The sequence below is a fragment of the Halorubrum sp. Eb13 genome (assembly GCF_002252895.1).
Classification (GTDB): domain Archaea; phylum Halobacteriota; class Halobacteria; order Halobacteriales; family Haloferacaceae; genus Halorubrum.
On the sequence record NZ_NHPE01000088.1, the window covers coordinates 1 to 91,127 of the forward strand.

The window sequence follows — 91,127 nt, forward strand, 5'->3', positions numbered from 1 at the left end:
CCCCCGGCCGCCGCCCCGCCGCCGTCCGCCTGCGACGAGAGGTCGCCCATCACGTCGATGAACTGGGTCTGGAGGATCGCCATCACGCCGAGCAGCGTGACGTACGTCATCACGATGATGGCCACCTGCATCCGGGTCCGGGAGATCCGTTCGCGCTCGATGTCGTCCTGGTTCTCCGAGGCCTGCGCCGCCGTCGTCAGCACGTCCGTGATCTGCGAGGAGGCCTCCTGCGCCTCCGAGATGAGCTTCACCGTCCGGGCGAGCCGCGGGACCGCGTACGTGTTGTTGAACTCGACCATGGCGTCCCGGAGGCTCATCCCGTAGTTCACCTTCGCGTGGATCACCTCGAACTCCTCGGCGAGCTGGCCGGTCGACGTCTCCGAGACCGTCTGGACCGACTCCAGCAGGGTCTGTCCGGTGTCGTTCGCCGACGAGAGCTTCCGGAGGCTCTCCGAGAGCTTCCCCGTGATCGCCCGCTTCGATCGCTGGCTCCACTCGTGGAACAATGCGAGCGGGCCCAGCACGAGGTACGCCGGGACGTAGATCCAGACGAACGCCGACCAGACCGGGCGGGCGACCCATCCGTCGAAGGTCGTCGGCGCGTTGCCCGTGAGCGCCGCGATGGCGACGATGGCGACCGCGGCCGGTACGGTCAGCGCCAGCGTGTACAGCGGGTTGTCGCGCAGGAAGAGGTGCGGCGCCGAGACGATCCGTTTCGTCTTGTACGTCCCCTCCCGGTCGCGGATCCGGTCGAAGACGCCGAATCGACCGACGAACCCTTCGATGAGTCCGAAGTGGAGCAGCCCTTCCTGGCTCGTCTGTCGGAGCCGCTCGCTGCCGCCGTCGGGGCGGAGGTAGCCGTCGCCGGGCTCGTCCTGCTTGACGGTCGAGACGAGCACGAGGAAGCCGATCCCGGTCAGCGGGATCAGGACGTACACCGTCGCGTACAGCAGTCGGTCGTCCGCCTCCCCCATCATCCCCATGATGACGAGGATGATGATCAGGAGGAGGGGGAATAAGGAGAGCGTCATGTACATCTCGCCGAACAGCTCCAGCGTCTCCAGGGTCATCTCGCGCTCCTGTTTCGACGTGCGGAGGTGTTTCTCCTTTTTGTCTTTCAGGAAGCTCTCCATGTCGCCGCCGGAGTTGACGATCGAGAGCATGTCGGCGAGGAACTGCGAGAGCTCGTCGGAGGGGGTCTCCATCGACTGCTGGCGGATCGCGTTCCGGTAGTCGGTGCCGAAGTACTCCGTCTCGTTGACGATGCTCTGGAACTCGCGGGAGACCTCGCCGTAGGTGTCCTCCGCCGTCGCCATCGCGCGCAGGATCTCGAGCTGATTGAGCCCGCCGACGGAGAGCGCGTACATGAACGAGACGGAGTCAGCGAGCAGGAGGTTGATCTCGCGCTTCCGCGACGACGCGCGCGAGTAGGGGACCGCGACGAGGGCGCCGAACCCGAGCGCGAAGCCGATCGACCCGAAGACGAGCCCGCTTATCAGCACCGCGGTCGGCACGACCAGCGACCGCAACAGCTCCTGGATCGCCGGCGTGGGCGCGGGCATCCCGAGCGAAAGCGTGTTCGGGTCGATCAGCCCGAGCGAGAACACGCCGTACCCGATCAGCGTGCCGAGCGCCCAGAGCAGCCCACCGGCGAGCAGCCCGGCGCCGAGCGCTCGGGAGACGTACATCTCGACCTGGTCCGGCATCCGCGCCTCCGCGAGCTTGCGCTCGACGTCGCCGACGAAGTCGCCGTCGGGGTCGAACAGCAGCTCGAAGACGGGGTAGAACAGCTCCGCGAGGACGTCGGCGTCGGCGGAGCCGTCGCCGACCCCCGCGTCGAGGCTCACGCGAGCCACCTCGTCGGGGTCACGGCGCTACCGCTCCTCCGGGGACTCGACCGTGCCGAACCCCCAGTCGTCGATGTCGTCAGCGCTCTCCCCGCCGTCGCTCTCCGCCTCCCCCGCCTCGCCGTCGCTCTCCGTCTCTTCCGATTCGCCGTCGCTCTCCGTCTCTCCAGATTCGCCGTCGCTCTCCGCCTCCCCCGCCTCGCCGTCGCTCTCCGCGTCGTCATCGGGCCCTGCCTCGCCGTCTTCCGCGGCCGGGTCCAACACGTCGATCCCCTCCTCGAACGGCTCGTCGAAGTCGATAGCGCCGCTTCCACCGCCCGAATCGGCGCCATTCGAGTCACGGACCCCGGTGCCCGACCCCGATCCATCCGCCGCCTCCGTCCCGTTCGCCGGTTCCTCCGACGACGGGGACCGATCGCTCGACTCGACGCCGGCACCGCCGTCGGCCGTCACCGCCTCCGGCGGCGTTCCGTCGATCGGTGCGCTCTCGGCTTCCGCGGCGATCTGGGGGAGTTCGGGGCCGCCCGCTTCCGGGTGGAGCGCCGCCGCCTCGCGGGCCGCCTCCGCGAGCGTCCCGTGGTCGTCGTCGGGCGTCGCCTCGACGTCGGCGGCGGGCGCGACGTCGAGCAGCGCGTCGGCGACGGAGTCGGGCATCCGTCCCCGGTACTCGGCGAACAGGTCCCCGGCGTCGGCGAGGATCCGCTCTACCTCCGCGCGGCCCGCCTCGTCCGGCTCGGGGCGGGGGATCATCTCCTCCTTGTCGCGGTCGACGTTGATGAGCACGGACTCCATCTCCCGGAGGTCCTCCAGCGAGCGCTCCAGCCCCTCGTTCGCCATCAGCGCGAGCACCGTCTCGGGGTCGTTGATGAACGCCTGGAACGTCGCCGCCACCTGCGCGTAGCTGTTGAGCCCGCGGTCGATGAGGTACGCTAACACGACCCGGCGTTTCCGGAGCTCCTCGTTCAGCGTCTCGCGGCTCCACCCGCGGTCGAACATGATGTCTTCGAGGGTGTTCGAGTCGCCCATCTGGAGGAACTCGTCCGTCTCCGCCTGCCACTGGAACACGTCCTGAACGTTGATCTCGTCGTTCTCGGCGTCGTAGTGGTTGATCTCGGTCAGCGACTTGTTTCGGCGCACCTTCTTTCCCTGCACCCGGGTCGACGTCTGAACGGAGACCAGGTCGAGGGCGGTGAACATCGTCTTCGAGACGTTGATCGGCTCCGTGGTGAACCGCTTGAGCACCTCGCCGACCGTGTCGGCGTGGAAGGTGGTGTACGTGGTGTGGCCGGTCGACATCACCTGGAAGGCGGTCCGGCCCTCCTCACCGCGGATCTCGCCCATCACGATGTAGTCGGGGCGCTGCCGGAGCGCGGCCTCCAGTAAGTCGAACTCGTCGATGTCGCCCTTGTCGTCGTCGGAGAAGGAGGGGCGGGTGACCGAGGCGATCCAGTTGCGCTGCGGCAGTTCGACCTCGCGGGTGTCCTCGATGGAGACGATCTTCGCGTTCGAGGGGATGAACAGCGAGACCGCGTTCAGGCTCGTCGTCTTCCCGGAGGCGGTGCCGCCCGCGAAGATCAGGCTCTTGTGGTTCTCGATCGAGAGCCAGAGGAACGCCATCTCGTCGAGCGAGAACGTCTTCCAGTTGATCAGGTCGATCGGGGTGAAGGGGACCTCGTTGAACTGTCGGATGGTGTAGTTGGTCCCGTGGTCCGACACCTCCCGGCCGAGCGTGAGCTGGGCGCGGGAGCCGTCGGGGAGGGTGGCGTCCACCTGCGGGCGCCGCTTCGAGATCCCCTTCCCGGAGCGCTGCGCGAGCTTCACGACGAAGTCGTCGAGCTCGTCGGTCTCGTGGTAGACGTTGGTGATGATCTGCTCGTAGTCGGAGTGGTAGACGAAGACGGGGGAGTTGTACCCGTCACAGGAGATGTCCTCCACGTTGATGTCGTACTTGATCGGGTCGATCCGCTCGTAGCCGATGAAGTCCCGCTTGAGGTAGTACAGCAGCTTCTCGACCTGGTGCTCCGACAGCGTCTCCGGGTCCTCGGCCAACACCGCGGGCTCGGGCCGGGCGAGGATCGTCGCCGGCGCCGACTCAGCCCCCGATTTCGTCGGGGGCACGTAGCCGAGCGACTCCGTGATCCGAGCGGCGATCCCTTCGGTGACGTCGAAGCCGAACCGGTCGACCACGTCGTCGACGAGGTCGTCGATCACCCCGCGGTCGCCGTCCTCGCGCTCGTAGAGGTCGTACCGGTCGAGCAGGGTGAGCGTCTCGTCGACGATAACGTCCTTCCGGAACGCCTCGTCCCCGCCCGCGATCGCCTCGTCGGCGTACTTGATCGAGGTGCGGAGCTTCCCCGTCAGGAACTCGACGAGGTCGGCCTCGATGTCGGTCCGGTACGGCTGGACCGCGTAGTACTTCACCTCGTTCTCCTTCGTCGAGCGGAACACGATGACGAACGCGTACGGCTTGTTCACCCAGTACCGCTCGATCTCTCGGAAGTGGACCTTCTTCGGCATCGGGACCGCCTTCTCGAGGTCGTACCGGTTCGCGAGGGTGGTGTCGCCGTCCGCCGTCGAGAAGAACTCGTCCTCGTCGACGTCGGGGTTCACGTTCACCGTGCGCTCGTCGACCAGGTCGGCGAGCTCGGCGGCGGCGCTCCCGCCCGCGCCGAGGAGCTCCTCCGTCCGGTCGGGGTCGAACCCGAGCGCTTCGGTCTTGTCCTCGTGGGTGAACGCCAGCGGCTCGTCGTCCTCGCCGGTCGGCGGGGTCCCGTCCTCGTCGAGGAAGAACTCGTCGCGGTAGTCGTCCCACGTGTAGTACCCCTTTAAGACCGGCACCGAGTAGAGGTCGTACCGCGCCGAGCACAGGTCCCAGAGGGCGTCGCCGACGGCGGCGGCCGCCCCTACCCGGTACCCGGTCTCGGACGGGTCGAAGCCGAGGAACTCGCCCGGGTCCACGCCGACGCGAGCCCACTCCTCAGCGGTCGGGACGCGCCGAGGGACCGATTCCACGTCGTTGCCCGCAGCGACCACGACCCCGGGAACGCCCGCGCCGTCGACCGCGATTCCGGGGCGTTCGTCCGGCTCGGTCGGCCCCTCTCGCTCGTCCGGTCCTTCCGATCCGTCCCCAGCGGCAGAGTCGGGTTCGGTCGGAACGACGGCCTCTTCGCCGTCGGTGTCGTCCTCCTCGCCGTCGCTGTCAGAATCATCCCCGCTGTCGGCATCGCCGTCGTCCCCGTCGCTGTCAGAATCATCCCCACTGTCGGCATCGCCGTCGTCCCCGTCGCTGTCGGCATCGCCGTCGCCGTCGGCTCCGTCGTCCCGCTCGCCGTCACCCTCTCTGTCGGCATCGGCGTCGTCTTCCTCGCCATCGCCCGCCTCGCCGTCTCCGTCGCCCCCCTCCGTCGTTCCGACCGACTCCGCTCTCGGGTCGAGAGGGTTCGCCGCGGTCGAGGTCCCGGCGGGGACGACGGCCGCGCCGCTGAGGACGACTCGGTCGGGGCCGATCACGAGGGCGCCCGCCTCGGGGGTTCCGTGTCCCGGGACGGCGGTGTCGCCGTCGGTCGTGTACGGCTCGTCGACGCCGGCGGCGCGGATGACTCGGTCGACGCCGTCCTCGAAGTGGGCGTCGACGGCGGTCGACGGGACGACCGGCCCCTCGCCGATGTCGGCGTACAGCTCGTCCGCGGCGTCGTCACGGCCGCGGTCGCGGAGAAACGAGCGCCACGAGTACCGTCCCACCGCGACCGGGGGATCGGACGCCGCGGAGTCCGCCGTCTCGTCGGGCGAGAGGGGCGAACGCTCGGCGTCCTCGGTTGCCATGCGTACGGGAACGCCGCAACCGTTGAAAAAGGTGTCTCGCAAAAACCCGCGACTGATAATCCCCGGAGGGGGTGACCGGAGCGGCGGACGAGCCGATCGACTGACGGCGATGGCGCGCGGCCGACCCTCTCTCCGACGGCGCCGCCGGTCACTTCCGACGGCGCGGGCTCGACCCGCGGCGGGAGCGACCCCTCAGGGCCAGAGCCCGCGCGCCTCGTGCGCCTCGGCGATCCGCGACAGGGCGACGATGTAGGCGGCGTCGCGCCACGTCACGTCCCGCGCTTCGAACTCCTCCCGGACGTCTCCCCAGGCGCCGAGCATCTCGGTCTCCAGTTCGTCGTTGACGCGGTCGAGCGACCACGCGCGGCGGTTGATGTCCTGAAGCCACTCGAAGTAGCTCACCGTCACCCCGCCGGCGTTGGCCAGAATGTCCGGGATCACCGGCACGTCGCGCTCGGCGAAGACCTCGCTCGCCGCGCTCGTCGTCGGACCATTGGCCCCCTCGATAACGATGTCCGCGGCGACGTCGTCGGCGTTGTCGGCCGTCAGCACGTTCCCGATCGCCGCCGGGATCACCACGTCGACGTCGAGCTCCAGCAGGGCGTCGTTCGTCACCGTCCCCGGCGCCTCGTGGGTCATCACCGCTTCCGGATCCTCGCGGTGGGAGGGGATCGCGCGCGTGTCGAGGCCGTCCGGGTCGTAGACGCCGCCGGTGACGTCGCTCACGGCGACGACGTTCGCCCCCCAGTCGTCGAGCAGCGTGGCGGCGTTCGCCCCGACGCTTCCGAACCCCTGCACCGCGACCGACGTCTCACCGATCGCCTTCCCGTAGTAATCGACGGCCTCGCGGGCGACGATAGCGACGCTCCGGCCCGGCGCCTCGTCGCGGCCCTCGCTCCCGCCGACGACGGGCGGCTTCCCCGTCACCACGCCGGGGATCGTTTCGCCCTCCTGCATGGAGTAGGCGTCCATCAGCCACGCCATCGTCTGCGGGTCCGTCCCCATGTCGGGCGCGGGGATGTCCGTCGTGGGACCGATGACGGCCCGGATCTCGTCCGTGAACCGGCGCGTCAGCCGTTCCGTCTCCTCGTCGGTCAGGTCCTTCGGATTCACCGCGATACCGCCTTTCGCACCGCCGAACGGGATGTCCATCACGGCGCACTTCCACGTCATCCACATGCCGAGGCCGACGCACTCCTCGCGCGTCACGTCGGGGTGATACCGGAGCCCGCCCTTATACGGGCCGCGGACGCTGTCGTGTTGCGCGCGATACCCGGTGTACACCGCCACGTCCCCGTCCTCGCGTTCGATCGGGACGGTGACCTCGTGGACCCGCTTAGGGTGTTTGAGCCGTTCGACCACGTTCGGATCGATATCCAGGTGATCGGCGGCGTGCTGAAGCTGTCGGCGCGCCGTCTCCAGCGCCGATTCCGGCTCGTTCGGTTCAGGGTCGTTCGGTTCCGATCGGGTCTCCGCTCGCGGCCCGTCGCCGGCCGTCGTCGATGTCGGACCCATCGTCACTCGAGCGGGGTGTGTCGGTTCCGTATCTCGCCCCCGCAGTCGGGACACTGACCGGGATTGTTCTCGGCGAGCACGACGTGTCCGCAGTCGAAACACTCGTAGGGCGATTCCTCGGCCGATTTCTGGTCGACGTCCCTCATTGGTGGTCGTGAGTTCCGGCGCGTCTGCGCGGGACTCTACAAGGGCATATTGGGGATATAAGGATATATTCAGTAGTTGCTCATCCAACCACGCCTCGAACGGAGTAGTTTATAATTAAACCTTATCGTGGCAGAGCAGGGGGCCGGGATCAGCGGTCGACGTGGCCGGCGGCCACCGGCGCGTGGTCGTCGATCAGCGCCGCGAACAGCTTCCGCTGGGCCGTTCGGATGTGCTGGTAGAACGCCTGCGGAGAGATGTCGAGCGAGTCCGCGACGACCTCGCCGGTCGCCTTCCGCGGCGACTCGAAGAACCCGCTGTAGTACGCGGTCTCTAAGACCTCGAGCTGTCTGTCGGTCAGCCTGTCGAGCACCGACGCGTAGAACCCGTGTTCGGACGCCTGTTCGCGCGACTGCTTCGACGAGAGGTCGACGTCGGCGAACCGGTCGCGGACGAGCCGCGTGACGTGTCTGTGTTCGCCCCCGCCGGGAACGTCGATGACCAACTCCGCCCCTTCGGCCGTCGCCGTCGCGCTCCGGAGGACGGCGCCGTGTTCCGCCAGATCCGCGGCGAGGAAGGGCTCGGCCAGTCGGAGTCGCACCACCCCTCCGGCGTCGCCGCCCCGGATCCGCCGAACGGCCTCGACGGCCACGAGCTCCTCGGTCGCGTCGACGACCGCGTCGAGCGGCGCGTCCTCGACGGTGAGGAACACGTCGTTGCCGCTCACGGTCTGTCGAACGCCGCCCTCGTAAGAGACCGTGCAGCCGGCGGTCTCGGCCAGTTGCGAGAGCACGAACGACGGGTCGCGGACCGCGTACTCGACGCGGGTCATCGAGGTCGTGAGCAGCGCGCGCTTGCGCTCGCCGGCGCTGATCGCGGCGGCGATCGTCTCTCCGAGCTCCGCGAGCACGGCCTGTACGGTCTCGTCGAACGCGTCCGGCGCCTCCGCGTACACGGTCAACACGCCGTACGAGAGGTCGTTGTACACCAGCGGGACGCTCAACACCGAGAGCAGATCGCGGGAGATCGCGTCCGAACGCCACGGCGCCGCGCGGATGTCGGCCGCGACGTTCGAGACGTGGGTCACCTCCCCGGTCGCCGCCGTCCGGCCCGCCGGTTCGACGCTCTCGGGAGCGACGGGGAACGTCCGCGCGTCGAGGTAGCCCCGATCGGTCCCCGCCCACGCCCGCGGCGTCACCGCGTCGCCGGCGTCGTCGCGGGCGCCGATCCACGCGAGCCGGAAGCGCCCGTCCGCGGTGAGCCGTTCGCAGACGGTGTGGTCGATCTCCTCGCGGGTCTCGGCCTGCACGATCCCGTGGTCGATCTCGCGGATCGTCTCGTTGATCCGGTCGAGCGCCGAGAGCCGGTCGTTTCGGCGCTGGAGCTCGCGGTCCTGCTCGCGGAGCTGGGACTCCCGGTCGACCCGGTCGAGCGCCGCCTCGGCGGTCGCCGCGAGGAGGTCGGCCAGCTCCCGCCTGACGTCGTCGAAGGCGCCGACGTCGGTCGAGCCGGCGACGAACACGCCGTGGTTCCCGAGGGGGATGTACGCCGCGCTCCGGAGGCCCGTGGCGCGGTCCGTGAGGCGGTCCGAGTCGTGCACGTCGTCGAAGAACAGCGCCTCGTTCTCGACGAAGCTGTGACTCGTGAGGTCGCGACCGTCCGCGTGCACGGCCGGCAGCGGGCCGTGGACGTTCCGCATCGCCTGCGAGCGGGCGGCTGGCCGGAGTCGGGTGTCGTCGGCGTCGAAGAGGTAGACGGCGCCGGCGTCGAGACCGAGCACGTCCGGGGTGTCGTCGACGAGGTGACGGGCGATCTCGCGGTGGGTCTCGGCGTAGAGGAAGTCCCGAGCGGTCTCTTGGAGGGTGGCGAGCGCCCGCTCGCGCTGCTTGCGCTTCGTGACGTCCCGGCAGCTGTACAGCAGCGTGCCGTCCTCGATTGACGCCTCGCGGACGTTCACCAACAGCGTGTGCTCGTGGCCGGCCTTGTCCGTGGCCGTGGTCTCGATGTTCTTCAGGACGCCCTCCTCGGCGAGCGCCTCTCGGTCGAAGAGGTCCTCCCCGAGCAGGTCCTCGATGGTTCCCAGCTCGCGGATCTCCTCGGCGGTGTACCCGAAGATGAAGTGAACGTTCGGGCAGACGTAGGTGTACTCCCCGTCCTCGTCGGTTATCAGGACGGTGTCGGTCATGTTGTTGAGCGTGACGCGGTGGAGCTTCTCCGACCGCCGGAGCTCCCGCTCGAGGGCGACCCGGTCGGTGATGTCCGCGCTGTCCACGACGATCGAAGAGAGGTCCCCGCGCTCGTCGGTGACCGGCCGGACGGAGAGCTCCAGCACCCGGTCGTCGGTCGCGTCCCGGACGACGACGGCGTGGGCGAACTCCCCGCCCCGCGCGGCGTCGACGAGCCGGCGGATGTCCTCGCGCGGACGGTCGCCCTCGGACCACCACGGGAGGGTCCAGAACGGGTCGCCGACGACGGCGTCGGCGTCGGCGTCGACCATATCCAGGGCGGCCTGGTTGACGCGCGTGAGCCGCCCGTCCGGGTCGAGCACCCACGTCGCCGACCTGGCGTCTCGGAAGGAGGCGTCGAACTGCCGCGCGCGCTCGCGTCGCGTCACCGACCGGCGGGCCTCCCGGACGGCCCGCTCCGTCCGCCGAATCGCGTCGTCGACCGCGTCCGGCAGCGGGTCGTCGATCGCGAGGTAGTCGGTCACGCCGGCGCCGATCGCCTCGCTGGCGATCGCCTCGCTCCCCGCGGTCGTTCCCAAGACGACCGGCAGCGAGGCCGTCCGGTCGCGTATCCGGCGAGCGAGTTCGACGCCCGTGGTCCCCGGGAGCTCGTAGTCGGTCACCACGCAGTCGACCGCCGACGCTCCGAGGGCGTCCAGCGCCGCCGCCGCCGTCGGGACGACCCGGACGCTCGCGTCGGACCGATCTCGGAGGGCGTCGACGTAGGCGTTCGACCACGCCGTCTCGCCGACCACGACGATATCGGCGGCGTCGAGAACGCCGCGGGATGTGGAACTCATGTGAAACGCGACGGCACCGGCCGCGTACCGGAACGCGACGCGGCGCGTCGATACCGCGGGCTACTCGTCGGACGAGCAAAATCCCTGTTGTTTACTATTCAACCCGGGGCGGTTCGTCGGCCGCCGCGCTCGGCCCGGACCCGGCCGCGGCCGAACGGAGAGCGGGCCTTTAGTTCGTCGGGGTCGAAGCGGACGGTGTGACACGCTCCGACGCCCCCGACGGGCTGCGGTCCCTCGGGCGGCTCCGACGGGCGCCCGTCCGGCGGCGCGTCCGCGAGGCGGTCGCCGAGGAGCTGCTCGGCACCCCCCGGAGCCTCGGCGTCGTGCTCGCGTTCGTCGCGTTCATGCTCGCGGTCGGCGCCGGCTACTACGCCCCGACGGCCGGCGACGTGCCGGTTCCGCTGTGGCCGCTGTACGCGGACTCGGCGGTCGCGGTCGCGCTCGGCGGGGCGGTCCTGCTGACGCTCGTGCCGACGGTGCTTTCCGGCGGGAGCGTGGCCGCCGACGCTCCCGCGTCGCGGCCGCTGGCGTACCTCCACACCCTCGCGTTCGTCTGGCTGGTCACGTTCGGCCTCTGGCCGCTGGTCTCGTTGAACCTCGCCTTCTCGCAGTACGTCGCGGCCCCCGACGCGTGGATCTACTACTGGGGCGTGCTCGGCACGCACCTCTGTTTCGTCGGGCTCGCGCTGCTGTTCCCGGCGTTCGGGCGGACGAGCCGCGGGGCGCTCGGACTCGCACTCGTGCTGGCCGTCGGGAACGTCGCGCTCGACTACGGGGTCGGCTACCACCCGCCCCTCCTGTACGAGCCCGGGCCGCTGCTGGCGGGCGCGACGCTCGCGATCGCCGTCTTCTCTGTGTGGCTCGCGTGGCGGTCGTTCCCGCGGCTGGACGAGACTGGGTAAGTGTCCCTCGTCGTCGGCTTTCGCGAATTCGCGGGGGGTCCGTCGATAACCGGTAGTGTCGAAGCGGTCGGTCTCCCCGGCCGATCCGGCGTCTGCGGGATACGACGCGAACGGTCTGCGCCGCAGACGGACACCGGCGGCTCAGCGACACCACCGCTCGACGCCTTGTATCACCACCAATAGGATTATTTCCAAACACTGTCAATCGAGACCGTCTTGCATACCAAGCTGACCGGAGGCGGTGACCTCGTCGGAGACTCGGCGTGGCGGGTCGTAACTATCGCGGCCGCGTGGTTGCTGCTCCTGTTCGTCGGTGCGTACCTGATCACCCCGGCCAGTATCCTCACGCTGATGATGACCGATCTCGACATCACCGAGACCACGGCCGCCGCACTCGTCTCGATGCCACAGGTGGCCGCGACGGTGATCGGTATTCCCGTTGGGATCTATCTCGATCGCGTCGAGACCCGTGCGGTTATCCCCGCGGCGGCGGCCGTCCTCCTCGTCGGCAGCGTCGGCGACTGGTTCGCCGCGAGCGAGGGGACCGTCTCGCTGCTGATCGCGTCGCGACTGTTCGCAGGCGTCGGAATGTTCGTTCTCTGGGTCGTCAGTATCAACGTCGGGTCGAGGACGTTCCCACCCGACAGGCGGGCGACGGCGACGTCGGTGATCATCTCGGGATATCCCGCCGGGTACGCGCTCGGACAACTCGGTGCGCCGCGCCTCGCCGAGGTCGTCGCTTGGCCGGGGGTGTTCCCCGTCTTCGGCGGCGCGGTCTTCGTGATGTCGCTCGCGCTCTCCGTCGCGGTCGGGCGGGTCGGCGGGTTCCGGGCGGCCACGGCTCCGGACCCGATAACGCTGATCGGCTTCAAGCGGGTGCTGAGAAACCGGAACGTGTGGATGATCGTCGCCGTCACGGGCCTCGGCTACTCGCTGTATATGGTGTTTAACTCGTGGATGCCGACGTACATCACCCGTCAGTTCGGCGTGTCGCTGGCGGAGAGCGGCGCGTTCGTCGCGCTGTTTCCCGCGGTCGGGATCCTCGCTCGGCCGACGGGCGGATGGCTGTCGGACACGGTGTTCGCCCGGCGACGGCGGCCCGTCTTCGCCGCCTCGTTCGTCGGCGCCACCGTGCTCTCGGTCCTCATGTACTACAGCACGACTATCGCGGTACTCGTCGCGACGCTCGTCCTCGCAGGGGTGTTCCTCCAACTGCAGATCGGGCTCATGTACCAGTCAATTCAGGAGTTCGTTGCCCCGAGCGCCGCCGGAACGGCCGTTTCGATCGCGAGCGTGGCCGGGTGGGCGGCGTCGTTCGTCGCGCCCGTCGTGGCCGGCAAACTGATCGCCACCGCGGGCACCGACGCCGTCCTGTTCGCGCTCGCGGTCGGCCTCGGCGTGACGGGAGCGCTCACCGTCTGGCGGATGGCCGAGTCCGGCACCGCCGCGACGCCGGTCTGATTACGTCCTTCGCGTTCGGCAGTCGATTTTGATCGGTTCCGAATCGGTCAGAACAGGGACCGCGAGATACGACGCGCGGAGACGAATCGTTCGATAGAATCCGCCTCCGCACCCGAAATCAGGGGGTTAACAAATGCGGACGATGCGTTTTGATCGGCAAAACGGCCCGATAATCGCCACATTGCGCCGGTGTAGGTGGAGCGGTATAGAGTGCTATCGAGTAGAATGTGGTGCGTTTCTCGTGGAGATCGAGGTCCGTCTTTCCGGCGTGCTTCGCCGCCACGTTGGCGGACGGGATCATGTGTACTCAGACACGGTCAAGCGAAGCGAAGGAACGGGCGCGACGGGATCCTCGCGAGCGAAACGAAGTGAGCGGGCGAGGGTCAGCCGTGCCCGTATCGGACGCAGTGAGATACGGGCACGGCGGGATTCGAACCCGCGATCGAGAGGTTAGGAACCTCTCGCCCTGTCCGCTAGGCCACGCGCCCAACGCGGCGGAGAAAACGTCGCAGCGGGGATCGGTCGGCGTCGCCGAGCAGGTCTACGCGCTCGTCTCTTTCTCGGTTTCGAGGTCCTCGAGGTCCTCGTCCTCGTCGACCGTCGAGTCCGCGCTAACGGTCGACTCCTCGTCGTCTCCCTGCATCTGTTTCAGTTCGTCCTCGACCTCCTCGCGTCCCTTCTTGAACTCGCCCATCGCTTGGCCGGTCGACCGAGCGAGCTTCGGAATCTTGTTCGCCCCGAACAGAAGGACCAGCACGAGCAGGATGATGAGGAGCTCCGGGCCCGCCGGGATGCCGCCGATCAGTGGAGTCGCAGTTACCATCTCTGTTCCGGAGTAACCCTCTTGCGATTATAGTCTTTTTGCCTCGGTGAGCCGACGGCGAGTCGTCGTTAGGCGGGCAACGCGCCGATAATCCCGCCTTCGCGGGAAGTCGGTCGACGAACGCCGAAACCGTGATACCCGCGCGGCGCGACCGGGAGGTATGACGACAGTCGGCGACGACGCCCCCGACTTCACCGCCCCGCTCGTTGACGGCGACATCGAATCGTTCCGGCTTGGCGACCGCCTCGGCGACGATCCCGTGGTGCTCGCCTTCTTCCCGGCCGCCTTCTCGAACACCTGCACCGACGAGATGGAAGCGCTCCGGGACGGCTTCGACCGCGACGACTGCACCCTGCTCGGCGTGAGCACCGACCTCCCGCACGCGCTCGCGGCCTATCGGACGCAGTACGACCTCCCGTTCGCGCTCGTGGGCGACCCCGACCACCGCGCGATCGAGGCGTACGACGTGGTCGAGTCGTTCGACCGCTACGGCGTCGACGCGGTCGCGCAGCGGGCCGTCTTCGTGATCGACGGCGACGGCGTCGTGACCTACCGCTGGCTCGCGGAGCACGCGGGACAGGAGCCGGACTACGACGCGCTCGACGAGGCGGTCGCCGAGGCGGCGTAGGTTACCTCAGACCGCGTCGCGGAGGTCCGCCAGCGCCTCCGGGTTCTCCATCGAGGAGAGGTCGCCGGGGTCCTCGTCGTTATAAACCGACTCGATCGCGCGCCGGATGATCTTCCCGGACTGCGTCTTCGGGAAGGCGTCGACGAAGAGCAGTTCGCGCGGCCGGAACGGTTTCCCGTGTTCCTCGCCGACCAGCTCGCGAAGCTCCTCGCGGAGCCCGTCGCCCGGTTCGACGTTGGGTTCGAGGACGACGTAGGCGACCACCGCGGTGCCGGTCGTATCGTCCGGGACGCCCACCGCGGCCGCTTGATTGACGGCGTCGTGGTCGATGAGCACGCCCTCAATCTCGGCCGGGCCGACCTTCCGCCCGGCGACGTTCAGGGCGTCGTCGGCGCGGCCGTGGAGGAACCAGAACCCGTCGTCGTCCTTCTGCGCGAAGTCGCCGTGGTCCCAGAGGTCGTCCCACGTCGACCAGTACTCGTTCAGGTAGCGCTCGTCGCCGGACCACAGCGACTTCGTCATCGACGGGCAGGAGTCGCGGGCGACGAGGTAGCCGCGCTCCCCCTCGTCCCGGACCGACTCGCCGGTCTCGTCGACGATGTCGATGTCCATCCCGAGCCCCGGTCCCCCGAGCGTGCAGGGCTTCAGCGGCTGGTTCGGCATCGGCATCAGGAAGCAGCCGCAGATCTCGGTGCCGCCGGAGATGTTGATTATCGGGCAGTCGCCGCCGCCGACCGCGTCGTAGAACCAGCGCCACGACTCCGGGTCCCACGGCTCGCCGGTGGAGCCTAAGATTCGGAGCGATGAGAGGTCGTGGCCCTCGACCCACTCGTCCCCGTGCTTGCGGAGCGCGCGGATCGCGGTCGGCGAGATGCCGAACTGCGTGATCGAGTGCCGGTCGATCAGCTCCCAGAAGCGGTCCGGCTCGGGATGGTCGGGCGCGCCCTCGTACATCACCACGGTCCCGCCGAACGCGTGGTTCCCGATCAGCGTCCACGGCCCCATCATCCAGCCGATGTCGGAGACCCAGAAGAACCGGTCCGCCGGCTTCTGGTCGAAGCCGAAGTGGATCTCCTTGGCGCACTGGGTGAGGACGCCCGCGTGGGTGTGAACGATCCCCTTCGGCTCGCCCGTCGTCCCCGAGGAGTACAGCAGCATGGACTCCTGGTCGCTCGGGAGCCGCTTCGTCTCGTAGTCGGTCGATCGCGACGCGACCGCCTCCCCCCAGGTGACGTCGCGGTCGGCGTCCCACGGGACCGGCTCGACGCCACCGCCGTCGCCCCCCGCCGACTCGGCCGCCGGCGTCGCGCCCAATCGGTCGTACACCACGGTGTGTTCGACGTGGCCCGCGTCCGCGATCGCCTCGTCGGCGGTCCCCTTCAGCCGGACCTCGCTCCCGCGGCGGTAGAAGCCGTCGCCGGTGAACAGGACCGACGGCTCCGCGTCGGCGATCCGGGTCGCCGTCGCCTCGGTCCCGAACCCGGAGAAGATCGGCACCGCGATCGCGCCGACTTTCAGGCAGCCGTAGAGGATCGAGACGACCTCGGGCACCATCGGCATGTACAGGGCCACGGTGTCCCCGGTCTCGACGCCGACCGACTCCAAGTAGTTGGCGACGCGGTCGGTCTGGCGGGCCAGCTCGTGGAAGGTGACCTCCCGGACGTCGCCGGGCTCGCCCTCCCAGATCAGCGCGACCCGGTTCCGGTTCGGCGAGTCGACCGCGGCGTGTCTGTCGACGACGTTGTGCGCGACGTTGATCTCGCCGCCGGGGTACCAGTCGGTGAACTGGGGGCCGTCGCTGTCGTCACCGGACTGCGTCCGGTTGCCCGCGGAGCTCCGCTCCGCGCTGCCACGAACCGCGTCGTACTCCGTGTAGAAGTCGATGTCGAGGTAGTCGACGACCTCGTCCCAGAACCAGTCGACGCCGGACGCCGGTTCGCCCGGGAGCTCCGAGGTGGTGCGTTCGATGAGCGCCTCGTAGTCGTCGATGTCGTACTCGCGCATGAACGCGGCGACGTTCGTCGACTCCGCGAACGCCTCGCTCGGCTCGTGCACGACCTCGTCTATCCCCTCGTACTCGTCCATCTCGTCCGGCCGTTTTCGCGGTAACGGTAAGTAATTTTCCTGAAATTCGCGCCACCGCGGTTCCACGCACTCGCCCGCGACCGCCGCCGTGGTCGCTGTCGCGGTCGTCGCCGCGAGGAGTTCGCGTCGGCGCATGAGAACGCGATCGGCGCCGCGAGAGTTGAACCCCGGACACGCGAGCGTCGGGAGGCCCTGCGGGCTCTGACAGAGGGAGAAGCGGTCGACCCCGGTCGACGCGGCCGGGAAGATCGGGGACCTACTCGGTCTCGACCGGGACGTCGGCGACGGGATCGGCCTCGTCCGCGGCGGCCTCCGCGTCGGCGTACACCGACTTGGGAACGATGTCTACGGAGGCGACCTCGTCGTCCGGGTCCAGGTTCATCACGATAACGCCCTTCGTGTTTCGGCTCACGGTGGATATCTCCTCGACGCGGGTCCGCATGATCTGGCCGTCGCCGCTCATCGCGACCAGGTGGTCGCCGTAGGTGACCGCCTCGATGGCGACGACCTCGCCGTTGCGGTCGCCGGTCTTGATGTCGATCAGCCCCTTCCCGTTGCGGGACTGGAGGCGGTACTCGTCGAGGTCGGAGCGCTTCCCGTAGCCGTTCTCCGTGACGGTGAGCACCCAGTTGTGGTACGCGTCGTCGATGGCGGCCACGCCGGCGACCGCGTCGCCCTCGCGGAGGTCGATCCCGATCACGCCGCGGGCGGTCCGGCCCATCGCCCGGGCCTCCGACTCGTCGAAGCGGATCGCCATCCCGTTCCGGCTCCCGATGACGATGTCCGTGTCGCCGTCGGTCACCTCGACGTCGACGAGCTCGTCGCCGTCCTCCAGCCGGATCGCGCGGATCCCCGTCGACCTGATGTTCCCGAACTCGTCGACGGCGGTCCGCTTGATGTACCCGTCGCGGGTGACCATCGTGAGGAACTCGTCGTCGTCGAGGTCGTCGGTGTTCACCACCGCCTCGATCTCCTCGCCGCCGTCGAGGTCGAGGAGGTTGACCGCGGACTTCCCCCGGGCGGTCCGGGACATCTCCGGGATTTCGTACGTCTTCAGCTCGTAGATCTGTCCGCGGTTGGTGAAGACGAGCAGGTAGTCGTGGGAGTTCGCGGCGAACACGGAGGAGACCCTGTCGCCCTCCTTCAGGCCGGTGCCGATGATCCCCTTACCCCCGCGGTTCTGCGCCCGGAAGGTGTCGAGCGACATGCGCTTGATGTAGTCGTCCTCGCTCATCACGACGACGCACTCCTCCTCCGGAATGAGGTCCTCGTGGGTGACGTCGCCGACGTCCTCGATGAAGCTCGTGCGGCGCTCGTCGCCGTACTCCGCCTTCATGTCGTTCAGCTCGTCGACGATCACGGCGTCGAGCTCGTCGGGGTCGGCGAGGATCGTCTCCAGCCGCTCGATGCGGGCGGTGACATCCTCGTACTCCGACTCGATCTCCTGCGTCTCCATCGAGGTGAGCGAGCCGAGCTGCATGCGGACGATGTGCGCCGCCTGGGCTTCGCTGAACTCGTACTCCGCCTCCAGCGCGGCCTTCGCGGCGTCGCGGTCGTCGGAGTTCTGGATCGTCTCGACCACGTCGTCGACCTGTTCGAGCGCCTTCAGTCGGCCTTCGAGGATGTGCGCGCGGTCCTCTCGCTCCGCGAGCTCGTGCTCTGAGCGGCGGCGCACCACCTCGCGGCGGTGCTCGACGTAGTGTTCGAGCGTCTCCTTCAGGTCCAGCACCTGCGGCGAGCCGTCGACCAGCGCGAGGTTGATGACGCCGAAGGTGCGTTCGAGGTGGCTCTCTAACAGCTGGTTCTTGACGACCTCCGCCATCGCGTCGCGCTTGAGCTCGACGACGATGCGCATCCCGTCGCGGTCGGACTCGTCGCGGAGGTCGCGGATCCCCTCGATCGCGCCCTCGTTGACGTCCTCGGCGATGCGCTCGACGAGCCGGGACTTGTTCTGCTGGAATGGGAGCTCCGAGATGACGATCCGGCCCTCCTCCTCCATGACCTCGAACTCGGCGCGGACGCGGACGCGACCGCGACCCGTCTTGTACGCCTTATGAACCGCGTTCCGCCCGACGATGTTCGCGCCGGTCGGGAAGTCCGGTCCCTTGACGTGTTCCATCAGGTCTTCGACGGCCGACTCCGGGTTCTCGATCAGTTCGACCGTCGCGTCGACGACCTCGCCGAGGTTGTGCGGCGGGATGTTCGTCGACATCCCCACCGCGATCCCCGAGGAGCCGTTGACGAGGAGGTGCGGCACCGCCGACGGCAGCACCTCCGGCTCTTCGAGCCGGTCGTCGTAGTTGGCGGTGAAGTCGACCGTGTCGCGCTCGATGTCGGCCAGCAGCTCCTCGGCGATGGGGGCCATCCGGGCCTCCGTGTACCGCATCGCCGCCGGCGGGTCGCCGTCGACGGAGCCGAAGTTCCCCTGCCCGTCGACGAGGGGGTACCGCATCGAGAAGTCCTGGGCCATCCGCGCGAGCGTGTCGTAGATGGCGCTGTCGCCGTGCGGGTGGTAGTCACCCATCGTCTCGCCGACGATGGAGGAGGACTTCCGGTGCGAGGAGTTGCTCGTGACGCCCGCCTCGTGCATCGCGAAGAGGATGCGCCGGTGGACGGGTTTGAGCCCGTCGCGGACGTCGGGGAGCGCGCGGCCGGCGATGACCGACATCGCGTAGTCGATGTACGACTGCTCCATCTCGTCCTCGATGCGGGCGTTCGTCACCTGTGCGGCGCGGACGTCGTCGGGGTTCGCGTCGGGTACGTCGGAGCTCATATGTCCACCCACTCGGCCTCTGTCGCGTGTTCCTTGATGAACTGCTTCCGCGGCTCGACCGCGTCGCCCATCAGCACGTTGAACATGCGGTCCGCCGCGGCCGCGTCGTCGATGTTGATCTGTTTGAGGATGCGATTTTCCGGGTCCATCGTCGTGTCCCACAGCTGGTCGGGGTTCATCTCGCCGAGGCCCTTGAACCGCTGGACCTGATCCGGGTCGCCGTCGCACTTCTCCTCGACGATCCGGTCGCGCTCCGCCTCCGTCATCGCGTCGTACGTCTCGCCGCGGTAGCGGACGCGGTAGAGGGGCGGCTGGGCGGCGTACACGTAGCCCGCCTCCAGCAGGGGCTTCATGTGGCGGTAGAGGAGCGTAAGGAGCAGGGTCCGGATGTGTGCGCCGTCGACGTCGGCGTCAGTCATCAGGATGATCTTGTTGTACCGCGCGTCCTCGATGTCGAACTCCTCGCCGATCCCCGCGCCGATCGCGGTGATCAGCGCGCGGATCTCGTCGTTCTCAAGGATGCGGTCGAGCCGGTGTTTCTCGACGTTGAGGATCTTCCCCTTGAGCGGGAGGATCGCCTGGTTCTCGCGGTTCCGGCCCTGCTTGGCCGACCCGCCCGCGGAGTCGCCCTCGACCACGAACAGCTCGGCCTCGGTGGGGTCGCGGGTCTGGCAGTCGGCGAGCTTCCCGGGCAGCGCGGTCGACTCCAGCGCCGACTTCCGGCGGGTGAGCTCCTCGGCCTTCTTCGCCGCCTTGCGCGCCCGCGCGGCCTCCGCGGCCTTGTGGACGACCTTCCGGGCGGTGTCGGGGTTCTCCTCGAAGAACGTGCCGAGCTTCTCGTGGGTCGCGGACTCGACGATGCCGCGGACCTCGCTGTTGCCGAGCTTCGTCTTCGTCTGCCCCTCGAACTGCGGGTCGGGGTGTTTCACGGAGATGACCGCGGTGAGCCCCTCGCGGACGTCCTCGCCCTTGAGGTTCGCGTCGAGGTCGTTGACGAGCCCGTGCTCGTTGGCGTAGTCGTTGACGGTCCGGGTGAGGGCCGTCTTGAACCCGGTGAGGTGGGTGCCCCCCTCGCGGGTGTTGATGTTGTTCGCGAACGCGTGGACGGAACCCTGCAGCTCCTCGGTCGCCTGCATCGCGACCTCGACGTGGATGTCCTGGTCCTCGTCCGCGAAGTAGATAACCTCGTCGTGGATCGGCGTCCGCGCCTCGTTGAGGTAGCCGACGAACTCGCGGATGCCGCCGTCGTAGAGGAACGTCTGCTCGTCGCCCGCGTCGGCGGCGTCGCCGTCCGCGTCGCGCTCGTCCGCGAGCGTGATGGCGACGCCGGAGTTGAGGAACGCCAGCTCGCGCAGGCGGCTGGCGAGCGTCGAGAACTCGAAGTCGCCCGTCTCGAAGATGTCGCCGTCGGGCCAGAAGCGGATGTACGTCCCCGTGTCCTCGCCCTCGTCCATGTCGCGGACGCGCTCGAACGCGCCCTCGACGGGCTCGCCGCGGGCGAACTCGTGGCGGTAGACGCCGCCGTCGCGTTTTACCTCGACTTCCAGCCGCTCCGAGAGGGCGTTGACGACGCTGACGCCGACCCCGTGGAGGCCGCCGGAGACCTGGTAGGACTTGGAGTCGAACTTCCCGCCGGCGTGGAGGACGGTCATGATCACTTCGAGCGCCGGCCGGTCGTACTTCTCGTGGGTGTCGACGGGGATGCCCCGCCCGTCGTCGCTGACGCTGACGGAGCCGTCCCCGTGGATCGTGACGGTGATCTCGTCGCAGTAGCCCGCGAGGGCCTCGTCGATAGAGTTGTCGACGACCTCGTAGACGAGATGGTGCAATCCTCGACCGTCCGTGGATCCGATATACATCGCCGGACGTTTACGGACGGCCTGGAGGCCTTCGAGGACCTGTATCTGGCCGGCTCCGTATTCACTCTGCTCTGACATAGAACTTGCCTGATTTAGTCAGTGCCGGCTTATAAACCCGGCGCACGCGCACGCGGGCGTGCAGGAGGCGACGGGCGCGGACGAGAGTCAAGGCGGTCCGGTGCGTGCGCACGGGTCACTCCGCCCCGCCAGCCCCGCCGGGACGCGTTTGACTTCCTCCCCGCCCTGAAGGGCGAGGATTCCTCCGGTGGGATGTTGGCTATGCCGTACCCACGGAGGCAACTTTCCCGTTGCCGGTACTCTGGTTTGTGCGCTCCTCGTTGGGACTTTCCCTCTCGGGAGAGTGTGGTGTCTCTGACCAGTTGTGGTCGTCCCACTTGAGGCGCACGGGCCGAGCCATCGACCCAACTTCGAGTTCGCAAGCCTGCTGTTCGAGGAATGTCCGGGACGCACACAGATCGGCGTGTGCTTCGTGGCCGCACGGACATCGAAACACGTCGCCGTCGCGATCGGTACCCTCTTGTTCGCCACACACCGGGCACGTTCGGGTTGTATTGGCTTCTGACTGCACCTCAATACTGATGCCGTATTCCTCGGCTGTGTACGATAAGCGATCGATGAACGCCCGAAAGGCCCAGAACTGGTGAGTCTTTGCGTTCACTTCAGCACACCAGTGCGCCGAGAGAACATCCGTGAGGTCGCCGACGTACACTGTCTTGACACCGTCGGCGTAGAGCTGTTCCATCAGGTCCCGGGCTAGTGCCTCCTGTGCGTGGTCGCGCCGCCGTGTCCGTTTCTGATACAGCTGCCGAATTCGGTTGCTACTGTATCGCCCCTCACGGAGCTTCGACTGTAATCGGGCAATTTCGTCGGTCGTCTCGCGGAAGCGATCAAACAGGTCGCGGCCCTCGTAGAGGTACTGCTGGCCGGTCGTCGTTGTACAGGCGATGAGATTGTTTGCGCCCACGTCCAGTGCGGCTTCTTCCGAAGCCAGTGGTGAATCCTGTTGTGAATCAGGTACGGTAACAGGCTGAAAAGCCCTGAACGTGTCGTCTATCTCGTCGTACTGTATCTCCAAACGACCTTGTTCGCCGTCCCACTTCGGGTCGCCAGCGACTTCAAGACGGAGGCGACCAGTGTGGTCGTATTCGTCCTTCAGAGCGGACCCGACTGGGATCTCGATTCGTGACCGATCGCCGGTTTCCAGTGTATACAAGTCGTTCCGGATGAACGTGCGTAGTTCTCGTCCATCATCTTCGTTGCCCCAGTATCCGGGGGGCGAGGGACGTTCATCACGGTCGCCGTTGTGCCAGTCGTCTAGGGCGGCAAAAAACGAGTTCCACGCAGACTTGTTTTTCCGGATCACTTGCTGTGCGGTTCCAGAGCCGGTCACATCGACATACTGCTTGCGGTAGTCAGCAGTGTCCCACACTGATTCGCCGTCGAAGAATTGCTGGCGACGCTCGTAATTGAGCTCGTTCCACAGGCTCGCAGAGGCGTCCAACAGATCCAACAGTAGCCGCTCGTCGTCGTCGGAGAGCGGGCGTACCGCGAACGTGTTGGTTCGCCTCACGACAACAGACATTTGTAGTCCTACGTCTATATGTCTTTTGGACACAAACAATGCGACCGAATATCAACATTTCACACACCCTGAACGGCCGCGTGAAAGACTACGCTGAAGATCAAGACGTGAGTCTTGAAGAAGCCTACCGAGAAATTATCGAAGCAGGATTGGAAGCGGTGGAACATCCAGACGAATCGTAGCACGTCGGTTGTGGCATTGTGCTGTCGCTTGGACCCCGCCCTGAAGGGCGAGGCTTCCGCTTGCTATCCGTCAGCGCTCGTCGAGGAACGCGCTCGCGCGCTCGACGACGGACGCGCGGAACCGGGCGACGTCGACTCCGGCCGGACCGCTCTCGCCGTCCCCGAACCGGAGGGGCGTCTCCCGGGCGACCGCCTCAACGGTCAGGTCCGCGAGCCGGTCGACCGTCACCGGCTCTCCGCGCCGTTCGAGGGCCGCGACGACCCGGTCGAACCGCTCCCGTCCGGCGTGGACCGCGGCGAGTTCGTCGGGGTCGGGAGGGTCCGTGGCCCGGTCGTCTCTCGCGCGGCCGTCTCCCGCGCCGTCGCCGTCGTCGCTCGGCCCCCTCGAGATCTTCACGCGTCCGCCGCGCTTGTTCCGGACGACGACGCCGGCCGCCGGGCCGTCGCGCCACGCCGACGCCGGGACCGCGTATCCCTCGGGGTCGAAGTCGCGCGCGTTCACCTCGCGCGCCACCGCGTTTACCGGGGCGAGCCCGACCCCCTCGAAGATCGCCGCGGCGGCGTCCGGCGGCCGGAACGCCCCGTCCTCCTGACTCTCTCCGTTCCCCTCGCGCACTCTGTCACCCCCACTCTCTCCGTTCCCCCCGCGCTCTCTGTCACCCCCACTCTCTCCGTTCCCCTCGCGCTCTCCGTCCGCGCCCGTCCACACGTCGGTGCCGAGGAACGGCGGGATCCGGTCCCAGTCGTAGTCGGTCCCGCAGCGGTGGGTGGCGACCCCGAAGAACGTCACGCCGGCGGGGTCGGCGACGGCCCGCCGGAGCGCCTCGCGGTCGAACCGATCGCGGGCGTGCCGGACCGCGGGTCGGACCGCGGGCGGGACCGCGTCGAGGTCGTCGTACACCGCCTCCGGACCGCCGAACCGGAGGAGTCCGGACTCGTCCATGCGGAACCGGAGCCCCGTTCCGTCGATCAGTTCGAGGAGCCAGAGGTGGCCCTCGAGGAGGCCGTCGGGCGGGTCCGCGTCGTCGAGGTCCGGGAGCGGTGGGAACCGGCGCATGGTGTGTCGGGCGGGCGACCGGCCTGAGACTCCGACCCGCAGCGGGTTGGCTCTTTGGGAGACCGCGAGGGGCGCCGTCGGTCCGTCGCCGACCCCGCCGGCGCGTCGCCCGGGCCCACAGCTACAAGCGGCCGCCTGCCGTACCGACTCGCGATGCTACCGATCGCGGACTCCTTCGAGCACGACTACCGCGGCTGTGAGATCCTGTACGGACGCGGTCGCGCGAGCGAGCTGAGCGCGGTCCTCGCCGACCGGGGGCTGGGGGACGCGCTCGTCGTCTGCGGCGCCAACGTCGGCGCCAACGACGACCTGATGGACCGGATCCGCGGGGGGCTCGACGACCGACTCGCCGGCGTCTTCGACGGGACGACCCCCGACAAGCGCGTCGAGACGGCGTACGACCTCCTCGACAAGCGGGCCGAGGTGGGCGCGGATACCCTCGTCGCGGTCGGCGGCGGCAGCAGCCTCGATATCGCCCGGCAGGCGGCGCTACTCGACGTCGACGACCGCGACCTCGCCGAGCTCCGCGACGACGCGGCGGAAGGCCCCGACGCGCTCGGGTCGCTCGCGCCCGGGTCCGACCCCTTGCTCCCGGTCGTGGTGATCCCGACGACGTTCGCCGGCGCGGACCTCTCGACGGGCGGCTCGCTGGAGGTGCTCCCGGCCGACGAGTCGCCCACGGGCCAGCCGCTGACCGTCAGCGGCGACGGACCGATGCCGGTCGTCGACCTCGCCGACCCGGCGCTGTTCGAGACGACGCCGTCGTCGGCGCTCGCGGGGTCGGCGATGAACGGCTTCGACAAGGGGATCGAGACGCCGTACGCGCGGGACGCGACGCCCGTGAGCGACGCGGCCGCGGTCCACGGGCTACGGCTCCTCTCCGACTCGCTCCCGCGGGTCGCCGGCGATCGGCCGGAGACCGAGGCCGCCGCGGACCGGGCCGTGGTCGGCGCGCTGCTCGTCCAGCTCGACCGCCGGATCTCGGTGATACACGCGTTCGGCCACGGGTTCGCGCGCCACTACGACGTCCAGCAGGGCGACGTCCACGCGGCCGTCGCCCCCCACGTCCTCGCGTACCTCTTCGACGAGGTCGACGCGAGCCGCCGGGCGCTCGCCGCCGGGCTCGGCGTCGAGGTCGACGGTCGCGGCGACGACGCGATCGCGGAGGACGTCGTCGACGCCGTCGCCGCGATCCGCGGCGCGCTACCGGTGCCCGAGCGCCTCCGCGATCTGCCGGCGACGGCGGAGGGCGATCTCCCCGCGATCGCCGAGTACGTCGCCGACGACTGGTGTATGGACCGGGCGCCCGAGGAACTCGACGCGACGCCGGAGGCGATCGAGGGCGTGTTGCGCTCGGCGTGGTGACCGGGCGGAGGGTCCGATTTCGGCCGGCCTGACCGCGGCCGGAGGGTTCGGCGTGTCTCTCCCCGCTCAGCGACCGCGATACCGACCCGCGGCGACGGCCGCGGCGAGGAGCGCGAGGACCGCGGCGACGACGCCGAAGCCGGGAGCGCCGTCGTCGGTGTCGCCGGAGCCGTCGTCTCCGGTATCGTTCGAACCGTTCGCGCTCGGATCGGCCTCGTCCGCGGTCTCGACGCCCTCGACCGTCGCCGGGTCGGACTCGACGCCCCCGTCGCTCGCGACGATCGTCCGGTCTCCGGCGAACGAGATCGGCACCTCGATCTCCCCGCGGGCGTCGGTCTCGCCGACGTCCTCGCCGTCGACCTCGACCGTGGCGCCGGCCACCGGCTCGTCGTACGCGTTCAGCACGGTCACGCGCGTCGTCTCGCCGACGAGCACGCGGTCGTTCGCCGGGGTGACGGACAGCGCGGGGGTCCGCTGGGCCGTGGCGTTCACGCTCCTCGGGGACTCTCGCACCCGGACTCGCTCGGGCGAGGGGTCGTACCCGTCCGTGACGACCTCGACCGTGTACGCCGCGTTCACGGGCACGTTGAGCGAGGCCGTTCCCTCGGTCACGGTCACCTCCCCTTCGAACACCGACGACGTCACCCGGACCGACCCGCTCTCGATCGGCTCGGGCGGGTCGAAGTGGTCGTCGAGGGCGCGGACGTCGAGCGTCACGGTCCCCCGCTCGATCGCGATCGTCGTCTCCGTGTTCAGCGACACCGTGACCTCGCGCTCCGTCTCGTAGTACCCCGGCTTCACGACCGTGACGTTGTACGTGCCCCGCTCGAGGCGAGCCGTCTCGTAGGTCCCGTCCGATCCGGTCTCGCCGCGGTCGACGGACCGCCCGTCCTCGCGGACGGTCACCCTCGCGTCGGCCTGCGATCGATTCTGGTCGTCGAGGACCGTCACCGTCGCGGTCCCGCTCCGGGTGACGCCGAGGTCGATCTCCGCCGCGCTCGCGTTCTCGACCTCGAGCGGCCTGTTTCTGACGTAGGTGTCGTCGTCCACGTCCAGCTCCACGCTCGATCCCTCGGGGACGTCGAGGAGCACGTTCCCGTTGCTCGCCGTCGTGCCCGTCGCGGTCCCCGTCTCTCCCGAGTCGGTCTCCCACTCGGCCTCGACGGTCGCCCCGCCGACTGCGTCGCCGTCCTGGTCGGCGACCGAGACGGTGAGCGTCACCTGATCCTGACCGACCGCGCCGCCGGTGGCGACGACCGCGACGAGCAGTACCGCGGCTCCGACGAGGACCAAGCGTGCGACGTTCATGTACGACATACTAAACATTGCCGTCATATATTGGTATGGGCCGCTTACCGGTTTCTGACCGCGGACGTGTGCCCGATTTCGAGGGGACTCCCCGCTTCTGACCGACGAGCGAGGTCGCGGTGCCTCGCGCCGGTCGAGCCGGGAGTGACGTCGCGGACGGACCGCCCGCGACCCCGACTCCGCCGTATTCAAATACGCGCGCGAAGACCAACGGATATGGAGCAGATCGACGACCAGTACGCGCCCGCGGACGTCGAGTCGGCGGTCGACGACTACTGGGACGACGTGGACGCCTACGAGGCGGCGAAGGAGGCGCACGCCGACGACCCGCCCTTCTTCTTCGTGGACGGGCCGCCGTACACCTCCGGGCAGATGCACCTCGGCACGGCGTGGAACAAGACGCTGAAGGACGCGATCATCCGCCACAAGCGGATGACCGGCCACCGCGTCACCGACCGACCGGGCTACGACATGCACGGGCTCCCGATCGAGGTGAAAGTCGAGGAGGAGCTCGGCTTCGAGAACAAGCGGGACATCGAGGAGTACGGGATGGAGGCGTTCATCGAGAAGTGCAAGGAGTTCGCCTTAGAGAACCGCGCGGCGATGGACGAGGACTTCAAGTCCATCGGCGTCTGGATGGACTGGGAGGACCCGTACGAGACCATCTCGCCGGAGTACATGGAGGCCGCGTGGTGGGCGTTCTCCGAGGTCGCCGACAACGGGCTCGTCGAGCAGGGGAAACGCTCCATCTCGCAGTGCCCGCGGTGCGAGACCGGGCTCGCCAACAACGAGGTCGAGTACGAGGACGTCGAGGACCCCTCCGTCTACGTGAAGTTCCCGCTCGCCGACCGCGAGGGGAGCCTCGTCATCTGGACGACGACGCCGTGGACGATCCCCGCGAACACCTTCGTCGCCGTCGACGAGGAGCTCGCGTACAACGCCGTCCGCGCCGAGAAGGACGGCGAGGAGGAGCTGCTCTACGTCGCCGAAGAGTGCGTCGAGGACGTGCTCGGAGAGGGGCGCTACGAGGAGTACGAGGTCGAGGCCGAGCTGACGGGCGAGGATCTCGTCGGCTGGGCGTACGATCACCCGCTCGCCGACCACGTCGCCGAGTACCCCGACTCCGAGGGCGCCGGGCGGGTGTACGCCGCCGACTACGTGGAGGCCGACCGCACCGGGCTCGTCCACTCCGCGCCGGGCCACGGTCAGGAGGACTTCCACCGCGGCACGGAGCTGGGACTCGATATCTACTGTCCGGTCGGCCCCAACGGCGAGTTCACCGAGGCGGCCGGCGAGTACGCGGGCCAGTTCGTGCGCGACGCCAACGACGACATCGTCGAGGACCTCGTCGCCGACGGCCACATGCTCGCGCACGGCACCGTCGACCACAGCTACGGCCACTGCTGGCGCTGTGACACCGGGATCATCCAGCTGGTCACCGACCAGTGGTTCATCTCGATCACGGACGTGAAAGAGGACCTCCTCGACAACATGGAGGAGTCCGAGTGGCACCCGCAGTGGGCGCGGGACAACCGGTTCCGCGACTTTATCGAGGACGCCCCCGACTGGAACGTCTCCCGCCAGCGCTACTGGGGGGTCCCGATCCCCATCTGGGTGCCCGACGACGCCGAGGCGGGGAACCTCGACGAGGACATGATCGTGGTCGGCACCCGCGAGGAGCTCGCCGAGCGCGTCGAGGAGGACGTCGACCCCGAGGCGATCGACCTCCACCGCCCCGCTGTCGACGACCTGACCATCGTCGAGGACGGCGTCACGTACCGCCGCGTCGAGGACGTGTTCGACGTGTGGCTCGACTCGTCGGTCGCCAGCTGGGGCACGCTCGGCTACCCGTCCGAGGAGGAGGCCCACGACGAGCTGTGGCCCGCCGACCTCATCGTCGAGGCGCACGACCAGACCCGCGGCTGGTTCTGGTCGCAGCTCGGCATGGGCACCGCCGCGGTCGGCGAGATCCCCTACGAGGAGGTGCTGATGCACGGCTTCGCAAACGACGAGGACGGGCGCAAGATGTCGAAGTCGGTCGGCAACATCGTCACCCCGGAAGAGGCGATCGAGCGCGCCGGTCGCGACCCGCTCCGCACCTACCTGCTCTCCCACGACCAGCAGGGGGTCGACCTCGCGTTCGAGTGGGACGGGCTCGGCGAGCTGCAGGGGAAGCTCAACATCCTCTGGAACGTGTTCCGCTTCCCGCTGGAGTACATGGAGCTCGACGGCTACGACCCCGCCGAGGCCGACCTCGCCGACGGCGAGCTGGAGCTCGTCGACGAGTGGGTGCTCTCCCGGCTCCAGTCGGTCGAGACCGAGGTGACCGAGGCGTGGGCCGACTACCGCGTCAGCGACGCGGTCAACGCGGTGATCGAGTTCGTCACCCAAGACGTCTCGCGCTTCTACGTGAAGGCCGTCCGCGACCGGATGTGGGAGGAGGCGGACTCCGCCTCGAAGCGGGGCGCCTACGCGACGCTCGCGACCGTCCTCGACGAGGTGATCCGGCTGCTCGCGCCGATCGCGCCGTACCTGACCGAGCGGATGTACCAGACGCTCGACGGCTCGGCGACCACGGTCCACCAGCTCGACTACCCCGAGCCCGACGACGGGCTCCGCGACCCCGAGCTGGAGCGCGACGTGGCCGTCCTCCGCGACGTCGAGGAGGCCGCCGCGAACGCCCGCCAGCAGGCGGGCCGGAAGCTCCGCTGGCCCGTGCCGCGCGTCGTCGTCGAGAGCGGCGACGACGAGGTGACCGCCGCCGTCGAGCGTCTGTCCGACCTGATCGGCGAGCGCGTCAACGCCCGCGAGGTGACCGTCACCGACGCGTTCGACGAGCTCGTCGAGACCGCCGAGCCGCAGATGGCCGAGATCGGTCCCGCCTTCGGCGCCGACGCCCAGAAGGTGATGGACGCGGTGCAGGGCGCGACGCGCGCGGCGGTCGAGGGCGGCGCGGTGGCCGTCGACGGCGAGCCCGTCGACCTCGACGACGCGATGGTCGAGTACGTCGCCGAACCCCCGGAGAACGTCTCCGGCGTCGACTTCGACGGCGGCACCGTCTACGTCGACACCTCGCTCACCCCCGAGATCGAGTCGGAGGGGTACGCCCGCGACGTGATCCGTCGGATTCAGGAGATGCGCAAGGAGCTCGACCTCGACGTCGAGGCCCGGATCCGGGTCGGCGTCGCCGTCGACGACGACCGGATCGCCGGCTTCGTCGACGAGCACGCCGACCTGATCGCCGGCGAGGTGCGCGCCGACGAGTGGCTCGACGAGCCGAGCGACGCCGCCGAGACCGACGGGCTCGTCGAGGAGTGGGACGTCGAGGACGTCGTCGTGACGATCGGAATAGAGCCGGTCGCGTAGGGGAACTGCCGGTTTCGAGCCCGTCAGTCGCGCGGCAGACGGACCGGCCGCGGAACTGATCGCGCTTTTCGTTCGTCCCGCCGTTGGCGTGGTATCAATTCACATCCCGAAACCTATAGGTGAGTTCTTTACTTATGGTTATCTATGCATGTCCGGGCGGCCCGGCCCGACGACGCGGAGGCGCTGCGAACGGCGGTCTCGCGAGCGCGCGAGGCGACCGTCTTCGACGACATCGGATCCCCGCTCTTGGACGTGTCCGCCGCCGGCGTCCGCGAGGCCGCCGCCGAGGCGGAGTGGTCGTTCCTGATGGAGAACGACGACGGCCCCGTCGGCGTCGCCATCGCGCACCCCGACGCGCAGGGGCCCGAAGCCGAGCTGCTCGCGCTGTGGGTCCACCCGAGCCACGCCGGAGAGGGCGTCGCCGCCGAGCTCCTTTCGCGGGTCGCGTCCTCGCTGGGTCGCCACGACGTCGACACGCTTCGGGCGAGCGTCCCCGCCGACAGCCCGGGCGCACAGGAGTTCTTCGCCGCCCACGGGTTCAGTCCCCGAGGCACTCGCCGCGGCCCCGCCGGCGACGAGTCGGTCGTCGTCGCCGACGCGGGCGAGCTGGCGTGACGCCGGCGGCGCGGAACTAAGTGGTCTCCGCACCCGTTTCGAGTCGTCACTGAATGCCCTCCGTCGACCTCGGTCTGATTACCCTCGCCGCGCTCGGTGTCGCGTTCGCGCTCGTCGCCCTCGCCAGCCTCCGGCCCGCGAGCCGGTTCCGTCGCCTGTACGGGGTGGACGACGCCGGCAATGCGGGCGCGCGGGCCAACGCCGCCGTGCTCGGGGGCACCGGGGCGTTCCTCGTCGCCCTCGCCGCGGCGATCGCGCTGGGCGTTCCCGATCGGACCGTCGCGGTCGGCGCGCTCGGCGTCGCCGCCGTCGGAACGGTCGCGCTCGGGTGGCTCGTCCGCTACCGCGACCGGCGCGACCTCCTGACGACGCCGGACGTGAGCCGCGAGCGAGCCCGGCGGCTCGGCGGCGCGGCGATATGGGCCGGCCTCCTGCTCTGTCTCCCGCTCGTCGGGGTACTCCTCGGAGCCAGCGAGGCGTCGATCGTCGTCGCGGCGCTGGGCGGGAGCGTCGTAACGCTCCTCCTCGTCGCGCTCGCGTATCGGTAGCGTCGGCCGCGGTGCCGCGACGGCCGCCCGGTCCGGAGCTACTTCAGCCGTTCCTGCAGGAAGGAGGGGTGCGCGGCGGTGACGCCGTCGATCGCCAACAGCTTCTCGGAGATGACGTCGCCGAGCTCGTCGCCGTCGCGGGCGCGGACCTCGGCCATCAGCATGTGGTCACCGGAGGAGGTGTACAGCGCCTGCACCTCGTCGAGCTCTTTCAGCTCGCGGGTCGCGCCGACGTACTTGCCGGAGTCGACGTCCATCCCGACCATGGCGATCGACTGCGACGAGAGCTTCTTCGGGTCGATCTCCGCCGAGTAGCCGACGATCACGCCTTTCTCTTCGAGGCGGTCGATGTACTTCCGCACCGTCGGCTTCGAGACGTCGGCTCGGTCGGCGATCTCCGCGCAGGAGGCCTGTGCGTCCTCCTCTAACACCGACAGGATCCGTTCTTCGGTCGATACCGTACTCATACCCGACTCTTTGTCACCACGGAAAAAATACCTTGCGAACCGAAAAACGAGACGAACGGACGACGAACTACGGCCAAATCGGCCGTAGACAGGTTCCTACGGCCGATTCAGGCGTGCTTGTCGAGGAACTGGTCGTGCGAGCGCTCCCACTCGTACTCGTCGTCCCAGTAGCGCTCCGCCAGCGGCTCCTCGGGAATCTCGCCGATCGCCTGCTTCTCCGCGCCGTAGGACGGGCGGTCCTCGTCGACGTAGTAGCGGCCGGTGAGGACCTTCCCCTCGTACAGCGACTCCTCGGTCTCGCGCATCATCTCCGCGGCCTCGACGCGGTCCGTCGGGTCGAAGTCGTAGTCGTCGGACTCGTTGACGTCGATGTACGGGACGTACTGGCGCGCGTCCTTGTTCCAAGTCGGACACTGGGTGAGGAAGTCGACGTGCGCGAAGCCGTCGTGCTCGATCGCCTCGATGATGATCTCCTTCGCCTGGTTGGGGTTGACCGCGGCCGTGCGGGCGACGTAGGAGGCGCCGGCGTTCAGCGACATCGAAAGCGGCTTGAGCGGCTCCTTGGCGCTGCCGGACGGCTGCGTCTTCGACTTGTGGCCCTTCGGGCTGGTGGGCGAGGTCTGGCCCTTCGTGAGCCCGAAGATCTCGTTGTTGAAGACGATGTACGTCATGTCGTGGTTCTCCCGGGCCGTGTGGATGAAGTGGTTCCCGCCGATCCCGTAGCCGTCGCCGTCGCCGCCGGCGGCGATGACTTCGAGGTCGGGGTTCGCGAGCTTCGCGGCGCGGGCCACGGGCAGGGAACGCCCGTGGATCGTGTGGAACCCGTACGTGTCGAGGTAGCTGTTCAGCTTGCCCGAACAGCCGATCCCGGTGCACAGCAGGGTCTCCTCGGGCGTGCGCCCGACCTCCGGAAGCGCCTGCTTGAGCGCCTTCAGGACGCTGAAGTCACCGCAGCCCGGACACCAGGTCGGCTGCGGCTCCACGCCGGGGGTGTACTCGTCGCGGTCGATCTCTCGCTCCTCTCCGATCGCTGAAAACGTGCTCATTGGTTAGTCACCTGCGGCTGGGACGAAGGTGGTCTGATGGCCGGACGCGTCGCCGTCGCCCTCGACGATCGCTGCCTCGAACCCGTCGACGATCTCCGCCGGCTCGAACGGGTTCCCGTTGTACTTCAGCAGACTCGACAGCCGCTCGCCGTAGCGGCCGAGGTGCTTCTGGATGAGCCCGCGGAACTGTCCCGAGGCGGTCATCTCGACGACGAGCACCTCGTCGACGCTCTGGACGAACTCCTCGACCTGGTCGGTCGGGAACGGAAGCATGTCGGAGACGCCGTACGATTTCACCGATATACCGGCGTCGTTGAGGCGACCGACGGCCTCCTCGACGGTGCCCTGCTGGCTCCCGAAGGTGAGGATGCCGTACTGGGCGTCGTCGGGGCCGGCGTACGAGCCCGTGTCGACCGTGTCGAGGTCGGCGCGGATCGCCTCCAGCTTCTGGGTCCGGCGGTCGATCTGCGCGACGCGGTTGTCCGGCGACTCGGCGATGTGCCCGGTCGGGTCGTGTTCGTTGCCGGTCGCGAGGAAGCGACCGCCCTTCTGGCCGGGGATCGACCGCGGGGAGACGCCGTCCTCGACGTCGTGCTGGAACCGGTGGAACTTCCCGTCGGCCGAGTGCGGCTCCTCCGCCAGCGCGTCCTCGCTCAGGGTCTTCCCGAGCGTCGGGTTCGGCTCGCGGTCGAAGTGGCTCTTGGGGACGTTCGTCATCTCGCCGCCGAGCTTCTGGTCGTACAGCAGGATCGACGGGATCTGGTACTCGTAGGCCAGCCGGAAGGCGATCCGCGACTGCTCGTACGCCTCCTCGACCGTCCCCGGCGCGAGGACGACGCGCTGGGAGTCGCCCTGCGAGGTGTACAGGACGTGTTCGAGGTCGGACTGCTCGGGCTTCGTCGGCATCCCGGTCGAGGGCCCGGCGCGCATAGCCTCGACGAGGACGACGGGCGTCTCCGTCATCTCAGCGAGCCCGAGTGGCTCGGACATCAGCGCGAACCCGCCGCCGGAGGAGCCGGACATGGCCTTCACGCCGGCGTGCGAGGCGCCGACCGCGAGCGCGGCCGCCGCGATCTCGTCTTCGACCTGCTCGGAGATCCCGCCGAGCTTCGGCAGGTTGTTGCTCATGATGGTGAACACTTCGGTCCACGGCGTCATCGGGTAGCCGGCGATGAACCGACAGCCCTCGTCGATGGCGCCGTAGGAGATGGCGTCCGACCCGGACATGAGCAGCTGCGTCTCGTCGTGTTCGCCGATCGGGACGCTGACGTCGGGTGCGTCGACGTCGTACTCCTCTCGCACCTGGTCGTAGGCGGTCTGGAGGATCTCCAGGTTCGGGTCGAGGATCTTCTCCGGCATCGCGTCGCGCATGAGGTCCTGGACGTGGTCGAGGTCCATGCCGGTCAGCGCGCAGGTGGCGCCGACGCCGGCGGTGTTGCGCATGACCTCGCGACCCATGTCGCGGGCGAGCCCGCGGAGGTCGAGGGGGTATACGTGCCAGTCGTTCTCCTCGGCCCGCTCGTCGAAGTTCGGGATCTCGGAGGCGTCTAACAGCCCCTCGTCGTAGACGATGACGCCGCCCTCGCGGAGTTCGTCCAGGTTCTCCGAGAGCGGTTTGATCTCTTCGTTCCCGTAGACGGCCTCCTCCTGCGGGTTCCGGGCGAACGAGTCGCCGAGCGCCAGCAGGAAGTTATAGCCGTCGCCGCGGGACTGCACCGGGTCCGCCGACGCGCGGACCTCGGTGTACGTGTGGCCGCCGCGGATACGGGACGGATAGTGGCGATGCGTGAACACGTTGAGCCCCGATCGCATCAAGGCCTTTGCGAAGTTCTGGCTCGTCGAAGCGATCCCGTCGCCGGATCCCCCCGATATCCGCCAGATGAGTTCGTCGTCAGTCATAGTGGTATGGTTGCCCGTGAGGGCCTCGTACTCTGTGGTTGTGGTGGTTACCTCTTAGGGCTTGCTATGGAATCACAAGCAACAATCATGAAAGACCTTTAGGTCGGGGGGAGGCGGACTCGCGAGACTTCGGTTCCGCGCCCTTTTACTCGCCGCCCGCCTGACGGCGGACATGCTCACGTTCATTGGGCTCGGACTCTACGACGAACGGTCGGTCACCGTCGAGGGGCGCGAGGCGCTGCGCGCCGCCGACCGCGTCTTCGCCGAGTTCTACACCAGCCGGCTGGTCGGCGCCGACGTCGATGAGTTGGAGGCGTACCACGACGTCGAGATCGAGGTCCGGCCGCGGGAGGGGGTCGAGCGCGACCCGGAGGCGATCCTCTCGGCCGCCGCCGAGGGCGACGTCGCCTTCTGTACCGCCGGCGACACGATGATCTCGACGACGCACACGGACCTCCGGCTGCGAGCCGAGGAGCGGGGGATCGAGACGCGCGTGATCCACGGGGTGACCGCTCAGTCGGCCGCGTCGAGTCTCACCGGGCTCCAGAACTACCGGTTCGGGAAGGCGACGACGCTCCCGTTCCCGTACGCTCACGGCGGCGACGACGTCCCCGGGAGCGTGGTCGAGACGATCGAGGCGAACCGCGAGCGCGGCCTCCACACCGTCGTCTACCTCGACATCAAGATGGGCACCGGGCCGACCGGCCCCGACCCGGACCACGAGGAGTACATGACCGCCGACGTCGCCGCCGGGCTGCTCGCAGACGGCTGGCGCGACGAACTGGCCGTCGTCGTCGCTCGCGCGGGCTCGCCCGAACCGGTGGTCGCCGCCGACCGGCTGAGCGCGCTTTCCGAGCGGGAGTTCGGCGACCCGCTCCACCTCCTCGTGATCCCCGGCGACCTCCACCACGTCGAGGCCGACGCGCTGGCCGGGCTCGCCGGCGCCCCGCCGGAGCTCGTCGAGGAGTGAGCGGGGTCGCCGTCCGCCGACCGGTCGTTTGATATTCCTGTCCCGCGTTATCAAAGATCATGACAGACGTGCCCGCCGAGCGGCTCATGTCGACCGAACTCGTCACGATCCCCCGAGGAGCGGCCGCCGCGGACGCGGCGAAGCGCATGTTGGAGACGGGAGTGAGCTCCGTGCTCGTCGTCGACGACGGGCGCCTCGCGGGGCTGATCACCGCGACTGATTTCGTCTCGCTCGTCCGTCGGAACGACCCGGAGGACGAGACCTCCGTTGAGACGTTCATGACGACGGACGTCGTCACCGTCTCGCCCGACGACCCCGTCGAGGAGCTCGCCGACCCGACGAGCCGGGGGTACACGCACTTACCGGTGGTCGACGGGGACGACCGGTTGGTCGGGATGCTCTCGACGACCGACCTCACGGCGTACCTTTCGGAACGACGGTGAGCCCCGAGGCGAGGCGTCGCTCGGTCAGTGAGCGACTCGGTGGCTCGGTCAGTGAGCGGCTCGGCCGCTCGGCCGGCTAGCGACCCGACGCCTTCACCTGGTCGTCGTACGTCGCCCCCGCCGCGATCAGGAAGCCGATTATCGCGGTGACGAGCGCGACGCTCCCGATGGCGACGACGGCGACGGAGAACAGATCGCCCGGGAGGACCTGTGCGGACGTCAGCAGCGAGACCGCCGTGACGAACCCGATGAGCAACAGGAGACGCCCGAACCGCGCGGCGTCGATCCCGTCGTCACTTGACATAAGCTCTGATCTCGTTGATGACGCCGTCGTATCCGTCCTCGTTCGCCTCCGAGCCGAGCGAGTGGATCGACTGGCAGATCCACATTCCCGCGGTGAAGTTCAACAGCGCGACGAACGACACCAGCCCGAGCTGCGAGTCCACGGTGAGACCGATCAGGAACCCCACCGGGAGCGTCACCGACATGATGGCGTGGATAAGCAGCGACCGCGTCCCGAAGTCCCTCAACGAACTGAGAATACCCGACATATGATCAATGTGGGCGCGAACGCGTATATATGCTCGTTCGAACGCGCTCGCGTTTCCCGGACGCGCCGACGCCCGTCCCGGAGACCGTCGAACGGGGGAGCGGAGATCGCACCGGAAGAGTAATCAGATCTGGTAGCACACGACACGGTATGGATCTGAACGACCGGACCCGCGTCAGTGAGGTCATGTCGACGCCGCTAGAGACGATCGGGGGGACCGAGCCGCTCCGTGAGGCCGCGCGCCGGATGGCGGACGACGACATCAGCGCGCTCGTCGTGACGACGGGGGGCGGCTGTATCATCACGCAGAGCGACATCGTCGGCGCCGTCGCGGCCGGCCGCGACCTAGACGAATCCGTCGTTCGCGACGTGATGACCGAGAACGTGGAAACGGTGACGCCGGACCTCATGATGGAGGAGGTCGCGGCGATGATGACGATGTACGGGGTCAAACACCTCCCCGTCGTCGACGATGACTACGTCGGCATGGTCTCGTCGACCGACGTGGCGGCGCAGCTCTCGTGAGTCGAGGGACGCTCGGAAACCGCCGCGCGCCGATTTAAAACAGGAGCAGGGGAACACCGACCGCGACGCCGACCGCGATCAGCACGAGGTTCCAGATCAGCACCGGGCGGACCAGATCCCGGGCGATGCTCGCCGCGAACGCGGTCTTGACGAAGATGCTCGCGGCCGTGCCGGCGACGACCCCCGTGACCGCGGTGTCGACCGTTATCTGTCCGGTCCCGAGCAGCGAGACGGCGGTCGTCGTCGCGGTCCCGGAGGAGACGAGCCCGGCGAGGAACGAGGTGGCGACGAATCCGGCCGCGCCGAAGGCCCGTTCCGCGCCGGCGGAGGCGAGCAGCACCGCGAGGAACAGCGCGCCGAACGTCAGGGCGTTCCGCAGGCTGAAGGGGGAGGTGAGCTCCGCCTCCATCGTCGTCCGCCAGTCGCTGCGCCACACGGCGATCAGGACGCCGGCGACGGTGACCGCGCCGAGCGGCGCACCGACCACCAAAGCGGCCTCCGGGACGAAGGCGGCGACGACCGCGGCGTTCCGGAGCGCCATCGCGGCGTTCGCCAGCAGGATCGACCCGACCGCGAGGTCGAGCAGGTCCGCCCGCCCCTTCGCGCGCTTCGCCATCTCCGCGACCACCGCCGTCGAGTTCACGAGCCCGCCGAAGAAGCCGGTCACCGCGTAGCCGCGCCCCTGGTACCGCTTCACGAGCACGTAGTTGACGAAGCCGATGGCGCTGACCGCGACGACGAGCGACCAGATGAGTCGCGGCTGAACCGCCCCCCACGGGTCGATCGTCTCGGCCGGGAGCAGGGGGAAGACGACGAACGCGAGGATGGTGAACTCCACCGCGCTGCGGACCTCCTCGCGGGAGAGCCCCCACGCGAACTGGTGGAGCTCCCGCTTCAACACGAGGAGCAGCGAGGAGAGCACCGCCACCGTCACCGCCTCGATGAAGAGCGCTTGAGCGACGAGGACGCCCACCCCGTACGTGACGAGCATCGACACTGACGTGGTGAGCGAGAGGCTGTCGACCTTCTCCTCGACGAAGCTCCGAACCGCCAGGAGAACCGCGCTGGCGACGATCAGCGCCCCACCGACGACGAGTAGCCCCGGCTCGCCCAGCACCGAGAACACCGCCGCCGCGAGGCTGATCAGTGAGAACGTCCGGATGCCCGCCGACTTCTGCGACCACTCGCGCTCCAGCCCGAGGAACATCCCGAGGAGGGTCGCCAAGACGAGCTTCGCGACGTTGCTCTGGAGGTAGGGCGACGGATCGACCGGGTCGATCACGACCGACCACCTCGCCGATCAGGTCGCCGCCGCACCCGCCGGTCCCGTCGTTTCATACGGCGGGATATATCGTGAGTACGGCTATAGTTTGCTATATATTAGAATATATGTCGGCGGGACGCGCCGCCGGTCCGGCCGGCGCCGCAGTGCCGATCCCGACGTCGACGGCGGGAGAGCGTCGGCGTCGGCGGGTCGTCGGCTCAGCGGTTCGTCGGCTCCCGCGGCAGGTCCAGCGACTTCGTCAGGTCGTGTTCCTCCCCCGTGAGGAGGTAGAGCACGTCCTCGAGGATGACGGCCAGCTCCGGGAGCTCCCGCACCGCGAGGAACGTGATCCCGATCAGCGCGACGACGGCGAGGAGCTGACTCATGATCCGGTCTGAGATGAGGAAAGAGACCCGGTACGGGTCGCTCGCGCCGAACATCGCGAGCACGAGGTCGGTCTGCCACTGCATGTACTGGTTGCCCGCCACGACGGAGATGAACGTCGTCCGGAGGATGTTGAGCACGTAGATGAGCGGGATCGACACCGCGAGCGCCCGGAGCTTGCGCGAGAGCGGCGCCTGCACGGCGGCGACGAGACCGCCGAAGATGGCCATGCTGCCGAGCCCCGTACACGCCAGTACGACGTGGATCGTGACCGTGTGACCGTCGGGGAGCGTCCACGCGTACGCCGCGTTATACCCCTCGTAGCTCGTCACGCGCTCCGGCGCGTAGCCGAGGAGGTCGATGAGGAACCCGGTCTGGGTCGCGACGGCCTCGATGAGGACCCGACGCGGCTCGGGGAACGCGACGCCGGCGAGCGAGAAGGCCGGGATCGTCTCGAACGGGAGGTAGATGAACAGCATGATCGAGATGGCCCGCGTGAGCGTGAACAGCGAGGCGCGGCCGTTGTACAGCAGGTAGCCGGCGTAGATGCACGCCGGGACGCCGACGAGCGCCAGGATCGACTCGACGTAGCTCTGGTGCTCGAACGCGAAGTACGGCACCGTCGTCAGCCAGAAGAGCCCGAACAGCGCCCAGGTGCCCGCCGCGAGCGACCGACCGGCGGCCAGCCCGCGGCTGTCGAGCAGCCACGACGCGGCGAAGAGGATCGCGACGAGCCACGCGAACGCGAACGTGTCGGGGACCAGGCTCAGGATCGCCGGCACGCCGGGACCGAACATGACCGAACGGTCGGTCGTCGTCGAATAAAGCCCTTGTCGTTGCCGACGGACCGTCGGGAAGTCGGGGACCGAAAAGGGGGAGGAGAGCGGCGAAGAGTGAGAGGAGAGCTGGGTAAAGCGAGCGCGACCCGGCCGGTCAGCGCTCGTCGGAGTCGAGCACCCGGATCTGGTCGCCGCGGACGGTGACCGGGATCGGGACCGTCGCCTCGTACAGCTCGACGGTCACCTGGTCTTTCCCCTCGTCGATGCGCTGGACGCGGGCCTTCTCGCCTTTAAACGGCCCGGCGATCAGCTCGACGATGTCGCCCTCGGCGATCCCCTCGACGTCGGGGGTCGGCGAGAGGAAGTGCTCCACCTCGGAGAAGGGGCTCTCTGCCGGTCCGTCGCCGCCCTGGATGACGCCGCGGGCGTGCGGGATCTCGTCGAGGATCCGGGCGAACACGCTGCCGTCCGTCGCCTCGACCATCACGTAGCTCGTGAGCTGGTCGGGAGCGATGACCGCCTGGATCTCCGGCATCTCCTTCTCCGCGAGCATGTCCGCGACGGTGCGCTCCTGACTCGCTGTGGTCTTGACCGAGAAGATCGGCATCAGACGCCGACCCCCGGCAGGAGGCTCATGATCGCGAACATCAGGAAGCCGATGAAGCCGACGAGGAGGATGCCGGCGCCGGCGATCTTCGACACCTGGAGGAACTCGTCGGTGCTCGGCGTGCTCGCGAGTTTCAGCACGCGAACGTAGCTGTTGAGGTCGTACGGAACGTCCATGTTACGACGGAGTTTGAGTCGAGACGGTTTTTACCTTTTGATGCGGGGCGATCCGCCGGGATCGCGGGAAACCGCGAGAAGGAACGCTATCGGGACTGGACGCGGCGGCGCGTCACTCCACGTAGTCGATGTCTTCCATCTCCGCCGCCGCTCCCTCCGGCGGCTCGCCGTTGCGACCGTAGATCTGCGGCGACTCGACGCCGGTCACGACGATCATGGTGCGCATCTCGCCCTCCAGCTCGTCGTCGACGGAGGTGCCCCAGATGATCCGCGCGTCGGGGTCGATCCGGTCGTAGATCTCCTCGACGACGCCCTCGGCCTCCTCGATGGACATGTCGGTGCCGCCCGTGACGTTGACCAGCGCGGAGTTCGCGCCGGAGATGTCGACGTCGAGCAGCGGCGACCGGAGCGCGGACTTCACGGAGTCCTGCGCCTTCGAGTCGGAGTCGGACTCGCCGAGGCCGATCATCGCGACGCCGCCCTTCTCCATGACCGTGCGGACGTCGGCGAAGTCGAGGTTGACCAGGCCGGGCATCGTGATGAGCTCCGTGATCCCCTTCACCGAGCGCATGAGGACCTCGTCGGACACCTTGAACGCCTGTCGGACCGGGAGCTTCCCGACCGCGTCGAGCAGGCGGTCGTTGGGGACGACGATGACCGTGTCGCTCACGTCGCGGAGGCGTTCGAGGCCCGCCTCGGCGTTCGTCCGGCGGACTTCGCCCTCGGCGGTGAACGGGGTCGTGACGATGGCGATGGTGAGCGCGCCCGACTCGCGGGCGGCCTTCGCGACGACGGGGGCGGAGCCCGTGCCGGTGCCCCCGCCGAGCCCGGCGGTGACGAACACCATGTCGGAGCCGTCGATCGCGTCCTGGATCTCCTCTTGCGACTCGATAGCGGCCTCCTCGCCGACCTGCGGAAGGGAGCCGGCGCCGCGCCCCTGGGTCTTCTGCTGGCCCATCAGGATCTTCGTGTCCGCCTCGATGTTGACGAGGTGCTGGACGTCGGTGTTGGCCGCGACCAGCTTCGCCCCGTGGATCCCCTCCTCGGTCATTCGGTTGACCGTGTTGCCCCCGGCCCCACCGCAGCCGACGACCGTGATGTTCGTCTGGAGGTCCTGTAAGACGTCCTGCAGCTCGTCGTCGGTCATCGTTCCGGACTGCGGCGGAGCACCGGCGGTGGCATCGTTCGCGCCGGCGCCGGTCTCTCCGGCGTCGTCCGCCGGAGATTCCTCGGCTTCGTCGATGGCGTCCTCCACGATAGAATCCATTATGTGGTGTGGTTGCGACCCGGACGTATTTATTTTTGCCCGATCGTCTGACGCGAGTCAGACGGCGAGAGACCGGCGCGAGCGCGCGGGAGCCGTCGGCTTCACTCCTCTGCGTCCGCGAACTCTGCTACGTCCGCGACGTCGATCGGGAACCGCTCCGTCCGCGACCGCGACACCTCGTCCGGGGTCACCGTCTCGCCGTCGACCGCGACCGACTCGCCGTCGGCGAGCCGACCGAACGCCGGTCCCTCCGGGACGCCGCGGTCCCGCGCCAGTTCGGGGTCGAAGGCGGTCTCGCGGGCGACGACCGCGTCGTCCGCCACCTCGACGGCGTCGTACCCCTCCCCGAGCACCGCCGCGAGGTCGGCGACGAGGTCGGCGTAGGCGGGGGTGTCCGCGCGGTCGGCGAAGGCGGCCGCCCCCGCCGCGCGAGTGCCGGCCTGCTCCGTGTCGAAGGCGACGGCGTTCGCCGCCACGGCCTCTCGGGTCGCCTCCGGGTCGATCCCCTGCGCCCGCGACAGGAGTTCCGCGGGGAGCTCGCGGACCGAGACCGCGTCGGCGTCCGACGCCGCGGGGGAGACGTCCCCGAACCGGAGTCCCTCGTCGACGGTCGCGAGGTCGGTCTCCAACCGCTCGACCAGCGGGAGCGGGCGGTCCCCCACCTCCCGGACCCACGTCTCGCTCACGACGCGGTGTCCGAGCCCCTCCACGACGGCCGCGACCTCGGGCCTGTCGCCCTCGATCACGGCGCGGTCCGCGCGGCTGCGCTCGAACGCCTGCTCGATCGTCTCGCGGTTCGCCTCGGGCGCGCCCATCTCGCCGAGCGCCCAGTCGGCGCCGACGTGGCCCACGGCCCACTCGGTCTCGCGGACGATCCGGGTGAACCGGGGCGCATAGTGGCCGCCGCCGAAGCCGACGACGTGGCGGGGCGGAGCGTCGGCCGGGTCGGCCGCGTCGGTCGCACCGTCGGTCGCATCAGCCGTACCGTCGATCACGTCAGCCGCACCGTCGCTCGCGCGGGCGTCATCGTCGCCCGTGAGGTCCGGCCCGGTCCCGCGGAGGTCGAGCACCGCCCGTGCGACCGCCTCTGCCGCCTCCCGGTCCTCCCACTGGGGCTCGTCGGAGCCGAGTTCGACGAACAGCGAGGGGACGGAGGCGCTCGTCGGCCCGTGGTGGGTGCACTCGATGCCGACGTCATACCCCTCGGGGGCGTGCGCCGCCAGCGCCTCGACGACGCGCTTCTCCGCACCGGGGGCGGCGTTCGCGAGCGTCTCCGGCTCGCCGCCGTACGGCGCCGGCCCGAAGTTGCCGGTGACGTGGGCGGTCAGCAGCGCCCCCGTCTCCCCGGAGTGCCTGGAGACGAAAACGAGGAAGTCAGGGTCGGCGGTGCCTGCGTCGGCGGCGTCGGCGGCGTCGGCGGCGTCGGCGGCGGCGCCTGCACCGATCCCGAACGCGGCGGCCGGGTCGTCCAGCTCGATATGGAGGTCGTCGAACTCTCGGAGCTCGAACCCGTCGGTCCGGTAGTAGGTCCCGCCGCCCGCGGCGTCGGGGCGGGTATCGTCCTCGCGCACCTCCCAGTCGCCGACCGCGAGCAGGCGCTCGCCGATGTGTTCGGAGGCGCTGTCGGCCCGGCTGACGACGATCGCTATCACGGGCGTCGGTCGGGACCGGGCCGCCGAATAGGCGTCGGTTCGAACGCGATAGGACGTTGTGTGATCTGTGTCGGGCGCGTCTGCGGTCACGGCCGATTGTTTATACGCGATCGGATCAGGGGCCAACTCTTCCGAATATCTGACGCGTTATAAACTACAGACAGCGAATCGGCGGTAGACACTCCCAAAGCCCCAGCCGCTCGGTCATACATCATCGCGGTCGATAGATCCGAAAACACCTCCAAAGCCCCAGTCGCGAGGACGGCGCACGCTCGTTACGCTCCTCGGTCGCTCGCGTTGCTCGCTCCCTGCGGTGCTTAGGTCGCCTGCGCCGTCCTCGCGACTGCCCCTTTGAGTCCCGCCCCGCACAGCACCGCAGCCTCACGCCTCCCCAGCCTCGGCGGACGGCCCGGCGCGGGCGGAGCCGCGCCGGCCCGCCGCCTCCCTCGCACGCGCTCCTTCGCCCCCTCCGGGCGCTCGGAGGCGCGCGCCGATGCGGGGGTGTAATATCTCATCTACTTATAAATAGCGCCGCTCCTCCGCCACCGGCCCGGTGGGGTTCCCACCGCGTTCACGGGAACAGCAGGTACGCGAACACGCCGTAGCCGGCGACGAGGACCGCGCCGTCGACCCGGGTGATCCGATCGCCGCGATACATGATCCCGACGAGCCCGACGGTGAACGCGAGCAGCGCGGGGAACTCGAAGCCGCGGACGCCGGGGCTCACGCCGATCGGCTGAATGACCGCGATGATCCCGATGACTGCGAGGATGTTGTAGATGTTCGATCCGACGATGTTGCCGACGCTGAACTCCGCCTCGCCGCGCACGGCGGCGACGACGCTCGCCGCCAGCTCGGGGAGCGAGGTGCCCAGCGCGAGCACCGTGAGCCCGATGAAGATGTCGGAGAAGCCGGCCGCGGAGAGCAGCGACTCCCCGCCGTCGATCAGCCACCGCGACCCGAGCACCAGCGCGGCGATCCCGCCGACCACGGCGGTGACGTCGCGGAGGCTGGCGTCCGGCATCTCCGCGCGCTCCGCGGTGGAGATGCCGGACTGGGTCTGCCGGATCCGGCGCATGACCACGACGGTGAACGCCACGAGCGTCCCGAGCAGGAGGAGTCCGCCCGGTCGGCCGATGCGCCCGTTCCAGCCGAGCCCCACGAGCAGCAGCGCGGCGAGCAGCATGAAGGGAACGTGGCGCTCGAACACCGTCTCGGAGACGTTGAGGGGCCGGATCAGCGCGGAGACCCCCAACACGAGCCCGATGTTCGCGATGTTCGACCCGAGGATCGTCCCGAGCCCCACGTCCGTCGACACGGTGACGGCGCCGAGGAGGGAGACGAACAGCTCGGGGGCGGTCGTCGCGAACGCGATGACGGTGACCCCGACCGTCGACGCCTTCAGGCCGACGGCGAGCGCCAGGTCGCTGGCGCCCTTGACGAGGAGTTCGGCGCCAGCGTACAGGAGGGCGGCGCCCCCGACGAGGAGCAGCAGTTCCGTGAGCGGCGACCCGAGCAACACGGCTCTCGGTAGTCGGTCGCGTTTTAAAAAGCGCCGTGGTTCGGGGCGGCCGGGCCCGGACTCGGATCGGTCCGCCGGCTCAGGCCCGCGTCGCGCGGAACTCGCCGTGTTTCATTCCGACGACGAACGCGATGGCGCCGAAGACGAGCATCGACGGGAGAACCATCATCAGCGTCGTCTGGAACCCCATCGGCGTCCCGACGGCGACGCCGGCGGTGCCGAGGGCGACGATCAACACGACGATACCGGCCGCGCGGGGCAGGTCGAACTCCATGCCCGCGGTACGGTTCGCGCGAACCTAAGGGTTCGGCTCCCGGTCGGCCCGGCGTCGCCGGGCCGATCGCTCCGTCCGACGCCCCCGAAACGGATTCCCGGACCCGTTTCCCGGAACGGCGCCCCCTCGCGGCTCACGCCTCGATGATATCGTCCTCGCGTTCCGCCGGCAGCGTCAGCTCCCCCTCGGTCGAGACGACCGCGCGGCCGCCGACCCGGACCTCGTCGCCCTCGACTCGCACCCTGACGTGCCCGGGGCGGTCGACGAAGTGCCCCTGCTCGAACCGGATCTCATCGGGGAAGTCACCGTCGAACGCGTCGACGGACCGGAGGTACGCCCCGACCGCGCCGCTGGCCGTGCCCGTCACGGGGTCCTCGGCGACGCCGACGGCGGGCGCGAACGCCCGGCCGTGGAGGGTCGACGCCGCGTCGATCGCGTCGAACGTGAACGCGTAGATCCCGGCGGCGTCGTGGGCGTTCGAGATGTCCTCGACGGCGGCCGCGTCGGGCTCCGCCTCCCCGAGGCGTTCGAGGAAGTTGACGGGGACGACGAGCCACGGGAGCCCGGTTGAGGCGACGGCGACGGGGAGGTCGGCCCCCACGTCCCGGAGGGCCGCGGGGTCGATCCCGAGCGCGTCGCCGAGCCGGTCGGCGTCGAGTTCCGTCTCGTCCACCGCCTCGACAGTCGGCGGGTTCTGCCGCATCCAGACGGTGCCGTCGTCGTCGACGCGGATAGAGAGGTCGCCGACGTTCGTCCGGAGCGTTCGCTCGCCGGCGTCGATCTCCCCCGCGGCGTACAGCGCGGCGTAGCTCGCGATCGTGGCGTGGCCGCAGAGATCGACCTCCGTGGAGGGGGTGAAGTAGCGGAGCCGCTCGTCGGCGCCGTCGCCCGCCTCGAAGCGGAACGCGGTCTCGGAGGCGCCGAGCTCGGCGGCGACTCGCCCCATCCGATCGTCGCTCAGTCCCGCGGCGTCCGGGAGGACGCCGGCGACGTTCCCGGCAAGCGGTTCGTCCGTGAACGCGTCGACGAGCAGCGCGCGTCGCGTCTCCATGCGTCACCCTCGTGGGGGGGCCTCAAAAGGGTCCCGAGCCGACTGGGGGCGATGTCAACCCTTTTGCCCTCCACGCCGGATGTACCCCTATGGGCCTCTTCGACCGGTTACGCGGGAACGACACCCCGCGCGTGGCGTTCATCGGGATCGACGGTCTCCCGTACGGTCTCGTCGCCGACAACCCGGACACGTTCCCGACGCTGTCGGCGATCGCCGACGACGGCGACGGCGGAGCGATCGACAGCGCCGTGCCGCCGGAGTCGAGCGCGTGCTGGCCCGTCCTGACCAGCGGCCAGAACCCCGGCGAAACCGGCGTGTTCGGGTTTCAGGACCGAGAGATCGGGTCCTACGACACCTACGTGCCGATGGGCCGGGACGTCCAGTCGACCCGCGTGTGGGACCGCGCCACCGACGCCGGACTCGACGCGACGGTGATGAACGTCCCCGTCACGTTCCCGCCCCAGCGGACGGTTCAGCGGATGGTGTCGGGCTACCTCTCGCCCGACGTGGACAAGGCCGCCCACCCCGACGAGCTCCGGGAGTACCTCACCGAGAGCGACTACCGGCTGTCGGTGAACGCGAAGCTGGGGCACAAGGCGGACAAATCGGAGTTCGTCGAGCACGCGCGGGAGACCCTCGACGCCCGCGCCGCCGCCTTCTCCCGGTACGTCGAGCGCGACGACTGGGACCTGTTCGTCGGCGTGTTCACGGCGCCGGACCGGATCAACCACTTCCTGTGGGGCGATTACGCGGAGGACGGGGCGTACCGCGAGGAGCTCCTGGAGTTCTACGCCGCGCTCGACGAGCACATCGGCGCGATCCGGAAGGCGATCCCCGACGACGTCCGCCTCGTCGTGGGCTCGACCCACGGGTTCGCGCGGCTCCGCTACGACGTCTACTGCAACGAGTGGCTGGAGCGAGAGGGCTGGCTCTCGTACGGCGACGACGACCACGGCGCGTTGACCGACATCGACGAGGACACCCGCGCCTACTCGCTCGTTCCCGGTCGGTTCTACCTCAACTTGGAGGGGCGCGAACCGGAAGGAGTCGTGCCCGAGTCGGAGTACGAGTCCGTGCGCGCCGAGCTACAGGATGCTCTCAAGGCGTGGGAGGGTCCCGACGGGAAGCCGGTCGCGAAGCGCGTCGTCGAGCGCGAGACCGTCTTCCGCGGCGACCACGACGAGATCGCCCCGGACCTCGTCGTCATCCCGAACGAGGGGTTCGACCTCAAGTCCGGCTTCCGCTCCCACGACGAGGTGTTCGACCCGGACGGCCCGCGGACGGGGATGCACACGTTCGAGGACGCCGCCCTGTTCATCGACCACCCGGACTCGAACATCGAGGACGCGGACCTCCTCGACGTCGCGCCGACCCTCCTGCGGCTGCTCGACGTCGACTACGGACGGACCGACCTCGACGGCGCGAGCCTGATCTGAGATGGAACGGACGCCGGACGGGACCCCGGTCGGCGTCGACGACCCGTACGCGGTCGCCGGCGTCTGCGACCACCTGACCGACGACGGTCGCTGTCGGTTCGCGCTGACGCGCGCCGGCGACGACCCGGCGTTCGCCGCGGCCCGCCGCGCAGACGGCTACGCCTGCCACGTCGGTCCCGACGGCGCCTGGCGCCGATGTCCCCACTACCGCTCGACGACCGACGGTCGCGAGTGTCACCGCTGCGGGCTCGAAGAGGTGCGTATCGCCCACGACGACGAGCGACCGCTGGTTGAGGAACACCACCTCTCGTACGGGAGCGCGGGCGGCGGCGAGGCGGGTAACGGGAACGCCGACAGCGACGAGGAGGGCGAGGCCGGCCCCCACGAGATAACGGTCGCGTTGTGTCGCTGGTGCCACACGAAGGTCCACAAGTCGTTCGCGCGGATCGACGACGACGCGAGTCCGGATCCCGAGGCGATCGCGGAGCGAGAGAGCCGCAACGGTCGTCAACAGGAGGAACTCTCGTTCGGGACCGCCGCCGAACGGTTCGACCCCGACGCCGACGACGAGACCTGATCGGCGTGAACAAGCGCTTCCGGTTCCGAAGCGAGAGCGTGATCGCATCGTCCACCGGTCGAAAGGACCGATGTAGCAGTTACCCGTCGAACGGATCGGCGAAGTCCCCACGGATGAAGTAGCGCACGAAGTTACCGTAAGTCCGATCGCCCGGGTGGTCGGCGACCTGTTCGTACCGGACGTTACCGTCGCCGTCGATCACGTACGTCGCGGCGATTCCCGTGGTCCCCCTGCCGGTCTCTTCGGTCCCGCTGTACTGCGACGCGACCTCGCCGCCGGGGTCGCTAAGCAACTGAACGTCGAGATCGTACCGGTCGCGCATCTCTGTGAGCGGCCCGATCGAATCGGTCACGACAGGGAGGATGTCCACGCCGTCGTTGAACCAGAGGTCGTAGGAGACCTCGCTGAAGGTCTGGAGCTGTTCCGCACAGAAACTACACCAGTGCCCGCGGTTGATCAGCACGACACTCGGACCGTCCTCCAAAGTATCAGAAAGAGTTACTTTCTCGCCGGCCGTGGATTCGAGCGTGAAATCGGGTGCCTGAGAGCGTTCGAGTGACACGCCTGCGATTGAACGGTCACCCATTTTACTCTGGCGTGGACTGGTAGCGGCACCGCACGGTCGCCACGCGTGCCCACCTCGCGGGGGACCGGCGGCGGCCGGTGTCGACGCCGGTCCGATTCCGGAGCCGATCTCGGGCGGCGGGAGCAAGGAAAAGCACGCCTGAGGCGCCTTCGAACGGACAAGTGGGCGCTCCGACCGCGACGGGTGTCGACCAGTGCGGGATTCAGGCGTCGGACTGCGGCCGGATCAGGTTCGCGAGCGAGACGAGCACGCCGAGGAACCACCCGAGCGGGACGGAGATGCCCAGCCACATCAGGACGTAGCCCAGGCCGGCGACGCCCCACTGGTCGCCGAACGTCTCCAAGTCGAAGGCGCCGCGGAGCGTCTCGTTGATCCCGCCGACGGCGAGGAACGTGTCGAGGATCCAGACCGCGAGGTCGTAGCTCGGATCGAGCACCAAGTTCGAGATAGAGGGCGTGAGGAGCCCGGCGACCACCGGCGGGAGGAAGATGGCCGTCATCGCGAACGGGTACGCGAGGAGGACGCTGACGAACCGTCCGCCGACCTTCGAGAACCCGGCGGCCGCGCCCGCGGAGACGACCGCGACGACGCTGGCGCCGCCGATCCCGAGCATCACCTCGGTCGGTAGTTGAAAGTGCGCGAGGAGTGTGAGCGACCCCCAGACCAGCGTCGCGACGAGGACGGCGCCGAGCACGCCGAAGCGGGCCACCGCCGAGTCGAGTTTCGCGGCGTAGAACCGCGTGGCGAATCCGACGAGCAGGAGCGGGTACGCGACCGCGACGAGCGGTCCGCCGAGTATCGCCCAGAGGTAATAGCCGACCGTCTGGACGGCGGTCTCCGGTTTCCACTTCCCCAGCACCGCGCTCGGATCGAGCTGTCTCGGGAAGACGACCTCCATCCACGTCTCGTGGAGTCGAACCACGTCAAGGAGGAGCGCTTCCACCAGCCCTGTCTGTCCTCGGCGTTCCATTTGGCTCACCTCGCGCACGCCACACCGTGAACTTTGTGCCTTCGTTCGCGGGGCTGACACCAAACGCGGGTTCTTCGTTCGTTGGCCTGACACCAAACCTGCGCCGTCGATTATCAGACAGGAAACCTCACGCCGATACGCTTAAGCGTTACAGCGGGCCTAACACTGCTCATGCACAGACGTGGACTGCTCGCGGCGATTGCCGCATCGACGTCCGTCGCCGTCGCCGGCTGCGCCGGGGGCGAGGACGGGAGCTACGAGTACGACGCGGACCCGGCTCGGGTCCCGTCGGAAGCGGCCTCGGATGCGGGATACGAAGGCGAGGAGCCGGAGTCGTTCACCATCGAGCAGGAGTTCGACGTGGCCGGCGTGAACGCCCAGGTGTCGGCGACGACCTGGGTCGCCGGGTACGAGAACCAAGAGAACGGGTCGGCGCTGTTCGTGGCGAGTACGCCGGACGCGGCGGTCGGTGGCCAGTCGGTCAATCCTCTCGTCAGCGCGGACGACGCGGAGCTGATCCGCCGGCTGTTAGAACAGGCCGACCAGCGCGGAATCGGCGGCGAGGGCACCGACGTGGAGGCCGAGGACATCGAGAACCGCGGCTCCGAGACGCGGACCGTCCTCGGACAGGAGACCGAGGTGTCGGTCCTCGAAACCACGATAAACGCGGCGGTCGAGAACGGGAACAACCAGAGCGGGAGTACCGAGGACGTCCCGGCGTTCCTCTACGTCGCGACCGTCCAACACGACGGGGACGTGGTCGCGCTCGTCGGCGTCCACCCGACCGCGGTCGACGCCCGGGACACCCTCCTCTCGCTGATGGAACAGGTCGAACACTAGCCCGACCGCCAGCGCGCCAGTCCCGTCTTTTCGAGCGCTCTAGCGACGCAGAGCGGCCGCTCGGATAGCCAGACGCAGGCCGGTTCACTCACCGTCATTTCCGCGATGAGAAACTTCTGTGTCCGTTAATCCTTTAATAAACAATCAACCGAGTGAGCGTGTTCCACAAAGGCCAGCCGACGGCAGCGTTGCGAGCTCGTCGATTCCCACGGCTCGGGCGCCCTCCTAGCCGCGGCTCTGTCGATTGTGGTTCGTCACGATGGATCGAGTAAACTCAACCCAACGCCGGCCGGAGATCATTCTTGCCATCTGTATTGTTGTTATTTCAGTTTTCGCGATAGTGACTGGTTCAATACCAGTAACTGGTTTTCTTTGGAATGTTGATAAAATAGACAATATTTCAGTAGGTAATGATGAGAACCAGACAATTAGGGGGATCAAGGTATATAGTGAGGACGATCCAGTCAAGATACGAGTGGGAAGTGTTGTTGACTCAGGTGCTAAGTTTGATGATGACCGCACATCATATAGGATAAAGAACGGACAAACGGCAAGAGATTCGGAAGTCTTTATCAAGAATCCAAATACGACAGACGCAACACTTGTTATAAATTCCTCTGCTTTGAATAGCACGACCTCATTTGATGTTGAAATAGAGAATATAGACACAACTAATATGAGCAAGTTCAATAAAAAAGGTCAAGAGATAAATAAGGAATTTGAGTATATCACAACACAAGCCGGTGAGTCAGATCATTCTACATTTTCTGTCCAGACATCTGCGAACGTTTCTATAAATACAAAAAATTATAATGATAGTTCAAGTATGATTAGCTTTGATAACCTTAGTTTAGTCAACAACTCAACTGACCAAATAGTAGTCTGGGAAAAATCATCAGAAGGAGATCTTTCTAAGAGGATTGCAACTTTCCAAGGCGGACGAGAATCTATCTCAATTGATAATAATTCTATCAAAGGTGAAGAAGAAATCGCAGTTACAGTTCAGCCTGAGTCAACAAATTCTACCGAAGTGATCTACGCAGTAGACCATGCAACTATTGAAGCACCCATCACAACAGAATTACTACAAGAACCCATATACTATCCGGAGAATGATCGCTTAGACAGACAGTATTCTGAATCGATATATTTCAAGTTCAATACGAATATAAGACACGACCGGGGCGATATATACGTCAATTATTTTGACGGAACTACACATAGGGTTCCAGTTCAAAATAAATCAAATAATGTGACTGTCCTTGATGAGGATTTGTATATTTCTCTTAATTCTACAAGTAATACTCAAAATTATATACAGAATGTTACCGTTGATGGACTGGTATCAGAATATGGGGGAGAAGAATTGTCTCAAGGTGTTTCTGAAATAAACCGGGCAGGAGATTTCATCTCAAGTAGAACAAACACAACGGTCTCACAAGGAACAAAAGTAGCAGTTACATCAAATGAGTCCGAAACCATTCAAATCTTTTCAGAAAATAGATCGATTAATCCCAGTGAGATAGAAGATAATAATCACAATAAGATTATACACACTTCAGACATTCCTACAGGAGAATACAAGATAGAATCTGAATCAGAAACCAACGCTAGTCGGATTAATATAACAGAAGCAACACTGTCTCCTAAAATACCAACAGCCAACAAGTCGACAGGAATACTGATCAATTTTGAATCATCCGCTTTAGATCGGCAGATCATGGTTAGAGTTCAAAACGAAAACAATACATCAATATCTGAAAAAGTAGTTGAAATAAAACAACACAAAACAGAGAACCAATCGATTATGATAAACGAATGGGGAGAATACTTCATAGAGTTCAGAGATATACGGTCTGGAGATACCATCAGACGATCAGTGGATATTTTGAAAAACAGAGATTCAGATCTTATTTTTGATTCGGATCAAAATGGAAGTGATGTGGGCACAAAACACGTTTTAGAACTTAATTCCAGCTATAACAGATCTAGATTAGAACTAATAAATAAATCTAGCAGGGTAACACTCGCAACTGCTAATCTCTCCACACCGTCGTCCGGACGCACTTCGATCGGACTCAACACGTACGCATTCGGTAACGAATCGCTGACGGACAGCCTCGTCACCGCGGGACCGGGGGCGACCGTCGAATCGGTCGACACATCAGTGTCGAACGGGACGCTCCCGCCGGGAGAGTACCGGATCGAGGTCCGTTCCGCACAGGGGCTCGCCGAGACGAGCGACGAGGCGACTGTCACGGTCGGGAATCGGTCGACGAGCGGGCTGAACGCCTACGCGACGACCACCCTCGATCGGGACGCTCTCGGGACGGCCGGCGCGGTGCGCCGAGCGATCGAGGACGGAACGCTCTCGCCGACGTCGACCGTCACCGCGGACGACACCGTGGTGTACGCCGTCAACGCCACGGGACTGACCGGGTTGCCGGCCGCGCGGAACGCGACCACGGAGTCGGGCGCCGACCTGGCCCGGCTCGACGGACTCGCGTTCGGCGTGCGGTCGAACGCGTCGACGCTCTCGGCGGCGACGGGTGACGACCGAACCGGCGCGGTGGGAGCGGCTCCGAAGAACTCCTCCGTTCACATCGACGACGAGGGACTCTACCTCATCGCAGAGGGCGACGACGCCCTCGCGACCGACGAGACGCCCGCGGGCGGGGAGGACTTCACCGCGGAGTTCCGGGTGACCGACGAACGACTGCGCGAAGCCGCGTCGGACTCGGCGAGCGATCACAGCGCGTCGACGACGCTGACGTTCGAGGTACCGCCGCCGGACGAGGCGGACGGCGACTCAGAGGGTGGCGACTCGCTCGGAGGCGGTGGTAGCGCGGGCGGTGGTAGCGCGGGCGGGCCGGAGGGCGGAGGACCGGTCGGCGAACCGACCGGCGGCGGGACGTCCGGCGGGGGCCCATCGACAGACGGAGGCGGAACTACCGGCGGCGGGCCGACCGGATCGCCACCCGAGACGGGCACCTCACCGAGGGGCGGAAAGACGGAGACGCCGGGGGACGCGACCGGTACCGGACCGCGGCCCGATCTCCGAGTGAGCGGGGGCCAGTTCGGCGTCCGTCCGCTCGCCGACGTCCGGCCGATCGCGCGCGAGAATCATACCGGATCGCCCGCGTCCGTCTCGCGTACGTCGGTTCCCGTCGATACGGGCGCCGCCCCGTCGGGAGGTGAAATCGCGCGCTCCGAAACGGGCGCGGACCGCGGTGGCGCCGGCACGACCGGTGCGGACGCGGGGAGCGACGAGGCCGCCGGTACCGACGGGGTATCCGGTACCGACGAGGCCGCGGGGACGAATGCGGGCGACTCGCGATCGCGCGGGGGCTCAGATTCGACGGCGAAATCGGACGCGGCGGACGCGGAACCCCAGACCCCGACCTACGACGACGCGCCGATCCGGACGACCGCCGACGACGTCCCCGGGTTCGGTCCGCTCGTCACCGTGGTCGCGTTCCTGCTCGCCGGGCGGCTCGCCGCGCGCCGACGGGGTCGGGAGCCGTGAGGCGACGCCGCGACGCCCTCGCGGCGGTATCCTTTTGCTGGATCGCCTCCTCCCGTCGGGTATGAGCGTGACCATCACCCCGCCGCAGGAACGCGAGTGCGAGCTGTGCGGTCGCCGGGAGCGGTGGGACGATGAGGCCACCGGCTGGCAGATCGCCGACGAACCGGGCGAGGTCTACTGCATCCACGAGTGGGACATCAACGGGACGTTCACACCGCTTCGCGAGTGACCACGCGTTTTGAGTCGACGACCGATCCGGTCACGGCCGGCGATGCCGCACCGTCGCCGATTGACGATAGCGGATCGATCTCCGGAAACTAACTCGGTCTCGGCGCGGTCAGCGTCGACTCGAACGGAGTTTCTCCCCTCAGTTCGGATATAAGTGATCGAACCGTGATCGTATCGAGTGTTATTCACCCCTGATGAATAATTACCTTATATTCCCTAATGTGTGTACGATGGATCCTACCCGTATCAGGGTTATACCTTTAAGTGATAATCTGTGAGTGGTGTACATGACCGAGCCACGTAGTGACACCCGGGGGGAGTCGGAACCCTCGGGCCACGGTGGGGGGCTTGCGGACGTATCAGACGAACGGTCGAACTGCGGGATCGGCGGGATCGTCGACCTGGACGGAGACCCGAACCACGAGACCGTGACCGACGCGGTCCGGTTGCTGGAGAACCTCGAGCACCGCGGGACAACGGGCGCAGAGGAGAACACCGGCGACGGGGCCGGCATCATGGTCGCGCGCCCGGACGGCTTCTTCCGCGACGTCGTCGACGCCGACCTGCCCGACGAGTACGCGGTCGGCTCCGTCTTCATGCCGACCGAGGGGAGCGTCCAGGCCGAGATCCACGACGTCATCGCCGAGGTGTTCTCCGTCTACGGGCTGGAAGTGCTCGCGTGGCGCTCCGTGCCGACGGACAACGCGGACCTCGGCGCGACCGCGCTCGACTCCGAGCCGGAGATCGCCCAGCTGTTCGCCGCGCCCGTCGAGGGGGCCGGCCTCGCCGAGCGGTTCACCAGCGAGGAGACCCGCCCCGACGACGTCGACCCGGAGCTCCTCGGCTTCGACCGCGCGCTCTACGCCGCCCGACGCGAGATCGAGAACGCGGTCGCCGACGTCGACGGCGCCGGCCGGTTCTACGTCTGCTCGCTCGACCGCCAGCGCGTCGTCTACAAGGGCCTGCTGAAGGGCTCGCAGCTCGCCGGCTACTACCCGGACCTGACCGACGAGCGCTTCGCCAGCCACGTCGCCTTGGTCCACGCGCGGTTCTCGACGAACACGCTCGGGGCGTGGCACCTCGCGCACCCGTACCGTAACATCGTCCACAACGGCGAGTTCAACACGATCCGCGGGAACGTAAACTGGATGCGCGCCCGCGAGAACGACCTCGACCACCCGGCGTTCGGCGCCGAGCTCGACACGATCAAGCCGGTGATCGACGACCCGAACCAGTCCGACACCGCGAGCGTCGACAACGCGGTCGAACTCCTCCTGCAGGCCGGCCGGGACCTCCCGCACACCCTCCGGATGCTGATCCCGGAGGCGTTCCGCGACGACGACCTGATGGACGCGGCCCGCACCGACTTCTACGACTACCACGCCTCGCTCGTCGAGCCGTGGGACGGCCCCGCCCTCGTCATCGGCTTCGACGGCGACCGCGTGGCCGGCGTCCTCGACCGCAACGGGCTCCGCCCGTGCCGGTACGAGGTGACCGACGACAACCGGCTCGTCGTCGGGAGCGAGGTCGGCGCGCTGCCGACCGACCCCGCCGACGTCCGGCGCCGCGGGCGGCTCCAGCCCGGCGAAATCTTCGTCGCCGACCCCGAGGAGGGGCGGATCGTCCCGGACGACGAGGTGTTCGACGAGCTCACCGACGAGAAGTACGGCGAGTGGGTCGACGAGCGTCAGATCGGCCTCGACGAGGTCACGGCCGAGGTCGGTAGCGGAGACAACGTCGAGAGCGACGAGGGACGCGGAGTCGACGACGAGAGCGACGACGAGATGACCGTCCGGTCCCACCAGGCCGCGTTCGGCTACACCACCGACTCGCTGAACCACCTCGTCGAGCCGATGGCGAAAGACGGGAAGGATCCGGTCGGGTCGATGGGCGACGACACGCCGCTGTCGGTGCTCGCCGACGTCGACCGCCCCCTGTTCACCTATTTCAAGCAGCTGTTCGCGCAGGTGTCGAACCCGCCGATTGACTACATCCGCGAGGAGCTCGTCACCTCGCTGGAGACCCGGATCGGGAACCAGCGGAACCTGCTCGACGAGACCCCCGAGCACGCCGAGCAGATCGTCTCGGAGTCGGCGATACTCACCGACGCCGACACGGCCGCGCTGAAGGCGTTGGACGGCGAGCCCGTCGACGGCGAGGGCCCGGCGTTCTCCTCGACGACGGTCGATATCACGTACGATCGGGAGGCGTCGCTCGTCGACGCCGTGACGGAGATCCGCAACGAGGTCGCGGCCGCGATCAGAGACGGCACCGACGTGGTCGTCCTCTCGGACCGCGCGGTCGGCCCCGACCGGCTCGCCGTCCCGAGCCTGCTGGCAACCGGCGCGGCCCACCACCACCTCGTTCGGAACGGGCTGCGGAACCGCGCCGGCATCGTCGTCGAGTCGGGCGAGCCGCACGAGGTACACCACGTCGCGACGCTCGTCGGCTACGGCGCCGACGCGGTCGACCCGTACCTCGCGTACGACTCCATCTCCGACGTCGTCGCGGGGCCCGACGGGGCCGACGAGGCGGAGGCGCTCGCGGCGTACCGGGGCGCTCTGGAGGACGGGCTGCTCAAGACGATGGCGAAGATGGGCATCTCGACGATGGAGTCGTACCAGGGCGCCCAGATCTTCGAGGCGGTCGGACTCAGCTCCGAGTTCGTCGGCGAGTACTTCGAGGGGACCGAGATCCGCACCGAGGGGATCGGGATCGGGGAGATCGAAGACGACCTCCGGACGCGTCACGCGATGGCGTTCGGCGCCGACCCCGAACTGGAGACCACCGGCGAGTACGAGCACCGCTCGTCGGGGATCAAACACGGCTGGAACCCGCAGACGGTCGGGACGCTCCAGCAGGCGGTCCGGGGCGGCGACTACGAGCAGTATCAGGAGTTCGCGGAGCTGGTGAACGACCAGTCCGAAGCGCTGCAGACGCTTCGCGGACTCCTCGAGTTCGAGTCGGACCGCGACCCGGTGCCGGTCGACGAGGTCGAGCCGGTCGAGTCGGTCGTCGAGCGCTTCTCGACGGCCGCGATGAGCCTCGGGAGCATCTCGCCGGAGGCCCACGAGAACAACGCGATCGCGATGAACCGGATCGGTGCGAAGTCGAACACCGGCGAGGGCGGCGAGCCGCCGGAGCGGTTCGGCACCGAGAAGGCGTGTTCGGTCAAGCAGGTCGCCTCCGGCCGGTTCGGCGTCACCGCCGACTACCTCGCGAGCGCGGACGAGCTGCAGATCAAGATGGCGCAGGGGTCCAAGCCCGGCGAGGGCGGCCACCTCCCCGGCGAGAAGGTCAACGAGATGATCGCGCACGTCCGGTGTTCGACGCCGGGCGTCGGGCTCATCTCGCCGCCGCCGCAACACGACATCTACTCGATCGAGGACCTCAAGCAGCTCATCTTCGACTTGAAGGCCGCGAGCCCCGACGCCGACGTCAACGTGAAGCTGGTGTCTGAGGCCGGCATCGGCACCATCGCGGCGGGCGTCGCGAAGGCGAACGCGGACGTCGTCCACGTCTCCGGGCACTCCGGCGGGACGGGCGCGTCTCCGAAGACCTCCATCAAGAACGCGGGGCTCCCGTGGGAGCTCGGGCTCGCCGAGACGAACCAGATGCTCCGCGCGACCGGCCTGCGCGACCGCATCCGCGTCACCGCGGACGGCGGGCTCAAGACCGGCCGCGACGTCGCGGTCGCGGCCGCGCTGGGCGCGGAGGAGTACGTGTTCGGCACGGCGTCGCTCGTCACGTCCGGCTGCGTGATGGCCCGGCAGTGCCACGAGAACACCTGTCCGGTCGGCGTCGCGACCCAGCGGGAGGACCTCCGCCAGCGCTTCCCCGGCCAGCCGGACCACGTCATCAACTACATGACGTTCATCGCCCAGGAGCTCCGCGAGCTCATGGCGGAGCTCGGCTACACCGAGGTCGAGGAGTTCATCGGGCGCCCCGAGCTGCTCTCGCAGCGCGAGACGGACCACGAGAAGGCGAAGCACCTCGACCTGTCGTCGGTGATCGCCGAGCCCGCGGGCGACGCCCGGACCAAGACGCGCGAGCAGGACGACGCCGACATCGAGGCGCTGCTCGACTGGGACCTCATCGACGAGGCGGCCCCGGCCATCGAGGACGGCGCGCCCGTCGCGCTCACCCGCGACGTGGAGAACGTCGACCGCGCGGTCGGCGCGACGCTCTCGAACCGCGTCGTCAGCGAACACGGCGGCGACGGGCTCCCGGACGACACCATCAGCTGCCGGTTCGACGGCTACGCCGGCCAGAGCTTCGGCGCGTTCCTCGCGTCCGGCGTCACCCTCGAGCTGACCGGCGCCGCCAACGACTACCTCGGAAAGGGGCTCTCGGGCGGTCGGATCGTGGTCAACACCCCCGAGGAGGCCGGCTACGACCCGGCCGAGAACGTCGTCGCCGGCAACGTCGGCCTCTACGGCGCCACGGACGGCGAGGTGTACGTCAACGGCGTCGCCGGCGAGCGGTTCGGCGTCCGCAACTCCGGCGTACGGGCGGTCGTCGAGGGCGTCGGCGACCACGGCTGCGAGTACATGACCGGCGGCGTCGTCGCCGTGCTCGGCGACACGGGCCGGAATTTCGCGGCCGGGATGTCCGGCGGCGTCGCCTACGTGCACGACCCCGACGACCGGTTCGACGAGCGCGTGAACCGCGGGATGGTCTCCGTCTCGGCGACGCTCGACGACTCGGACGAGCGCATGCTGCGCCGGCTCGTGGAGAACCACCGCGCGTACACCGGCAGCGACCGCGCGGCCGAGCTGCTCGACGACTGGGCGGCGACGCTGAACGACTTCGTCCGCGTCTTCCCCGACGCGTACGCCGACGTCATCGCCGAGGGCAAGGGCGCCGACGTGCGCGACGAGCCCCCGGAGCCGGCCGAGGCCGTCCCGGGCGCCGTCAGCGATCCGACCGAGCAGGCGTCAGGCGACGACTGAGGCGGTCGGCAGCTCTCACCCGATCGGTTCGGTCGACCGTGCTTTTTTCGTTCAGTCGTCGAGCGTCTCGCTCTCGACCGCCTCCTGATCGATCGCCCGCTCGACCGCGCGGTCGACGTGGCGCTCGCGGGCGCGGTCGACGAACGCCTCCGGCAGCTCCTCGATCTCGCCGGCCTGCACCCCCCAGAGCTTCGCGTAGAGCCCGTCGGCCGCCAGCAGGTCGTCGTGGGTCCCGCGCTCGACGACCTCCCCGTCCTCCAACACGAGGGTCGTGTCGGCGTCGGTCACCGTCGAGAGGCGGTGCGCGATGACGAACGTGGTTCGGTCGGCCGCGAGCTCGTCGAGCGAGCGCTGGATCAGCATCTCCGTCTCGGTGTCGACCGCGGAGGTCGCCTCGTCGAGGATGAGGATGGCGGGGTCCTGTAAGACGACGCGGGCGATGGCGACCCGCTGGCGCTGGCCGCCCGAGAGCTTCACGCCCTGCTCGCCGATCCGGGTGTCGTACCCGTTCGGGAGCGAGTCGATGAACTCGTGGGCCTCGGCGGCCTTGGCGGCCTCGATCACCCGCTCGCGGACCGCGTCGCTCTCGACGTCGTCGTCGACGCCCGTGAACCGCCCGTACCGGACGTTCTCGGCGATGGTGCCGTCGAACAGCGTGGTGTCCTGCGCGACGTAGCCGACCGCGGAGCGCAGGCTCTCGACGGCGACGTCGCGCACGTCGTGCCCGTCGACCCGGACCGCGCCGTCGGTGACGTCGTAGAGGCGCAAGAGGAGCTTCAGGAGCGTCGACTTCCCGGCGCCGGTCGGCCCCACGAGGGCGACGGTGTCGCCCGGATCGGCGGCGAAGGAGACGCCGCTGATCACCTCCTCGTCGGCGTCGGTCGGGTCGACGAGGGCGTTCTCCGGGTACGCGAAGGTGACGTCGTCGTACTCGACCGCGCCGGCGACGCCGCCGTGGTCGCCGCCGCCGTTCCCACCGCGGTTCCCGGTTCCGCCCTCGCTCCCGAGCGCGACCGCGTCGCTGTCGTCCGTGATCCGGATCGGGATGTCGCGGAGGCCGAACACGCGCTCGCAGGACGCCTTCGCGTTCTCGTACTGGTCGATGATGTTCGACACCTCGGCGAGCGGCGCGACGAACTGCTGCGTGAGCAGGACGAACGTGACGAACGTCCCCACCGTGAGCGTCGTCGTGAACGGCCCCGGCGGCCCGGCCGAGAGCCAGTAGCCGCCGACCGCGAAGGTGGCGGCGAACGCGAGGCCGGCGAACAGCTCCATCCCGGGGCGGTAGACGTAGTTGAGTCGGAGGATCGACATCGTCCGCTCGAAGTACTGGTGGGAGGCCGTCTCGACGCGCTCGCTCTCGTACGGCTCGGTGTTGGAGGTCTTCACCAGCTCGACGCCCGAGAGCGCGTTCTCCAGAGCGGTGTTGAGGTCGCCGACCACGGAGCGCTGGGCGACGTACCGCGGCTCCACGGCCCGCATGAACCAGAGCGTGAAGAGGATCATCAGGGGAATCGCCGAGAGGGTGATTAAGGCGAGCTCCCAGTTGTAGTAGAAGAGGACGCCGGCGATGCCGGCGACCATCACGCCGAGCCGCGCCGAGTTCTGGAGGGCGTTGTCGAGGAAGACCTCGAGGTTGGAGGCGTCGTTGTTGAGGACGCTCATCACCTCGCCCGTCTGCTTGTCGTCGAAGAAGGTCATGTCGAGCCGCTGCATCCGGTCGAAGGAGTCGGTTCGGACCGCGTGCATCACGCGGTGCGCGAAGTTGTTCGCGGCGATCCCGTAGATCCACGTGAAGACGCCGGTGACGAGGAAGGAGCCGACGATGAGGACGACCGAGAGGCGGAACTGCGCCGGCCCCGCGGTCGGGAGCCACGCGTCGGGGACGATCGGGAGGGTGTAGGGGCCGTCGCCCGTGAACACGGCGTCGATGGCGACGCCGAGCACGACCGGCGGGACCAGTCCGGCGACGCGGGCGACGACGTTGGCGGCCATCCCGATCACGAGCCAGTGGGCCTCGCCGGCGCCGTACTCCCGGAACAGCCGGAGGAGCGGACGGTCGACCCGGTCCCGGTACACTTCGAAGGCGTTGCGGTCGTCGGCAGCCATGGGGATAGCAACCGTGCGAGACCCATGTATCCGACGGCTTCGGTCGGTCCGGCCGGATTCGACGAACGCCCGGGTGGCACCGTCCGGTTTAACTCGAACGCCCGGGCCGGCACCGTCCGGTTTAAGCCGAGAGAAGACGGGGATAACACATCGCGGTCGTGATCGACGATGAGTGACGCACTGTCCGAGGGAGACGCCCTCCGCCGCATGTACCGGATCACAGCCGACCAGGAGCGTCCCTTCGAGGAGAAGCTCCCGGACCTGCTGGATCTCGGTCGCGCGTACCTCGACGTGGAGACCGGCTTCCTCACCGAGATCGACGGCGAGACGCAGGTCATCGTGGACGCGCGCGGCGATCACGAGCTGCTTCAGGCCGGGCGGAGCTGCCCGCTGTCGAAGGCGTACTGCAGGCGGACCGTGGACATGGACGGCGCGCTGACGGTCCAGCACGCCCGCGTGGAGGGGTGGGAGAGCGACGCCGCCTACGAGGAGTTCGGGCTGGAGGCGTACATCGGCGCGAAGGTCGTGGTCAACCGCGAGGTGTACGGGACCTTCTGTTTCGCCGACACGGACGCGCGGGACCGTCCCTTCTCCGAGGACGAGGAGACGTTCGTGGAGCTGTTGGCCCAGTGGGTCGGCTACGAGCTGTTCCGGAAGCAGGCGACCGAACGCATGCAGCGGCAGCGCGACCAGCTGGAGGAGTTCTCCCGCGTCGTCTCGCACGACGTCCGGAACCCGCTCGGGATCGTCGACGGCTACCTCGATCTGGCGGAGGAGACCGGCGATCCGGAGCACTTCGAGCGGTGCCGCGACGCGGTCGACCGGATGGAGTCGCTGATCGACGACCTGCTCTTCCTCACCCGCGAGGGACAGGCGATCGGGGGGCGCGAGGAGGTCGACCTCGCGGCGCTCGCCCGCGAGTCCTGGTCGTTCGTGACCACCGGCGACGCGACGCTGGCGGTCGACACCGACCGGGTCGCCCTCGGCGACTGGAGCCGCCTCCAACAGGTGTTCGAAAACCTGTTCCGGAACAGTGTCGAGCACGGCGGCGACGGCGTGGCGATCCGAGTCGGCGACCTCGCGGACGGGTCGGGGATCTACGTCGAGGACGACGGCGCGGGGATCCCGGAGGCCGAGCGCGACGAGGTGTTCGTCGACGGCTACACCACCGGCGCGTCCGGCACCGGGCTGGGGCTGACGATCATCCAGCAGGTCGTCTCGGCGCACGGCTGGGAGGTCGCCGTGACGGAGAGCGCCGCCGGGGGGGCGCGGTTCGAGATCACCGGGATGGAGTTCGTCGGGGACGGAACGGACGGCGACGAGTAGCCGAGGGGGTCAGTTGTGGTCTCCGTCGGGTGACGCTCCGTCTCGGTTGCGGTCGATACGGACACGGCAGCGAGCGATTGCGGGAGTGAGTGTAGTGCGTCGTGAGAGAAGTCATTTATAAACCCGATCGTATGTCGCTGTCAGATTTTTATAAGTGATCGACGCTTCCGCGGTGAAGGCCTCCAAAGCCCCAGCCGCTCGTTTTTAAGTAGCTGATCCAATTTTGACGGTGAAGGCCTCCAAAGCCCCAGCCGCTCGTTTTTAAGTAGCTGATCCAATTTTGACGGTGAAGGCCTCCAAAGCCCCAGCCGCGACGACTCGCGCGGCTTGTTGCGCTCCTCGCTCAGTCGCTGACGCTCCTTCGCTGCGGTGCTTACTGCGCCGTGCTTCGTCCTCGCGGCTGCCCCTTTGAGTCCCACCCTGCCCGCACCGCAACCGCACCTCACACCTCCCCAGCCTCGCGGTTCGCGCTCTGCGAGCGCTCACCGCGTCCCTCGCGGGCTGGCTCGCGGCCGCCGGTGGCGGCCGCTCGCAGGCGCGCCGACCGCATCCGCCTTTTATAAGTAATCCTCGCCGTCGCTCACCGGTCAGTCGTGGCGGAAGCAGCGCGACCCGGTGAACGCCATCGCCATGTCGTGCTCGTCGGCGGCGGCGATCACGTCCTCGTCGTTGACGGAGCCGCCGGGCTGGATCACGGCCCCGATCCCGGCCTCGGCGGCCTCCTCGATGGCGTCCGGGAACGGGAAGAAGGCGTCAGAGGCCATCACGGCGCCCGCGGCGGACTTGCCCTCGGCGTCCTTCTCGGCCTTCATCGCCGCCAGCGTCACGGCGTCGACGCGCGATACCTGCCCCATCCCGACGCCGACCGTCTCGGTGCCGGTCGCGAACAGGACCCCGTTCGACTTGAGGTGCTTGAGCGTCTTCCAGGCGAAGACCATCGTCTCCAGCTGCTCGTCGGTGGGTTCGCGCTCGGTGACGACTTCCAGGTCCGCGGCGGTGGGCGACTGGCGGTCCCGCTCCTGCACGAGGCGGCCGCCGACGATCGGCTTCTCCGTGAACCGCTCGGCGAAGCGGTCGTCGCCCTCGCCTAGCGGGCCGACGTCGAGCACGCGGAGGTTCCCCTTCTCCCGGAGCACGTCGAGCGCGCTGTCGGTGTAGCCGGGCGCGACGACGACCTCTTTGAACGAGTCGGCGACCGCGGTCGCGGTGTCGGCGTCGCACTCGCGGTTCAGCGCGACGATGCCGCCGAACGCCGACTTCGCGTCGGTCCGGAGCGCGCGGTCGTACGCGTCCGCGAGCTCGTCGCTCGTCGCGCAGCCGGCGGGGTTCGTGTGCTTGATCACGGCGGCCGCGGGCTCGTCGAACTCCTTCACGAGGTTCAGGGCCGCGTCGGCGTCGTTGTAGTTGTTGTACCCCATCCCCTTCGAACCGGGGTTCAGCCGGTCGGCGCCGACGACGCTCGCCTCCTCGCAGCCGTCGTCCGCGTAGAGCGCGGCGTCCTGGTGCGGGTTCTCGCCGTATCGGAGCGTCGCGGCGCGCTCCTCGGAGGCGAACCGACGCTCCGGGAAGTCGCCGCCGGCGTCGCCCTCGACGGTCACGCCGACGGCGTCGCTGCCCTCGCGCTCCACCGTCACGCGGTCCTCGGCGAACCACCGGACCGCCCGCGGGTACGCCGTGAACTCCGCGTCGTGGAGCACCCGGTCCTTCAGCGAGTCGGCGTCGTCGTCGCCGTAGACGGGGACCGGCTCCTGGGTGACGATCGGGCCGTCGTCGATCGCCTCAGTGACGACGTGGACGGTACACCCCGTTGTCCGAACGCCCGCGTCCAGCACCTGCTCGTGGGCGTCCATCCCGGGGAACGCCGGGAGCAGCGAGGGGTGGACGTTCAGCGTCGTCGGCGCCGCGTCGAGGAACTCGTCGGTGAGCACGCGCATGTACCCGTCGAGGCAGACGAGGTCGAAGTCGTAGTCGGCGAGCCGGTCTAAGATTCGTCGCTCGTGGGACGCGCGCGACTCCTCCCCCTCGCGCTCGACGACCTCGGTCGGGATCCGTCGCTCCGTCGCGGCCTCCAACACGGGCGCCTGCTCCCGGTTCGTCAGGACGACCGACAGCTCCGCGCCGCCCGGAGCGGCGTCGGCGATGTGTCTGAGGTTCCGTCCCCGGTTGCTCGCGAGTCCGGCGAACTTCATACGCGAGTGGTCCGACCGATCGCGTATATCGATTGCGGTCCGTTCCGCCCGAGTATCCACGTTTGCGGATAGGATCGCCCGACCGGTCGCGAAAAGTAGGCTCACCTATCCACGTCCGTGCGCCACGCCATCGACACGTTTTTGCTGGCTCCGGGGGCAGTCGCGGACATGACGGACCACGCCATCTCGGGCCTGTCGCGGTCGGACCCCCTCGCGGCAGTCTCGCCGCTCGACGGGCGATACGCCTCGCGGACCGCGCCGCTGTCGCCGTACGCCAGCGAGGCCGCGCTGATGCGCGCCCGGACCCGCGTCGAGGTCGAGTACCTGATCGAGCTCGCCGCGCTCGACGAGACGCCGATCGCGCTCGATGACGACCCCGAGGCGGCGCTCCGCGACGTCTACGAGTCGTTCTCCGCCGAGGACGCGCGCCTGATCAAGGCGCTCGAAGTCGAGGGCGCCGAGGGGTACGCCGCGACCAACCACGACGTGAAGGCGGTCGAGTACTTCCTGCGCGTCCGGCTGGACGAGGCGGACGACTCCGGGGCGGTCGACGACGCGGAGGCGCTGTACCCGTGGGTCCACTTCGGGCTCACCAGCGAGGACGTTAACAACCTCGCGCACCGGCTCCTGCTCAAGCCCGCGGTGAGCGAGGTGCTCGTGCCCGCGATCCGGGAGGTCCGGGACGCCTTGGTCGACCTCGCCCAGGAGTACCGCGGGACGCCGATGCTCGCCCGCACCCACGGCCAGCCCGCGACGCCGACCACGTTCGGCAAGGAGATGGCGGTGTACGCCTCTCGGCTCGGGCGCGCGCTCGGCCGCGTCGTCGTCGCGAACGGGGACCTCTCCGGGAAGCTGGCCGGCGCCTCGGGCACGTACGCCGCTCACGACGCCGCCTACCCCGACGTCGACTGGCGGGCGTTCTCCGAGTCGTTCGTGCGCGGGCTCGACTTGGAACACACGCCGCTCGCCACGCAGGTGAACCCCTGCGACGACCTCGCGGCGCTGTTCGACGCGCTCCGCGGCGTCAACAACGTGCTCCTCGACCTGGACCTGGACGCGTGGCTGTACGTCTCCGACCGGTACCTCGGCCAGCGGACCGTCGAGGGGGAGACCGGCTCCTCGACGATGCCGCACAAGGTGAACCCGATCGACTTCGAGAACAGCGAGGGGAACCTGTCGAAGGCGAACGGCGACCTCACCTTCCTCGCGGACTACGTGACTGGCTCGCGGCTCCAGCGCGACCTCTCAGACTCCACCGTCAAGCGCAACGTCGGCGCCGCGCTCGCGCACTGTCTCATCGGCTACGGGAAAGCCGGGAACGGGCTCGCGAAGGTCGTTCCGAACGAGGCGGTGATGCGCGAGGAGCTCGCGGCGACCCCCGAGGTGATCGGCGAGGCCGTCCAGACGATCCTCCGACGCGAGGGCGACACCGACGCCTACGAGCGCGTGAAGGAGCTGACGCGCGGGCGGTCGGTGACGCTCGACGACTTTCGCGAGCTGTTCGGCGACCTCGACGTCGACGAGGACGTGCGCGAGGAGCTGCGGGCGCTGACGCCCGCGGGGTACGTCGGCGTGGCCGACGGACTCGTCGACGAGATCGACGAGTAGGCGTCGCGGTCGCGAGGGACGTCGCGATCGAGAGAGACGTCGCCGGCGTCGCACACCCCCACAAGAGGTTTGTCGGTCGCGCGTGCAGGTAGGGCTGATGCCCTCCGAAAACGACGACGACGTGGAGTACTCCGTCTTCGGCAACGAACCGAGCGACGAGTGGGACGACGCGGACGACGGTCGCGCCGATCCCGACTCGGCGCGATCGGGAGACCGACCCGAATCGCTGGCGGCCGGCGAGGGATCGGGCTGTCCGAAGTGCGGGAGCGAGGAGACCGAGACGGACGAGATCGCGACGAGCGGCACCGGCCTCACCAAGATGTTCGACGTGCAGAACCGCTCGTTCGTCGTGGTCTCCTGCGCGAACTGCGGCTACTCGGAGCTGTACAAGGGACAGTCGAAGGGGAACGCCATCGACTTCTTCGTCGGCTGAGAGCGACGCGGCGACGTCCGTGGCCGCTCCGCCCCGTAGCGGCGCTTGAGACCGCCACACGACGCCGGGAGCGACCGATTTATGTCGACAGAGGAACCGGTTTCGACCGCGTATGGTCTCCCTCCGTCACCCCTCCGAGCTCCCCGTCGTCGGCGTCGTCGCCGACGGCCGCACGTACAGGCACCTGTTGTACCTCCTGCTCGCCGTCCCGCTCGGGTTCGTCTACTCGGCGGTCTTCACCTTCGGGGTCGCGTTCGGCCTGGCCCTGTCGGTCGCGCTCGTCGGGCTGGTGGTCCTGTTCGCGACGCTGATCGGCGCCCGGCTCGCCGCGGGACTGGAGCGGCGGCTCGCGAACGCGCTGCTCGGGACCCACCTACTGCGCCCGGACGACCTCGCCGCCGCGGACGGCGCGCTCGCGGGCGCCAGGAAGTACGTGGACGCGCCGTCGACGTGGCGGGGGCTCGGGTTCCTCTCGTTGAAGTTCTGGGTGAGCCTGCTCGCGTTCGTTCCCCTCGTCCTGCTCGCGAGCGCGCTGCCGCTGGTCGCCGCGCCGCTTCGGTACCCGTACACGGCCGATTTCGGCGAGGTCAACGGCGAGCCGGTGACGTGGGCGATCGACACCCTGCCGGAGGCGCTGGTCGCGCTCCCGCTCGGCGTCGCCGGCGTCCTCCTCGCGCTCCATCTCGCGAACCTCGCGGCGTACGTCGCTCGGCGGATGGCCCTCGCGCTGCTCGGTCGCCCCGAGCCGTCCGAGCCGCTTCCGGCGGTATCGGTGAGCGGCGACGAGGGCGGGAGCGACAGCGCCAACGGCGACGGCGACGAGGGCGGCGACGGTGACACGGACGACGACGGTGACACGGGCGGCCACGGGACCGCCGGCAACGGTGACACGGGCGGCCACGGGACCGCCGGCAACGGTGACACGGGCGACGACGAGGCCGACGCCTCCGGCGACTTCGACTTCGTCGACGACCCCGCTCCCGCCGACCGCGACGGCGACGCCCGCTGATCCGGGGACGGCTCCCCGAGCGACTTATTCGGCTGGGCTCGTCAAAGCGGATATGGCACCGACGTTGGTCAACGCCGCGTTCGGCGCGCTGCTCGCGGCCGCCCTGCTCGGCGCCGCGTTCGACCGGCGCTCGGTCGCGGTCATCGTCGTCGCCGCGGTGCTCCCGGACCTCGACGCGGTCGCGAGCCTCGCGGTCCCGGGCGCGACGAACGCCCTCCTCCACGCCGTCTGGCTCCCGCTCGCGGCCGGCGTCGCCCTCTACTGGGACACCGAACTGCGGGACGCCTCCCGGCTCCGCGAGCGGGCGGGGCGACGGGGCGTCCGGGTCGCGTGGGTCGCGCTCGCGGCGTTCCTCGTCGCCGGCGTCGGTCCGGACCTGTTCGGCAGCGAGGGGGTGAACCTGCTGTACCCCCTCGCCGACGCCTACTACCTCGTCAGCGGGGGGTTCCTCCTCTCGACTGAGGACGGCGTCGTCCAGACGTTCGTCACGCTCGGGGGCGGGGGCCCTGGGATCCTCCCGCTGGAGGCGCTCGGCACGACGGAGTCGTACGCGATCCCGACGTTCGCGAACCCCGACGGCCGCCCGGGGCTCTCGCCGGGCGCCGAGCGCGAACTACACCTCGTCCGGACCGGCTGGCAGCTGGTCGTCGTCGCCGCCGCGGGCGCGCTGCTGGCGGTTCGGTTCCGGTGGGAGACCGACGACGACCCGGAGGCGATCCGGAGGTGACCCGATAGATGGTCTCGACGGTGGTCCACGCCGGGTTCGCGGTGCTGCTCGCCGCCGGGCTGCTCGACGACCGGTTCGATCGGCGGGCGATCGCGGTCCTGCTCCTCGTCCTCGTCGCCCCGGAGGTCGACAGCTTCCTCGGCCCGTTCATGTCGGGCGCCCACCGGACCGTCGGCCACACGCTCGCGATCCCCGGGGTCGCCGCGCTCCTGTTGTACTACGACACCCGGGTTCGGGAGACCTCGCTCGCGCGCGACCGGCTCTCGGCGCGGTGGGTCGCCGTCGCGTGGGCCGCGCTGTTCGCGCACGTCTTCGCGCACGTGGCGCTCGACTGGGTCCACCTCGACGGGGTGAACTACCTGTGGCCGCTCCGCGATCGGTTCCTCCGGCTCGAGGGGGAGATCCTGTTCTCGACCGCGGACGGGTTCGTCCAGACGTTCGTCGACCTCCGCGTCGACTCGGAGACCGGGGCGCGCACGGTCGACGCGGGGACCACGGGGACCACGGAGACCGTCCATATCAACAACCCCGTCCAGCCGCGCGATCCCGACGAGGCGATCGAGGAACCGGTCGAACGGATATTCCCGGTCGCGAACGCCGGCTGGCGGCTCTACCTGATCGGGACGGGGCTCTTCGCGCTCGCGGCCCGACGACTGCAGGACCGGACCCCGCCGGAGGGCGAGTCGTGAGGGGGCCGCGGTCGGGGTAAAAGGCCCACATAGTATGGCGGGGCAGTGAATCCCTCGGAGACCGTACGGCCTCGCGATGAGCCCTCGTTCACGCGACGACGAGCGCCTCGCCGGCGAGGAGATCGCCGTGGTCGGCGCGGGGTTCGGCGGCCTCTCCGCCGCCGCGTACCTCGCCGACGCCGGCGCGGACGTGACGGTGTTCGAGCGCAACGAGCATCCGGGGGGGTACGCCGGCCGGATCGAGCGCGACGGCTTCCGGATCGACACCGGTCCCTCGTGGTACCTCATGCCGGAGGTGTTCGACCGCTTCTTCGGTCACTTCGGCCGGTCGACCGAGGAGTTCTACGAGCTGACCGAGCTGGACCCCCTCTACGAGGTCGTCTGGAAGGACGGCGACCGCGCGACGATGCCCGCGGACCGGGAGGGGCAGAAGGCGCTGTTCGAGTCGTACGAGGCGGGCGCCGGCGACCGGCTCGACGCGTACCTCGACGACGCCGCGGAGGCGTACGACCTCGGGATGGACCGGTTCGTCTACCCGAGCCGCTCGCGGCTCCGGGACATGGTCGATACGGACGTGTTGCGGTCGGGGCGCGCGCTCCCGAAGCTCCGGACGATGGACGACTACGTCGGCGACTACTTCGACCACGAGAAGCTGCGGCAGATCGCCGAGTACAAGCTCGTCTTCCTCGGCGGGTCGCCGTACAACACGCCGGCGATCTACACGCTGATGAGCCACGTCGACATGAACCTCGGCGTCTATCACCCGACCGGGGGCATCGCGAGCGTCGTCGACGGGATGGCGGCGCTCGCGACGGACCTCGGCGCCGAGATCCGCACGGGGACGCCGGTGCGCGCCATCGACCCCTCGGTCGCGGCGGTGGGACCGAAGTTCGACGTGGAGACTCCCGGGGCGACCGGCCGGTTCGACCGCGTGGTCGCGAACGCGGCGCCGCCGCACGTCGAGCGCGACCTCCTCTCCGACGAGCACGCGCGCCGCGAGGCGTACTGGGAGTCGCGGACGTACGCCCCCTCGGCGTTCCTCATGTACTTCGGCGTCGAGGGCGACGTCGACCTCGACCACCACGCGCTCGTGTTGCCGACCGACTGGCGCCCCCACTTCGAGAAGATCTTCGACGACCCGGCGTGGCCCGACGACCCGGCGTACTACGTCCACGTCCCCTCGAAGACGGACCCGGAGGCGGCGCCCGAGGGCCGCGAGGCGGTGTTCGCCCTCGTCCCGCTGGCGCCCGGACTCGACGACGACCCGGAGACCCGCGAGCGCTTCCGCGAGCTGGTGCTCGACGATCTGGCCGAGCACGCCGGCGTCGACTTCCGCGACCGGGTGGTGTTCGAGGAGACCGCCTGCGTCTCCGACTTCCGCGAGCGCTTCAACGCGCCCCGGGGCACCGCGCTCGCGCTCTCGCACACGCTCGGGCAGACCGGGCCGCTCCGGCCGGCGCATCGCGCCCCGGGCGTCGAGGGGCTCTACTACGTCGGCGCGTACACGAACCCCGGGATCGGGATGCCGATGTGTCTGCTCAGCGGCGAACACGTCGCCGAGGCCGTGATCGAGGACGCCGGCGGCGGGGTGTTGCCGTCGGTCGTGCCGACCTCGACGCTCCGGTAGGGGCGTTCGGGAGCTCAGCGCCCTGCGCCGCTCCCGTCGACCGCCTCTTGCACGGCGACCCAGTGCGTGATCGTCCCGTCGTCGCCCGGGAGGGGCCGGAGCGAGACGCGATTCAGGAACGGGGTGCCGTCGCGCCGGTGGTTCCACAGCTCGACCGTCACCGGCTCCCAGATCGACACCGCCTCGCGGAGGTCGGCGACGGCCGGGTCACTCGTTTTCGGCCCCTGTAACAGCCGCGGGTTGCGCCCGCGGAGCGCCGCGAGCGAGTAGCCGGTGAGCTCGCGAGTCGTCCGGTTCGCGTACAGGATCGGGGTGTCGCGGTACGCCGGCCCGCAGAGCGTGACGCCGAGCGGCGCGTCGTCGAGGAGCCGAACGCGCTCGATCAGGCGCCGACCGCGGTCGGTGAGGTCGTCCGAGTCGGCGATCGCGGCGGGCAGGGCCGCCTCCGAACGCGTCCGCGGGAGCCGGTGCGGGTCGAGCCCGCGCCTCGCGGAGGCGTCGCTGCCGTCGGTGGCGTCGGGGCGATGGCCGAGGAGGTCGCGGAACGCGCTCCGGGCGGACGCCTCGTCGCACGCCAGGAACTCCAGAATCGCTTCTCTGAGACCCATCGCGCCGTCAGAAGTCCCTGCCGGTCGCGTGCAGCAGGCCGTCCGGGCGGTCCGCCGTGACCTCGTGCGTCGACATGCAGTGATCCACGGGAGCGTCCCGCATCAATCCGCGGTAACACCCACGTCAGTCGCCGGCCCCGTGGGAGGCGGAGACTAAAAGAGCGGTTTGGGAATCCCGACCCGTTATCCCGGACGGCGCGGAAGGGCGACGCGTGCAACGGAACATACAGCAGGCGAGTCGACCCCGCGGGCTCGCCACGGAGACGTGCACGCTCTCGGACGGCCGGACGCTCGCCTACGCCGTCGGCGGAGACGAGGGCGGGACGCCGGTCGTCGCGCACCACGGAACCCCGGGGTCGCGGCTGTTCGCGGCGCTCCTCTCCGAGGCCGCGGCCGGGGAGGGCGTTCGCCTCCTCGTTCCGGACCGACCGGGCTACGGGCGTTCGTCGGCGCCGCCGGTCGGCTGTGAGTGGCGCGACTGGCGGGGAGACTTAGGGGCGCTCCTCGACGCGGAGTCGGTCGACGACGCCGGGGTCGTGGGCTTTTCCGGCGGCGGCCCGTTCGCGCTCGCGGCCGCGGCGGACGAGCGGGTCGATCGCGTCGGGCTTGTCAGCAGCGTCGTGCCCCCGTCCGATGTCGGCCTCGTCAAGCTGTCGCGGATCCCCCTCGCCGTCCGCGTCCTCTTCCGGCTGTCGGGCGCGTACGCGTCTGTGGCCGGCCCCGAGGCGGTCGTCGGTCAGTACACCGACCGCTCGGTGTCGGAGGCCGTCTCGCGGGCGGTCGCCGACGACTTCCGCGAGGCCCTGCGGCCGGGAGCGAAGGCCGTCGCCCGGGAGAACCGGTGGTTCGGCGACGAGTGGGCCGGCCTGGACCGGCCGTCGGCCACCGTCCGCGCCTGGCACGGGACCCGCGACGAGAACGCGCCGCTATCGGCGGTGCGAGCGTTCGCGGATGAGACCGACGCGGGGCTCGCGACCTCCGAGACCGACCACCTCGGAACCCTCCTCGACCGTCAGAGCGAGGTGTTGCGGTGGGTCAGCGGCGCGTGACGGAATTCGAACCGCGATTAGAGTAGCGTCGCTGGCGGAACAACGAACACGGACGGACTCGCGGGGGTCCCGTGAGCAGAGAGGGACCGGAGGTCCCTCTTGCAGCCGGCGCGAAGCGCCGGCGATGCTAGCGAACGGGACCACGCGAGGGAACGAGACGAACGAAGCGAGTCGAGTGGACTCGCGGGGATTTTGAACCGGAGCCAGACGTGCTCGCTCACTCCGTTCGCTGTGCGCGACTGGCAGGGTTCAAATCCCGGCTCGTTGCAGTGTCGCGCCGCTCGCGGTGTTGCTCGCGGCGCAAAAACATGGACTCGCGGGGGTCCCGTGAGTGAAACGAACGGGACCACGCGAGGGAACGACTGAACGACCGAAGGGAGTGAAGGAGTGGACTCGCGGGGATTTGAACCCCGGGCCTTCCCCGTGCCAGGGGGATGATCTACCACTGATCTACGAGCCCTCGTACGCGTTCCATCGTTCCCCGCTGGATATATTAAGGCCTTCGACTCGGCGACGGCGGGGACACCGCGTCGCACGCGGACCGCCCGCTCCTCAGATCCGTTCGGAGTCGACGTACACGTCGAGGTCGACGTTCCGGGTCGACCCCTCTAGGTCGCGGACGGCGCGCTGGACGACGCGCTCGGCCTCGGTACGGATGAGCGGGACCGCCTTCTTGACCACCCAGTCGAAGGAGACGAGCCGCGGGAGGTCGAGCGCGTCCGGGCTGGCCGACCCCGGGTCGAACTCGACTTCGAGCGCGACCTCGCAGACCGGCGAGTCGGCGGCGTCGGTCTCGGCGTCGCCGTCGGACTCGGGGTCCGGCCCCGTCGATGTCACGCGCCAGCGCCCGCCGGCGTCGATATCTTTCGTGATCTCCCAGTCGATCCGCTCCGGCGGCTCGACGCCCGTCACCCGCGAGTGGGCCGTGTAGGTGATCTTCCACCACGCGAACCGGAGCGCGTAGCGGGTTCCGGGGCCACCGTCGCCCTCGATCGTCCGCACGTCGTCGAGGTACTTCGAGTAGCGGGCGTACCCCGGGAAGTCGAGCAGGAACTCGTACACCTCCTCGACGTCGGCGTACACCTCGGTGCTCACGACGAGTTCGTCCACGCAGAGACGTTCGGGCGGCGCGTAATAAGCGGTCCGGCGATGGAACGATTGAGAGGGTTGGATCGGTCGTCCGGTCGGGACAGCGAGTGGGGACAGAGATTCGGCCGCTTGCTTATAAAACGCCGACTGCGCGACGAACGCCTCCAAAGCCCCAGTCGGCTCCGGTCGAGGGGCTCGCTGCGCTCCTCAGTCGCTCGTTTCACTCGCTCCTTGCGGTGTCGCCGGCGGCGAAGCCGCCGGCTGCCCGTGGCGCTACGCGCCACGCTGCTTGCGTCGCCCGTCTTCCCGGAGCCGACTGCCCCTTTGAGTCCCACCCCAACCGCACCGCAACCGCGCCTCGCGCCTCCCCAGCCTCGTCGGTCGTCCGGAGCAACGCGGAGGACGACCGACTCCCTCGCGCACGCTGCTCGCGCCCGACGGGCGCGAGCAGGTGCGCGCCGCCGCGGAATTGTTTATATTTATAACGTGTAGTCGTGCTCGCCCGTCTCGGAGTCGAGGAACGCCGTCAGCAGGTCGATCGTCGCCGCGACGTCGTCGCCGTCGGCGGTCTCGGTGACGGTGTGGAGGTAGCGCGTCGGGATCGAGATGGCCCCGACGGGCTTCGCGCCGGCGGTGTTCTGGAAGCCGGCGGTGTCGGTGCCGCCCGCGGGCAACACCTCGTGCTGGTGGTCGATCCCCTCCGCCTCGGCCACGTCGGTCAGTCGGCCGTGGACCTTCGGGCTGGTGATCACCGAGGAGTCCTTGAGCTTGATCGCGGTCCCCTCGCCCAGCTCGGTGACGGCGTCGGCCGGCTCCCCGATCTGGGGGACGTCGTTGGCGACGGTGACGTCGAGGGCGACGGCGAGATCCGGATCGATGTCGACGCCGAGCGCATTCGCGCCTCGGAGCCCCACCTCCTCCTGTACGGTCGCCGCGAAGTGGATCGTCACGTCGGGGTCGTCGGTCCGGCGGGCGGCCTCCAGCATCGCGAACACGCAGATCCGGTCGTCGAGCGCCTTGCCGGTCACCCGGTCACCCATCCGCGTCGTCGTCTGGTCGAGCGTGACCAGGTCGCCGACGCCGACGAGCTCGGCCACGTCCTCGCCGTCGCGGCCGAGGTCGATGTACACGTCCGAGACCTCGTCGTCCTTCTCCGTCTGCTCCTCCGTGAGCGTGTGGGGCGGCACGGAGCCGATGACGCCGGTGAGGTCCTCCTCGCCGTGGACCGTGACGCGCTGGGCGCGGAGCACGCGGGCGTCGAACCCGCCGAGCGGGTCGACCTGCACGAACCCCTCGTCGGTGACGTGCCGGACCATGAAGCCGATCTCGTCCATGTGGGCCGCGACCGCGACCGAGTAGTCCGAGTCGCCCTCGACGGTGCCGACGACGTTCCCCATCGCGTCGGTGCGGACCCGGTCGGCGGTGTCGGCGAGCTCGCGGCGGACGATCTCGCGGACGTCGTCCTCGTATCCCGGAACACCGCGGGCCTCGGTCAGCTCTCGGAGCAGCTCGAAGTCGAAGTCGAACGACATGCGCGACGGTTGGCGCCCAGCGACAAAGGTGGAGAGGTTCCGGCACGACAGTCGGCGTTCTCCGGAGCGGGCCGCCGACGGTTCGTCGGCGCCGCGTCGTCGTTCGAGAACCTCAAACTCGTTTATCGTTGTTCCGCAACGCTTTTGCGGTGGCTCGCGGGATGGGAGAGTATGAGTGACGTCAGATCGGAACTCCGCGAACAGTTCCTCGACGCCTTCGGCGGCGCCGACTTCCCCGTCGAGAACCAGATGGACCTCGTCCCGGCGCTCCCGAACGGTCCGGCCACGAAGTTCGAGGCCGGCGACGTGAGCCTCACGGCGATGGAGATGGCCGCGAAGCTGGGCAGCGAACAGGAGTTCCCCTACGAGACCCCCGAAGCGCTCGTCGACGACATCCTCGACGGCCTCGAGGCGAAGGGGATCCTCTGACGCCGGCGCTCCTTTTGTCGGTAGTCGGCTCTCGCCCGTAGCGCGCCGCTCGCCGACCCCTCGCCGACCCCTCGCGATCCCGGCGAGGGGTTGATAGGCGACGAGCCGTTATCTGGATCGTGGCCGTCGAGCTCATCAGCGCGGTGCCGCCGTGGATCCTCCTCGGAGTCGCGCTCGGCGGGATCGCCTCCGCCTTCGCGGCGGTCGCCTTCTACCTCGGGGACCGGTTCGTCGCCCCGAGCGTCGCCGCGGCCGGCGACGGCGAGACCGCCGCGGGCGACGAACGACGACGCCGGGAGATCCGCGAGTACCTGACGGCCATCGACGAGCGGTTCCGCGAGGACCACCCGCTCGGCGAGGTGGCCGTCCCCTTCTACCTCCCCGAGCGCGGCGTCGCAATCACGTTCGACGCGCACGACTACTTCCGGCTGGAGGGAGAGGGCGTCTACACCGTCCTCTGCGAGCACGAGATGCCGGGTCGGGGGCTCGGTCGCCGCCTCCCGTTCGACGTTATCGAGCCGGACTGGGGGCCGGACCCGTCGGTCGAACGCGGCGGCCGCGACCCGGTGGCGGCGGCGTTCGCGGAGCTCGACGTCGCCCGCGACGCCGACGCAGACGAGGTGAAACGGGCCTACCGCGAGCGGGTCAAGGAGACGCACCCCGACCAAGGCGGCGACGAGGAGTCGTTCCGCCGCGTCCGCGAGGCGTACGCGACCGCCCGCAACCACGCCGGCGGCGCGGGCGAGGAGGCCGGCCGGGGCCGTCCCGCCGCCCGGACCGACCGTACCGATTCCCCGGCGGGCTTCGGTCGGTGACGGGGGGCGACCGGTGACGGGGAGCGATCGATGACCGGGGGCGATCGATGACCGGGACCGCGTTCGGCGAGCGCGCGGCCTACCTCGACCGCCACGACGCGCTCGTCGTGGCCGACCTCCACGTCGGCCGCGGAGAGGCCTCCGCGGTGTCGCTCCCGATCGGCGAGCGGGAGGACCTCGTCGATCGGCTCCGGGGACACCTCGCTCGGTTCGACCCCGCCGCCGTCGTCGTCGCGGGCGACGTCGTCCACACGTTCGACCGCGTCACCGACCGGAGCCTCGGGACGCTGGAGGCGCTCCGCGACGCCTGCGAGGCGAGCGGCGCCGCCCTCGAACTCGTCGCCGGCAACCACGACACCGCCCTCGCGAACGCGTGGGACGACCGGGTTCACGAGGAGTACGTGTTGGACGCCGCTGGTTCTCCCCGGACCGTCGTCTGCCACGGTCACGAGGCGCCGTCGACGGCGGCCGACCGGTACGTGATCGGCCACGTCCACCCGACGATCGAGATCGAAGGCGACCGCCGACCCTGTTTCCTCGGCGGCGAGGGCGTCTACCGCGGGGTCGACCTCCTCGTCCTGCCCGCCTTCACCCGGCTCGCCCCGGGCGTGGCGGTCAACGACATGCGAACGGGGGCGTTCGACTCCCCGCTCGTCACCGACGCGGACCGGCTGGCGCCGGTCGTGGTGGACCCCGACGCGAGCGATGCGGAGGGGTCGCTCCGATTCCCGCCGCTGGGGGAGTTCCGCGAGCTGTTGTGAACGCTTTTGTCGGCGCGGGAGTACTGTGACCTATGAACACGGAAAACGCCTGCCTCGGCTGCGGCGAGCCGTTCGACTGGGGCGACGGCGAGTGCCCGGCGTGCGGCTGGGACCGCGACGAGTGGGCCGCGAGCGGTCGCCACGGGCTGGAGAAGGAGGGGCACGGAGAGCCCGAGGAGGACGGCGGGTCGGGCGGTGGCGGCGGCGGAATGGGCGGACTCGGTCCTATCCGCTGAGGGCGAGGGAACGCGGTGGAGGGGAAACGAACTGGCGGCCCGCGGCTCAGTCGTCGGTCCCGAGCGTCCACGTCGAGGTGAACTCCTCGACGTCGCCGTCGTACGCTCGCTCATCGGGGTCCGACGAATCGACGTACGACGCGCCGGACCCGTCCGGGCCGTCCGGCCCGTGTCGGGCGCGGTGAAGCGCGTCGCACACGGCGCCCTGCCCGCCCATGTTCACGGCCGCGAGCCGGGAGCGCTTCTGGACCACGTCCAGCCGGTCCGCCCGGATCGGGTCGCCCTCGGGCGTCAGGAACAGCGTGTCGCTCGGCTCCGTCACGTGTCCGCTCGTCGTGACCCGGTCGAGGTAGTCGGCGATCGGCGCGGCGTCGACGACGAGCGATAACCCGCCGAGGTCGACGTGCGCCTCGTCCCCGTCGACCGTCAGGTCGGACCGTTCGAGCGAGACGACCTGTTCGGGGTCGGCCCCAGCGTCGAGCAGCGTCCGGACCGCCTCGCGCTGTCTGGAGACGCGGGCCTTGTCGGCGATTGCGGCGCGGACCGCCGCGACATCGCCGTCGGCGTCCGGGAACGTCTCGCCGAAGGTGTCGCGTGCGTTGACGCCCGTCGTGATCTCCTCGCCGTGCATGTGGTCGCACAGCTCGATCCGCGCCTCGCGCACCCAGTCGAGCGCCTCGACCTCGTCGCGGGCGTCGGTCGCCATCATCCACGCGAAGGCGGGCGAACACCACGCCGTCGGGAGCGTGAACCGGACCTCGACGCGGTCCCCGTCGACCTCGATCGCGTCGATGTAGTCGAGCTCGACGATGGACCGGGCGAGCTCGGGGTCCTCGACGCGGTCCAATCGATCCCTGACCGCCGCCGTCTCGTGGGGGTCGCCCGGCGGGTCGTCAGCGGATCTCTCCGCCGAGTCGCTCCGGGGATCGCCGCCGGCGTCGCCGGCCGGACCCGCGCTGCTCCCCGACATCAGTCCGCCGCGGCCCCCGCGTCACCGCCGTAGTGGGTGCCGAGGTCGAACCGCTCGGTGATGTCGTCGTCGCGGAACTGGCGTTTCTTCGCCTCGATGTCGATGTCGTACAGCTCCGCGGCGTTCTCGCCCATGATCTTCTTCATGGTTTCGACGTCGAGCTCGACGCCGTACTCGTCTCGCTGCTCGTCGGTGAGCTCGGCGTTCATCACCTGATCGACGAGCCAGTCCGGGTTCCACAGCGCGTAGTCGGAGCCGAACAGGATCCGGTCCTCGCCGAGCCAGAAGAGGAGCTCGCCCATGATCTCCCCGAACTTCCGCTCGCGGTGGGTCGACATCGCGGAGGCGACCGCGAGCCCGCCGTACACGTTCGGCTCCTGGGCCGCGATCCAGCAGAAGTCGTCGAGCCGCGGGAGCCCGACGTGGTTGACGATGAAGTTGAGCTCCGGGAACGACGAGGCGGCGTCGTCGATGTCTTTCACGTCGAACGCGTCGCGGTTGAGCGGGCGGATCGTCGGCCCCTTGTGGGCGTTGATATTCTCGATCCCGAGCTCCGAGCACTTCTCGAGGAACTCGAAGGCGTCGTCGCTGTCGAGCCGCCACCCCTTCGAGTCGCCGCGCCACTCGGCGGTGTACAGCTTCACGCCGGGGATGTCGTACTCCTCTTTGAGGTGTTCGAGGTAGCGCAGCCCCTCCTCGCCGTCGCGCGGGTCGAAGCTCCCGTTGAGCACGAACCGCTCGGGGTACTCCTCCGCAAGTTCCGCGTTCTGCTCGGTGGTGTTGAACCCCTCGTCGTAGAAGTCGTCGAGGTACGTCGGCTGGAAGATCGCCATGTCGGCGGCCGCGTTCCCGAACAGGTCCTCGGTCATCTTGTCGGCGCCGTAGTGTCGGTACGTGTCGATATCCCACTGCTCCTCCTCCGGGGTGAACCCGGTGTGGTAGTCGTAGAAACACTGGAGGAACTGCTCGCCCCCCTCGTGGATGATGTTCTCCTGCCGCGCGTCCCACATGTGAACGTGGCCGTCGATGACGAAGATCTCCTCGCCGTCCTTCTCGTACATACAAGTGAATGTGTGAATCGACAACACATAACTATAAGGATCGTTCAGGTAAATTACGCACCGGTTGTTCGTTCATCGGTCGAGTCGCCGGTTTCACTCCGTCGCCGTCGCGTTCGATGGCGGTCGCGACGCCGGGAGACCTCACCGTAACGAACGTTTATGATGTAGGCTGCGAGATAATATGTCACATGCAAGCAGCCAGACTCCACGAGTACACCGACGACATGAGCGAGGGACTCACGATCGACGAGGTAGACCGACCGCACGCGACGGGCGCGAGCGACGTGATCGTCGAGGTCGAGGGCGCCGGCTGGTGCCAGACGGACAACCACATCATCGAGGGGATGTGGACGGAGTACGTCCCGCAGGAACTCCCGCTGACCCTGGGCCACGAGAACGCGGGCACCGTCGTCGAGACGGGCGAGGACGTCGAGATCGTCTCCGAGGGCGACCCGGTGATCTGCCACCCGGTCCAGACCTGCGGCACCTGCCGCCCCTGCCGCCTCGGCGAGACGATGCACTGCGAGAACAGCGCGTTCAACGGCCTCACCCACGACGGCGGCTTCGCCGAGTACCTGCACACCAGCGAGCGCTCGGTGATCCCGCTCCCGTCCGGCGTCGAGCCGATCGACATCGCGCCCCACGCCGACGCCGGAATCACGGCGTATCACGCGGCGAAGAAGGCGGTCGCCGACCTCAACCCGGGCGACCACGCGGTCGTCATCGGAGTCGGGGGGCTGGGCCACATCGGACTCCAGTGTCTGAGCGCGATGAGCGCGGCCCAGATCACCGCCGTCGACCTCAAGCAGTCGGCGCTGGACCTGGCCGACGGCTACGGGGCCGACCACCTGATAAACCCCTCCGAGTCGGACGTGCCGGCGGAGATCGAGGCCATCACCGACGGGACGGGCGCCGCGCAGGTGCTCGACTTCGTCGGCGCGGACGTGACGACGGGCTACGCGCCCGACATCACCGCGGGCGGCGGCGACCACCACATCATCGGCTACGGCGGGCACGTCCACGAACCGTCACAGGCCCTGGTGAACGGCGAGTTCTCCTTCGTCGGCAACATCGTCGGTCGGTACGCCGAGCTCCAGGAGCTGGTCGCGCTCGTCGAGCAGGGCGACGTCGACCTCCACACGAGTCGGTACGACCTCGGCGACGTGAACACGGTCGCCGAGAAGCTCGAACACCGCGAGATCGACGGGCGCGCCGTGATCACCCCCTGAGTCGGGAGCCGACTGCCGAGCGCAGGCCCGACCCGCAGAAGATTTTTATCGATCGTTGTGGAGCCCCCGAGTATGGACCGCAGAGCCCTCCTCTCCGCGATCGGCGGATCCGTCGCCGCGCTCTCCGGGTGTGCCGGAGCTGATCCGGGCGTTGGTCAGACGCCGAACGGGACCGACGACGGGTCGGCGGCGGCCGACGGGGAGCGATCGTCCGGCGGTGACGAGTCCGGCGCGTCCCTCGCCGTCGAGCTCCGAACGGTGTCGCACGTCGTCACCGCGTACGAGCCGTCGCCGAGCCGCGGGATCGACCCGGCGCACGTCGTCTCCGAATCCGAGGTCCCGGCCGCGCTGCGCGACCCCCTCGCCGAGGCCCGCGACGGGCGGTTCGAGACCGACGACCCGAGCGACGCGCTGCTGGCCGCGGTCGACGAGTTCCGCGTGTACGACCGCGGCGAGCTCAGGCCGTACGTCGAGCTGGACGGGACGCGCTACGCGTTCGACCCGAGGCTTCCGACGTTCACCGCGGAGCTCGTCGACGAGGAGGCCGAGGGGGACGACGAGGACCGCGTCCTCCGGGAGGCGGGGCGGCGCGACGATCTCGGCTCCGAGGCCGTCGAGACGTTCGTTACCGCCTTGACGGCGTACGGTCCGAACGCGGCCCGCGGGGAGTACCGCCGGTGCGTCCGCCCGGACGCCGTCGCCGCGTTCCTCGACGAGTACGACTACCTGGAGGACGGACGCGGCGTCTCCCGGATCGAGACGACCGTCGAGAACGAGGAGCCGCCGTACGCGATCACGGCGCGCGAACTGACCGAGAGAGACATGTGGGACCGGCCGGTAGTCGACGAGTCGGCGCTCGACGGCGAGGTGGTGTCGCTCTTCGAGCGCGCGCTGGCGTCGTCGCACCGGGAGCCGGCGTTGACGACTCCCGATCGCAGTCAGTACTTCGCCGACGAGGTGCCGGACGCCTACAGGGACGTCGCCGCGGCGTACGACGAGCCGCCGTATTACCGGCTCGACGGGACCGTGTACGACATTATCGTCGGAGAGCCGCGGTACGACCGACTCCCGGTGTCGGTCTCGGTCGCGGCGAGCGAGAGCGCGGCGAGCGAGGCCCCCGACCGGGGGTTCACCCTCACGGTCGCGCCGGCGCCCGAGAACGCCGACGGCGACGCTGAGGGACCGTACACGTTCACGAGCCGGGGCGCGCTGCCGAGCGCCCTCTGGGTGGTTCACGACGGGGAGCGGACGGAGCTAGATATCGTCGAGACCGAGGGCATCGAGGGGCCGCGGCCGAGTCGCAGCGACGGCGAGTCGCTGGAGTCGCTCGACGCGGGCGACGAGATGGCCGCGACGTACGCGGTCCCCGAGGGGCTCTCCGAGGGCACGTACACGAGCCGCGGGCTGTTCCACGTCTCATGGGGGGTCCCGGACCGGACGCCCGACGAGCACGGGGCGTACCCGTTCGAGCTGGAGATCGCGGTCGAATGAGCCGGGGCGGCAGTCCGCCCACCGGTCGAGGGAGCCGCCGCGGAGGAGGCTCAAGTCGGCGTTTCACCCACGGGAAACGTTTTGGTTCGCTTTCACGACGTCCGCGTATGGACGACTCTCTTCGGACCGAGGCGGGGCTCCCGTCGTCGCAGCGGTGGGCGCTGCTCGCCGGCGTCTACGCGTTCGGCTGTGCGACCCTCACGGCGTTCGTGCTCTCCGACATGCTCGGCCTCTTCGCGGAGGTGATCGGCCTCCCGACCGCGTTCTCGATGCCGCTGCTCGCGACGCCGGCGCTCGTCGTCGGCGCGGTCGTCTGGTGGGCGCTCGTCGAGCGACCGGGGAGCCTCACCTACCCGCGCGGGGCCGCGTTCGGGCTGCTCACCGCGCTCGTCACCGGCGCCTTCTGGACGGTCCGGTTCGCGTTCGTCTGGGGGCCGGAGATGCTGACGGCCGGTCCCGTCCCGCTGCTCGTCGGGTTCGTGCTCGGCATGGTCGCCGTCGCGGGCGTCCTCGTCGGCCTCCCGATCACGTACGTCCGCCGTCGGAGCCGGCGGCGGTCGGACGCCGCCGCGACCGCTAACTCCTTGTGACCGGCGCGCACACCGATCGCCCATGGACGAGAACGGCGCTGACGCCGCCGGTTCCCCCGATTCGAACGCCGACCCGCTCGCCGACGCCGACGTCTACCGCGTGCTCGGGCCGGACGGGAGCCCCCTGCCGGACGCGACGGTCCCGGACCTCTCCGACGAGCGGTTCCGCGCGATCTACCGCGATCTGGTCGTCACGCGCCGCTTCGACGAGCGGGCGGTCAGCCTCCAGCGGCAGGGGCGGATCGGGACGTACGCGCCCTGCGCGGGACAGGAGGGGTCGGCGGTCGGGTCGACCCACGCGCTCGCCGACCGCGACCTGATAAGCTACCAGTACCGCGAGCACGGCGCGGTCGTCGTCCGCGACCTGCTCTCCGAGTACCTCCCCTACTGGATGGGTCACGAGTCCGGGACCGAGGCGATCGCCGACGGCAACGTGTTCCCGCTGAACATCGGCATCGGAGCGAACCTGCCGCACGCGGTCGGCGCCGGGTGGGCGTTCGACTACCGCGACGAGGACCGGGTCTCGGTCGCGCACTTCGGGGACGGCGCGACCAGCGAGGGCGACTTCCACGAGGCGATGAACTTCGCGGGCGTCTTCGACACGCCGACGCTCTTCTGCTGTCACAACAACGGGTGGGCGATCTCGATCCCCCAATCGCGCCAGACCGCGAGCGAAACCTTCGCCGAGAAGGCGACCGCCTACGGGTTCGACGGCGTTCGCGTCGACGGGATGGACCCGCTCGCGAGCTACGTCGTCACGCGGGAGGCGGCCGAGCGCGCCCGGGCCGGGGGCGAGGGACCGGCGGACGCGTCCGCCGACACCCCCCGCCCGGCGCTGATCGAGTTCGTCGAGTACCGGTTCGGCGCGCATACCACCGCCGACGACCCGACCGCCTACCGCGACCCCGACGACGTCGATCCGTGGCGCGCGCTCGACCCGCTCGACCGCATGGAGGCGTTCCTGCGGGAGACCGGGCGGATCGACGACGAGGGCGTCGCGGCGATCCGCGAGGAGGCCGACGACGTCGTCGCCGACGCGATCGACGTCGCGGAGTCGATCGAGGCCGATCCGACCGACATGTTCGACCACGCGTACGCCGACCTCCCGCCCGAGATCCGCCGCCAGCGCGACGAGTTGCTCGCGGCGATCGACGAGCACGGCGAGGGGTCGTTCCACCGAGAGGAGTAGGCGCTGCGGAGCGCGACGCTACTTATATATAGTCGCCCGCGGCCGCGGCCGCCGTTCGGCCGCTCTCCAGCGCGCCCTGGATCGACGACCACGCCGTGTAGTCGCCGGCGAGAACGACGGGACCCTCGGGGTCGTCGGGGTCGGGGAGGTCGGCGTGGACGCCGGGCGGCTGCGCGAACTGCGCGAACCGGATCCGGTGGACGTCGAGCGTCTCTAGCCCGTCGAACCCGCGGTCGGGGTACCACGCTTCCAAGGCGTCGCGGACGTCGTCCCGGAGCGCGTCGGCGGGGCGGTCCAGCGACGCCTCGCCGAGGAACGTCGCCGCGAGCAGCGCGCGGTCGTCGGGGGCGTACTCGGGGGCGACCTCCGACATCGGTATCACGGCGTTGGGCGATTCGTCGGCCGCGTTGAGCAGGATCCGCTTCCCGGTCTCGAACGACTCGCCCGCGGGGAGCGCGTACCAGCCGGTGACGTTGGGAACGGCCTCGGTGGGGATCGACTCGACGCCGGTCAGCCGCCGGGCCTCCGGCGGAGTGGCGGCGACGACGACCGCGTCCGTCTCCCGCGTCGAGCCGTCCGAGAGCTCGACGGTGGCCCCCTCGGCGTCGGCGCGTCCCGTGCGGAACGGGATCCGCCCCTGGCCCGCAGTTCGGACCGATTCGACGTCCTCGCCGGTCTCGATCGTCACGCCCGCCTCGCGGGCGCGGGCGGCGAGCGTCTCGGGGATCGCCGTCATGCCCTCGGCGGGGACGCCGATGGCGCCGCGGCCCATCGCGCGGAACGTGTACTCGAACACCTGCTTCGAGGTGGAGAGGCTCCGGTCGAGCGTGATCCCGCCGTAGAAGGGCTCGACGAAGTTGGTCACGTAGTCGTCCGCGAAGCCCCAATCGCGGAGGTACTCGCGGATGGAGTCGTCCCGCCCGGCGAAGAAGTCGCCCTCGTCCCGCTTCGAGAGGTCGTACCGGAGCGCGAGCGTCCGGAGCTTGTCCGAAAACGAGACCTCGTCGTTCAAGAGCGAGGGGATCGCCCCGCGGGGATCGCGGAGGGGGTCCGAGAGGGTCGACCGCGATCCCGGCCGGCAGATCGTCGCGCCGGGAGCGAAGCGCCGGACGTCGAGGGCGTCGGCGTCGAGCTCGGCCGCGACCGCCGGGTAGCTCGTGAACAGCACCTGAAAGCCGCGGTCGATAGTGAACCCGTCGACGGTCTCGGTCCGCACGCGTCCGCCGACATCGGGCCGTCGCTCGTACAGCGTCACGTCCGCGCCCGCCTCGGCGAGCCGGGTCGCCGCGACGAGACCGGCGAGCCCGCCGCCGACGACGGTGGCGTCTCCGTCCATACGCCCGATTCGGGTCGAGAGCTTATAAGCGGCGGCGAGTCGGACGCGCCCCGGCGAGTCCCGAGCGGCGAGTCGCGCTCGCGGGGCGGAGATCGGGCCGTCGCGCGCGCCGGACCGCGTCGGTCACACCGCGCGTCGGTCACACCGCCAGCCGGACGTCCGGTTCCGCGGTGAACGAATCCACGCACCGGTCACAGAGCCGCAGGTCGAGCTCTCTGGAGCCGGAGTCCGCCTCGAAGACGAGCGAAACGCGGCCGAAGGCGGGAGCGCCGCAGTGGGTGCATCGCCCCGCCCGCGCGTCGGGACCCGGCTCCGACCCCGACGGGTCTCGACCGCTCATGAGCACCGGGCGCGGCCGCCTGCCCTCTCAGCTGACGGTCGCGGTCCTTCGGTAATCGAAGCTCGTGTGATCGACCTCCGTCGCGGTCCCGACCCGGAAGTCGTCGTCTCGTTCGCGATCGCGGCGGCTCCCGCGGTCGCGGTCGATATAGCAGATGGCCGCCAAGTCATCAGTGCTCGTTGATCTGTCGCGGAGTCGAATCAAACCGTACCCTGTCGGTGGCTTTCACGTACAAGCCGCTTTTATATACTTAATTAGCCGCGATTCCGACGCGCGTCCGGGAGGTCCAACGCGTCGTGGACGACGTTTCGCACCCCGCGCCGGACGCGCTCCGAGGCGGCCTGTTGGGTGATCCCGAGAGCCGCTCCGATCTCCTCTAAACTCGCGTCGCGCGGAACGTCGAAGTAGCCCCGCTCCGCGGCGGCGGAGAGCGCTTCGCGCTGCTCCGGCGTCCAGGGCTTCGACCCCCGGTCGGACCGTTGTTCCAGCTCGTAGATGCTGTCGATCCTGAACTCCGTGATGTCGTTGTCGGCGAGGTACTGGTAGAACTCGGCGACGTTCTGATGGTCGGGAAACCGGAGCCGCAGCCGCCAGAAGTCGTTCGTGCTCTTGCCTTCGAGCACCGCGCCGTCGGCGTCGACGATGCCTTTGACGACGTCGAGCTCGTCGGTCACCCACTCGACGCGGTAGAGGCGCTGGCGTTCCTCGGCGCCGTCGATCAGCAGCTCGTCGAGCACGGCGACCGAACGCGTCTTGTCGCTGGCCTCTAGCGACTCGGTGAGCGAGTCCAACGTCGCCGACTCCCCGGTGACCCACACGTACGGTATCACGCGGTCGCCGGTCGGAACGATGCGTTCGAGCTCGGCCTCCAGCGCGAGGTCGGCGACGAAGCCGCCGAGCTCGAAGCGGTCGACCGAGATGCCGAAGTCGACGAGGATGGTCATAGAACATGTTTCTAATACAATAGTTTATATGTTCCTCTCAGCAACAGTCACGGATCGGTACGGATCGGATCCGACCGACGGACCGCAGAGACCGGCTCCGAATCGGCGACGTCGCGCCCGTCCGCGCGTCGAGTGAGAAGCGATTAGTCGCCGCCGCCGCAAGGGTGCGTATGGAGTCGACGGAGACGACGACGGCGTTCCGCGGGCTGAAGAGTCGCGCGTCTGGCCGCGTTCACGAGACCGCGGACCCGACGGCGGTGTCGGCCGAGGAGCAGGCGCGCGGGCTCGACCCCGCCTACGACTACGACGCGGTCGACCCGGAGGCGCTGTTGGGGTCGCCCGAGGACGGCCCGGCGGGCGCGGGGCGCGGCCACTGGCGCTTCGACGCGCTGCTCCCGTTCCCGGCCGAGACGGCGATCTCGGCCGGCGAGGGCGCGACGCCGCTCGTCCCGACCGATCGGCTCGCCGACGAGCTCGACGTCGATTCGGTGTACGTCAAAGACGAGGGGCGGAACCCCACGGGGACCGTGCTCGACCGCGGCCTCTCGGTCGCGCTCACCGCGGTCGCGGCGCGGGCGGCCGAGGGCGCCGACGTCGAACCGCTCGCGTGCGCGAGCCCGGGCAACGCCGGGCAGTCGATGGCGGCGTACGCGGGCCGGGCCGACCTGCGCTCGTACGCGTTCGTCCCCTCGCGGTGCGCGTTCTCGAACAAGGCGATGACGAACGTCCACGGCGGCGACATGCGCGTGGTCGGCGGCCGGTTCCCCGCGGCGGCCGCGGCGGTCGACGAGCAGCTGGAGACCGACTACACCGACCTCGGCGAGTTCGCGACGCCGTACCGCCACGACGGCGCCAAGACGCTCGCGTTCGAGCTGGTCGCCGATCTCGGCGACGCGCCCGACGTCGTCGTCGTCCCCACCGGCTCCGGCGAGGTGATCGCGGGCGTGTACAAGGGGTTCACCGAGCTGGTGCGGGTCGGCGCGGTCGACGCGGTCCCGCGACTCGTCGCCGCGCAGGCGGCGGGCTGCGCGCCGATCGCGGCGGCGGTCGAGCGCGGCCTCGACGAACCGGAGCCGTGGGAGACGCCCGACACGATCTGCGGCGAACTGGAGATCGCCGACCCCGCGGGCGGCGCGGCCGCGGTCGAGGCGGTCACGGAGAGCGGCGGGAAGGCGGTCGGCGTCGAGGACGAGGACGTGCTCGCGAGCGCGGTCGCCGTCGCCCAGAATGAGGTCATGGAGATGGGCGCTACCGGCGGCGCCGCGCCCGCCGGCGCCTGGGCGCTCAAGGAGGACGGATTCTTCGACGGCGACGAGACGGTCGTGCTGGTCAACAGCGACGCCGGGCTCAAGACGCCTGACGTGCTGCGCAGCCACCTGATGGGACAGGGTATCTGAGCGCGGGGGCGGCGAGCGCGGCCGGCTGGCCTCCACGCGCCGCCGCGGTCGCCGACGTCGGCCGGGGAACCGTTTTTACGTCGGCCCCCGTACATGAGAGTATGTACGTCCGCGACGCCAAAAACCGTGACGAGGCGTGGTTACTGGACGCGATCGAGCGGCTCGGGCTCGACGACGTCGCCTTCCGTTCGCGGGACTACGTGATCGCGGTCGACCAGGAGTCGGGCGACCGGGCCGGGTTCGGTCGGCTCCGGCTCCACCGCGGCGACGAGGGCGAGGAGAACCGGATCGAGCTCACCGGGATCGGCGTGCTCCCCGAGTGGCGCGGTCGCGGCGTCGGCGCGCACGTGGTCGAGCGCCTCGTCGACACCGCGGCCGCGGACGGGTTCGAGACGGTGTACGTCCTCACCGATCAGCCCGCCTACCTGACCCAGTTCGGCTTCGAGGAGGTCGACACCGACGAGCTCCCGCCGGCGCTCTCCGACCGGCTCGACGAGAAGCGAGAGTTCCTCGGCGGCGGCGTCGTCGGCCTGCGGCTCCCGGTCGACGCGTTCGAGATGCCGGACCGCTTCCGCGAGGCGTTCAAGGAGGCCGAGCCGGCGGAGTCGGCCGACGGCGACGAGACGGAGTCCCCCGAGGACTTCGGGATCGACCCCGAGTCGGCGACGTATAAGTACGACACCGGGCGGTGATCCGCGTCGAGGGCGCACCCGGAGCGCGGCCGCGACCCCGACCGCTTATCGCCCCGCCGGCCGACGACCGGATATGGACCTGATCGAGGCCGCGCGCGACGCGCTCGACGACGCGCACGTCCCGTACTCCGAGTACCGCGTCGGCGCCGCGCTCCGAACCGCCGACGGGACCGTCTACACCGGCTGTAACATCGAGAACGCGAACTACTCCAACAGCCTCCACGCCGAGGAGGTCGCGCTCGCGGAGGCGGTGAAGAACGGCCACCGCGAGTTCGACCGGATCGCCGTCACGTCCGGGGTGCGAGACGGCGTCACCCCCTGCGGGATGTGCCGGCAGACGCTCGCGGAGTTCGCGGCCGACGACCTCGTCGTCGTCTGCGACGAGGGCGACGGCGAGACGAGCGCGTACACGCTCGGCGAGCTGCTCCCGAACACGATCTCGGAGGGAACGCTCGACGACGCGAGGGACGTCTGAGGGCGGAGGGGAGGCCGAGCCGCCGGGCGGCGGATCGCGAGACGGAACTACTTTTAAACGGCTCGCCGAAGGGCGGAGACATGACCGACGAAAGCGAGACCTCCGCCGACGGCGCCGCCGGCGGCGACGGCGCCGCGGGCGACAGCGAGGACCCCAACGACGAGGCCGGCTACCACGTCGAGGTGGGGCCAGACGACGTCGCCGACGCCGTGCTCCTCCCCGGCAACCCCGAGCGCGTCGACAAGGTCACGACGCTGTGGGACGACCACGACGAGGTCGCGCACCACCGCGAGTACCGCACCGCGACGGGCAGCTACGACGGCGCGCCGATCTCGGTGACGTCGACGGGGATCGGCTCGCCGTCGGCCGCCATCGCCGTCGAGGAGCTCGCCCGGGCGGGCGTGGACACGTTCATTCGAGTCGGCTCCTGCGGCGCGATCCAGCCCGGGATGGACGTCGGCGACCTCGTGATCACGACCGGTGCGGTCCGGCAGGAGGGGACGAGCGACGAGTACGTCCGCGAGGACTACCCGGCCGCCGCCGACGGGGAGGTCGTCTCGGCGCTCGTCGCCGCCGCGGAGCGGCTGGGCCACGACTACCACACCGGCGTGACGATGAGCGCCGACTCCTTCTACGCCGGCCAGGGCCGTCCCGGCTTCGAGGGGTTCGAGGCCGCCGGCTCAGACGAGCTGGTCGCCGAGTTGCGGGACGCGAACGTGAAGAACATCGAGATGGAGGCGTCGGCGATCCTCACGATCGCGAACGTGTACGGGCTCCGTGCCGGCGCGGTCTGTTCGGTGTACGCGAACCGCGTGACCGGCGAGTTCCGCACGGAAGGCGAGTCGCGAGCGGCCGAGACCGCGAGCCTCGCCGTGAAGCTCCTCGCGCGTATGGACGAGGTCAAGCGGGAGGCGAGCGCCGACCGCTGGCACGCCGGGCTCTCGCTGTAGACCGGAAAGCAGTCCCCCGGTCTCGTCGCCCTCACGGACGTTCCAAAGCGACTTTACCCGCGCACTGCGGAACGATAGGCATGAGTACACAGGTCGTCATCGTCGGCTCCGGCTACGCCGGGGCGGGTGCGGCGAAGGCGTTCGAAGACGAGGTCGGCGAGGGCGAGGCGGAGCTCACGTGGGTCTCGGAGCACGACTACCATCTCGTTCTCCACGAGGTCCACCGGGCCATCCGCAACCCCTCGGTCGCGGACAAGATCACCATCCCGGTCGACGAGATCAAATCGCCCGAGTCGGCGTTCGTGCAGGGGCGGGTCGTCAACGTCGACACCGACGAGCGAGTCGTCGAGACGGACGACGGGACGACCGTCGACTACGACTACCTGCTGCTCGGCGTCGGCTCCACGACCGCCTTCTTCGGCATCGACGGTCTGAAAGAGCACTCCCACCAGCTCAAGAGCCTCGACGACGCGAAGGCGATCCACGAGGACGTGCGGTCGGCCGCGGCCGAGGCGACCCGGTCCGACCCCGTCGAGGTCATCGTCGGCGGTGCCGGGCTCTCCGGTATCCAGACCGCGGGCGAGATAGCGGAGTACCGCGACAAGCACCGCGCCCCCATCAACATCACACTCGTCGAGGGGCTCGACGAGGTCTTCCCCGGAAACGACGCCCAGCTTCAGGGCGCGCTCCGCCAGCGGCTGGAGGACGCCGACGTGGAGATCCTCACCGGCGACTTCATCTCGAAGGCCGACGAGGACGCGGTCTACCTCGGCGGCGGCGGGGACGAGGAGGCCGAGGAGCTCGCCCACGACGTCTTAGTCTGGACCGGCGGGATCACGGGCCAGCCGGAGCTGGAGAACGTCGAGGTCGAGAAGGACGAGCGCTCCAACCGGGTCCACGCAGCCTCCGACTTCACCACCAGCGACGACCGCGTGTTCGCCATCGGCGACACCGCCCTCGTCGAGCAGGGCGACGACGACGTGGCGCCGCCGACCGCGCAGGCCGCCTGGCAGGCCGCCGAGGTCGCCGGCGAGAACCTCGCGCGGGCCGCCCGCGGCGCGCCCCTCCAGTCGTGGGAGCACTCGGACAAGGGGACCGTCATCTCCGTCGGCGAGAAGGCGGTCGCTCACGACGTGGTCGGGATGCCGATCAAGACGTTCGGCGGCACCCCGGCGAAGCTGCTGAAGAAGTCCATCGCGGTGCGGTGGATCTCGAAGGTCTCCTCGCCCGGGCGCGGCGTGAGCGCGTTCGGCGACATGTAGGCTCGGCGGTCACGACGTAGGCTCGGCGGTCACGACGTAGGCTCGG

At 69.0% G+C, this 91,127-nt stretch carries 75 protein-coding genes and 2 tRNA genes; 37 read left to right on the forward strand and 40 right to left on the reverse strand.

Translation table 11 applies throughout. The annotated features are described in order from the left end of the window. The 5 genes from DJ75_RS11065 to DJ75_RS11080 all read right to left on the reverse strand — a co-directional run. On the reverse strand, window positions 1-1,847 hold a 1,847-nt coding region (locus DJ75_RS11065), incomplete at its 3' end, for a type II secretion system F family protein (RefSeq protein ID WP_141212021.1). A 27-nt stretch (window positions 1,848-1,874) separates the two neighbouring features. Continuing rightward, window positions 1,875-5,669: an ATPase, T2SS/T4P/T4SS family gene (locus DJ75_RS11070; protein WP_094524528.1), complete on the reverse strand. Its 3,795-nt coding sequence runs from the start codon at window positions 5,667-5,669 to the stop codon at window positions 1,875-1,877. Window positions 5,670-5,861: 192 nt separating this feature from the next. Further along, the gene (gdhB, locus tag DJ75_RS11075; protein WP_094524529.1) at window positions 5,862-7,184 is read right to left on the reverse strand and encodes a glutamate dehydrogenase GdhB; all 1,323 of its coding nucleotides are present in this window, start codon (window positions 7,182-7,184) and stop codon (window positions 5,862-5,864) included. Between the two features lie 2 nt (window positions 7,185-7,186). Further along, window positions 7,187-7,330 (reverse strand): rubrerythrin-like domain-containing protein, encoded by a 144-nt coding sequence (locus DJ75_RS18280; RefSeq protein WP_141212022.1) that lies wholly within the window; start codon window positions 7,328-7,330, stop codon window positions 7,187-7,189. A gap of 149 nt (window positions 7,331-7,479) precedes the next feature. Continuing rightward, on the reverse strand, window positions 7,480-10,353 hold the full coding sequence (locus DJ75_RS11080) for a bacterio-opsin activator domain-containing protein (protein WP_094524530.1): 2,874 nt from the start codon (window positions 10,351-10,353) through the stop codon (window positions 7,480-7,482). 197 nt (window positions 10,354-10,550) lie between these two features. On the opposite strand from DJ75_RS11080, the gene DJ75_RS11085 reads away from it, so the two are divergent. Together DJ75_RS11085 and DJ75_RS11090 are read left to right on the forward strand one after the other, a co-directional pair. Next, window positions 10,551-11,255 carry a DUF1405 domain-containing protein gene (locus DJ75_RS11085; protein ID WP_094524531.1) on the forward strand — a complete coding sequence of 235 codons (705 nt, stop codon included), beginning with the start codon at window positions 10,551-10,553 and terminating at the stop codon, window positions 11,253-11,255. A 216-nt stretch (window positions 11,256-11,471) separates the two neighbouring features. Beyond that, complete coding sequence (locus DJ75_RS11090; RefSeq protein WP_254921962.1) at window positions 11,472-12,716, forward strand: nitrate/nitrite transporter; 1,245 nt, start codon at window positions 11,472-11,474, stop codon at window positions 12,714-12,716. A 415-nt stretch (window positions 12,717-13,131) separates the two neighbouring features. Here the strand turns inward: DJ75_RS11090 and DJ75_RS11095 are convergent. Then, window positions 13,132-13,204 (reverse strand) — tRNA-Arg (locus DJ75_RS11095). 53 nt (window positions 13,205-13,257) lie between these two features. Further along, the gene (locus DJ75_RS11100; protein ID WP_094524532.1) at window positions 13,258-13,539 is read right to left on the reverse strand and encodes a twin-arginine translocase TatA/TatE family subunit; all 282 of its coding nucleotides are present in this window, start codon (window positions 13,537-13,539) and stop codon (window positions 13,258-13,260) included. A 160-nt stretch (window positions 13,540-13,699) separates the two neighbouring features. On the opposite strand from DJ75_RS11100, the gene DJ75_RS11105 reads away from it, so the two are divergent. Further along, complete coding sequence (locus DJ75_RS11105; protein WP_094524533.1) at window positions 13,700-14,167, forward strand: redoxin domain-containing protein; 468 nt, start codon at window positions 13,700-13,702, stop codon at window positions 14,165-14,167. Window positions 14,168-14,173: 6 nt separating this feature from the next. Here the strand turns inward: DJ75_RS11105 and DJ75_RS11110 are convergent, their stop codons facing one another. From DJ75_RS11110 to DJ75_RS11130, 5 genes are all read right to left on the reverse strand, one after another. Continuing rightward, on the reverse strand, window positions 14,174-16,252 hold the full coding sequence (locus DJ75_RS11110; RefSeq protein ID WP_094524596.1) for an AMP-binding protein: 2,079 nt from the start codon (window positions 16,250-16,252) through the stop codon (window positions 14,174-14,176). A gap of 256 nt (window positions 16,253-16,508) precedes the next feature. Then, complete coding sequence (gene gyrA, locus DJ75_RS11115; protein WP_094524534.1) at window positions 16,509-19,025, reverse strand: DNA gyrase subunit A; 2,517 nt, start codon at window positions 19,023-19,025, stop codon at window positions 16,509-16,511. After that, a complete protein-coding gene (gene gyrB, locus DJ75_RS11120; protein WP_094524535.1) occupies window positions 19,022-20,962 on the reverse strand; it encodes a DNA topoisomerase (ATP-hydrolyzing) subunit B in 1,941 nt (646 codons plus the stop codon). Before gyrB ends, gyrA begins: the two co-directional genes overlap by 4 nt. A gap of 199 nt (window positions 20,963-21,161) precedes the next feature. Beyond that, window positions 21,162-22,487 carry an RNA-guided endonuclease TnpB family protein gene (locus DJ75_RS11125; RefSeq protein ID WP_094524536.1) on the reverse strand — a complete coding sequence of 442 codons (1,326 nt, stop codon included), beginning with the start codon at window positions 22,485-22,487 and terminating at the stop codon, window positions 21,162-21,164. Window positions 22,488-22,739: 252 nt separating this feature from the next. Further along, window positions 22,740-23,726 (reverse strand): hypothetical protein, encoded by a 987-nt coding sequence (locus DJ75_RS11130; RefSeq protein WP_094524537.1) that lies wholly within the window; start codon window positions 23,724-23,726, stop codon window positions 22,740-22,742. A 153-nt stretch (window positions 23,727-23,879) separates the two neighbouring features. Here DJ75_RS11130 and DJ75_RS11135 point away from each other — a divergent pair, with 153 nt between their 5' ends. Then, on the forward strand, window positions 23,880-25,091 hold the full coding sequence (locus DJ75_RS11135; protein ID WP_094524538.1) for an iron-containing alcohol dehydrogenase family protein: 1,212 nt from the start codon (window positions 23,880-23,882) through the stop codon (window positions 25,089-25,091). A gap of 66 nt (window positions 25,092-25,157) precedes the next feature. Here the strand turns inward: DJ75_RS11135 and DJ75_RS11140 are convergent, their stop codons facing one another. Then, window positions 25,158-26,399 (reverse strand): carboxypeptidase-like regulatory domain-containing protein, encoded by a 1,242-nt coding sequence (locus DJ75_RS11140; RefSeq protein WP_094524539.1) that lies wholly within the window; start codon window positions 26,397-26,399, stop codon window positions 25,158-25,160. Window positions 26,400-26,615: 216 nt separating this feature from the next. On the opposite strand from DJ75_RS11140, the gene ileS reads away from it, so the two are divergent. From ileS to DJ75_RS11155, 3 genes are all read left to right on the forward strand, one after another. Further along, entirely contained in the window at window positions 26,616-29,765 is a 3,150-nt protein-coding gene (ileS, locus tag DJ75_RS11145; RefSeq protein WP_094524540.1) for an isoleucine--tRNA ligase, read from the forward strand. A 144-nt stretch (window positions 29,766-29,909) separates the two neighbouring features. Beyond that, the gene (locus DJ75_RS11150) at window positions 29,910-30,380 is read left to right on the forward strand and encodes a GNAT family N-acetyltransferase (RefSeq protein ID WP_094524541.1); all 471 of its coding nucleotides are present in this window, start codon (window positions 29,910-29,912) and stop codon (window positions 30,378-30,380) included. Between the two features lie 53 nt (window positions 30,381-30,433). Further along, on the forward strand, window positions 30,434-30,928 hold the full coding sequence (locus tag DJ75_RS11155) for a hypothetical protein (protein WP_094524542.1): 495 nt from the start codon (window positions 30,434-30,436) through the stop codon (window positions 30,926-30,928). 38 nt (window positions 30,929-30,966) lie between these two features. On the opposite strand, the gene lrpA1 is transcribed toward DJ75_RS11155, so the two are convergent. From lrpA1 to DJ75_RS11170, 3 genes are all read right to left on the reverse strand, one after another. After that, window positions 30,967-31,395 carry an HTH-type transcriptional regulator LrpA1 gene (gene lrpA1, locus DJ75_RS11160; RefSeq protein ID WP_094524543.1) on the reverse strand — a complete coding sequence of 143 codons (429 nt, stop codon included), beginning with the start codon at window positions 31,393-31,395 and terminating at the stop codon, window positions 30,967-30,969. A 107-nt stretch (window positions 31,396-31,502) separates the two neighbouring features. Next, window positions 31,503-32,441, reverse strand: coding sequence for a thiamine pyrophosphate-dependent enzyme (locus DJ75_RS11165; RefSeq protein WP_094524544.1), 939 nt, complete (start codon window positions 32,439-32,441; stop codon window positions 31,503-31,505). 3 nt (window positions 32,442-32,444) lie between these two features. Then, entirely contained in the window at window positions 32,445-34,340 is a 1,896-nt protein-coding gene (locus DJ75_RS11170) for a 2-oxoacid:acceptor oxidoreductase subunit alpha (protein ID WP_094524545.1), read from the reverse strand. A gap of 172 nt (window positions 34,341-34,512) precedes the next feature. Here DJ75_RS11170 and dph5 point away from each other — a divergent pair, with 172 nt between their 5' ends. Both dph5 and DJ75_RS11180 read left to right on the forward strand, forming a co-directional pair. Beyond that, entirely contained in the window at window positions 34,513-35,310 is a 798-nt protein-coding gene (gene dph5 / locus DJ75_RS11175; RefSeq protein ID WP_094524546.1) for a diphthine synthase, read from the forward strand. Window positions 35,311-35,369: 59 nt separating this feature from the next. Then, window positions 35,370-35,753 carry a CBS domain-containing protein gene (locus DJ75_RS11180; RefSeq protein ID WP_094524547.1) on the forward strand — a complete coding sequence of 128 codons (384 nt, stop codon included), beginning with the start codon at window positions 35,370-35,372 and terminating at the stop codon, window positions 35,751-35,753. Window positions 35,754-35,829: 76 nt separating this feature from the next. On the opposite strand, the gene DJ75_RS11185 is transcribed toward DJ75_RS11180, so the two are convergent. Further along, window positions 35,830-36,057: a hypothetical protein gene (locus tag DJ75_RS11185; protein ID WP_094524548.1), complete on the reverse strand. Its 228-nt coding sequence runs from the start codon at window positions 36,055-36,057 to the stop codon at window positions 35,830-35,832. Then, the gene (locus DJ75_RS11190; RefSeq protein ID WP_094524549.1) at window positions 36,047-36,304 is read right to left on the reverse strand and encodes a hypothetical protein; all 258 of its coding nucleotides are present in this window, start codon (window positions 36,302-36,304) and stop codon (window positions 36,047-36,049) included. Before DJ75_RS11190 ends, DJ75_RS11185 begins: the two co-directional genes overlap by 11 nt. A gap of 149 nt (window positions 36,305-36,453) precedes the next feature. On the opposite strand from DJ75_RS11190, the gene DJ75_RS11195 reads away from it, so the two are divergent. Beyond that, window positions 36,454-36,828: a CBS domain-containing protein gene (locus tag DJ75_RS11195; protein ID WP_094524550.1), complete on the forward strand. Its 375-nt coding sequence runs from the start codon at window positions 36,454-36,456 to the stop codon at window positions 36,826-36,828. 34 nt (window positions 36,829-36,862) lie between these two features. On the opposite strand, the gene DJ75_RS11200 is transcribed toward DJ75_RS11195, so the two are convergent. The 9 genes from DJ75_RS11200 to DJ75_RS11240 form a co-directional block, all read right to left on the reverse strand. Next, window positions 36,863-38,110: an MgtC/SapB family protein gene (locus tag DJ75_RS11200; protein WP_094524551.1), complete on the reverse strand. Its 1,248-nt coding sequence runs from the start codon at window positions 38,108-38,110 to the stop codon at window positions 36,863-36,865. Between the two features lie 200 nt (window positions 38,111-38,310). Then, window positions 38,311-39,273, reverse strand: coding sequence for an archaeosortase A (artA, locus tag DJ75_RS11205; protein WP_094524552.1), 963 nt, complete (start codon window positions 39,271-39,273; stop codon window positions 38,311-38,313). A gap of 136 nt (window positions 39,274-39,409) precedes the next feature. Then, complete coding sequence (locus DJ75_RS11210) at window positions 39,410-39,862, reverse strand: transcription elongation factor Spt5 (protein ID WP_094524553.1); 453 nt, start codon at window positions 39,860-39,862, stop codon at window positions 39,410-39,412. Continuing rightward, window positions 39,862-40,038: a protein translocase SEC61 complex subunit gamma gene (locus DJ75_RS11215; RefSeq protein ID WP_092566712.1), complete on the reverse strand. Its 177-nt coding sequence runs from the start codon at window positions 40,036-40,038 to the stop codon at window positions 39,862-39,864. Before DJ75_RS11215 ends, DJ75_RS11210 begins: the two co-directional genes overlap by 1 nt. Window positions 40,039-40,150: 112 nt before the next feature. Beyond that, window positions 40,151-41,305 carry a cell division protein FtsZ gene (gene ftsZ / locus DJ75_RS11220; RefSeq protein WP_094524554.1) on the reverse strand — a complete coding sequence of 385 codons (1,155 nt, stop codon included), beginning with the start codon at window positions 41,303-41,305 and terminating at the stop codon, window positions 40,151-40,153. 101 nt (window positions 41,306-41,406) lie between these two features. Beyond that, window positions 41,407-42,957: a D-aminoacyl-tRNA deacylase gene (locus tag DJ75_RS11225; RefSeq protein ID WP_094524555.1), complete on the reverse strand. Its 1,551-nt coding sequence runs from the start codon at window positions 42,955-42,957 to the stop codon at window positions 41,407-41,409. A 571-nt stretch (window positions 42,958-43,528) separates the two neighbouring features. Next, window positions 43,529-44,479, reverse strand: a complete 951-nt coding sequence (locus tag DJ75_RS11230; protein ID WP_094524556.1) for a calcium/sodium antiporter — start codon at window positions 44,477-44,479, stop codon at window positions 43,529-43,531. A gap of 79 nt (window positions 44,480-44,558) precedes the next feature. Then, window positions 44,559-44,753 carry a hypothetical protein gene (locus DJ75_RS11235; RefSeq protein ID WP_094524557.1) on the reverse strand — a complete coding sequence of 65 codons (195 nt, stop codon included), beginning with the start codon at window positions 44,751-44,753 and terminating at the stop codon, window positions 44,559-44,561. Window positions 44,754-44,886: 133 nt separating this feature from the next. Then, window positions 44,887-45,804 carry a PhzF family phenazine biosynthesis protein gene (locus DJ75_RS11240; protein WP_094524558.1) on the reverse strand — a complete coding sequence of 306 codons (918 nt, stop codon included), beginning with the start codon at window positions 45,802-45,804 and terminating at the stop codon, window positions 44,887-44,889. An 89-nt stretch (window positions 45,805-45,893) separates the two neighbouring features. On the opposite strand from DJ75_RS11240, the gene DJ75_RS11245 reads away from it, so the two are divergent. Both DJ75_RS11245 and DJ75_RS11250 read left to right on the forward strand, forming a co-directional pair. Continuing rightward, window positions 45,894-47,240, forward strand: a complete 1,347-nt coding sequence (locus DJ75_RS11245; RefSeq protein WP_094524559.1) for an alkaline phosphatase family protein — start codon at window positions 45,894-45,896, stop codon at window positions 47,238-47,240. 1 nt (window position 47,241) lies between these two features. Continuing rightward, entirely contained in the window at window positions 47,242-47,817 is a 576-nt protein-coding gene (locus DJ75_RS11250; RefSeq protein WP_094524560.1) for a hypothetical protein, read from the forward strand. Window positions 47,818-47,896: 79 nt separating this feature from the next. Here DJ75_RS11250 and DJ75_RS11255 read toward each other — a convergent pair whose 3' ends face one another. Beyond that, a complete protein-coding gene (locus tag DJ75_RS11255) occupies window positions 47,897-48,403 on the reverse strand; it encodes a peroxiredoxin (RefSeq protein WP_094524561.1) in 507 nt (168 codons plus the stop codon). Between the two features lie 202 nt (window positions 48,404-48,605). Beyond that, on the reverse strand, window positions 48,606-49,346 hold the full coding sequence (locus tag DJ75_RS11260) for a hypothetical protein (protein WP_094524597.1): 741 nt from the start codon (window positions 49,344-49,346) through the stop codon (window positions 48,606-48,608). Window positions 49,347-49,544: 198 nt separating this feature from the next. Between DJ75_RS11260 and DJ75_RS11265 the strand changes: the two genes are divergently transcribed. From DJ75_RS11265 to gltB, 4 genes are all read left to right on the forward strand, one after another. Next, a complete protein-coding gene (locus DJ75_RS11265) occupies window positions 49,545-50,213 on the forward strand; it encodes a DUF6517 family protein (protein WP_094524562.1) in 669 nt (222 codons plus the stop codon). 259 nt (window positions 50,214-50,472) lie between these two features. Continuing rightward, window positions 50,473-53,739: a PGF-CTERM sorting domain-containing protein gene (locus DJ75_RS19150; RefSeq protein WP_254921967.1), complete on the forward strand. Its 3,267-nt coding sequence runs from the start codon at window positions 50,473-50,475 to the stop codon at window positions 53,737-53,739. Window positions 53,740-53,800: 61 nt separating this feature from the next. Then, the gene (locus DJ75_RS18660) at window positions 53,801-53,968 is read left to right on the forward strand and encodes an HEWD family protein (protein ID WP_170938259.1); all 168 of its coding nucleotides are present in this window, start codon (window positions 53,801-53,803) and stop codon (window positions 53,966-53,968) included. A gap of 286 nt (window positions 53,969-54,254) precedes the next feature. After that, complete coding sequence (gene gltB / locus DJ75_RS11275) at window positions 54,255-58,919, forward strand: glutamate synthase large subunit (protein WP_094524564.1); 4,665 nt, start codon at window positions 54,255-54,257, stop codon at window positions 58,917-58,919. Between the two features lie 51 nt (window positions 58,920-58,970). Here gltB and DJ75_RS11280 read toward each other — a convergent pair whose 3' ends face one another. After that, complete coding sequence (locus DJ75_RS11280; protein WP_094524565.1) at window positions 58,971-61,028, reverse strand: ABC transporter ATP-binding protein; 2,058 nt, start codon at window positions 61,026-61,028, stop codon at window positions 58,971-58,973. A 168-nt stretch (window positions 61,029-61,196) separates the two neighbouring features. Between DJ75_RS11280 and DJ75_RS11285 the strand changes: the two genes are divergently transcribed. Further along, window positions 61,197-62,354 (forward strand): HAMP domain-containing sensor histidine kinase, encoded by a 1,158-nt coding sequence (locus DJ75_RS11285; protein WP_094524566.1) that lies wholly within the window; start codon window positions 61,197-61,199, stop codon window positions 62,352-62,354. A 587-nt stretch (window positions 62,355-62,941) separates the two neighbouring features. Here DJ75_RS11285 and purN read toward each other — a convergent pair. After that, window positions 62,942-64,543 carry a phosphoribosylglycinamide formyltransferase gene (purN, locus tag DJ75_RS11290; RefSeq protein WP_094524567.1) on the reverse strand — a complete coding sequence of 534 codons (1,602 nt, stop codon included), beginning with the start codon at window positions 64,541-64,543 and terminating at the stop codon, window positions 62,942-62,944. 168 nt (window positions 64,544-64,711) lie between these two features. On the opposite strand from purN, the gene purB reads away from it, so the two are divergent. The 6 genes from purB to DJ75_RS11320 all read left to right on the forward strand — a co-directional run bounded on the left by purB (window position 64,712) and on the right by DJ75_RS11320 (window position 70,636). Further along, entirely contained in the window at window positions 64,712-66,151 is a 1,440-nt protein-coding gene (gene purB / locus DJ75_RS11295; protein WP_094524568.1) for an adenylosuccinate lyase, read from the forward strand. Between the two features lie 97 nt (window positions 66,152-66,248). Beyond that, complete coding sequence (locus DJ75_RS11300; RefSeq protein WP_094524569.1) at window positions 66,249-66,584, forward strand: zinc ribbon domain-containing protein; 336 nt, start codon at window positions 66,249-66,251, stop codon at window positions 66,582-66,584. A 112-nt stretch (window positions 66,585-66,696) separates the two neighbouring features. Next, window positions 66,697-67,593, forward strand: coding sequence for a sensor domain-containing protein (locus DJ75_RS11305; protein ID WP_094524570.1), 897 nt, complete (start codon window positions 66,697-66,699; stop codon window positions 67,591-67,593). 52 nt (window positions 67,594-67,645) lie between these two features. After that, entirely contained in the window at window positions 67,646-68,320 is a 675-nt protein-coding gene (locus DJ75_RS11310) for a hypothetical protein (protein WP_094524571.1), read from the forward strand. Between the two features lie 8 nt (window positions 68,321-68,328). Beyond that, entirely contained in the window at window positions 68,329-69,009 is a 681-nt protein-coding gene (locus DJ75_RS11315; protein ID WP_094524572.1) for a metal-dependent hydrolase, read from the forward strand. 76 nt (window positions 69,010-69,085) lie between these two features. Further along, window positions 69,086-70,636: an NAD(P)/FAD-dependent oxidoreductase gene (locus tag DJ75_RS11320; protein WP_094524573.1), complete on the forward strand. Its 1,551-nt coding sequence runs from the start codon at window positions 69,086-69,088 to the stop codon at window positions 70,634-70,636. Between the two features lie 14 nt (window positions 70,637-70,650). On the opposite strand, the gene DJ75_RS11325 is transcribed toward DJ75_RS11320, so the two are convergent. Further along, a complete protein-coding gene (locus tag DJ75_RS11325) occupies window positions 70,651-71,244 on the reverse strand; it encodes a PAS domain-containing protein (RefSeq protein WP_094524574.1) in 594 nt (197 codons plus the stop codon). Between the two features lie 212 nt (window positions 71,245-71,456). On the opposite strand from DJ75_RS11325, the gene DJ75_RS11330 reads away from it, so the two are divergent. Beyond that, the gene (locus DJ75_RS11330; RefSeq protein ID WP_249269111.1) at window positions 71,457-72,293 is read left to right on the forward strand and encodes an alpha/beta hydrolase; all 837 of its coding nucleotides are present in this window, start codon (window positions 71,457-71,459) and stop codon (window positions 72,291-72,293) included. Between the two features lie 388 nt (window positions 72,294-72,681). On the opposite strand, the gene DJ75_RS11335 is transcribed toward DJ75_RS11330, so the two are convergent. From DJ75_RS11335 to DJ75_RS11345, 3 genes are all read right to left on the reverse strand, one after another. Further along, a tRNA-Ala gene (locus DJ75_RS11335) sits at window positions 72,682-72,753 on the reverse strand. Between the two features lie 92 nt (window positions 72,754-72,845). Further along, a complete protein-coding gene (locus DJ75_RS11340; RefSeq protein WP_094524575.1) occupies window positions 72,846-73,403 on the reverse strand; it encodes an SRPBCC family protein in 558 nt (185 codons plus the stop codon). Between the two features lie 458 nt (window positions 73,404-73,861). Next, entirely contained in the window at window positions 73,862-74,914 is a 1,053-nt protein-coding gene (locus DJ75_RS11345; RefSeq protein WP_094524576.1) for a M42 family metallopeptidase, read from the reverse strand. Window positions 74,915-75,085: 171 nt separating this feature from the next. Between DJ75_RS11345 and DJ75_RS11350 the strand changes: the two genes are divergently transcribed. The 4 genes from DJ75_RS11350 to DJ75_RS11365 all read left to right on the forward strand — a co-directional run bounded on the left by DJ75_RS11350 (window position 75,086) and on the right by DJ75_RS11365 (window position 77,155). Then, complete coding sequence (locus DJ75_RS11350; RefSeq protein WP_094524577.1) at window positions 75,086-75,343, forward strand: MTH865 family protein; 258 nt, start codon at window positions 75,086-75,088, stop codon at window positions 75,341-75,343. A gap of 119 nt (window positions 75,344-75,462) precedes the next feature. Continuing rightward, window positions 75,463-76,158: a J domain-containing protein gene (locus DJ75_RS11355; RefSeq protein WP_094524578.1), complete on the forward strand. Its 696-nt coding sequence runs from the start codon at window positions 75,463-75,465 to the stop codon at window positions 76,156-76,158. A 47-nt stretch (window positions 76,159-76,205) separates the two neighbouring features. Beyond that, window positions 76,206-76,919, forward strand: a complete 714-nt coding sequence (locus DJ75_RS11360) for a metallophosphoesterase (RefSeq protein WP_094524579.1) — start codon at window positions 76,206-76,208, stop codon at window positions 76,917-76,919. Window positions 76,920-76,951: 32 nt separating this feature from the next. Then, entirely contained in the window at window positions 76,952-77,155 is a 204-nt protein-coding gene (locus DJ75_RS11365; protein WP_094524580.1) for a hypothetical protein, read from the forward strand. 46 nt (window positions 77,156-77,201) lie between these two features. On the opposite strand, the gene DJ75_RS11370 is transcribed toward DJ75_RS11365, so the two are convergent. Next, the gene (locus DJ75_RS11370) at window positions 77,202-78,125 is read right to left on the reverse strand and encodes a metal-sulfur cluster assembly factor (protein WP_094524581.1); all 924 of its coding nucleotides are present in this window, start codon (window positions 78,123-78,125) and stop codon (window positions 77,202-77,204) included. Further along, complete coding sequence (locus DJ75_RS11375; RefSeq protein ID WP_094524582.1) at window positions 78,125-79,186, reverse strand: amidohydrolase family protein; 1,062 nt, start codon at window positions 79,184-79,186, stop codon at window positions 78,125-78,127. The genes DJ75_RS11370 and DJ75_RS11375 overlap by 1 nt, the downstream gene beginning before the upstream one ends. A 188-nt stretch (window positions 79,187-79,374) precedes the next feature. Between DJ75_RS11375 and DJ75_RS11380 the strand changes: the two genes are divergently transcribed. The 4 genes from DJ75_RS11380 (at window position 79,375) to DJ75_RS11395 (ending at window position 83,685) form a co-directional block, all read left to right on the forward strand. After that, the gene (locus DJ75_RS11380; protein WP_094524583.1) at window positions 79,375-80,415 is read left to right on the forward strand and encodes an NAD(P)-dependent alcohol dehydrogenase; all 1,041 of its coding nucleotides are present in this window, start codon (window positions 79,375-79,377) and stop codon (window positions 80,413-80,415) included. A 72-nt stretch (window positions 80,416-80,487) separates the two neighbouring features. Further along, window positions 80,488-81,906, forward strand: coding sequence for a hypothetical protein (locus tag DJ75_RS11385; protein WP_094524584.1), 1,419 nt, complete (start codon window positions 80,488-80,490; stop codon window positions 81,904-81,906). Between the two features lie 107 nt (window positions 81,907-82,013). Next, window positions 82,014-82,496: a hypothetical protein gene (locus DJ75_RS11390; RefSeq protein WP_094524585.1), complete on the forward strand. Its 483-nt coding sequence runs from the start codon at window positions 82,014-82,016 to the stop codon at window positions 82,494-82,496. A gap of 22 nt (window positions 82,497-82,518) precedes the next feature. Further along, window positions 82,519-83,685, forward strand: coding sequence for a thiamine pyrophosphate-dependent dehydrogenase E1 component subunit alpha (locus DJ75_RS11395; protein WP_094524586.1), 1,167 nt, complete (start codon window positions 82,519-82,521; stop codon window positions 83,683-83,685). Between the two features lie 22 nt (window positions 83,686-83,707). On the opposite strand, the gene DJ75_RS11400 is transcribed toward DJ75_RS11395, so the two are convergent. The 3 genes from DJ75_RS11400 to DJ75_RS11410 all read right to left on the reverse strand — a co-directional run bounded on the left by DJ75_RS11400 (window position 83,708) and on the right by DJ75_RS11410 (window position 86,305). After that, window positions 83,708-85,021, reverse strand: coding sequence for an NAD(P)/FAD-dependent oxidoreductase (locus DJ75_RS11400; protein WP_094524587.1), 1,314 nt, complete (start codon window positions 85,019-85,021; stop codon window positions 83,708-83,710). 139 nt (window positions 85,022-85,160) lie between these two features. Further along, complete coding sequence (locus tag DJ75_RS11405) at window positions 85,161-85,361, reverse strand: hypothetical protein (RefSeq protein ID WP_141212023.1); 201 nt, start codon at window positions 85,359-85,361, stop codon at window positions 85,161-85,163. A gap of 254 nt (window positions 85,362-85,615) precedes the next feature. Further along, a complete protein-coding gene (locus tag DJ75_RS11410) occupies window positions 85,616-86,305 on the reverse strand; it encodes a helix-turn-helix domain-containing protein (protein ID WP_094524589.1) in 690 nt (229 codons plus the stop codon). A gap of 170 nt (window positions 86,306-86,475) precedes the next feature. Between DJ75_RS11410 and DJ75_RS11415 the strand changes: the two genes are divergently transcribed. The 5 genes from DJ75_RS11415 to DJ75_RS11435 all read left to right on the forward strand — a co-directional run bounded on the left by DJ75_RS11415 (window position 86,476) and on the right by DJ75_RS11435 (window position 91,081). Beyond that, a complete protein-coding gene (locus DJ75_RS11415) occupies window positions 86,476-87,702 on the forward strand; it encodes a pyridoxal-phosphate dependent enzyme (RefSeq protein WP_094524590.1) in 1,227 nt (408 codons plus the stop codon). A gap of 101 nt (window positions 87,703-87,803) precedes the next feature. Next, on the forward strand, window positions 87,804-88,394 hold the full coding sequence (locus tag DJ75_RS11420; protein ID WP_094524591.1) for a GNAT family N-acetyltransferase: 591 nt from the start codon (window positions 87,804-87,806) through the stop codon (window positions 88,392-88,394). Window positions 88,395-88,467: 73 nt separating this feature from the next. Continuing rightward, complete coding sequence (cdd, locus tag DJ75_RS11425; RefSeq protein ID WP_094524592.1) at window positions 88,468-88,869, forward strand: cytidine deaminase; 402 nt, start codon at window positions 88,468-88,470, stop codon at window positions 88,867-88,869. A gap of 80 nt (window positions 88,870-88,949) precedes the next feature. Next, window positions 88,950-89,819, forward strand: a complete 870-nt coding sequence (locus tag DJ75_RS11430; protein WP_094524593.1) for a nucleoside phosphorylase — start codon at window positions 88,950-88,952, stop codon at window positions 89,817-89,819. A gap of 80 nt (window positions 89,820-89,899) precedes the next feature. After that, entirely contained in the window at window positions 89,900-91,081 is a 1,182-nt protein-coding gene (locus DJ75_RS11435; protein WP_094524594.1) for an NAD(P)/FAD-dependent oxidoreductase, read from the forward strand. Window positions 91,082-91,127: the final 46 nt, after the last annotated feature.

What these genes read in the sequence shown, in the direction of transcription:
- DJ75_RS11325 (WP_094524574.1), bottom strand. Translation starts at nt 71,244, where the DNA reads ATGGGTCTCAGAGAAGCGATTCTGGAGTTCCTGGCGTGCGACGAGGCG.
- DJ75_RS11185 (WP_094524548.1), bottom strand. Translation starts at nt 36,057, where the DNA reads ATGTCAAGTGACGACGGGATCGACGCCGCGCGGTTCGGGCGTCTCCTG.
- gltB (WP_094524564.1), top strand. Translation starts at nt 54,255, where the DNA reads ATGACCGAGCCACGTAGTGACACCCGGGGGGAGTCGGAACCCTCGGGC.
- DJ75_RS11410 (WP_094524589.1), bottom strand. Translation starts at nt 86,305, where the DNA reads ATGACCATCCTCGTCGACTTCGGCATCTCGGTCGACCGCTTCGAGCTC.
- DJ75_RS11210 (WP_094524553.1), bottom strand. Translation starts at nt 39,862, where the DNA reads ATGCCGATCTTCTCGGTCAAGACCACAGCGAGTCAGGAGCGCACCGTC.
- DJ75_RS18660 (WP_170938259.1), top strand. Translation starts at nt 53,801, where the DNA reads ATGAGCGTGACCATCACCCCGCCGCAGGAACGCGAGTGCGAGCTGTGC.
- DJ75_RS11400 (WP_094524587.1), bottom strand. Translation starts at nt 85,021, where the DNA reads ATGGACGGAGACGCCACCGTCGTCGGCGGCGGGCTCGCCGGTCTCGTC.
- DJ75_RS18280 (WP_141212022.1), bottom strand. Translation starts at nt 7,330, where the DNA reads ATGAGGGACGTCGACCAGAAATCGGCCGAGGAATCGCCCTACGAGTGT.
- DJ75_RS11255 (WP_094524561.1), bottom strand. Translation starts at nt 48,403, where the DNA reads ATGGGTGACCGTTCAATCGCAGGCGTGTCACTCGAACGCTCTCAGGCA.
- DJ75_RS11100 (WP_094524532.1), bottom strand. Translation starts at nt 13,539, where the DNA reads ATGGTAACTGCGACTCCACTGATCGGCGGCATCCCGGCGGGCCCGGAG.
- DJ75_RS11360 (WP_094524579.1), top strand. Translation starts at nt 76,206, where the DNA reads ATGACCGGGACCGCGTTCGGCGAGCGCGCGGCCTACCTCGACCGCCAC.
- DJ75_RS11070 (WP_094524528.1), bottom strand. Translation starts at nt 5,669, where the DNA reads ATGGCAACCGAGGACGCCGAGCGTTCGCCCCTCTCGCCCGACGAGACG.
- DJ75_RS11315 (WP_094524572.1), top strand. Translation starts at nt 68,329, where the DNA reads ATGGTCTCGACGGTGGTCCACGCCGGGTTCGCGGTGCTGCTCGCCGCC.
- DJ75_RS11170 (WP_094524545.1), bottom strand. Translation starts at nt 34,340, where the DNA reads ATGACTGACGACGAACTCATCTGGCGGATATCGGGGGGATCCGGCGAC.
- DJ75_RS11250 (WP_094524560.1), top strand. Translation starts at nt 47,242, where the DNA reads ATGGAACGGACGCCGGACGGGACCCCGGTCGGCGTCGACGACCCGTAC.
- DJ75_RS11320 (WP_094524573.1), top strand. Translation starts at nt 69,086, where the DNA reads ATGAGCCCTCGTTCACGCGACGACGAGCGCCTCGCCGGCGAGGAGATC.
- DJ75_RS11110 (WP_094524596.1), bottom strand. Translation starts at nt 16,252, where the DNA reads ATGGACGAGTACGAGGGGATAGACGAGGTCGTGCACGAGCCGAGCGAG.
- DJ75_RS11105 (WP_094524533.1), top strand. Translation starts at nt 13,700, where the DNA reads ATGACGACAGTCGGCGACGACGCCCCCGACTTCACCGCCCCGCTCGTT.
- DJ75_RS11215 (WP_092566712.1), bottom strand. Translation starts at nt 40,038, where the DNA reads ATGGACGTTCCGTACGACCTCAACAGCTACGTTCGCGTGCTGAAACTC.
- purN (WP_094524567.1), bottom strand. Translation starts at nt 64,543, where the DNA reads ATGAAGTTCGCCGGACTCGCGAGCAACCGGGGACGGAACCTCAGACAC.
- DJ75_RS11190 (WP_094524549.1), bottom strand. Translation starts at nt 36,304, where the DNA reads ATGTCGGGTATTCTCAGTTCGTTGAGGGACTTCGGGACGCGGTCGCTG.
- DJ75_RS11300 (WP_094524569.1), top strand. Translation starts at nt 66,249, where the DNA reads ATGCCCTCCGAAAACGACGACGACGTGGAGTACTCCGTCTTCGGCAAC.
- DJ75_RS11345 (WP_094524576.1), bottom strand. Translation starts at nt 74,914, where the DNA reads ATGTCGTTCGACTTCGACTTCGAGCTGCTCCGAGAGCTGACCGAGGCC.
- DJ75_RS11395 (WP_094524586.1), top strand. Translation starts at nt 82,519, where the DNA reads ATGGACGAGAACGGCGCTGACGCCGCCGGTTCCCCCGATTCGAACGCC.
- purB (WP_094524568.1), top strand. Translation starts at nt 64,712, where the DNA reads ATGACGGACCACGCCATCTCGGGCCTGTCGCGGTCGGACCCCCTCGCG.
- DJ75_RS11365 (WP_094524580.1), top strand. Translation starts at nt 76,952, where the DNA reads ATGAACACGGAAAACGCCTGCCTCGGCTGCGGCGAGCCGTTCGACTGG.
- DJ75_RS11080 (WP_094524530.1), bottom strand. Translation starts at nt 10,353, where the DNA reads ATGAGTTCCACATCCCGCGGCGTTCTCGACGCCGCCGATATCGTCGTG.
- ftsZ (WP_094524554.1), bottom strand. Translation starts at nt 41,305, where the DNA reads ATGGATTCTATCGTGGAGGACGCCATCGACGAAGCCGAGGAATCTCCG.
- cdd (WP_094524592.1), top strand. Translation starts at nt 88,468, where the DNA reads ATGGACCTGATCGAGGCCGCGCGCGACGCGCTCGACGACGCGCACGTC.
- DJ75_RS11195 (WP_094524550.1), top strand. Translation starts at nt 36,454, where the DNA reads ATGGATCTGAACGACCGGACCCGCGTCAGTGAGGTCATGTCGACGCCG.
- DJ75_RS11165 (WP_094524544.1), bottom strand. Translation starts at nt 32,441, where the DNA reads ATGAGCACGTTTTCAGCGATCGGAGAGGAGCGAGAGATCGACCGCGAC.
- lrpA1 (WP_094524543.1), bottom strand. Translation starts at nt 31,395, where the DNA reads ATGAGTACGGTATCGACCGAAGAACGGATCCTGTCGGTGTTAGAGGAG.
- DJ75_RS11385 (WP_094524584.1), top strand. Translation starts at nt 80,488, where the DNA reads ATGGACCGCAGAGCCCTCCTCTCCGCGATCGGCGGATCCGTCGCCGCG.
- DJ75_RS11155 (WP_094524542.1), top strand. Translation starts at nt 30,434, where the DNA reads ATGCCCTCCGTCGACCTCGGTCTGATTACCCTCGCCGCGCTCGGTGTC.
- DJ75_RS11420 (WP_094524591.1), top strand. Translation starts at nt 87,804, where the DNA reads ATGTACGTCCGCGACGCCAAAAACCGTGACGAGGCGTGGTTACTGGAC.
- DJ75_RS11380 (WP_094524583.1), top strand. Translation starts at nt 79,375, where the DNA reads ATGCAAGCAGCCAGACTCCACGAGTACACCGACGACATGAGCGAGGGA.
- DJ75_RS11285 (WP_094524566.1), top strand. Translation starts at nt 61,197, where the DNA reads ATGAGTGACGCACTGTCCGAGGGAGACGCCCTCCGCCGCATGTACCGG.
- gyrA (WP_094524534.1), bottom strand. Translation starts at nt 19,025, where the DNA reads ATGAGCTCCGACGTACCCGACGCGAACCCCGACGACGTCCGCGCCGCA.
- gyrB (WP_094524535.1), bottom strand. Translation starts at nt 20,962, where the DNA reads ATGTCAGAGCAGAGTGAATACGGAGCCGGCCAGATACAGGTCCTCGAA.
- artA (WP_094524552.1), bottom strand. Translation starts at nt 39,273, where the DNA reads ATGTTCGGTCCCGGCGTGCCGGCGATCCTGAGCCTGGTCCCCGACACG.
- DJ75_RS11370 (WP_094524581.1), bottom strand. Translation starts at nt 78,125, where the DNA reads ATGTCGGGGAGCAGCGCGGGTCCGGCCGGCGACGCCGGCGGCGATCCC.
- ileS (WP_094524540.1), top strand. Translation starts at nt 26,616, where the DNA reads ATGGAGCAGATCGACGACCAGTACGCGCCCGCGGACGTCGAGTCGGCG.
- DJ75_RS11390 (WP_094524585.1), top strand. Translation starts at nt 82,014, where the DNA reads ATGGACGACTCTCTTCGGACCGAGGCGGGGCTCCCGTCGTCGCAGCGG.
- DJ75_RS11235 (WP_094524557.1), bottom strand. Translation starts at nt 44,753, where the DNA reads ATGGAGTTCGACCTGCCCCGCGCGGCCGGTATCGTCGTGTTGATCGTC.
- DJ75_RS19150 (WP_254921967.1), top strand. Translation starts at nt 50,473, where the DNA reads ATGGATCGAGTAAACTCAACCCAACGCCGGCCGGAGATCATTCTTGCC.
- DJ75_RS11150 (WP_094524541.1), top strand. Translation starts at nt 29,910, where the DNA reads ATGCATGTCCGGGCGGCCCGGCCCGACGACGCGGAGGCGCTGCGAACG.
- DJ75_RS11435 (WP_094524594.1), top strand. Translation starts at nt 89,900, where the DNA reads ATGAGTACACAGGTCGTCATCGTCGGCTCCGGCTACGCCGGGGCGGGT.
- DJ75_RS11140 (WP_094524539.1), bottom strand. Translation starts at nt 26,399, where the DNA reads ATGAACGTCGCACGCTTGGTCCTCGTCGGAGCCGCGGTACTGCTCGTC.
- DJ75_RS11240 (WP_094524558.1), bottom strand. Translation starts at nt 45,804, where the DNA reads ATGGAGACGCGACGCGCGCTGCTCGTCGACGCGTTCACGGACGAACCG.
- DJ75_RS11430 (WP_094524593.1), top strand. Translation starts at nt 88,950, where the DNA reads ATGACCGACGAAAGCGAGACCTCCGCCGACGGCGCCGCCGGCGGCGAC.
- DJ75_RS11310 (WP_094524571.1), top strand. Translation starts at nt 67,646, where the DNA reads ATGGCACCGACGTTGGTCAACGCCGCGTTCGGCGCGCTGCTCGCGGCC.
- DJ75_RS11130 (WP_094524537.1), bottom strand. Translation starts at nt 23,726, where the DNA reads ATGCGCCGGTTCCCACCGCTCCCGGACCTCGACGACGCGGACCCGCCC.
- DJ75_RS11180 (WP_094524547.1), top strand. Translation starts at nt 35,370, where the DNA reads ATGACAGACGTGCCCGCCGAGCGGCTCATGTCGACCGAACTCGTCACG.
- DJ75_RS11375 (WP_094524582.1), bottom strand. Translation starts at nt 79,186, where the DNA reads ATGTACGAGAAGGACGGCGAGGAGATCTTCGTCATCGACGGCCACGTT.
- DJ75_RS11265 (WP_094524562.1), top strand. Translation starts at nt 49,545, where the DNA reads ATGCACAGACGTGGACTGCTCGCGGCGATTGCCGCATCGACGTCCGTC.
- DJ75_RS11405 (WP_141212023.1), bottom strand. Translation starts at nt 85,361, where the DNA reads ATGAGCGGTCGAGACCCGTCGGGGTCGGAGCCGGGTCCCGACGCGCGG.
- dph5 (WP_094524546.1), top strand. Translation starts at nt 34,513, where the DNA reads ATGCTCACGTTCATTGGGCTCGGACTCTACGACGAACGGTCGGTCACC.
- DJ75_RS11415 (WP_094524590.1), top strand. Translation starts at nt 86,476, where the DNA reads ATGGAGTCGACGGAGACGACGACGGCGTTCCGCGGGCTGAAGAGTCGC.
- DJ75_RS11280 (WP_094524565.1), bottom strand. Translation starts at nt 61,028, where the DNA reads ATGGCTGCCGACGACCGCAACGCCTTCGAAGTGTACCGGGACCGGGTC.
- gdhB (WP_094524529.1), bottom strand. Translation starts at nt 7,184, where the DNA reads ATGGGTCCGACATCGACGACGGCCGGCGACGGGCCGCGAGCGGAGACC.
- DJ75_RS11125 (WP_094524536.1), bottom strand. Translation starts at nt 22,487, where the DNA reads ATGTCTGTTGTCGTGAGGCGAACCAACACGTTCGCGGTACGCCCGCTC.
- DJ75_RS11245 (WP_094524559.1), top strand. Translation starts at nt 45,894, where the DNA reads ATGGGCCTCTTCGACCGGTTACGCGGGAACGACACCCCGCGCGTGGCG.
- DJ75_RS11135 (WP_094524538.1), top strand. Translation starts at nt 23,880, where the DNA reads ATGCTACCGATCGCGGACTCCTTCGAGCACGACTACCGCGGCTGTGAG.
- DJ75_RS11305 (WP_094524570.1), top strand. Translation starts at nt 66,697, where the DNA reads ATGGTCTCCCTCCGTCACCCCTCCGAGCTCCCCGTCGTCGGCGTCGTC.
- DJ75_RS11350 (WP_094524577.1), top strand. Translation starts at nt 75,086, where the DNA reads ATGAGTGACGTCAGATCGGAACTCCGCGAACAGTTCCTCGACGCCTTC.